Here is an 85,424-nt window from a genome sequence, read left to right as displayed (position 1 = left end):
TGGTTAGCCTGCTTTCGCCGCGTGGTCGTTGATTACGAATTCACTCCCGCTAGCCATGTTGCTTGGCTATTACTAGCTAACATCACTATGTCGCTCAATCGGGTCTGAATTCCCAAACACGCTCTTAAGCGCTTACAGGACAGCTTCGTCGAAAACATGGAAGCAAATGGGCAAAATAAAGTGAAGATGCTTTCCTTCCAAGACTCCGTTTTTGCGGATGGTGGACTTGTTCTCGTTGATTACGATAACACGATTGTAGCACAAAACCTTAACCAAATATGCACCTATGGGGGCTTCTACAGGAAAGGGGTATTTGTCTCAATTATAAGTATGGCGCGAAGAGGTTCGGCTCAGGAGAATTTAGAGAAGCGTAGGTTGTTTCGAAAAGTAATCCATTCAGTAAAATGGATTACTGATTAATCTCCTGCGGCAGAAGAGCAGTAGTATTCAAACGCACATGTGTGAGTACTGCAGGTAAGCTGTGAAAACTGTTGCTACCGCAACACCTCTAGAAATGTCTTGCCTTTGGCGAAGTCCCGGAACTCCAGGTCCTCCACGGCGCGGTTGGCGAAGGTGCGGTCCAGTTGCACGGCGCGGCGCAGGTGCATAGCCATGGCGGGCTCGTTCTGCTGGCGGGCAGCCACCACGGCCAGGCAGTAGTACAGCAGCGGGTCCTGGGGGCGGAGGCCAATGGCCAGCGCGTAAATATCGGCCGCGCCCTGGTAGTTACCCTTCAATACGTAAATGAGGGCCCGGTTCATAATGTTCTGGTAGGTTTTAGAGCTGAAGCTCAGGCTGCGCAGGGCATCATCCAACTGGCCCACCTCAATTTCCAGGGCCGCCTTATCGGCGAAAATCTTGCTGAGCACGGCGCGGGGGCCACCCAGCTTGATGGCATAGTCGTAATTCTGCAGGGCCTCCAGCTTGTCGCCGGCGCGGTGGTAGGCGCTGCCTACGCGGTAGAACAGCTCGGCGGTAGGGTTGCGGTGGGCGGCCAGGGTAAAGTTGACGGCGGCCCGGCGCAGGTAAGCTCGCTGCACTTTGGGGTTTACTTCCTTCTCGGAGCGCTGCAGCAGCACCACGGCCAGGTTGTGGTAGGCCTGCCAGAGGCCGGTAGTGGCCACGGCCGTTTCGTAGATGCGCTGCTTTTCGGCCAGCAGGGGCGTGAGGTTGGCCGAGTAGCGCAGCTCCTCGGGCGTGAGGGCATCGGCCTCGGTCTGCTTCTCCACGATTTTTTTGGAAAGCAGATAAATTTCCGAGTCGTAGCGCTTGGGGGCAGTGTAGCGCACGGCCACCGTGCCGAAGCGCATCACCGGGTAAATGTACTGGTCGAGGTAATCGTAGAAGCTAAGGCGGTGCAGGCTCTGCTCCTTCTGGGCATAGGTACCGGGCGTATCGTTCACGAGCAACAAAACTGAGTCAATCTGGGCCGGTTTCAGAGCCGACTGCTGCACCTTGTTCAGGAACAGGTCCCAGCGGCGGTGGTAGGCCTCGGTTTCGAAGTCAATCTGGCTGACTTTGTTCAGGTAGGAGTCCGTATCGACGCGCTTCTTATAGTAGGTCAGCAGGGCGCGCACCCGCTTGTCGGCCAGGCGGGGGTCGTGGCGGTCCAGGGAGTCGGGGGAGTGGCCGGCCACAATCATCACCTTCTGGGTGTGCTGGTTAGCCTCGATGAAATCTTCCAGCGCCGCCACGTTGGTACCCAGGTAATTGCGCACTTCGGCCTTGCCCGCATCGAAGAAGAAAGGCAGCACCCGGGTACCGCTCATGTTGTTGTCGGCGGTTTCGGGCAGCAGCGTAATGGCCGTGTCCTGGCGTACTACCAGGCGGCTGGTGGTTACTATGCCGCGGGCCAGCCGGATTTCTTTGCCCTTCACCCGCTTGCCGTTGGGTTTGGTTTCGTGGGCGTCGGGCAGGGCTACCAATTCGCCGGGGCTTTTCTGGGGCGAGTAAGGAAAGGAGAACTGCTTATGAATAACGAGCTGATCCTTATGCTGCTCATCGTACACGTATTCACCCGATAGAAACGTGAGCCGCCCTACGGTGTCCTCGCGCAGGCCGTTCTGGTAGCGGTAGCTCAGGCCCAGGTTGTAGGCCGCGCCTTTGCGCAGGTGGCTGGCCGGCACTTTGGCCGTTACTTCAAACAGCACATTCTCGCCGTTGCTTTCCAGTACAGTAGGCTGCACCGTCAGCTCCTGCCCGGTCTGGGCCTGTTTCAGAACGCTGGCTAGGGGGGAGCAGGCCGAGAGGCCGGCTACGGCTCCCAGCAGAAGATAACCGGGACAAAAGCGGAACAAAGGATTTGGCATGGGCAACAGCAAGGCGGAGCGCGAAATTCAGACAACAAACGGAAAAACCTGCAGAACCGACGTATCTTGTGGCGAAGGGTTTACGTAAGTGCTTGACAGTAGCCACGAATTATCGTATTTTGAACCAGGTTAGCCTCCCGGCTGCTGCACAATTCAGATAGTATGAAACGACTAACCGACTTCATCGAACGGCAAAGCTTCGGAGTATGTGAGGCCATTGGTAAGCGGGTAGGCTTCTCCTCGGGCAGTGTGCGTCTATCCTTCGTTTACGCTTCTTTTTTCACTTTCGGCTCGCCCATTGTACTGTATTTTGCCCTGGCCTTCTGGATGAATGCCCGCCGGGCTTTGCGCCAGCAGCGCCGCACCGTCTGGGATTTGTAGCGGCACATTAACACTTGTTTGTAGTGCTAGCGAAATCAGGCCATTAACAGCAAAGCCTGTTAAAGAAACCGCTCTTGTGTTTCTTTAACAGGCTTTGCTACTTACAATAAAGCTTACTGCACGCGGGTGAGGGTCATGCGGGTGGGCACGGTGAAGCCTTGAGGTGGTAGAGGAGGCATGCCGGGCACCGCAATCCGAACTGCTTCCATACCCTTCAGCGAGAACTCCATCTGATTGGGAGTAGCCGGATCAATCGTTAGAAATGCCTTGCCTGATTTCTTTTTCGTTAGGTCAGCAAGCATCATGTTGATTTCCCAGTCTGCGTAGGGAATACCGAACATACTATGGCCATGCTTCTGCACTGAGGCATCCGTATCCGGATTTTCGAGCAGCACCCCGTTACGGGAAAAAGAATGTACGCTTAGCAGTACATGCCGTTGTTCCCCGTTGGGTAAGCGGTGAAACCGGTCCCGGCGCAGGGTCATGCGGAAGACATCCGTGCCCGAGCGCCACTCCCATGTGCCTAAGAACGCTTCGGCCTGATACGCAGGTGCAGGCGGTTGCGGATTCTCTTCGCCAGGCAAAGGCCGATGAGCTGTTGAAAGCTGCGGCTTAGAACCAGACGGCTTGCTGGGGCTCTTCTTTTGCTGGGCATGGCTTACTTGACCACAGAGCAGAAGAACAAACAAGATATATAGCGTGCGTGACATCATCAGTAATAGTTAAGAACAGGGAGAAGAAGTAACTATATTATCAACTGGATTGAGCGCAAGCTGCTGCCAAGAGTTATTGCTGGAGTCTTGCTTGAATAGGGCTAAACCCATACCCTCACGCTTACGCATGTTAAAAAAAGCCTTTTCATTGCCAGTGATGCCATTCGTTGAACTGCCAATTCCTCCTGTTTTTTCATTATAGTATTCTGCAACAAGTTTGTCGGCAAAAAACTGATCTTCAAACCAAAATTTACCGAAAGCTATAAAGGCAGCAGGGTCTGTTATGGTTAGCATATAACTCTGTCCGTTATGGATGATAACAGTGGTTGTATATGCACTCGGGTCGATGACAGGCGGAGAAGTTATGAGCAACTTACAGATGCTATATAAATCACTAGGCGAAAACAAGGGTAACGTGCCATCACCGGGCGGATGGTCATGCATAAAACCTGCTACCAGCCCTCCTGGTGCTACTCCTACTTCTATATTATCCTCCGTCCCATTGGCTATCCTGTACGTGTTGAGGTCGGCCGGGTCCAGATAAGTGATACCCGTTTCCAAGGGTTTACCATTGGCATCACGCGGCGGGTTATTAGACAGATACTTTAACCTTGCTACATTATCCTGATAAGCTTTAGCCTGCGTAGCCGTTTGCATAGTTTGGCAGGGCGTTTTAGGGGGCTGTGGCGAAGTGGGGTCCGGCGGGCTGCCCGGTTCGCCTGGTGTGCCAGGGTCGGTAGGCGGGTCCTCGGATTGGCAGTAAAACATACTATTGGAGCGTATTAAAGACCATACAATCCGCGAGCAGCCCACGCCATCATCTGAAGGGGTTTGGCAGTAGTTGACCCCAAAAGTCGAGGAGCCGTACACCATGGGGTTAGGTCCAACTTCGCTGCACACACCCGTCCAGTCACAATAGACCATAGCATAGCAGGAAGAGGGCTTGGCTCCGTTTCCGGGTGGCAGGGTTCCGGCGGCCGGTAGTGGCCCAGGCTGGCGTTGTCCCAAGCGGTAGAAGAATGGAAGTTCCTGCCCCGTTGTCAGGTTGTGCAGGCGCAACAGTCCGGTAAACGCCGCAAAGAAAGCTCGGTCAGTGGTGGCCTGGTTTTCCGCTTCGGCGAAGAGGTAGGTGGCCTCGTGAAACTCCGTGCCGGCGGCCGTGAGGCGAATGAACAGGTACTTCTTCACTCCAGTCCACTGCACAGACGGCATAGTCAGAGGCACGAAGAGGGAGGTGGGCTCCCGGGTAGTGGAGCGGCGTTTTCCCATTACGGCTCCCAGTGCCGAAAGGTGCTGTCGCTCAGTCATAGGCGAAGCTGCCCGGCATATGAGCCATCCAGGAAGGCCTGCCGGAGTTGGATCACTGCTGGCGGAAGTATGCCTGGGGCGGGAGAATGCGCCGTAACGTCTTCTTTAGAGCACGCACTGAGTAGGCAACTCGCCAATAAGCTACCGGCCAGCAGTTAACGAATAAAAACGCGCATATGGTAGGTAATCGGGGAATAATAGTGCCGCCAACCTAAGAAAGTTCTATTGGCTATACAAGATTAGCGGGAAATCAGGTCGGGCGGTAATTCCGAGAATTTTCGTTGGCTGCGGCCGAAGTATGCCCACACCAGACTGCCAAGGTACACGCCGGTTCGCTCCTGGCTCCGCAGTTTCTCGGGTTGCCGCTGCCGCTGCTGCCGCCAGTAGGGCAGCTGCCGCCCAAAGTGCCAGTGAGCCCGCAGAATGGCCCGAAAGTCGGCGGTATTGCCTTGCAGCAGCAGGCGCAGGGCCGCTACCCAATCGAGAACTAAACGGCTGGGAAGCACCCACAGCAGCTCAGTGGCGTGCGTGTTTTTATACACCAGGGCCAGACCATTGCGGAAGTTGAGGTAGGTTTTGCGCGGGTTAGACTTGGGCAGGGTGCCGCCGCCCACGTGAAACACCGTACACCCGCCGTGGTACCACACCTGCCAGCCGGCATTCTGGAGGCGCCAGCACAGGTCGATTTCTTCCATGTGGGCAAAAAACGTGCTTTCCAGCCCGCCCAGCGCGTGCCAGGCCTCGGCCCGTACCAGCAGGCAAGCCCCGGTGGCCCAGGCCACCGGGCGCGGGTCGTCGTACTGGCCCTGGTCGGTTTCGAGGGTATCGAAGAGGCGGCCCCGGCAGAAAGGGTAGCCCAGCAGGTCGAGGTAGCCGCCGCCGGCCCCGGCATATTCAAACTGCTGCCGCTGGACTGCGTCGGGGCTGTACTGGCGGATTTTGGGCTGACAGGCGGCCACGCGCGGGTTGGCTTCCAGCAGCTCCCGCTGGGGGGCAAGCCAGCCGGGCGTTACTTCCACATCGGAGTTTAACAGCACGTAGTAGCGGAAGCCAAACGTATCGGTCCAGTCCTGGCCCCGTTCAGATTGGGTTCTGCTCCGTGCCGGGTGCGCGAGTCCGGGGCCCTCCCAGCGCACGTCATCGAAGGCCGCGTTGTAGCCCCGGCAGAAGCCCAGGTTATGGGCCCGCTCCAGTACTCGCACCGTCGGAAACTCCCGCTGCACCAAGGCCACTGAATCATCGGTGGAGGCGTTGTCGGCCACGAAGATGGTAGCACCCTCGGAGTAGGCCAGCACACTGGGCAGGAAGCGGCGCAGGAAGTCCCGGCCGTTCCAGTTCAGAATTACCACCGCTACATCGGTGCAGGAGCCGGCAACGGGGGCACTAGAGGCCAAAGCCGCCAAGGTCGAGGCCGGGAATGTTGGGCAGCAGGCCCTGGGTTTTCGCTTTTATTTCTTCCTTGGCTTTGTCGCCGGCTTCTTCCATGACCTTGTTCACGGCCGCCACTACCAGGTCGGCCAGCATGTCCCGGTCCTGGGGTTGAAGCAGGCTCTCGTCGATTTCGAGCTTGAGCAGGCGGCGCTGCCCGTTGGCCGTAGCCCGCACCAGCCCCCCGCCCGATTCGGCGGTGGCGGTAATGTACTGGAGTTGGTCCTGGGCCTGCTTCATCTTTTCCTGAAGCTCTTTCATCTTGCCCATCATGCCCATGATATCAAACATCGGGGTGGTTGTGGTTAGTCCGGCCGCGCCGGAATGGGTGGTTAAAAACAGCAGTAGCCGACAACGTATGCACGAGGTAGTTGCCCCGGCAAGTTACGGCAAAGCCCGGCACGGCCTGTCATGCTTCGCCTCTGCAGGACAATCCTCTTGCAGTAAGAACCGCTACATCATCGGGTTGCCTTTTTTGCCGCTTAGCGCCGGCACGGGAACAACCAATTCGCGCAGCCACTCGGGGCGGGGTGGGGGGCGGCGGGGGAGTTGGGCGCGCCACTCTTCATCGGTGAGGCGCTCGGGGCTGATGAACTCGTAGTAGCTGAAGGCCGCACCCCGGGCCAGCATGGGGGCTCCATTAATTTCCACCACCACGTACAGGGCATCCACCGTGCCCACGGCTTCCTCCAGAATGCCCCGCTGAGTACCGTCGCCGTTAAAGGAATACACGTCGGCTACCAGGCCCAGGTGCTTTTCCCGGTCTGGGAGCTGCTGGGTTTTGAGGATGCGGATGGTCAGGCTTTCCACCTCGCCGCCAATCCAGGAAATCAGGTTCATTTCCTCGTGGGTGAGGCGCTGGTGGTTGATTTCCTTGCGGGTGATGTCGCGCAGCTGCGTGATTAATTTACGCAGCTCCTGGTTGAGGCTTGCCAAATGCTCGGTGTTGGCTCGGAGGCGGGTAAGGCTCCGGTCCTGGTGAATCAAAAGGGCAAGGGCAGCCTCCCAGAAGGGCAGATTTGGCTCCACGTAGCCTACATGCTGGGGTGGGGGCGGACCCTCGCCACCCCCGCCGGCCTCGGCCCCGGCGGGCTGCTCGGTGTAGAGCAGCAGGTCGTGCTTCAGCTCGGCCCAGCCACCCAGGGCCGTGCTCAGGTTGCGCTTCTGCCAGGCCGGCGTGCGGGTAAAGTAGGGCGGGTTCGGGCCCTGGTAGGGCTTGTTGAGGGCCAGCAGGGCCTGCATGGTTTTGGTGTAGAGGTTCTGGTCCCAGCCCGTGAAGCGGGCAAACTGCTGCTGCACCGCCCGTAGCGTGTCGGGGTAGGCGGGCCAGCGGGCGGCCTCGTGGTGCTGGTTCAGCAGAATATCCTGGGCGGTGCGGTTGCCGAAGGTGGCAAACACGTCGAGGCCCTTGGGAAAAGGGCGGGGCGGCTCCTGCCCGGGGCCGGGCCGCAGCACGTTCACCAGGCGCGACAGAATCTCGGCGTCGAAGGTGTAGCGGCCGGCCGTGAACAGCAGCTTGGGCCGCGCCAGCGCCGCCAGGGCCTGCGGGGTGGCCCCCCGGGTCCGAATCCGGTCGAAGCCGGACCCTATTAAGGATAGACGCAGGCGGGTCAAGCCTCTGGACGTGGCCAGCTCGTCGAGGGTTTTGTTGGGGTACTCCGTTTGCAGCAGGCGCAGCAGGTGGGTGAGGGAGCGGTTATCCTCGTCGCCCACCAGCACATCAAGTACTTGGGTCAGGTTGGTGAAGCTGCGTTGCGCCTCGGGGTTGGCGGCCAGGGTTTTGGCCAGGGCCACCGCCCGCAGCAGGCCCGCATCCGAATCCAGAAACACCGGGGCCGTGTTCAACCACTTTACCGCCCGGAAGTAGCGGCGGGTGGTATCGTTGAGGGTGTACATGCCCCGCGGCTTGCACATGGAGTAGTCGAATAAGGAATCCTGGAGTAGCCCCGAGCCTTTGCCCTCGGCCTCGGTGCAGGCAGCAATTTCGCGCGGCACCTGGGCGGCGTAGGCACCGGCTACCGGGGCGGTGCTGCCCGTCAGCAGGCCGTAGCCCACGCCGTAGTAGGCGGCGGCCCACTCGGCGGCGGCGCGGGCCTGGGGGTTCTGGCTCTGGCGGCCCAGCTTTTCGGCTTCCCGCAGGCCCCCGCGCAGCATGGTGCCCACCACCGGAACCAGGCGCTTTTCTTCCACGTCGCTAAGAATACCGTTGAGGTACTTGTGCAGCACTTGCAGCACCAAGTCCGTCGTCACGAAGCTGGGGGTGTAGTCGTACTGATTTTGGTCGTAGAGGTAAAACAGCTGCTCCTCCCGGGTGGGCACCAGTACGAAATTGTTGCGGTCCAGCACCGTGCGCATGGCTGGCGTCACGGTCAGCTCCCGGTGATTGGTTACGAAGTCGAGGCCAATCATAGGGAAGCCAGCCGGTGACGTTACGCGCCGGGCCAGCAGCCGGATTTCCTGGTCGTGCACCCGTTGCACAAAGGCCAGCTCCCGGCGGTTGAGCGGCACCCGAATCACCTCGTCGGTGTAGGCCCAGAGCGGGCGGTACCAGGGCTGCTTGTCGAAGTAGGCCCGCACGGTAGCGTTCATGAAGCAGTAGCCGTTGCGGGCGTACACAGCGTTGCGCAGCAGCAGCAGCTCCAGGTACGATTTGCCCGCCAGGCTCTGGTTATAGTCGAGGGCGGGCTGCGGGGCTTTGTGAGCCGAAACCCCGTACGCTTCCTCGCCTTCGTAGCCGTAGTATTCCTTTACGTCCGGGCGCTGGTAGAGCTTCGTGAGCTGGGTTTTGTCCTCGGTCAGCGTTACGGGTACCTGCTCGCCAAACCCGTTGTTGTGGGCAGTGGCGGTGAGGGCCGAGTCGGGGGCGGGCCGGACGGAAGCCACTGCCGCCACGGCCGGAGTAGCAGCCCCCGGAGCCGCTGGCTTGGGCCGCAGCCAGAAATACAGACCCGCGCCCAGCAGCAGCACGGCGGCCAGCATACTCCACAACGTAGTTCTATTCATAGGTGCAGATTACTGAATAAAATGCGTGTACGCCGCATCCCGCGACACATTCCGGGCGGCAAACCGGTCGAGCATCAGCCCGAAGCCCTGCCAGGAATAGTGCCCGATGCAGTAGCGGCCGTTGGGCGCCTGCTCCACGGTGCGCACGTAGGTGCGGCCCGCAGCCCCGCGCATCACCCGGAAATACAGCAGCCGGTACACCACCTTCGAGCCCAGCCAGCGCGGGCGCAGCCGGCCACCCGCATCAAGCCGGTACACGAACAGCCGCCGTTGCCGGGTGCTGTCGAAGTGGGTGGTTTTGATGGGGCCCACCAACAAATCGGGGTGGCCGTCGTTGTCCACGTCGCCCTGGGCAAATTGGTACACCGGAAACCCCAGCGGCAGCACCGTTTCGGCCGAATCGGTGCGCACCAGGGCCTGGTAGTAGCCGACGCGGGGCAGGTAGCGCAGGCGCACCAGGGCGCGGGCCCCCGTGGGCGTGGGCAGGGTAAGCTGGCGCGAAAAATAGCCAGGGCCAGCGGACCCGGGGTGGGCGGCTCCAGGCTTCGGCATCAGCTCCCAGCCCCCGGTATCCGCGTTTGGTAGCAGCTGCACGTCCGGCGAAATCCGCTGGATACGGGCTGCCAGGGCAGCTTTAGCTGCCTCATCGGCCGGGTAGGGCAGAGCGCGCCGCAGCTGCACCGGGCGCAGGTGGGTAGTGGCCACGTGACCCTGTGCCACTTCAAAATCGGCCTGTACCGCCAAGTCGGTGGCGCGGCCCTGCTGGTCGAACAGGAAATTGCCCAGACTGTACAGAATCGGGCTGCCCCGGTAAAACTCCATCGTTTGCACCACGTGCGGGTGGGCACCTACCACGGCCGCCGCTCCGCAGTCGATGAGGGTGCGGGCCTGGGTGCGCTGGGCGGGACCAGGCTGCTCGGCGTACTCGGTGCCCCAGTGCAAGTACACCAGCACAGCCCGCCCCGGAAACAGGGTTTTGTAGGCCGCCACCCGCTCGCACAGGGCCACAAAGTCGCGCCCGCACAGGCAGCTTTCCCCCGCCAGCCGCTGGTGCAGGTCGGAGTAGGCAAACACGGCCACACTGCTATCCGGCCCTAGTAGCGTGGGCTGACAGCCCGCCTGCGCATTGGCTGTGTAGCCCAGGGCGCCCAGCTTGGCGGCCGCCAGAGTAGCGGCCGTTTCGCGCAGGCCGGGCAGGTGCTGGTCGAGGGTGTGGTTGTTGGCCAGGGAAAGATGGGTGAACCCCAGCTGCCGCAGCCAGGGCGCGTACCGGGGCGCGGCCCGAAACACAAACGCCTTGGCGGCCGGCTGCCGCGCCGTTGTCAGCGGGCATTCCAGGTTGCCGAGTACGTAGCGGCTCCCGGCCCACAGCCGACGAGTGGTGCGGCGCAGGGCAGCACTGTCGCGGGCCAGGGCCGGTGGCACGCCCCGGTCCAGCAGCACGTCGCCCACCACGCTGATGCGCAGCGGCTTGGGCGGCGCTTGGCAGGCTGTCAGCAGCCCCAACGCCAGCAGCCCACCGTGCCCGGCAAAAGCAAGCAACCCCGAAAAACAGGAATACAACGCCACAGTAAGGAGCTACCCGCGTTACCGGATAATCGTGACGGAGCCGTGCTGCACCACCCGCTTGCCCTCCTGGTCGGTGGCCTCGAAACGCCAGACGTAAGCGCCGGTGACTGGTTTCTCGTTACCAATGCGCCCGTCCCAGGTTTGGGTGCGGGTGGTGGCCTGGAATACCTGCTGCCCGTTCCGGTCAATAACAGTGAAGCGGAAGTTATCCAGGAAACGGCCTTTCAGCTCCAGCACGTCATTCAGGCCGTCGCCGTTGGGGGTGAAGGCCGTGGGTACGAACAGTTTTACCTGCCGCGCCACCGAGGCCACATTGGAATAACTGGCCGAAATCAGTCCACCGCCGGTGGCTTCAATGCGGTAGCGCACCACCTGTTGGTCCTGGGGCGGCTGCAAATCCAGATAAGTCAACCCGCTGGCAACCGGCACGCTGCGCAGCACGGCGTTGGCGGGCGAAAGAGTCAGCACCCGGTAGCTAACCGTCGCAGTAGCATCGGGGCCGCGCAGGGCCGTCCAGGTCAGCCGGATGGTGGTGCCCTCGTCGTTGGCGGCGCGGGCTTCCAGCAGCACCGGGCACACCGGGGCGCTGTCGGGGGAGCGGTTACCGCAGGCATCCAGAAAGCGCACGGCGTAGCACAGCGGGTCGGCGAGGCTGGGCGACACCAGCGAATCGCGCAGGGTGCGGGCCGGCGTTACGCGCAACTCCTGGCCGTTGCGCAGGTAGGTGAGCTGGCCGCCGTTGGGGCTGCGGGCCAGGGTGGTCGTCAACTCTACCTGGTTGCGCAGGTTGAAGGTTGCCGCCAGGCGCGGGGCTGCCGGGGCCGCCCCGGAGCTGGTGGTCACGGCCACTTCATCGGAGGTAGAGGTAGTAGCGCCCATGATCAGGCTCACGCGGTAGCGGTACACCGTGCCGCAGGTTACGGCCGTATCGAGGTACTGGGTGGCGCCGGCGGGTACGGGCAGCTGCACGGTGCCGCTGGCATCGGTGCGGCTCAGGGTGTAGCTGCCGCCGCTGCTGCTGGTAGTCCAGCTGAGCAGGTTGCGGCCGTTCTGGGAGGTGCCCGCCAGCGCCACCGAGCACACTACAAACGACGACGAGCTGGCCACCGACGGCTGACAGGCATCCTGGAGCAGCAGACGGTAGCAGCCGGGCAGGGGCGCATTGCTGAGGGAGAAACTGGTCAGGTTGCTGGCAATAGGAGCTACTGTACGGTAGCCGCCGGCCGCCCCGGCATCGGCTACCTGCAGGCTGTACTGATACTCAGGCTGCAAACCACCGAACTCAAACTGAGCCGTGCTACCCTGCACCACAAGACTACGCAGGGTGGGCCGCTGGGGCGCTGGCGGTGGCGTAAAGCTGCGGGTGGCAGTGCCCGTGCAGATACCCGTCTGGTTGTAGCGGCCGGTAACGCTTACCGTAGCGGGGCCACTGGTGGGGTAGGTGACGGTGGTATTGCGCAGGGCCGGCACGGGGGCACTACTGCCTACCTGCACGAAATACTGGTCGTAGTTGGTATCCGTTACGGTTACCTGCACGAAGCCGGGTGTGCAGGTGGTGAGGGTGAAAGTGGGCAGCGGTGTGCTTTTTACTTCAAAATTGCGGGAGAAAATAATGCCCTGACTACCACCCTGCGGGCCCTGGGTATTCTGGGTGACAACCAGCACCCCCGGCGCCGTTGGGGTAAAGGTGGTAACCGTATCAACAAACCCGGAGCATACGATGGTGCTGGCCTGGCGGTAATAAATCTGGGCGGGGTCGAGGGCTTTGCCGCTACAGTCGCGTAGCCGAACGGGGCGGCCGACGCACAGATAAAATGGCAGTTCCTGCCCGGTAACCCCATCATAGGCCCGGAAGCACGCGCCCGAGTTTGGGGTAGGCGTGCACTGGGCCCAACCCGGCAGGCGCAGGCCGGCAACAAGTAAAAAGAGCAGTAAAAGTCGGTTCACTATTCCCATAACGAAGCAGCCGCGCGGTTGCGTGCCCGCGCTGGGCTAAAGTAGTTGTTGCTAGTTGATTGTTGGTTGCAGATTGTTGATTGTTCGGTTGTCCTGAGGCGCAGCCGAAGGAGCTTACGGCGTTAGAACAAGCCGGTACAACGGTAGTCGTTCTAACGCCATAAGCTCCTTCGGCGCCGCTTCATGCGCGGAAAGCTCAGAATGACCGGGCAATCAACAATCAACTAGCAAATTCATACTCCCGCACAAAGGCGGCAGCGGCGTGCAGGTCGGGGTAGAGCACCCGGTCCTGGCTTACAAAGGCCACTTTCTCCCGGAAGGCTGCCAGCAGTTTTTCCAGAGGTCCGGAGGTGCGGGCGGGGCGGCGGAAGGCCAGGGCCTGGGCCGCGTTGAACAGCTCGATGCCCAGCAGCTGCTCCACGTTCTGCACCACGCGCAGGGCCTTGGTGGCGGCGTTGGCCCCCATGCTCACGTGGTCTTCCTGGCCGTTGCTGCTCACCACGCTGTCAACCGAGGCGGGAGTACACAGCTGCTTGTTCTGGCTTACAATACCAGCCGCCGTGTACTGCGGAATCATTAATCCGGAGTTCAGCCCCGGCTCAGCTACCAAGAAGGGTGGCAGGCCCCGTTGCCCGCTGATGAGCTGGGTAGTGCGCTGCTGGGAGATGCTGCCCAGCTCGGCCGTGGCAATGGCCAGCATATCCAGGGCCAGGGCCAGGGGCTGCCCATGAAAGTTGCCCCCACTCAGAATAGCATCCGAATCGGGAAAGATGTTGGGATTATCGGTAACGGCGTTGCACTCGGTTTCTACCACCTGCTGCACGTAAGCCAGGGCATCGTGGGAGGCACCGTGTACCTGGGGCATACACCGGAAGGAGTAGGGGTCCTGCACGGCTACTTTTACCTGCTGCTGCAGCTCCGAGCCGGCCAACAGCTCCCGCAGGTGCTGGGCCACCCGCAGCTGCCCGGCGTGGGGCCGAATACGGTGCAGGCGCTCATCAAACGGCTCACTGCGCCCATCAAATGCTTCCAGCGACAAGGCCCCAATCATGGTAGCAGCCTGCAGCAGGTGTTGGGCCCGCAACAGGCCGTGTACGGCATACGCCAGCATAAACTGGGTACCATTGAGTAAGGCCAGGCCCTCCTTGGCTTCCAGGGTAAGCGGCTGCCAGCTGAACAAACTCATGGCGTCGGCGGCGGCCAGGCGGTAGCCCTCGTAATGTACCTCTCCCAAACCCAACAGGGGCAAACACAAGTGAGCCAGTGGGGCCAGGTCGCCACTGGCCCCCAGGGAGCCCTGCTGGTACACCACCGGCAGCATACCCCGGTTGTAGAAATCGAGCAGGCGCTGCACGGTGGCCAGCTGCACGCCGCTGTGGCCGTAGCTCAGGCTCTGGGCTTTCAGCAGCAGCATCAGCCGCACCAGCTCGGCCGGCACCTCCTCGCCCGTGCCACAGGCGTGCGACATCATCAGGTTCTGCTGGAGCTGCTGGCGCTGGCCGGCCGGAATGGCTTTGTCGCAGAGGGCCCCAAACCCAGTGTTAATACCGTAAATGACGGCCTCCGGCGTACGCTCCAGCCGGGTGTGCAGGTAGTGGTAGCAGGCCTCTACCTGCTGGCGGGCCTCGGGGCTAAGTACCACGCGAGCTTTGGAACGCAGCAGCTGATTGAGGGTGGGCAGGGTAAGCCGGGCAGATGGGGTAAGCAGGAAATCCTGGGACATGCGGGGGTGGGCGAGTTGGGAGCCGCCAAAATTGGCACTTTTTCCCGGTTACCCCAGCACAAGTACTCATGAGCTGCTCCCGGAGTAATTTTCCCAAATCAGCAGCCAGTGGCTCAGGGCTAGAGTAGTGCCCAGCATGGTAACACTGGTATCCGTGCTGGTGGCAGAGTTGTTGTCGGTCAACAGATAGGTGATACTGCTGGAATCGGGGCCGTAGCCAGTATCCGCGTCACTGGTTCTGACCGCAGGAGCCGAGAGTAAGCAGGGCGAGCAGCAAGCCAGTCGGGGCTCAGAATGTGATACACGAAGTTTTCCTAGAAAAAATGGATATGGTGAGTAAACAACGAATGGCTATACCGTAAGAGCATAAGTGATTCATTATATGCTAAGTAGTGCGATGGAGAGGCGGGAATAGCTACTGAAAATAACCGCTAGCTCCAGGGAGATAGGCCTGTAGCTCCGCAGCACCCTGTGGTATTTGCCTGCCCTTGAAGATGAGGATACATTGCCTACGAAGGCCGCTACGCCTGACTCAGCTATGAGGAGCCCGCTAAACTGTTATGCATATAGCCGGGGCTGAATGGGCAGTGTGTACCGCTCACCGCCCGCCAGCAAGTCAAGTCGCAAATCACGCAGAGAGAAAGGGGTGTTGGGGGCTATTTCATGAATGTTGGTAGAGCCGCAGCTACGCGCATCCAGCACCAGTACCAGGCCGCTACCCAATACTTCGATTTCCTTTCCTGCCGTTACCAGTACTGCCGTGTCTTCCTCTAGCCCCAGGCCGATACAAGCCGGATTTGTAGCCAGTATCTGGGCCATGCGCACAATGCGGCCCCGGGCCACAAAATGTGTATCAACGGCCACATCGTGCAAAAATTCCAGGCCGGTCGTAATATGAATCTCGCCCTTCAGCATGCCCGCGTCGTTGCGGCCCTGAAAAATCATAGGAGTACTCATAGCCGTGGCGCCGGCGCTGGTTCCCGCCAGGATCAGCTTATCGTGAGAATACCGCTCGTAGAGACGGTGCTGCACGGCTGTTCCGCCCAATAGAGCCGTTAGCCGCAGCTGGTCGCCGCCGGTAAACAGCACGCCGCCGGCCTTATCCAGCAGCTTAAGGCTGGCTTCGCTCTGTGCATCAGGGCGTTGCCGAATATCCAAGGGCACCACTTCAGGGCCCCCAATTTTGCGGAAGGCTTTCACGTAATCCTTTACAGATTCTTCTGGCTCACCCGATGCTGTTGGAATAACTACCAATGGCCCCCGGGAACCAATTTCCTCACTCAGGCGGCGTAAAATGGCTTCAGGGGCAAAATTTATATTGTAAGCGGCTTGCTCATCTTCTTCCGGAGCGTCGCCTTTGCTTTCGTGCCCACCAATAAGCAGAAGCTTGCCATTCGGCACAGGACAGGCTGTAGGGGTCTTTCTGGAGCTCATAGTATTGGATTGGGGTATTGGAGGAAAACCGTGGGCGGTAGGTGCGGAATGTAGCGCGGGCAGCTACTTCCAGAACATACCGCGCCTGCCGCCTCACAAAACGGCCAGAGCACCGGAGGCAGCAGCGGAAAATGCCAGGCTTGTATCCCACCGGAATGAGCGTTGCAGCACCATTTTCCTACGCAGGCAGGGTAACCGGAGTTAACGTTGAGGTTGCCTGTCTAGCTGGTTGGTTGGCCAGTGCCGGTACCGTAACGGAGAAAATAACAGGCTCTGTCAGAAGCACTAATAACCCTAAATGAGAGGGCATAGAAATAACCAGTGCGTGAATCACGGAGAAGAAAATCCGTAATTCACGCACCGATATCCGCTTCTCTTGGGGTACCTACGCCAGCAGACGAATAACCTCCGTCAGCGTCAGGAGCTGCTCCTGCCCGGTAGCCAGGGTTTTGAGCTTGAACTGCCCGGCCGCCCGCTCCTCGGAGCCCTGCAGCAGCACGTAAGGAATACCTTTGCCATCGGCGTACTTAAACTGCCGGCCCAGCTTGCCGGGTTCCGGATACAGCTCCGAGGCCACGCCGGCTTCGCGCAGCTGCCGTAGCACCGGCAGCACGGCTGCTTCGCTGTCGGCATCGAAGTTGGCAATGAGGCAGCGGGTAGTGGTGGCCACGGCTTCCGGAAACAGCTGCAGCTCCTCCAGGCAGTCGTAGAGCCGGTCCACGCCGAAGGAGAAACCCACGCCCGACACGCCTGGTAGCCCAAAGGCCCCGGTGAGGTTGTCATAGCGGCCCCCGCCCGACACGCTGCCCATGTTCACGTTGTTGATCTTGATTTCGAAGATGCAGCCCGTGTAGTAGCTCAGCCCCCGGGCCAGCGTGACGTCAAATTCCAGGTTCTGCCACTGCTCAAAGCCAAAGCCGCGCAAGTAAGCCAGCACTTGCTGCAAATCCTGCAGCCCTTTGTAGCCGTCGGGGTTGTCGGGCTCCACCCCGGCCGTAGCAAAGGCCGCCAGCAGCCGCTCCAGCTTCTCCTCAAAGTCGCCGCCCACGCCCAGCAGGTCGAATAGCCGCTCCGTGGCCTCCGGTGAGAAGCCGCGCCCAGCCAGTTCCTTTTCTACGCCTTCCTGCCCAATCTTGTCGAGCTTATCAATAGCCGTAAACAGGTCCACCTCGGTGCCTTCGCCTCCCAGTGCCTTGTAAAAGGCACCCAGCACCCCGCGGTGATTGATTTTGATGGTGTGCTCAGTAAGGCCCAGGGTAGTGAGGACCTCCGACATCATCAGTACGATTTCGGCTTCACACAGCAGGGAGTTGGTGCCCACCACATCGGCGTCGCACTGGTAAAACTCCCGGTAGCGGCCCCGCTGGGGCCGGTCGGCCCGCCACACCGGCTGAATCTGGTAGCGTTTAAACGGGAAGGTGAGGGTGTGGCGGTTCATCACCACGTAGCGGGCGAAAGGCACCGTCAGGTCGTAGCGCAGGCCCTTTTCGGCAATTTTGGGCAGTACGGCCCGGGGCCCGGCCACCAGGTCGTCGGCAGTAACCTGCTCCTTAACAACCTCACCCTTTTGTTTTTTTAGAAAATTACCCGAATTCAGCACCTTAAACAGCAGCTGGTCACCTTCCTCCCCGTATTTGCCGGTCAGCACCGAGAGGTTTTCCAGCGTAGGCGTTTCCAGCGGCGCGTAGCCGAACTTCTCAAACACGCGGCGAATTACGCCGAAAATATAGGTACGGCGGGCCACCACGGCCGGGCCAAAGTCGCGGGTGCCTTGCGGAATGCTGGGTTGCTGTGCGCTCATCGGAAAGAAACGGATGCGGAAATACGGCCGCAAAAGTCGGGGATTCTGCCGGATTTTCGGCTTCTTATGCTAACCCGAGCGTGAGGAAAATGCCCGGTTTGTACCGGTCTGAAAATCTATTTCCTGCATGGCATCCAACAGAGAAGGCACCAGCAGCGGCTGCGAGGCCACATCCAGGTACAGAAAATGGTGTTGGTCGGACTGCGGAACGTGGCAGAGAATCAGGCGGCGGCTCTGGGCATGCAGCATAAAGGCGTAGGCCAGCAGCAGATCAATGGCCTCGGCCGTGAGCGAATCAATGAGGCTCAGATCTACCAGAATCGTGTGCTTGTCGCTGCGGCTGGCGCGGTGCAGGGCCCGGGTCAGTTTCACTTCATCGGCTGAGGCCGCGTCCGGAGATAAAATCAATAAGAAGCCATTGGGCAATATTTCACGATGAACATCCAGCATGTTTTCACGATTTAGGCGGATAGGAGCGGAATGGATACTACACTGAATAGCCAGCGTAGGGTTACACCTAAATAGGAATTTAGCGGGGTGTTACAGGTTTTTGTTGAAGTATTACAAGTTTGTGTTAGGATAATATAAACAATGAAAATACTATGTATTTATTTCCGCCGTACCCCCGAAACGCCCTGCCTTCAGCGTGAGGCTGCCCGCCGGGCCTGGAACAGAACAGCGGAGGCCAGCGGCGCCTTCAGAGCGGCCCGCAGGCCCGACCGATGCAGGCCCCGGTTGGTCCAGTCGTTGCAGGTGCGCAGGGCGTGGTAGCGGCCGGCCCCCAGAAAGAAAAAATCCTGCGGGGTGTAGCCGGCCGGCTGCCGCAGCTGCATCCGGCCCAGACTATCGGGACGGAAGCCTTGCTGTACGTAAGCGGTGAGGCGGCGGTATTGAGCGGGTGAAATCCGAAGAGGTACAACGTGCGTGCCCGAGTCGGGTGGGGCCCGGTAAAAACCGACGTGCATGAGTGTTTTGGAAGGAAATACGGCTCCGGCAATGGCTGCGGGCCCCGGGAACTTTCCTCCTGCAGAACCCAGATAAAACCCCTCGTTGCCCCAGCCAAATGCCACGTAGCTGTAATGAGCAAAGCGGGCAGTAAGGGCAGGCTGGTTGAGGGTGCGGAGCCAGTCGTGGCTGGTTTGAGCATCCCGCAGAGGCAGCACCACATCGGTATGAAAGCCATTGGATACCACGAAGATGGGTACACCATTGGGCGTTTGCCGAAACTGCCGGTTTTGGGGCACCAGGGTGCCGCACAGCAGAAATAGAATGAATGCAATAAACGCGGACATAAGCAGCAAACCAACCGCCACGAAGGTAACAGCTCATCGGGCACATGCCGTACGCAGCCGCGCGGCCTACTTGGACTTCCGTAACGCAACCTGGCCCGTAGGCTGCGCTTACGCAGACCCACGGGCCAGATCAGGTACCGGGTGCACCGGCCACTACGAGCGTACGCGCAGGGCAGGGCGGCGGGGCTCCACGGCGGCAACCGGCGTAGCCCGCTTGGCCCAGGCCTGCTTGTCGGCGCGGGCCACCAGCGGCATAGTTAGGGGCACCAGTACCACGGTGCCCAGCGCGTGCTGCTGCCTAGTGCTATTGAGGGCCACGGCCGGCCGGATGGCGTGGTAGCCCAGCACCGTAGTGCGCACCACGTAGCGCCCCAGCGGCAGTCCGGTAGCCCGGAAATGGCCGTTGGCATCCGTTTCCACCGATTGAACGAAGCGCCCATCGGAGGCCCGCAGCACCACTACGTAGGAGTGCGGAATGGGCTCCTGGGTCTGCCCATCGTAAAGGCGGCCCGATACGGTACCCCGGCCGGGTTGTGAGGCAGCATGTGCAGGCAATTGGGCACCGGCAGCGAGGAGGGAAACGCCCAGCAGGGCGGCGGAAGCAAAGGAAGTTTTCATGGCAGGTAGAGAGAAAGAAACAGGAAGCAACGACTCTCAGGTGTGCCGGTACGGCCGCGGTTCCGTGCCGGGTAAGGCTGCAAGTCGAAAAAAAATAGGTTAGCGTCGAGCCCAGAGCAGCCGGCACCAAATAGCGGCTGGGGTGGGGCAGTTACCCGCAAAACAAGCGGGCGGCTTCGGTATCCTGGTGGGCGGCTTACCTGAGGAAAGAGGCTCAGCAGTCGGAGTGGAAGAACACAATAAAGGTAACTAAAGGTACTATGTAAAACAAGGTACTGTGTAAATATTTTTTAGCTTATCAGTTAGAAATTGAGTGCCAGCAGAAAAGAGGTAAGTGGGCACCGTGAAACCCGGAAAAGCCGGATGAAGGCTTCTGCTCTACTAGACGCTCTGCCCTGCCGGAGGGATGCCTGAGTGGAAAAATAATTGTGTTAATGAATTCAGTACGTGGCAAGTAGCTGAGTTTCTGGCTTGCCGGTATGGCTGTGGGTAACGCGCTGCTCCGTCGGCACGGGCCCGGCTTTTGCCCTTAGCTCTGTAGTGCAGCTGCTTTATCGGGGCTACACATAAGTCAAAGCGGACACCACCTGACCCAGTAGGGGGCATCTGGCCTAACCGCTGGCCTCACTTCCTAAAAAAAGGACCCCACACCCTGGCCCAGGCCAGCAGTGTGAGGTCCGGAATGGTGGCCAGGTGCAGCACATTCTAACCACCAAATCCGCCGCCCCCGCCCTGGGGCTGGTTCTCAATTTTCTTGGGGGGCTTGTTGGAGCCCATATACCAGCTAAAACCCAGGTAGCCCACCCGCGACTCCCACTTGTTGTAATACTCGGCCCGGAAATTATCCGTAGCCGATACGGAACGGTTGCGCTGGGTATTCAACACATCCGAAATGCGCAAGGTAAGGGCAGCCCGGTCGTTGAACAGGCGCTGGCGCAGGGCCACATCCACGGAGCCTACCGGCAGCACCCGCCCCTGCGCCGTTACGGCGGCCGCGCGGTAATTGCCGGTTAGCTGAACATCCAGCTTAGGCGTGGGGGTGAAGGAGTTCATCAGGCGGGCCGTACCCGATACAATCCGGCGGTTTGCCTCGTTGCCCGTAGCGGCCGTTACCGTATTCTGGAACAGGGAGCCGCTGGCCGTCAGCCGCCACCATTTGGCCAGGGGCTGGTTCAGCGAAACCTCAGCCCCATAGCTGGTGGCCTGCCCGAAATTGGCCGCATACTGGGCCGTAATAACCGCTCCGGCCCCATACAGGCGCGTAGCCGTAGTATCCACGCGCACTAGGCGCTGAATGGTATTGTCGGTGTGGCGGTAGAACAGCGAGGATGTCAGCGAGGCCTGACCCATGGTAATCTGGTGACCCAGCTCAACGGCATTGATGTACTCGGGGCGCAGGCTTGGATTGCCAATGCGGTAGCTGCGCTGGTCCTGGTACAGCGGGAAGGCCAGGAGCTGCATAAAGCCGGGGCGGTTGAGGCGCCGCGAGTAGCTAAGCTTCACGCGCTGGTCGGCAGTAGGCAGGGTGCGTTCCACCGTAACCGAGGGAAACAGGTTCAGGTACTCCAGTCTGAACGGGCCCTGTCCATTCAGCACCTCCCCACTGGTATGGGTGTACTCGGCCCGCAGGCCAGCCTGAGCACTCCATTTGCCCACTTGCTGCTGATAGGTAGTGTAACCGGCCTGCGTGTACTCGCGGAAAGTATACTGGTAGGAGCGGTCCGCCAGGCGGTCAAATCCCGGACCGTCGGTCTGCTGGCGCAGAAAGTCGTCGGTACCTTCATTTGTCTGGTACTGGCCCTTCAGGCCAGCATCAACGCGGGCCTTCTCGCCCAGCGGATGCACGTAATCCACCTGGCCACCCACGGCGTGCAGGTTCACCTGCAGGTCCTGCTGCCACTCGCGCAGGTCGGCGGTTCCCTGGGTGTTGCGCTGGGCTACCAGCACGTCGGCATTCAGGTAGTTGTAGTACAGGTTGCCCGTCAGCTCCCGGCCTTTATGCTGGTCCCAGGTACGCCGGTAATCCAGGGAGCCTTCCAGGTTGTCCACGTTTTCCGTTACCCCAAAGGTGCTGCCGATGCGGGCGTTGGTTGCCCCGCTCAGGGTAGCCAGCTGCGTACCGGTGTTCAGGCCCCGGTTGAAGTTAGGCTCCACTGTGAGCGTAAGCGTCTGGTTGGCAGGTAGCGTATAGTCGAAGCCCAGACGGCCGCTGTAGTTGCGGCTGTGGCGCTGGTTATTGCCCTGCTGATAAGTGCGGAGCTCCTGGTTTTCCAGGGTAGTATACTGGTCGCTCCAGAGGCGGCTGCGGTACCGGTCGTCGCGCATATCCACGGACCCGAACACGTTGAGCTTACCAGTACGTCGGTTCAGGCTCAGGCTGCCGTTGTACTTGTCGCGGGTGCCCACATTCAAAATAGCCTGCCCGTTCCAGCCGTCTTTTTTCTGCTTTTTGAGGATGATGTTGAGCACCCCGCCCGCGCCGGCCGCATCGTAGCGGGCCGAGGGGTTGGTTACCACTTCCACCCGCTCAATGGCGCTGGCCGGAATCTGCTCCAGCCGGTTGCCGCCGGCCCCGCTGTTGGCCGAGGCGCTCGGCTTGCCATCAATAAGAATGGTGATATTGGATGAGCCCCGCATGCTCACGGTGCCATCGGGGGCTACCGTTACGGAAGGTACGTTCTGGAGCACGTTTACGGCCGTTCCACCCACGCTGCTCAGGTCTTTTTCTACGTTAATGACCTTCTTATCCAGGCTTTCCTGCACGGCAGCCCGCTCCCCGGTTACGGTTACGCCCTTGAGCTGCTGAGCAGTGGGCAGCAGCCGGAGTGTACCCAACTGCAGGGAGGGAGTAGCACTGGTAAGCTGCACCGGCCGGCGCAAACCCTGGTAGCCCACGGCTGAAACTTTCAGCAGGTAACTACCCAGCCCCAGTTTTTCCAGCGCAAACGAGCCGTTTTCGAGGGTTTCGGCTCCGGCCACAAAGCTGGAATCCTGTGCCCGCAGCAGCACTACGTTGGAGAAGGGCAGGGGCTGGTTGTTGGCCTGGTCGAGCAGGGTGCCGCTCACGGCGCCGGTAGGTTGCGGCTGGGCAGCGGCGGCCAGGGGCAGGAGCACAGCAAGGAACCCCAGACCCCGCAGGGCCCGGCCGGAAGTAGATAAGGAAGTCATGGCAAGGAAGTGGTTGAGGAAAAATCGGGCAAGGAGGGGCTGAGTCCGGTGGCCGCGGTTCCGCCGGAGGTAGCATGTTGCCAGAAATTCAAACGTGACAAGCAAGGGCACAATCCGCCGGAAAAGCGGGTGCCAGGCAACCGAAAACACCGGGCGGCAGCAGGGAAGCTGGTGCTTCCGGCCGGAGCCCAACACCTGGCCCGGTTGGCGCAAGGTGGTTTTCGGGGTGGGCCGCGCTAGGCTTCGGTAAAGGAGCAGTGGCGCGGCCGGTACTTTATCTAATCAACGTTTCAAAGGTAGGTAAAGGTACTATGTAACGCAAGGTACTAGCGAAATTAATTTTATGTTTCCTTGAAAACCTTGTGTTTTGCGGTACAAAGCTGTTCGTAACCCACTGTCACCAGCCGCATACAGTTGGAGCGTGGGGTCGGGCCTACGCACGGGAGGGTAGATGGTAGCAGCCCGCTAGGCGTTGCCCGGCGGTATCAGTTTTTTGCCAACTTCTTTCTGGAACCTCTGGCCATCAACAAAAACGCCTCTGGTGAACACCAGAGGCGTTTTTGTTGATGGCCAGAGGTTATTCGAGATGTGCTGTTTTGCGGGTTGTATCTGAAAATCCATTGGATAAGCCCGAAGAACGTCAGGCAGAAGCGCAGCCGAAGTATATTGTGCGCTGGCGTTCTTCGCCAGCCCAGGGTTCAAATCCTGGGCTACGAAGCGGTTGCCGTTCAACTGTTTGGCAGCCTCAGCACGCGGGATTTTTCGGACCCTGACTTGATGCCCCACATGCTCGGAATGACGTCCTGGTAGGTTCTTCCCTCGCCTTACTGATTCTGCGCGCCCTGCTCAATCCAGCAGCGCAGCAGGTCCCGTTCCGCCTGGGTCATGTGGGTTTTGTTGTTCTGGGGCATCGTTTTGGTGATGACCACACGCTGCATAATCTTATCCTGGAGGCGGATGATGTCCTCGGGCGTGTCGTACACCACGCCGTTGGGGGCGGTCCGGAACACCTCGTCGGTGGGGGTGGCCGAGTGGCAGCGGATGCACCGCTGCTGCACTACGGCCTGCACCTGGGCCATGCGCACGTTGGGCGTGCAGGCGGCTGTGGCTCCGGCATCGGTTTTCGGGGCCGTTACAAAAGCCACGGCCAGCAGCAGGCCGGCCGCAATAGGCAGCACGAGGCCAGTGGCCTGGTGCTTTTCGCGCAGGTTCAGCCAGTGCTTCACGCCGGCCGTGCCCAGGGCAATGGCCGCCAGCACCGCCCAGGGGTAGCCGTGGCTGAAGGTGCTGGGGAAATGGTTGCTGACCATCACAAACAGCACCGGCAGCGTGAAGTAGTTATTGTGCAAGGACCGAAGCCCGGCGTGCTTGCCCAGCTCGGGGTCGAGGGGTAGGCCTTCGGTGGCAGCCTTTACCATGGCCTTCTGGGCCGGAATGATGATGAAATACACGTTGCCCACCATCAGGGTGCCCAGCATGGCCCCGAAGTGAATATAGGCTGCCCGCGCGCTGAACACCTGGCAGTAAAACCAGGCAAACCCGGTGCAGATAACCACCGCCAGCAAGGCCATAGCCAGGTTATTTTTCACCAGTGTCGTGCGGCAAAGCCCGTGGTAAAGTATCCAGGCCAGCGCAAACGAACCCACCCCAATAGCCACACCCGTCAGCGGATTAAGAGCTAACACCTGCGGATCGATGAGCATGCTGCCGGCGTTGAAGTAGTACACCACAAACAGCAGGCTGAAGCCGGTGAGCCAAGTGAAATACGCCTCATACTTAAACCAGTGCAGCGCCTTGGGTATTTCCCGGGGAGCCAGCTTATACTTTTCGAGGTAGTAGAAACCGCCGCCGTGCACGGCCCAGAGGTTGCCGGCCAGCTCTTCGCGCACATTATCAGTGCGGTTGAGGGCGTTTTCCAGGAACACGAAGTAGAACGAGGCCCCAATCCAGGCAATGCCGAAGGTAACGTGCATCAGGCGCACCACAATGTTGAGCCACTCCATCAGGTGGCCTTCCCAGGCGCTGCCCTGCACGAATAGGTAGGCCACGGCCAGCACAAACAGCACCGCCAGCACCATGAGGGCGTAGGCAAATCCCTGAATGGTAAAGCCCTGGGTGCCCAGCTCCCCGCCCCGGTGGGTGTGCGCCATGCGGTGCAGAAAAGCACTTCCCCCCACCAGCAGCAGCACCACGGCCGCCACTACGCCCAACAGTAAAAAATGCGTCATCGAAAGCCAGCAAAAAACGAGCGTCCGGCTAGGCCGGACCAAATGGAGTGCAAACCAACGCCTGCCCTATCTCCCAGAAGCAGAGTAGCGTGAACCGGCCGCGAGTAGCCTGCCGGCCCTTGGCCGCTGCTTTTCGGGTGAGGGCAATTGGTTTCGGAAGTTTACTGTAAAAATGGGTATTGTTTGAAATATTATCATTTTGTGAGTCGATTCAGTGAAAAGTATGAATGGTTTTGCGCTCAGAAGTGAGGAAATTATAACGCCATCGGGTGCCCGGCCGGGGCTGGTGCTGGTGCGCAACGGCCGCATCCTAGACGTGGTGCCACCCGATACCGCCGTGAGCTGCCCAGTGCACGATGTGGGCATCCGGACCGTGCTGCCGGGCCTCATCGACCCGCACGTACACATCAACGAGCCCGGCCGCACCGACTGGGAGGGCTTCGATACGGCCACCCGCGCCGCCCTGGCCGGCGGCCTTACCACGCTGGTCGATATGCCCCTGAACTCGGCTCCGGTTACCACTTCGGTGGCTAGTCTGGCGCTGAAGCGGGCCGCCGCGGCCGGGCAGTTGCACACCAACTGCGGCTTCTGGGGCGGCATTGTGCCCGGTAATGCGGCCGAGGTAGAGGGCCTGATTGCCGAAGGTGTGCTCGGGTTCAAGGCCTTCCTGACCCACTCCGGCATTGATGATTTTCCCAACGCCACTGAGGCCGACCTACGCCGGGTGATGCCGCTGCTGGCCCGCCACGGCCTGCCGCTGCTGGTGCACTGCGAGCTAAGCCAGGACGATGACGCCTGGAAGCAGAACGACAAACGCTCTTACGCTAACTACCTGGCCTCACGCCCCAAAGCCTGGGAGGATGAGGCCGTGGCCCTGATGCTCCGCCTGTGCGAGGAAACCGGCTGCCCGGTACACATCGTGCATTTGTCGTCGGCCAACTCACTGCCGGCCATTGCCGCCGCCCGGGCCCGGGGCCTGCCGCTCACGGTAGAAACCGGCCAACATTACCTGTTCTTCGCGGCCGAGGATATTCCCGACGGCGGCACAGCTTACAAATGCGCCCCGCCCATCCGGGAGCGGGCCAACAACGAGCAGCTGTGGCAGGCGCTGCAAACGGGCCTTATCGACTTCGTGGCCACCGACCACTCGCCCGCACCGCCCGCCCTCAAGCAGCTGGCTACCGGCGACTTCACCACGGCCTGGGGCGGCATTGCCTCCTTGCAGCTGGCCCTGCCCGTGCTCTGGACGGCTGCCCGGGGCCGCGCCGTGGGTTTGCCCGAGGTGGCCCGCTGGCTCAGCACTAACCCGGCCCGGCTCATCGGGCAAAGTCACCGCAAAGGCCGCATTGCCCCCGGCTACGACGCCGATTTGCTGGTTTTGGACGCCGAAGCCTCATTTACGGTAACCGAAGAACTGCTGCATCACCGCCACAAAGCTTCACCCTACCTGGGTCGGGAGCTGTGTGGGGTAGTGGAGCAGACCTACCTGGCGGGGCAGCTGGTGTACCAGCGGCCGGAGTTCCGGCAGCTCAATCAAGGCCAACTCCTAATCCGCTGAACCACTTGGAAACGCCCGAACCCACGTACCTGGCCCGCGCCGGGCGCATTATGCAGCGCATTGAGGCCCTGGCCGCCATCAGTGAAAACGCCGAGGGCGTTACCCGCCGCTTCGGCACGCCCGCCTTCGTGCGGGGGCAGCAGTTGGTACAAAGCTGGGCTGAGGCCGCCGGCCTGCACACCCGCCTCGATGCCATCGGCAACGTGCGCGCCCGGCTGGTGAGCCGCCGGCCGGGCGCGCGCACCTTCGTGGTGGCTTCGCACATTGATACGGTGGTGAATGCCGGCAAATTCGACGGGCCGCTGGGCGTACTGCTGGGGCTGGACTTGCTGGAAAACCTGGCGTCCCGAGGCGCGGACCTGCCGTTTCACCTGGAGCTGATTGCCTTCAGCGACGAGGAAGGCGTGCGGTTTCACACCACCTACCTGGGCAGCAAGGTGGTTACCGGCGCCTTCGAAAGCAGCCTGCTGGCACGAAAAGATGCGGACGGCATCACGCTAGCCCAGGCCATTGCCGACATGGGCAGCAACCCGGCCCGCATTCCGCACGACACGCTGCCGGCTGCCGGCTGGCTAGGCTACTTTGAGGTGCATATTGAGCAGGGGCCGGTACTCTGGGAGCGGAATATCCCGGTGGCGCTGGTAACGGCCATTGCCGGCCAGCAACGGGTGGAGCTAACCTGGCGCGGCATGGCCGGCCACGCCGGCACCGTACCCATGCACATGCGCCAGGATGCCCTGGCCGGGGCCGCCGAATTTGTGCTGGCCGTCGAGCAATTCGGCCGCCAGCACGCCCATGAGCTGGTAGCTACCGTAGGCAAGCTGGACGTGCGCCACGCGGCCAGCAACGTCATTCCCGGCGAAGTGAGCTGCAGCCTCGACCTGCGCAGCCCCGATGCCGCCCGCCTGACCACCGCCGCCCAGCAAGTGCAGGCCCTGGCCCAGGCCATTGCCGGGCGCCGGGAGCTGCACCTCACCTGGACCCCCGTGCAAACCACCGCCCCCGCCACCTGCGACGCCGGCCTGAACCAGCTGCTGGCCCGGGCCATTGCCGAAGCCGGCCACGAGGTGGTGCCGCTGGTGAGTGGGGCCGGGCACGATGCGGTACCGGTTTCGCAGGTGGCGCCGGCCACCATGCTGTTCGTGCGCTGCTTTAAAGGCATCAGTCATAACCCCCTGGAAAACGTGGAGCTGCCCGATCTGGCCGCCGCCGTGGAAGTTTCGGCACGTTTTCTTTCTTTGCTGATTACCCATTTTGTTGAGTCGGAAAACCCCCGAACCGCTTGAGCCAACGGGCTGTGGTATACCCGGCAGAATCAGCGAAAAATCTCTTAAATCTGTGCTTCATGAATCTTAGCTCCGCCACCCGTTCCGTCGTTCGGCGCAACCACGCCATTATTGCTCCTGATGGCTACATCAACAGCAACGTGCCCGGCTGGACCGGCGGCACCGTCAACGTCATCATCAACGAGCAAATGGGCGCACGCCTGTGCCAGACGCTGGTTACGCTGCGCGCCGAGGGCCGGCTGGAAGGCCGCACCGAGGCTTCGCAGATCTTCTTCTACGTGGTGGAAGGCGCGGTACAGGCTACGGCCGGCGGCGAAACCCGCCCGCTCAGTCAGGGCCAGTTCGTGTACGTGCCGGTGGGGCAGGACTACCTTTTTGAAAACCCCGCCGAAGGCACCCAGCTGCTCACGTTTCATAAGGTGTACGAGCCGCTGGCCGGCCACGCTGCGCCCGGCATTGTGTGGGGCGAGAAGGACGACAGCAAGGCCCCCGTGTATATGAACGATGAGGCCCTGCGCATTCAGGAGCTGCTGCCCAATGAGCTGGGCTTCGATATGGCCGTAAACATTTTTACCTACGACCGGGGTGGCCACCTGCCCATGGTGGAAACCCACATTATGGAGCACGGCCTGCTTTACCTTGCCGGCCAGGCCATCTACATACTCGACCAGGAGTGGTACCACGTCCGCCAGGGCGACTCCATCTGGATGGCGCCCTATTGCCAGCAATGGGCCACCTCCGTGGGCAGAGAGCCTTCAGTGTACATCTACTACAAAAACGTCAACCGCTTCCCAACGGTGGTATGATGCATGTGTGGCCCTGAAGTAAAACGTCATTCCGAGCATGTGGCGAATCAAGCCAGGGACGCAGCGGAGCCGAGGAATCTCGCGTGCTGAGGTTGCAATAGTAATCCAACGTCAGCTATACCAGGGGCCGCACCCCTAGCATTTCGGGCAGGCTGAGGTTGCAATAGTAATCCAACGTCAGCACGCGAGATTCCTCGGCTCCGCTGCGTCCCTGGCTTGATTCGCCACATGCTCGGAATGACGTTCTTATTACCTGATGTTCTTATCAATTTCCTTCCTCTATGACCTTACCAGAACTCAACAACCTGCCGCCTGCCACCCGCGCCGAGGAGCTGCACCGCTGCTGCGGCTCCGCGGCCTGGGTGGCGGCGCTGAATCAGCAGTTTCCTTTTGCTGATGCCGCCACGCTTTACCAGGCCGCCACGCACACCTGGAACGGCCTGAGCGAAGCCGACTGGCGGGAGGCGTTTGCGCATCACCCCAAAATCGGGGACGTGGGGGCGTTGCGGGAGAAGTTCGCCAGCACCAGCACCTGGGCCGAGGGCGAACAAGGCGCGGTACGGCAGGCCTCGGAGGAAACCCTGCGGGCGCTGGCGGCCGGGAACGAGGCTTATGAGCGGCGGTTCGGCTACATCTTCATTGTGTGCGCCACCGGCAAATCGGCCGCTGAGATGCTGACGCTGCTGCAGGCCCGGCTGCCCAACCCGCCCGAGCTGGAAATCCGGGTAGCCGCGGCCGAGCAGGACAACATCACCCGGATTCGCCTCGAAAAACTACTTGCCGCATGAGCCAGATTACTACCCACATCCTGGATACCACCCGGGGCCGGCCCGCCGAGGGCGTTACCATTATCCTCTCACATCAGCAACCAGCTGGCTGGCTGGAGCTGGCCCGGGGCCGTACCAATGCCGATGGCCGCCTGCCCGACCTGCTGCCCCCCGGCCAAACCTTGCCCGCCGGCGTGTACCAGCTGCATTTTCTGGTGCAGGAGTATTTTGACAAGCTGGAAACGCCCTCGTTTTACCCCTTCGTGGAAATCGTGTTTTCGGTGACTTCGGCCGAGCATTATCACGTACCGCTGCTGCTGAATCCGTTCGGCTATTCTACGTATCGGGGCTCCTGAAATCGACTTGTGCAGGGCTACAACCCCAGAACGTCATTCCTCGCGGGGCTCGAAATGACGTTCCTGATATGTTCTGCCTGACTTTTCTACCCTTTCCGACTGCTACTTTCTCCTCTCATTCCCACTCTCTACTCCATGAAACTCAGCCTCCCGGCTTCCGAAAAAGCACAGCTCCTGGACCAGCTTGGCGCCGCCAACCGCCGTTTCCAGCACACCTACCCCGGCGACAAACCCGACCGCCAGCCGGTGCATACCGTGTACGGCGGGGCTAACCTGTTCAAGGCCGATACCTGCCAGCGCATGGGCGACATTGCCCTCCATAACCTGCGCACCTACGCGCCCAACTTTGCGGAGCTGGCCCGGGTGCTGCGGCTGCAGGGCCACGAGCACCTGCCCATGCTCCAGGCCGATATCGAGGCCCTGACGCAGCGCCTGGAAAAGCTCAGCCCCGAGGAGCGCAAGCGGGAACCTGCCTGGCTGCCGTACTCCATCTACCAGAAAGTGGTGCGCAAACTCCAGACCGAAGCCGTAGAAGACTTCCGCATCGATTTCGAGGACGGGTTTGGCAACCGCCCCGACGCGGAAGAGGACGCCACGGCCGTGCAGGCCGCCCGGGAGCTGGCCCAGGGAATGCGCCAGGGCACTATTTCGCCCTTCATCGGCATCCGCATCAAGCCCTTCACCGAGGATATGAAGGACCGGGGCGTACGCACCCTGGACATCTTCCTGACGACCCTGCTGGCCGAAACCGGGGGCAAGCTGCCGGCCAACTTTGTGGTAATGCTGCCCAAGGTGACCATTCTGGAGCAGATGACCACCATGGTGCGCCTGTTTGAGCTGTTGGAGCAGGCCAACGGCCTGGAGCCCGGCACCCTCAAGATGGAAACGATGGTGGAGGCCACCCAAATCATCATGGATGAGGAGGGCCGCAACCCACTCCTGCGCATCATCCGGGCCAGTGAGGGGCGGTGCGTGGCGGCCCACTTCGGCACCTACGACTACACGGCTTCCTGCGGCATTACGGCCCGCTACCAAACCATGGCCCACCCCGTATGCGACTTTGCCCACCACATGACCAAAGTGGCGCTGGGCGGCACCGGCATCTTCCTTTCCGATGGCGCCACCAACGTCATGCCCATCGGGCTGCACCGGGGTGAGAACCTGACGTTTGAGCAGCTGCGCGAAAACCGCGAATCGGTGCATAACGCCTGGCGGCAGGGGTTTCACCACACCACCCATTCCCTCATCAACGGGCTGTACCAGGGCTGGGACCTGAACCCTGCCCAACTGCCCATGCGCTACGCGGCCACTTACCACTTCTTCCTCAGCAGCTACGATGATGCCGTGCACCGCCTGCGCACCTTCGTGGAGCGAGCCGCCATTTCTACCCTCACCGGCGACATTTTCGATGATGCGGCCACCGGCCAGGGCCTGCTCAATTTCTTCCTGAAAGCCCTGAACTGCGGGGCCATTTCGGAGGAGGAAATTCAGGCCACCGGCCTCACGCTGGAGGAAGTACAAACCCGCTCGTTCTACCGTATCCTCCAGGGCCGTCGCGCCAGGAAGTAACGCCGGTACGGAATAGTAAAAACCCCAGCCGAACGCCTGCTTTCCAGCAAAGGAAGAGGTATTCGGCTGGGGTTGTTGCTGGCAACCCAGGCCCGCAGAGCTATTCGGTAACATTGCGAGGCTGAAATTATTGAATTATTACCAGCGTGTGAAGGAATTGTAGTATTCCGGGTCGAGTCATCTTATCCTACCAGTCGGCCTCTACATTTGGCGCAAATCCTGCGCCGTGCCGACTGACAACGTACTTGGACTTCTGGACCGAATCCGAGCTGATGACTACCAGGCTTTCGAGCAGCTGTTCGAAACGCACTGGCAGGCCCTGTACCGGTACGCGCACAAAGTACTGCGCCGCGTGCCCGAAGCCGAGGACATCACCCAGGAGTTGTTCTGCGACTTGTGGGCCAACCGCGCCCAGCTCCGCGTGCATACCAACGCGCAGGCTTACCTGCTGGGTGCTCTGCGCAAGAAAATCCTGACCAGCTTCCGCGACGAAGACATCCGGGCGCGCCACCTGCGTGTGCTGGGCACGGACCAGGAAACCACCACTGAAACTACGCTGCGCAGTTTGATAAGCCGCGAAACGCGGGCGGCCATTCAGGTGCGGGCGCGCCTGCTGCCGCCCCGGGAGCAGGAGGTATTTGTGCTGGCCATGCTGGAGGATTTCTCGGTGAAGGAAATGGCGGAGCGGTTTGCCACCTCCGAGCAAACTGTTCGTAATCAGCTCAGCAGTGCCTTGCACAAACTGTCGCCGTTTCTGGTGCGGCTGTTTGGCTAAGTGGTAAAACACCAGTTGATTACTGGTTGCAAGTCTGTCTGCCAATGTTACGGCTTGGTTAAATTGGGGTAGGGGAGTAGTTGGAACGGGGCGGGCGTGCAACTCATATAGCAGCGGGTTACCCTGCCACCCACTTAGGCAGCGTTTCCACCGGGTAGCGGCCTTTCGTCAGCCGTATCCTCTTTTTCTCGTTTGAGTGCCCTTCCCCTTTAAGGGCGCGGCGGCTCTTTGCTTCTTCTATGTCCCGTTCCTTTTTGCTGGCCGCGCTGCTGTTGTGCGGCACCCCCGAGCTGCTGGCTCAGAAACGCCCGGTCCCTAAGCTGCTGGTGGGCATCATGGTCGACCAGATGCGGCCCGACTACCTCACCCGGTTCTATGACCAGTTTGGGGGGCAGGGCTTCAAACGGTTGCTGCGCGGCGGATTTCAGTGCCGCAATACGCACTACAACTACGTGCCCACCGTCACTGGCCCTGGCCACTCCTCGGTGTACACCGGTACCACGCCCCGCTACCACGGTATCGTGGGCAACTCCTGGTACGACCGGCGGCTGCGGCGCGACGTGTACTGCACCGACGACTCCACGGTGCAGCTGGTGGGCACTCCCAAAGGCATGGGCGTTTCGGCCCGCAACCAGGTGAGCACCACGCTCGGCGACGAAATGAAAATGGTATCGAACGGGCGTAGCGTGGTGGTGGCCTTGTCGCTCAAGGACCGGGCCTCGGCGCTGCCGGCCGGCCACATGGCCGACGGGGCGTTTTGGTTTGACATGAACACCGGCGACTTTATCTCCAGCACCTACTACGTGCCGGTGCTACCCAAGTGGGTAGCCGATTTCAACGCCCAGAAAAAGGCCGATTTCTACCGCCAGCAGACCTGGACGCCTTTGCGGGGGCCGGAAGCCTACCTGAACAGCGTGGCCGATTCCAACGCCTTCGAGCGCATATTCAAGGGAAAAACGGCGGCCACTTTTCCGTATGAGCTCAGCAAGCTGGCCCCGCTGAACCCGCCGGCCTACGAGGCCGTCAACATCTCGCCCTTCGGCAACAACCTGCTCACCGACCTGGCCCTGGCCGCCCTGGCCGGCACCGAGCTGGGCCGCGACGACGTGCCCGATCTGCTGGCCCTGAGCTACTCCAGCCCCGACCCGGTGGGCCACACCTTCGGCCCGCTGTCGAAGGAGGAAAACGACCTGTACCTGCGCCTCGACCTGGAAATTGCCCGTCTGCTGCAGGCCCTCGACAAAACCGTGGGCAAGGACAATTACACCATCTTCCTAACCGCCGACCACGGGGCCAGCGAGGTGCCCAAGTACTTGGCCCAGCACCAGGCCCCGGGCGGCGCCCAAACCCACGCCACGCTCAACCAGGGCGCGGCCGACTTCCTGATCCAACAGCTGGGGCCGGGCCAGTGGCTGGAAACCGAGCGCAACAACATGTACTACCTCAACCGCCCGCTCATTGCCAGCCGCAAGCTGGAGCTGGCCCGGGTGCAGAACCTGCTGGCCGACTACCTGCGCGAGCAGCCCGGCATTGCCCAGGTGAATACCACGGCTCAGCTGCTCACCAGCGGCACCGGGGCCTTCCTGGAAACCAAGCTGCAGAACGGCCTCTACTACCAGCGCTTCGGGGACGTGCGCTTTGAGCTGCAGCCGGGCTGGACCTGGGAGCTGGGCGTGGGGGCCACCCACGGCTCGGGCTACCTCTATGACAGCCACGTGCCGCTGCTCTGGTTCGGGGCCGGCATCACGCCCGGCGTCAGCTACGAGTATCACAGCATCACTGATATAGCGCCTACGGCGGCTATGCTGGTGGATAGCAAGCTGCCCAGCGCCTGCACCGGGCAGCCCATCGGGGAAGTGCTCAGCCCGGCCACCCGCTTGAAACGCCGCAAGTAGCTCCAGCCAGTCAATATTACGCTTTTGTTATATCAGGCTGCCCGGATGGTTACTCTGCTCAGCTTGTGCAACTTGTTTATGAAGCCTCGTCCGCCCCGCCCTCTGCCCGCCCGCCTGCTGTATTCCCTGCGAAGCCGTGCCCGCCGGCGCCAGCAGCGGGAGCAATGGCTGGATGCGCTGGTGGCGGCCACTCCGGACGATGCAGAGCTCCTGAACGAGGAGCAGGCTGCTGACCGCCAGCAGCGGCTGTTGCGCACCATCCGGGCCCGTACCCAACCCCTCGGGCAGGTACGGCGGCTGTGGCCGGTGCTGCGGGTGGCGGCGGTGCTGGTGCCGTTGCTGGTGGCGGCGGTAGTGTGGTGGGGGCAACGCGAAGCCCCGGCGCTGCACTACACCACCGGCATTGGGGAGCAGCGCGAGCTGGTGCTGCCCGACCACAGCCGCGTGTGGCTGCGGCCCCGCTCGTCGCTGACGTGGCGGGCTGCACCAGGCCAGGGCCGGGAGGTGCGCCTGCGGGGCGAGGCCTTCTTTGCCGTCACCAAAGATCCGGCGCATCCTTTTGTGGTGCGAACAGCAGCGGTGGCGGTGCGGGTACTGGGAACATCCTTCCTGGTGAAAGCCTACCCACAGCTGCCCACTACCACCGTGCTGGTGCGCACCGGCCGGGTGCAGGTGGCCGGGCCGCAGCGGGAGCTGGCCGTGCTGCACCCCCAGGACAAGCTGGTGTTCAACCCGGCCTGCCAGCAGCTCACGCTCACCCACCACAAGTACACCGCCAACCTGACCACCAACCAGATGCTGACGTTCGAGCAGGCTTCCTTGGCTGAAATCCTGCTGACCCTCGAAAACTACTACCCCGTACGCTTCGAGCTACGCCCCGATGCGCCGGCCGTGGCCCTGAGCGGCTCCCTCGACCCGGCCCTTTCCGCCGACCAGATTACCGACGTGCTTAATACCCTGCTTCACCGCCACCACCTGCGCATTTTCCGGCGCACCGCTACCACCTACCGGGTAGAATAAGGCGCGCCGCGCCTGCCCAAACCTCTGTTTCTGCTCCTCTCACATCGGCCGGTTTCCGGTCGGCCGGGCCACGCCTTGCCCATTTTTCACCCTTCCCTATGCTACACCTCAACTCCTTCCTCATTGCTCGTACGCCGCGGCTGACCGGCGCCCTGCTGCTGCTGAGCCTGGGCAGTGCCTTCGGGGCGCAGGCCCAGAGCAGTACCCGCGAAGTAGCCTATTTCGCTGTGCCGGCCGGCCCGCTTACCAGTGCGCTGCAGCAGCTGCAGCGGCAGGCCGGCGTAAGCATCGTGTATGAGGCCCGCGACCTGCAAAGCAACCAGGTAGCCGCCACCGAGCTGCGTGGGGCGCGGGTTGGGGATATTCTGCGGCAGCTGCTGCGCAACCAGCCGCTGCGCTTCGAGGAAAAGCAGGGCGTTATTATTCTGCAACCGACCAGCCCGACGGCCCCAGCGGCTCCCGGCAAGCGGGCCACGGAAGGCCGGCGGGTGAAAGGCCGGGTAACGGAGGCCAGCGGGGCGGCCCTGCCCGGGGTGACGGTGCTGGTGAAAGGCACCACGGTGGGCACGGTAACCAACGGGGCCGGCGAATACACGCTGGACTTGCCCGAAGGTGCCGAAACGCTGGTGTTTTCCTTTGTCGGCTACCTGGCCCGGGAGGTGGCGGTGGGCGAGCAGGCAACCATTGACGTAGCCCTGGTGCAGGATGCCAAGCTGCTCAACGATGTGGTGGTGATTGGCTACGGCTCGGTGAAGAAAGGTGAAGTAACCAGCGCTATTACCTCCGTGGACCCGCGCGAGTTCAACCGGGGCGTGGTGGCCACGCCCGACCAGATTTTGCAGGGTAAAGTAGCCGGCCTGAATATCACTCGCAGCGGCGACCCAAACGCTACGGCCTCGGTGGTGCTGCGCGGGGCTTCTTCCCTGCGCACGGGCCAGGCCCAGGAGCCGTTTTACGTGATTGACGGGGTGCCGGCGGCCTCCATCAACCTGGTGGCCCCCGACGAGATTGTGAGCATCGAGGTGCTGAAAGACGCCTCGGCCACGGCTATTTACGGGGCCCGGGCCGCCAACGGGGTTATCCTCATCACCACCCGCCGCCAGAAGCCCAGCGCGGCCGTATCGTACAGCGGCTACGTGGGTCTGGAGCAGGTATCGAACACCCTTGACATGCTTAGCGGCGACGAGCTGCGGGGCTACCTGGAAGCCAATAACAAAAGCCTGAGCCCCGCCGATAACGACGCGGGCACCAACACCGACTGGCAGAAGGAGGTGATGCGCACCGGTTTGAGCCACAACCACACCGTCAGCTACGGCGGGGGCTCCGAGAAGTCGGCCTTCAATGCCAGCGTCAACTACTTCAGGCGGGAGGGCGTGATGAACACCTCCGACAGTGAGCGGCTCATCGGCAAAATCAACCTCGACCAGAAAACGCTCAAGGACAAGCTGCAGCTGCGCTTCACGCTCACCAACTCCCTGCTCAAGCAGCACCTGATTCCGGAGCTGGTGTATAAGAACATGTTCACCCACCTGCCCACCACCAACATCCGAAACCCTGACGGCACCTATAAGGAAAACCTGACCCGCACCCAGTACTACAACCCGGTGGCGCTGCTGGCCCAAAACCGGGAGGAGCGGAAAATCAACACCCTGCTCGGTAACGCCAGCGCCCAGCTCACCCTACTCAAAAACCTGACGAATACGCTCAGCCTGTCCATGCAGAATGAGGCGGTGAAGGGCGGGGCCTACCAGGGGCGGGAGTCGCCGGTGCCGAATGCTGCCAACGTGACCGGCCTGGCCGCCAAAGGCCTGGCCCGGCGCTACAGCGTGGAGAACACCCGCAAGATCCTGGAAAACTACCTTACTTATAACCCGCTCAATACGGCCGCCCACAACCTGAAAGTGCTGGTGGGCTACTCCTGGCAGGAAGACAAAAACGGCGACGGTTTCCAGACCGATACCCGGGGCTTCGTATCGGACCAGTTGGGCTACAACAACCTGGCCCTGGGCAACCCCGGCGGCGTGGCCCCCAACTACGACGCGGCCATTGCCGGCTACAGCCTGGGCATTTCCACTCTGCGCCTGATTTCCCTGTACTCGCGGGTGAACTACGGGCTAAACGACCGGTACTTTCTGCAGGTGTCGGTGCGGCGCGACGGGTCGTCGGCTTTTGGCCGGAACAACCGCTGGGGCACGTTTCCGGCCGCTTCCCTGGCCTGGAACTTGGCGGGCGAGAACTTTCTCTCAGGCTTCAGGAAGCTTAACGAGTTGAAGCTGCGCGTGGGCTACGGCATTACGGGCAACTCCCTGGGTTTCGACCCGCTCATTGCTACCCAGCGCTACAGCAGCGTGGGCACGTTTTACTACAACGGGGCCTTCATCAAGGCCATCGGCCCCACCCAAAACCCCAACCCCGACCTGAAGTGGGAAACTACGGCCATGCTGAACGTGGGCCTGGATTTCGGCCTGTGGCAAAACCGCCTCGGCGGCACGGTGGAGTACTATGATAAGCGCACCTCGGACCTGATCTGGAACTACCCGGTTTCCACTACCCAGTACTTCGTGAACACGCTCTACGCCAACGTGGGCGAAATCAGCAACAAGGGCCTGGAGCTGACGCTGAACGCCGTGCCGGTGCAAACCAGCAGCTTCCAGTGGAGCCTGACCGGTACGCTGGCCCACAACGTGAACAAGGTGGAGAAGCTGGCCAACGAGCAGTTTCGCCTCGACCAGGTGTACACGGCCTACCCCGGCGGCTCGGGCCAGAGTGGCATTTCTACCCAGGTGGTGAAGACGGGCTACCCCGTTGGGCAGTTTTTCCTACCCGAGTACGCCGGCCGCGACGAAAACGGCCTTTCCCTTTTCTACAAGGCCGACGGCTCTACTACCGGCTCGCCTACTCTCAACGACTACAAGTACCAGGGCAACGCCCAGCCCAAGCTGCTGTACGGCCTGAGCAACACGGTAAGCTGGAAAAACCTGGATCTGAACTTCTTCCTGCGCGGAGTGCAGGGCAATAAGATTCTGAACGCTACGCTGGCCAACCTGAACATCCCGGCCCAATCGACGGCCAACAACCTGCCGGCCTTTTCCCTGGATGAGCCCTACGCCGACAACCGCGCCAACTACTACTCCAACCGCTACCTCGAAAACGGCTCCTACCTGCGCCTGGATAACGTGACGCTGGGCTACAACCTACCCCTGAAGAGCGAGTACGTGAAGCGGGCCCGCGTGTACCTGACCAGCCAGAACCTGCTGACGATTACCAACTACCGCGGCATCGACCCGGAAATGAGCCTGGGCGGCCTCACGCCCGGCCTCGATAACAACAACTTCTACCCTAAAACCCGCTCCTACGTGCTGGGCGTGAACCTGGACTTTTAGTCCAGAGCAGGAAACTCATACGAAAGCCCGTCCTGCTGAGCTTGTCGAAGCATCTCTACCGCTTCGTTGCAACGGCAATTGATTAGCACTGCACGCGAGATGCTTCGGCAAGCTCAGCATGACGGCCAACCCCAATTCAACTAATCATGCGAATCATACGTCCTTCCCGCTTCCTGGCCCTGCCCGCCGCGCTGGCCCTGCTGCTCACCGCCGCCGGCTGCACCGACCTGGACGCGCCCATCGAGTCGGAATACACGCCCAGCAACTTCCTGACCACGCCCGAGCAGTTCATTGCTGCCTCCGGGCCGGTGTACAGCCAGATGCGCGGCGAAGTGGCCAAAGCCTACTGGAACCTGCAGGAGCTGAGCACCGACGAGGCCGTCATCGTGGCTCGCAACGGCAACTACTACGACGGAGCCCGCTACCAGCAGCTGAGCTTGCACACCTGGAACCCGCAGAACGAGTTTGTGCGCGTGGCCTGGGAGTGGGGCTTCAGCGGCATCAGCACCTGCAACCGCACCCTGGCCCTGTTTCAGAATACCGCCGATGGGGCCTTCAAAACCCAGTTTACGGCCGAGCTGCGCACCATGCGGGCCCTGTACTACTACCTGATGATGGACGCCTACGGTAACATTCCGCTGGTGCCCGAGTTTGGGAGCACCGCTCAGCCCGCCAACGCCACCCGTCAGCAGGTGTTCGAGTACATTGAGCAGGAGCTGAAAGCGGCCCTGCCCAACCTGTCGGCCGAGGTATCGGCCCAGACCTATGGCCGGCCCACCCAAAGCACCGCTCAGGCCCTGCTGGCCAAGCTCTACCTGAACGCCGAGGTGTACATCGGGCAGCCCCGCTACACCGAAGCCATTGCCGCCTGCAACGTGCTCATCAAGAGCCGCAAGCACAGCCTGGCCGCGAATTACCTGGACGTGTTTGCCGTGGAAAACGGCCCCCAGGTCAGTGAAATCATCTTCGCCGTGCCCTTCGACGCCAACCTGGCCCAAGGCAACATGATGTCCCGCTTTGCCTTGCACCAGCAGATGAAGGACAAGTTTGGCCTGCTCTTCACGCCCAGCAACGCCAGCCTGACCTGGCCCGAGTTCTTCGCCCTCTACCAGGAGCCCACCGACACCCGCAACCAGCAGTGGCTTTCGGGCAAGCAGTACCTGAGCGACGGCCGCACGCCGGTATTGATTTCGACCACCAAAAAGGGTCTTGACTCGCGCTACACCGGTGCCGACGGCAACGCGGCCGTCAGCTACCATTTGGAGCTGTCGGACCGGCTCACCTTCCGCGACGCGGCCAAGTTCGACGTGGGCAACGACGAGCTGGGCAAGGCCCAGGGCACCCGCAACATCAAGTATTACCCCGACAAATCCTCCACCTCCCGCGACCAGGGCAACGACCTGGTGCTGCTGCGCTACGCCGATGTGCTGCTGATGAAGGCTGAAGCCCTGCTGCGCGGCGGCCAGGACCCCGACGGTGCCACGGCCCTGAGTCTGGTGAATCAGGTGCGCAGCCGGGCGCAGGTGCCCGCTTTCACGTCCCTGAATCTGAATACGCTTTTTGAGGAGCGCAGCCGTGAAATGGCCTGGGAAGGCTGGCGCCGCACCGACCTCATCCGCTTCGGTAAGTGGGAAGCGGTGTGGGGTCAGGGCATGAAAACCAACGCCGAGACGCACCGCCGCCTGTTCCCCATTCCCGCTACCGAGCTGACGCTCAATACTAGTCTGAAGCAGAACCCCGGCTACTAATCTTCCTTCGTTTTCTTTCCTTCATAACCACTACACCCGCATGAAAAACCTTCCTTCCAAAGTGGCGCTGCTGGCCACCGGCCTGGCCCTGTCGGGTCTGAACAGCTGCAACGTGGCCCCGAACCAGGCCGAAACGGTAGCACCCCGCGCCACCTACTCAGCCGACGCCACGGCCGCTTTCAAAGCCAGCCTGGCATTGCGCTGGGCCCCCGTACACTACCAGGATACCGACGTAACCGGCGACCATGGCCTGAGCGGCAAGGGCGACTACCTGACGGCCATCAACTACGACGGCGACTGGAGCGGCACCAACAACTGGAACAACCTGACCCGCTTTGCCGCCACCGGCCACGGCTACTACTCGGTGGTAGAAACCGGTACCCACTGGTTTGTCACCTACGCCTTCTTTCACCCCCGCGACTGGACCGACAACCCGTTTCTCTATAACATTGATGAGCACGAAAACGACCTGGAAGGCCTGCTGGCCGTGGTGAAGAAAGACGGCAGCACCTACGGCAACCTGCAGGCTATTGTCACGGTGGCCCATTCGGATTTCTACTCCTTCGTGCCGGCCGGCTCCCCATTGCAGGCCAACCAGGAAGACATTGACGGCACCCTGAGCCTGGAAAGCTACAACGGAGAGCTGCACCCCGTAACGGCCCAGGAGGCCAAGGGCCACGGCCTGAAAGCCTACCCGTACTACAAGCTTAATGGCGACGGGATTAAGTACTTCCCCACGGCTGCTACCGCCGAGGCCCCTGCCAATGCCGACGACCGGGACGTGAAATATAAGCTCGTGGATATTTTCGCGGCGGGTGGTCTGTGGGAGCAGCGTACCAACACGGCCCTGTTCACTTCGGCCGGCGGAGGATTTGTGAAAAGCTACGGCAACGGCGGCGCCAACGCCCCCTGGGCCTGGGACGACGGCAACGATGTACCCGGCCGTGGTGAGCTGGCCACCGACCCTGCCAAACTGGTTAACAGCTACTTCAAAAATCTGGGCACATTCGACCTGAATTACCTCGATAACAAATACAAAGGAATCGGTCAGTAAAGTCCCGCAAAACAAGCTGGTCTGAGGGGGCGAAAGCACAAGTGTTGGCAATGCTCCGGTTGGAGCCTCATGGAGGAGTGGCAGGGCCGGAAGGGCCTTAACCACCTCAGCCGGAGGTTTCGGCCGGAGCATTTGCCTTCTGCGGTGGGGTAGCAGCAGGGTAGCTCCGCACCCAACCAGTTTCGAACAGCTTGTCCGGAAATGGACAGGTTTTAACTCCCAGGTAAGATGTTTATAGTTTGTATTGTATTGATTTATAGAATTTTATATAAATGGCACGACCGTTGGCTGACAGCTAGGGAAACCCTTTCCTCCCTGTACGAAAATGGACAGAGCCATTTCCCAAACCACCCAAGTCTGGCGGCGCCGCCGCCGCTGGTTGCTAGCGGCGGGCCTGCTGCTGGTGCTGGCAGCGGCCCTGCTGGCCTTTCGCACCTTGCTGCGGCCCAGCCTGAGCCGGAGCGCTATTCTTACGGCCCGCGCCGAAACCGGCGACGTGGAAGCCTCCCTCACGGCGGCGGGCGTTATTATTCCGGCCCACGAGGCCGTATTGACCAGCCCTATCCAAAGCACCATCCGGCGGGTGGCAGTGGCTGTGGGCAGCCGGGTGCAGCCGGGCCAGACGATTCTGGAGCTGGACCGGGAACTTACTACCACGGCTCTGGCCAAGCTCCAGGATGAGCAGCAGCAACACCGCAACAAAACCGGCCAGCTCCAACTCAGCCTCGAAAAAGCTCTCAACGACCTCCGCGCCCAGCAACTGACCCAGCAGGTGAAAGTGCGTAGCCTGCAGTCGGCGCTGCGCGACGAGCAGTACCTGCTGAAGATTGGGGGGGGCACCGCCGAGAGTGTGCGCCAGGCCGAGCTGAACCTGCGCCTGGCCCAGCTGGAGCAGCAGCGCCTCACGGAGCAAATTCGCAACCAGCGGGCTGCCAACGCCGCCGACGTGCGCGAGCTGGGCTTTACCATGCAGATTCAGGACCGCAGCATCCGAGAGCTGGCCGGCAAACTGCAGCAGGCCAACATCAGCAGCCAGCAGCCGGGTGTGCTTACCTGGGTGAACGAAGATCTGGGCACCACCGTACAGGCCGGCGACCCGCTGGCCCGGGTGGCCGACCTGAGCCGCTTCCGGGTGCGCGCCACCATTTCCGACGCCTACGCCGATGCCCTGCACCTGCAGGACCCGGTGGTTATCCGCATCAACGGCACCGATTTGCGCGGTACCATCAGCACCATTAGTCCGGCCGTGGAAAAGGGTGTGGTAACCTTTTACGCCGCCCTGCAGCAGGACCACCACCCGGCCCTGCGCGCCAACCTGCGGGCCGATGTGTTTGTGGTAACCCAAGCTCACCATGGGGTGGTGCGGGTGAAAAACGGCCCCTTTTACCAAGGCGGCAAAGAGCAGCCGGTGTTCGTGGTGAAGGAGGGCAAAGCCCGGCGCCGCACCGTGCAGTTCGGGGCCAGTAACTTCGACTACGTGCAGATAACCGGCGGCCTGGGGGCGGGGGAAGAAGTAGTGGTGTCGGATATGAAAGACTACGCCGATACGCCCGAACTCATCCTTCACGACTAGCGGCCATGCAGCATCTCCTCTTCACCTCGGCCTCCTGGATTGTAAAGACGCGACTCTTCAGGTCTCTTGCCAGAACGACTCGGCCAAAACTACCTCAGCACGTACTGAGACGCCACATGGTGCCTCTCGGCACCGGACTGTTGCTCCTGCTCACGACGCCTGCGCTGGCCCAGAGCCAGCCGGTGCCGCTCACCCTAAACCAGGTAATTGACCAAGCCCTGCATGAGTCGGCGGCGGCCCGGCAAGCTCTTACCACCCGCGACAAAAGCTACTGGCAGTGGCGCACCTACCAGGCCAACTACCGGCCGCAGCTGGGGCTGCAGGGTACGGTGCCCGGGTTTAGCCGCGTAATTACGCCCGTGGTGCAGCCCGATGGTACCACCGACTTCCGGGCCGTGCGCATCAACAACTCCAACCTGGCCCTCACGGTGAGCCAGAACATTGGCCTCACGGGCGGGCAGCTGTTCGTGGCCTCGGAGGTGCAGCGCTTCGATGATTTCAATGGCCGCCTGAAACGCTACAACAACCAGCCCGTAGCCATTGGCCTTACGCAGCCCCTTGGTAAGTTCAACGCCCTGAAATGGGACCGGCAAATTGAACCCCTGCGCTACGAGGAAAGCCGGCGCCAGTACGTGGAGGAGCGTGAAACCATTACCCAGCGCATTACGGAGCTGTATTTTGATGTGCTGGAGCAGCAGGTAAACGCCGAAGTGGCCGGCCAGAACGTGCAGGCCAATGAGGAGCTGCTGCGCATTGGCAAGGAGCGGTACCAGCTCGGCCGCCTTTCCCAAAGCGACTTGCTGCGGCTGGAGCTGAACCTGCTGAACGCCCGCCAGGCCCGGGCTCAGGGCCAACTGGATGCCCAGAATGCCGCCGTGAGTCTGCAGAGTTATACCGGCCTGCGCGCCGATGCCCTGCGTCTGGCTGTGCCCGAGGTGGCTCCCCGGCTGATGGTATCCGTGGAGCAGGCGCTGGTGCAGGCCCGCCAGAACCGCAGCCTGGTACTGGCCTTCCGGCGGCGGCTGTTGCAGGCCGAGCGGGAAGTTGCCCTGGCCCGCGGTACTACCGGTCTCCAGGCGGTGCTTTCGGCAAACCTGGGCTACGTAAATCAGGCCGGCAACCTCTGGGACACCTACCTGGCCCTGCAGAACCAGCAGCAGGTGCAGCTAACGTTTGCCCTCCCGCTCCTGGATTGGGGCCGGCAAAAATCCATTGTGAAAACCGCCGCGCTAACCCGCCGCCAGGTGCAAACGGACGTGGCCCAGGAAGAAGCCGGCTTTGAGCTGAGCGTGCAGGTACAGGCCACCCAGCTGGCCACGCTCAGCCAACAGCTGGACCTGGCCGCCCGCGCCGACACCCTGGCCCAGCAGCGCTACACCATTGCCCAGGCCACCTATAAAGTGGGCCGCATCAGCCTCACCGACCTCACCATTGCCCTGGCCGAAAAGGACCAGGCCCGCCGCGCCTATATCCGGGCCCTGCGGGCCGCCTGGGTGGCGCATTACCGCCTGCGGGCCCTCACGCTCTACGATTTTGAGCGGCAACTGCCGTTGGCAGCCCAGTAGGCCTGCCCAACTATAGCAACTGGTTAGCCGGCCGATTTTCAGCCATACACAAACCGCCGTGCCCGGCGTATTCGGGCACGGCGGTTTGTGTATGGCTGAAACGGCTGCCTTGGTCGCTACCAGCCAGCTGCTTACAGCATCATGCCGCCCGTGGCTTCGAGGCGCTGACCGTTCAGCCACCGGGCGGCATCGGTGCAGAGGAAGGCCACCAGGCCGCCGATGTCGTTGGGCTCGGCCACGCGGCCCAGGGCGGTAAGCTGGGTCACGTAGGCCCGGAGCTCAGGCGTATCCGGCATGGCGCCGCCCCCAAATACGGCCCCCGGCGCCACCACATTGGCGGCAATGCCCCGGCTGCCCAGCTCCAGGGCCAGGTAGCGCGTGAATACTTCCACCGCCCCTTTCATGCTGGCATAGGCCGAGCTTCCGGCAAACGCCACCCGGGTGGTAGCGGAGGAAATCGTAATGATTCGGCCCCCGTCGCGCAGCAGGGGCAAGGCCTTTTGCGTGAGGAAGTACACGCCCTTAAAGTGAACGTTGAGCATCTCGTCGAACTGCGCCTCGGTGTTCTCAGCAATAGGGGCGCTCAGGCTGGTGCCGGCGTTGTGGATGAGAAAATCGAATCGGTTGGTGCCGAAAGTATCGGCTAGCACCGTGGTAACCTGCGCGAAAAATGCCTCAAAGGAACTCACGTCGGCCACGTTCAGGGGCAGGGCCACAGCGCGGCGTCCCAGGGCGGCAATTTCGGCCACCACGGCGGCGGCTTCGTCCTGCTGGCTACGGTAGGTCAGCATTACGTCGGTGCCCTGCTGGGCGAGTTTCAGGGCCATGTCTTTGCCCAGACCCCGGCTGCCGCCGGTAACAAGGGCTATGCTGGAAGTATGCATAAGGATGTGCGTTTGTGGTGTTACTTGAACACGACAAAGGTCACGGCCCCCGCTGGCTGGGGTGTTGTATACGCCAATCAGCTTGTTGTAGAAATCAAACCGGCCCGGCTTCCTGCTGCCGAAATGTGCCGGGGGGTACGGCAGCGTAGCGGCGGAAAAAGTGCGAGAAATGCGCCACGTCCACAAAGCCCAGGCTGTCGGCAATTTCCCAGAGGGTCCAGTCCGTCTGGCGTAGCAGCACCTGGGCTTCCTGCGCCAGGCGCCCACCGATGAGGTCGGTAGTGGTGCGGCCAGTGCTGTCCTTGAGCACTTTATTAAGGTGATTAACGTGCACGGCCAGGTGGTTGGCAAACTCCTTGGCCGTGCGCAGCGGCACGCGCTGCTGGGGTGTGGTAACGGGAAACTGCCGCTCCAGCAGCTCCACAAACCGCGACGACAGCCGGGCCGCCGCCGAGTGCGCGGGGTGAAGCACGGTAGCGGGCTGCCGCTTCTGGCCCAGGTGCAGCAGCTCCAGCACGTAGGCCCGCAGCAGGTCGTACTTATAGGCGTAGTCGGAGGCCAGCTCGGCGCGCATCTGCGCGAAAATGGCCGCCGTCCGGGTAGCCTCAGCCGGCGTCAGCTGAAACACGGGGTAGCCGTCGGCCCGGAACAGGGGCAATTCATCGGGCGTGGTCCCGCCGAGCACGGGTAGTAGAAATTCAGCCGTGAAAAGGCAAAACTGTCCCAGCTGCGGTTCGGTCGGCTGCCAGTGAAATGGCACCTTCGGCGTCGTGAATACCAGGGCGTCGGGCGCAATGTCCATGGTTTGGTCGGCATACCCGGCGCGGCTGTGGCTCCGCAGAATGCTGATTTTGTAGAAGGACCGGCAAGTGTAGGGCGTGGCGGGCGGGGCCAGCGTAGGCTCCCAGAGGTCGGCTATATCAAACACATTGAAGTGGCCGGCTTCGCGCTGAATACCGCCGGGCAGCAGCGCGTGCAGGTCGAGGCCCGTGCAAGGAGCCAGTTCCTGGTACAGGTCGTGCAGGGCAGTCGTCGTCATGGTCGCCGGATACTTGTAGAATTCAACGCCTACCCAACTCCAGGGGAGCTGAAAAGTTTGCCTGGGCTTTAAGGAAAAGCGCCCGTGGTTTCTGCCCCGCTGCCAGCCTCTCCGGAGTGCAAGCTGAAAACCATACGACCGGGCCTTTATTTTCGAACACACTGTCCGTTTTCGGACATGATTTGCAGTAGTGTGAAGGCTTGTATTTGATATAAAATTAAGAAAATCAACAGTTTATGAATTTGGCACAGCGCTTGGCCTTACCACCGGGAAGGCAGCATCGAACCACCCAAAACCGGACACTTCGATGACATCCTGCCCATCCAGACCTTTTAGCTTCCCAGCTCTCATGGAAAACATTCTCACGCAGACTACCGCCCGGCCCCAGGCCACTGCCCCGGCCCCTGTTACCTCCGCCCAGCCCGTTATCCAGCTGCGCGAGATTGAAAAGATCTACCAGACCAAAACCATCGAAACGGTAGCCCTCAACCGCGTCAACCTGACCATCAACAAGGGCGAATTTGTGTCGATTATGGGGCCTTCGGGCTGTGGGAAGTCGACGCTGCTCAGCATTATGGGGCTGCTGGACGAACCCAGCGGAGGAGTAATTGAGCTGGATGGCCGCCCGGTGCAGGCCTATTCCGATAGAGAGCTGGCCGCGTTGCGCAACCAGAAAATCGGGTTTGTATTTCAGAGCTACCACCTCATCAACGACCTCTCGGTGCTGGATAATGTGGAGCTGCCGCTGCTGTACCGACCCGGGGTAGGCGGCAAGCAGCGGCGGGAGCGGGCCTACGCCGCCCTCGATAAAGTGGGCCTGAGCGCCCGCACCGGCCATTTTCCCAGTCAGCTCTCCGGGGGCCAGCGCCAGCGCGTGGCCATTGCCCGGGCCCTGGCCGGCCGGCCCGAAATTATCCTGGCCGATGAGCCCACCGGTAACCTCGACTCGGTGATGGGGGAGGAGATTATGGAGCTGCTGCTGAACCTGAACCGGCAGGAGGGTACCACCATCGTGATGGTTACCCACGACGAGCAGCAGGCCCGCCGTACCCAACGGCTCATCCGCTTCTTCGACGGCAGCCAGGTCAGCTAAGATTCAGCGAAAATCCATAGCCTGTCCCTGGCCTGCTGCACCACGTGCAGACGCCAGATAAAGCATGACGGGCAGTAGTAAACCATAACGTCCGCTATGAAAACGCTTGCTTTTCCTCTTTCCGATGCTGCTTTGGTAGCGGCCTGCCGCCAGGGCAATGCCGCTGCGCAGGAGCAGCTGTACCAACGGTTTGCGCCCAACATGCTGGCTCTTTGCCTGCGCTACCTGCGACATGAGTTCGATGCCGAAGATGTGCTGGCCCGGGGGTTTGTGAAAGTGTTCCGGGGGCTGCATCAGTTTGCGGGCACCGGTAGCCTGGCTGGGTGGGTGCGCCGCATACTGGTGCACGAATGCCTGAGCTACCTGCGTCGCCGCGAGATGCTGACGCTTAGCCTGGAGGACTGCTACACTGGCCATTTGGCCACCGAGCAGCCCTCCGCCGAGGTAGAACTGCAGGCAGCCGACCTGCTGCGGCTGGTGCAGGGGCTGCCTGCTGGCTACCGCACCGTTTTCAACCTCTGTGCGCTGGAAGGCTATACCCACCCCGAGGTGGCCACACTACTGGGCATTTCGGAGGGTACCAGCAAGTCGCAGCTCAGCAAGGCCCGGGCTCTGCTGCAGCGGCAGGTAACCACCATGTATTCTTCTCTCCCAATTTCCTACTCCTACGCTCATGTTGCTTAGCTACCTCAAAATTGCCTGGAAGGTGCTGCTGCGGCGCAAGTTTTTCACTTTCATCAGCCTGTTTGGCATCAGCTTCACACTCATGGTGCTGCTGGTGGTGTACTCACTGTTCGACCACTTTCTGGGGCCACACTACCCCGAAACCCGCAACAACCGCATGCTCTACGCCAACTTCCTGAACATGCGCTTCAAGAGCGGCGGCAACCAGAACTCGCCCCCCAGCTACTACCTGCTCAACCGGTTTGTACGCACCCTCAAAGAGCCCGAGCTTATTTCCATCAGCTCTCAGTTTGCACCCGCTTCGGCTTATATCAGCGGCAAAAAGCTCAAGCTGGATCTGAAGTACACGGATGCGCCGTTCTGGCAGCTGCTGGAATTCAACTTTCTGGAAGGTAAGCCCTACACGGAGCCAGATGTTCGCTCGGCGGCCCACGTAGCCGTTATCAATGAAGCCACGGCCCGCCAGTATTTTGGCCTGAGCCGTGGGGTAGTGGGTAAAACCATTGAGCTGGACCAGACCCGCTACCGCGTAACGGGGGTAGTGGCCGATGTACCCGGCATGCGCATCAATACCTACGCCGATGTGTGGGTGCCCATCAGCCTGAGCACGGAAGACCTGCAGCGCACCGAGTTTACCGGCAACCACGTGGCCCTGCTGCTGGCCAAAAGCCCTGCCGATGTGGAGCAGATGGAGGCCGAGTTTGACCGCATGGTGCGCGCCATTCCCAACCCCGACCCCAAAAACATTGAGCAGATCAATTTTCACGCCGACCGGATGCTGGCCTCCATTGTACGCCCCCTCACCGGTACCTACAACACGAGCAAGGGCCTGACCATGTTCTACTCGGCCATATCCCTGCTGACGCTGCTGTTCATGCTGCTACCAGCCCTGAACCTGGTAAATGTAAACGTCAGCCGGATTATGGAGCGTAGCTCGGAAATTGGGGTACGCAAAGCCTTTGGCGCTACCAGTGGGGCCTTAGTGCGGCAGTTTCTGGTCGAGAACATTTTTCTTACGCTGGTAGGGGCTGTGGTAGGGCTGGCACTGGCCTGGGGGAGCCTGCAACTGCTCAGTAACAGCTCATTGGTGCCCTACGCCCAGTTCGGGCTCAACTGGCGGATCTTTGGGTGGGGCCTGTTCATCAGCCTGGGGTTTGGCCTGCTTTCGGGCGTGTACCCCGCCTACAAGATGTCGCGGCTACAGGCCGTGCAGGCCCTGCGTAGTGCCAACAGCAGCAAGTAACCTCCTTCATCCTTTCCTAGACTCCCTGCACCATGTTACGCCATTTGCTTACCCTGATCTGGAATCGGAAGCGAGCCAACTTCCTGCTACTCACCGAAATCTTTTTTGCCTTTATTGTACTGTTCGTTATTGGCAGCCTGCTCATCTATAACCAGGTAAACTACCGCCTGCCCCGGGGCTTTGAGTACGAAAATTCCTGGGAAATGACGCTGAACCCCGCCGGCCAGGCCCGGGAGCAGCAGCACACGGCGCTGCTGCAGGTAGTGCAGCGCCTGCGCACGTTGCCAGGCGTGGTTGATGTGGCCCGCCACAGCAGCAATACACCTTTCTCGTTCAGCAACATGAACACCATCTTTCCGCACAACGGCAAAGACACGCCCCTGACCGAAATATATGAGGTAGACGACCACGCGGCGAATGTGCTGGGCCTGCAGCTGGTGGAGGGCCGTTGGTTTGACCGCCGCGACGATGCCGTGGGCTCGGCTAAACCCGTTGTGGTGACCAAAGACTTCCGCGACGCCGTATTTCCCGGCGGCAAAGCTGTGGGTGAGCTAATGGTGCGCGACAAGGACAAGCTCCGCATCATTGGGGTAACTACCACCTACCGCCCGGCCAACGACTACGCCGATGGCTCCCCGGGTATGTTCATGCGCACCACCGACCTGGATTCCGTAAACTACGGGTTGCCGGTGCTACTGGTGCGGGTGCAGCCGGGCTCCGATGCCACCCTGCAGGAACGAGTGAGCCGGGAAATTGCCACCATCACAGGCGGCTGGAAAACCGACATCCAGCCGTTGCCCGAAAAGCGCATTCGTAAGCTCAAAACGGTGTTGGTGCCCGTCATTGGGCTGTCGTTGGTAGGGTTGTTTCTGATTCTGAACGTGGCCCTGGGCCTGTTTGGAGTGCTATGGGTAAACATCAGCCAGCGCCGCGCCGAAATAGGTCTGCGCCGGGCCATGGGCGCCACCGGCTCAGCCATTAGCTGGCAGTTTCTTACCGAAATGCTGCTGCTGACAACGCTGGGGGTAGTGCTAGGCGGATTGGTGGCGGTGCAGTTTCCGCTGTTGGGAGTGCTGGGCGTACCCTCCGTTACCTACTTGCTGGGCATGGGTGCCGCGGCCGTACTCATCTACCTGATTACGGCTCTGTGCGCCTTCCAGCCCAGCCGGCAGGCGGCTGGTATTCATCCGGCCGTGGCCCTGCGGGAGGAATAACGGCCGGTGGAAGGCAGGCGGCATCCTGCGCCGCCTAACTGATATTTGCCGGTAAATCCCGTCCTTCGCCCACTCTGCGCTATGATTCTGATTATTGACGACGATGTAGCAGTACGCACCTCGCTGGGGCTGCTGCTGAAGCAGGCTGGTTACGCGGCCAAAGCCGTAGCCACGCCCACCGAGGCCCTGCGCCTGGTGGAGGAGGTCCCCCCCCGCCTGGTGCTGATGGATATGAACTTCTCCCTGGATACCAGTGGCCACGACGGCCTGCAACTGCTAGCCCAGGTGAAGCGCTTGGCCCCTGCGCTGCCAGTTATTCTGATTACCGGCTGGGGCAGTATTGCCCTGGCCGTGGAAGGCATGAAGGCTGGTGCCGCCGAGTTCATCACCAAACCCTGGCAAAACGACTCTCTGCTGCAAACCATCCGCACCGTGCTGGCCCTGCACGAGCCCGATACCGAAACTGACCCGGCCGCCCTTTCGCGCCGGCAGCTGGACCGGCAGTACGAGCTGCGCGCTATTGTGGGCCAGGATGCGCGCCTGCTGCAGGTGCTGCGCAACGTGGGTCAGGTAGCCGCTACCGATGCCTCTGTGCTCATCGAGGGCGAGTCGGGAACGGGTAAGGAGCTGATTGCCGAGGCCGTGCACCAGAACAGCCAGCGCCGCCGCCTCCCCTTTGTGAAGGTGAACCTGGGCGGTATTTCTGCTTCCTTGTTCGAGAGTGAAATGTTCGGGCACCGGCGCGGTGCGTTTACCGATGCCAAAACCGACCGAGTGGGCCGCTTCGAGCTGGCCAACGGCGGCACTATCTTCCTGGATGAAATCGGGGAGCTGGACTTGAGCAGCCAGGTGAAGCTGCTGCGGGTGCTCCAGGACCGTACCTACGAGGTGCTGGGCGACAGCAAGCCCCGCCGCCTGGATATCCGGGTGATTTGCGCCACCAACCGCAACCTGGTGGAAATGGTGCAGCAGGGCCGTTTTCGGGAAGATTTATTCTACCGCATCAACCTCATTACCGTGCGCCTGCCCGCCCTGCGGGAGCGGCCCCAGGATATCCCGCTGCTGGTGCAGCACTTCGTGGATGGGCTGCGGGCCACCTACAACCGCCCGGCCCTGAAAGTGAACACCCGCGCCCTGCACTGGCTGCAGGAACAGCCCCTGCCCGGCAACATCCGGGAGCTGAAAAACCTGGTGGAGCGGGCCGTGCTGGTGAGTGGCAAGGATGAGCTGGGCCCCGACGACTTCCAGGCTCAGTTCCAGCGCCTGCCCCCGCGCCCCGCCGACGCCGGGGAGCTACCCGAGCCCGGCACCATTACCCTGGAGGAACTGGAGGCCCAAATGATTCGCCGGACCCTGGAACACTACCACGGTAACATCAGCCGCGTAGCTAAAGCCCTGGGCCTTAGCCGGGGCGCTTTGTACCGCCGCCTGGAGAAATATGCCATTCCGTTTGATGCGGAGTGACAAACCGCTTCCAAACCGTCATCCTGCGCGCCGCGAAGTACCTTATAGCAGTTCAACAAATTCTGCTACCATGACAAGGCCCTTCGCTCCGCTCAGGATGACAAGCCGGTTCCTTCTAGCTTCTCAGCTCCTCCTAGCTACTCCATTCCCCACCTATGACCCTGCGCGTCAAGTTTCTGCTGTTCGTTGTCATCATTCATGCCGTGCTGGTTGTGCTGGCGGCCCAGGTGATGCGCACGAATGCGCCGCTGTTTGTGGGGCTGGAGGTGCTGCTGCTGGTTAGCGTCGGACTAACGGTGCAGCTGTATCGAGGCTTCGTGCGGCCGTTTCAGCTGATTGCGGCGGGCACAGAAGCCATCCGGGCCCGCGACTTCTCCATGAAATTTGTGCCCGTGGGGCAACACGAAATGGATCAGCTCATTGGGGTGTACAACCACATGATAGAAGAGCTGCGCAAGGAGCGCGTAACCCAGCACGAAAAAAGCTACCTGCTGGAAAGCCTGATTCAGGCCTCCCCGGCCGGGGTGCTGCTGCTGTCGTTTGAGGGGCGTATTGAAGGCGTAAACCCGGCCGCCGAGCGCATTCTGGCGCAACCCTCGGGGGAACTGCTGGGTCAGTTGCCGGCCCACCTATCCGGCCATTGGGGACCGGCGCTGGCGGCTCTTGCCGGCCAGGAGCCGCGGGTGGTGCAGCTGTCGGGGCTGCAGACCTACCGGGCCAGCTGCTCCCACTTCATCGACCGGGGCTTTCAGCGGCAGTTTATTGTGCTGGAAGAGTTGACCCAGGAGTTGATTCAGCAGGAAAAGAAGGCCTACGAGAAGCTGATCCGAATGATGTCGCACGAGGTGAATAACTCCATTGGAGCCATTAACTCCCTGCTGCAAAGCTTCCACCATTATGCCCCCCAGCTCCGGCCCGCCGACCAGCCCGATTTTCGGGAGGCCCTGGATGTAGCCATCAACCGCAACACCCATTTAGCCAACTTTACGGCGGGCTTCGCCAACCTGGTGCGCCTACCGCCTCCGCAGCCCCAGCCCACCAACGTGCACGAGCTGCTGCACTCCATTGAGCGGCTGCTGCACGTGCAGGCCGGGCGGCGCCGCATCCGCTGGCATTGGTATCTGGCGCCAGAGCCCCTGCTCGCTACCCTCGACCCGCTGCAACTGGAGCAGGCCGTGCTCAACATCTGCAAGAACGCGCTGGAGGCTATTGGCGAGAACGGTAACATCTGGCTTCGTACCACGCTCAGTCCACCCACAATCTGCATTGAAAATGACGGCCCCCGGATTGACCCCGAGGTGCAGCGCCGCCTGTTTACACCCTTCTTTAGCACCAAGCGCGACGGTCAGGGTATTGGCCTTACGCTAATTCGGGATATTTTACTGCAGCACAATTTTCGGTTTCAGCTGGAAACCCAGGCCAACGGCCGCACGGCATTTACCATCTGGCTGTAGGCAGAAAACCGGCTGGCTATTGAACGCGCCGCCACAGTACGCAGGCCAGCCACCAAGGGCTAGCTGATGGTATTGGATTACAACAGCTGCAGCCGCCGCGTGTAGGCACCACAGCGCACCAGGTACACGCCCGCCGGCAACGTCGGCAGCTGAAGTCCCTGGGCCTCGTAGGCGGGCCGGGCGTTGGCCACCACTAGGCGGCCCAGGGCATCGAATACCTGCACGGGAGCAGCATCAGGCAGGCCGGTAGCCCACACCGTGCCCTGACTGGGGTTGGGCCAGATGGTGAAGGTGCCCGCAGAGTGCTGGGCTACATCGTGGAGGCTGGCCACAAGGAGGCGGGAGGCAAAGTACTCGTAGTATCGGCCACCAGCGGGCAAAGCCGTGGCGCCCAGCCTGAAATCAGGGCCTTCGTAGGAGCCAACCAGGCGTACGTCGCCGGCCGGAGCCAGAGCCAGGCCCCTGGCCGACTCATCCCCCGCACCCCCGCCGCCCAGGGCCCAGCGCCAGGTGCCAGCCGTATCCAGCTGGGCAACAAACAAATCGGTTTTGCCCTGGGTGCTTACCGGAGGTAAAGAGCCGAACTGCAGTTGGGGGCTGGCAAAATTGCCGGCCACGGTAAGGGTGCCATTGGGAGTCAGGGTCAGAGCCAAGCCACTATCAGCTCCGTTGCCGCTCACGCGCCGGGCCCATTGCCACTGCGCCCGAGCCGAGAGCTTGGCTACTACGATGTCGGAGCTGTTGGTGGCGGCGGGTAGCGTGAGGGGCCCCAGCGTGGCCTGCTGGCTACTGATACTGCCGGTGAGGTAGCAGCTGCCGGCCGCGTCTACTGCCAGGCCCTGGCAGCGCGATACGCCGGCTCCGCTCCGTACGGCCCATTGCCAACGGCCATACTGTGCGTCCAGGCGAGCCACAAACAACCGTTCACCCGCACTTCCCGGCAGGGCTATCTGGTCGAAATGTGGGCCTTCACCGTTGAAAGTACCTGCCACGTACACATTGCCGGCCGCATCCAGGCCCACGGCAGTTCCGAAGTCATAAGCCCGATTGTCGCCCACCACCCGGGCCCACTGCCACTCTCCGGCGGCATCCAGCTTGGCCACAAAGGCATTGTAGCCGCCCCAGCACGCCACCGAATGCAGGCCAAACGCTACGCCGTACCCCAGCAGCCCGCCCGTTACGTAGGCGTTGCCGGCCGCGTCCACGGCCAACGCCTGTGGGTACACGTAGTCGGTGGCGCCGCCCGCCGAAGCTACCCGCTCGAATCGGCCGTCGGGGCTTAGGCGAGCCACGAACAGGCTGGGGCCGTTGCTGATGTTCTGGAGCAGCAGGGAGCCAAACGTGGCCGTATAGCTTTCGAACTGACCCAGCACGTGTAACCGGCCACTGGCATCCAGGGCAACAGCAGTACCGAAATCAGAGCCGCGGCCCCCGGCCTGCACGGCCCAGGCATAGGTGCCATCGGGCAGTAGTTTGGCCACGAAGGCGTCGTAGTCGCCGGCGGTAAGCGTAGTGCTGCCCAGCGTAAGCGTGCCCCGGAAGCTGCCGGTTACAAATGTGTTGCCGGCTGCATCGGTAACGGCCTGGTTTCCATAGCTCTGCGCCTCAAAGGTGGCGGGTTGCCGGCCGGGGGCCGCCCAGGCAAACGTGGGTACCTGGGCCCGGACAGCAGGGCCCGCTCCCAGTAGTAAAACTAACAATACACACGTGAGGAGTACAGATTTGAGCATAGAAATAACGCTATAGGTGAAGTACTGCCAGGTCCCGGCACAACGGAGCCGGCATCTGGAAACAGGTGCCGGCTCGGGGCTGCTAAAATCGTGCTACTTCCGCTTCACGGAAGGCTTTGCGGCTGGGCGAGCGGGTGCGGGGCGGCCCGTTGGCGCAGGTGCTCCATTGACAATCTGGCCGTTGCGGTAGGTTTTCTTTTCCTGCACCGTTTTGCCATCAGGCCCAAAATAGCTCCACACCCCGGACTCCTTGCCATTGCGGAAAAAGCCGCTTACCGCTAGGGTACCATCTTCGCGCAGCTCCCGGTACGCCCCGGTTTTTACCCCTTTCAGGTAAGTGGCTTCCTTGTTGAGCTTACCCGAAGGATAGAATTCCTGGCCCAGGCCGCTGGGTTTGCCGGCCTCGTAAAGCAGCTTGCTTTGCACAGTGCCGGTGGGGTAGTAGCTGATTTTTTCGCCGGCCAGCTTGCCGTTGGCATAAGTTTCCTGCGCAGCCAGCTGCTTCCCCCCCGGGTGAAAAGTACGCCACTGACCCGCGGGTACGCCGTTCTTGTACTGCTGCTCGGCTTTGGCCGGGCCATCCTCATAGTACTGCGTAATCTTCCGGTCCCGCCCCATGTTGCTGTACTCGATTTTCTGCTCCGGCCGGCCCGATTCGTAGAAATCCTGCTGGGTGCCCGTCAGCACGCCCTGGCGGTAGGTCTGGATGCTCTTTACGGCTCCGCTTTCGTAGTAGGATTTGGCCGGACCATCGAGGTTGCTGGTGCCGCCGGCCAGGTTGCGGGCCTGCTTGGTAAGGTCGTCGGCCAGCGGATTTTTTACAGCCCGTCCCACCAGGGTGGCAGGGGCGTAGGTGCCCTCGGTGCGCAGCTTGCCCGAGCGGTAATAGCTCCGGTAGCTGCCTTTGCCGCTCTTGTCGGCCTGCACATCGGTTTCTACCTGCCCGTTGTCGTAGTAGGTTTTGTAGGGCCCGGCCAGCAGGCCCTTGCTAAAAGTGCCCTCACTCTGCAGCTGCCCGTTTTCGTAATAGGTTTTTACCGGCCCGGTAGCCTGGCCGTTCTGATAGGTAATTTCGGCCCGGGGCTTGCCAGAAGGGTACAGTTCCCGGATGGTGCCGGCCGGCTGTCCGTTGCTGAGCGTGGTTTCGAGCTTAATTTCGCCGTTGGGGTGGTAATAGCGGAGCAGGCCGGCGGGCTGGTCGTCGGCATAGGTACCTTCCTGGGCCAGCTTGCCGTTGTCGTAATAGGTTTTGAACGGGCCTTGCCGCACGCCATCCTGGTAGGTTACCTCCAGGCGGTGCCCCCCGTTCGGATGAAACTCCACGTAGCTGGAGTCGCGCTTACCATCCTGAAAGCTGGTTTGAGCCTCCAGTTTGCCGGAGCGGTAAAACCGCCTGTACGTACCCTGCATAACGGTATCGGCTCCCACCAGCGCCGAATATGCTTCGCGCCGCTGGGTGCTGGTGGAGTCGTAGTACGTAGTGAAGCGGCGTAGCTTCTGGGCCGGGGCAGCAGTGGCGGCAAAAAGCAGGAGGAAGGCAAGCGTAATTCGTTTCATAGCGGCAAGAACGAAAGTCTGATTGAGATAGTACGGGGCCGGGCTGCCCGCCGTGGCTGGCAGAAGAAAGCACCGGGGCACGCTGGGTTATGGAAATCCGGCCTACTCCAAACAAAAGCCCTGCCGCACCGGGTGCAGCAGGGCTTTAGAATTGGTTGCTGATTGTATTCGTTCCAGCAATCAACAATTATTACAGCTTCTCCACTACCAGGGAGCTGGCGCCGCCGCCGCCGTTACAGATACCGGTAACGCCGATTTTGCCGCCCTCATTCTGCAGCACGTTTACCAGCGTGGTTACGATGCGGGCACCAGAAGCGCCCAGCGGGTGACCCAGGCTTACGGCCCCGCCATACACGTTCACTTTGCTGCCTTCCAGGTTCAGGAGCTTGTTGTTGGCCAAAGAAACCACCGAAAACGCCTCGTTAATCTCGTAGAAATCAACCTCGGAAGCTTCCACGCCGGCATGTTTCAGGGCCTTCGGAATAGCCAGGGCGGGGGTGGTCGTGAACCACTCGGGTGCCTGCTCAGCATCGGCAAAACCCCGAATGAGGGCCAGCGGCTTCACACCCAGTTCCTCAGCTTTTTCACGACTCATCAGCAGCACGGCGGCCGCGCCATCGTTGAGGGTGGAGGCGTTGGCCGCCGTTACGGTGCCTTCTTTGCCGAAAGCCGGCTTAAGGCTGCCAAACTTGGCGAAATCAGCCTTGGTGTATTCTTCGTCGTCGCTGATTACGGTTTCCTTGCCCCGCACCGAAATGGTAACCGGCACAATTTCATCCTTCTTCTTGCCGGCCTGAGCCGCGGCGGCACTCCGCTCGTAGCTCTGCTGGGCAAACTGGTCCTGCTCCTCGCGGGTGATGCCGTAGTGGGTGGCAGTGCGGTCGGCGGCCACGCCCATGGCGAAGTCGTGGTAGGGGTCCCAGAGGCCGTCCTTCATCAGCCCGTCAATCATCTGGCCGTGCCCGTATTTTGCCCCGAAGCGGGCTTTGTCCAGGTAATACGGTACGTTGCTCATGCTTTCCATGCCGCCGGCTAATACCACCTCGGCCTGGCCCAGCATAATAGCCTGGGCCCCAAACATGATGGCCTTGGTACCCGAAGCACATACTTTGTTGACGGTGGTACACTCCACAGTATCGGGCAAGCCGGCTTTTTTGGCCGCCTGCCGGGCCGGAGCCTGGCCCAGGTTAGCCGAAATGACGTTGCCCATAATCACCTGCTGCACCTCTTTCGCCTCAACGCCGGCTTTTTCCAGCGCGCCCTTCAGGGCAATAGCGCCCAGCTCAACGGCCGATAACGACGACAAGCTGCCGCCAAATGACCCGATAGGAGTCCGTACAGCGGCTACAATAACAACTTCTTTGATTTGCATGATGCGGTTGGGTGGGAATGATGGAACTCGGGCCCTAAAGGTAGGAAGGTTTAGGGTACCGGATTACAGAGAGTAGGAGAGGGGTAAGTGGTAATTGATATACTGTTGCAGGTTCTGCACAGCGAGTCGCGTGGTATCCCACCCGTTGAGGCAGGGTAGCCGCCCGGGCTTTTTCCCGGGCGCTGATGCAAGGTAGGGCCTGCACGGAAGCACCTCACCGTAACGTCCCTCATCACCAGCCCGGCCGGCCCTTGGGGGCCGGTTTGGTAGCTTTGCGCGGCAGCTGCTGCAGATATTGTTGTTCGGTAGCGTGCAGCGCCTCCAGCAACTGCCGGGCCTGGCCGGGGCTCAGGTTCATCTGCAGCAGCCGGGCCCGCTGGGTTTGCAGATTAGCTTCCGCGTTGGAGGCTACCTCTGTGCCCCCGCGCTGCCTGCCGCCGGAAGCTTCCGGTCCGCCCTCCTCAATGCCCATCCCTCTCACGGAACCCGGCTGACTGCCCTGGGCTACTTGTTGCTTCGGACCAGTACCGGGCTGAAAGCCGGAAGGAGCCGAGAGGCCAGGCTGGCCTGAGGGCTCGTTGGGGTTGCGCTGCCCTCCGGCATCCGGGCGGGCCTGAGGGGCACTGCGCGGGTCCTGGACCTGGTTGTTGAGCTGGCCCGGAGTGGTAGTGCCCGCCCGGGTCTGGGGTGTTTGCGAGGGAGTATTTTCGTTGCCGGGGCCTCCGGCCGGCCCTGGAGGGGGCAGCTGCGGCCTGGCTGACTGCTGGTTAAGCAGTTCGCGCAACAATTCGTAGTTATACCGGGCATCGGCATTATCAGGGTTAGCCAGCAATGCCTGCCTTGCCAGGCTAAGAGCCTGCACATAGTCTGCTTTCTGGGCAGCTATGTAACTAAGCTGTTGAAATGCCACGCTGCGCATAGTGGTTAACTTGCTGGTGCTGAGTTGGCTGTAGTAGCCCCGGGCTTCGGCCGGCCGGCCGGCCCGCAGGGTAGCGTGCGCCAGGTTCAGCCATATTGCCTCGTCGGGGGCGCTGAGGCTACGAGTTGCTTGTTTAAAAGCGGCAGCAGCCTCGGGGTACTGCTGCCCCGCATAGGCACGGGTGCCCCGCTCTACGGTGGCATTTCGCTCGTGGATGCGCGTAAACCCACCCCAGGTGCTTAGTAGCAGCACTCCGCCTAGCAGGATACTTCTCACGGGCGAATCACTTTTACGGTTACAAGAATATCCAGCGCAATCAGGCCCAGAGCCAGCAGCAGGGGGTACCGGTAGCGGTTATCCGCCACCGATACGGTGCGGACCTGCTGCGCCTGGCCCTCCACATGGTTCAGCGCATTAAGCAAAAACGGAAACTCGTTGCGCTGATCCGTCAGCTCAAAATACAGGCCCCCGGTTTGCTCGGAAAGTTTGCGCAGCGGAGCCGCAACCAGTCGGGTTATGGCTTCCCGGCCCTTAGCGTCGCGCACGTAGCCCCGCCCGCCCGTTTGCGGAATCCGGCTGCCCTCAACTGTGCCTACGCCCACGGTAAATACCTTGGCTCCCGAGCGGGCCAGTACCCGCACAGTAGGTTCCAGGTTATCCCCAAAATCCTCCCCGTCCGTCACGAGCACAATGGCTGTAGCCCGCGGCGGAGTTGTACTGTTGGTGAGGTCTGGGGTAGGGGTATTGCTCAAGCGGGTAAGTACCAGCTCCAGCGGCTGGGCCAGGTCGGTGCTGCCGGGTGGTACCAGAGAGGTATGCAGGGTACTTACAAAAAGCTGCAGCGCCGCTTGGTCGTAGGTAAGCGGACACTGCACGTAGGCCTCACCGGCAAACACGACCAGCCCCAGGCGGTCGGCCGGAAAGCGGGAAATGAGCGTGGCCAGCTCGGCCTGCACTTTCTGCAGCCGGGAGGGAGCTACATCCGGCGCGTTCATGGAGCGGGAAAGGTCCACCAGCAGCCACACATCCTTGCCAGCCGTGCGCACCGGATTTTGGGTGAGGCCATAAGCCGGGCCCAGCAAGGCAGCTCCCAGCAAGGCAAAATACGTTAGTCGCAGTAGTAGCTTCCAGCCCAGCCGCCAGCCACGCTGCCCCAGAGGGGCCGCCAAGCGCCGGGTCCGGAATCCGTAGCCGAGATACAATAGAAAAAAAAATACCACCGCCAGCCCTTCGGGCCAGCCCATCTGGTACGCCCAGTTTAGCATGGCGGTAACCCCTTAGCGTTCAAAATACAACCAACCTGAGTACAGACAAACGGCAGCGCAAGTGAGGTCCGGTACCCGGCCTTTTTGCGCTGTTTGCCGTGGCAAGATGGAAGATATTTTTTTTGAAAAAGGTTTGTTTCTCCATTCGCCTCGTATATTTGCACACCTTTCAGCCGGAAAGTAACCACCTGGAGAGGTGGGTGAGTGGCTTAAACCAGTAGTTTGCTAAACTGCCGAAGACCTAAAGTTTTCCGGGGGTTCGAATCCCCCCCTCTCCGCATTTCTTAATTAAGAATTAAAAATTAAGGAATTAAAAATGGGAGATACTGCCCTTTTTAATTCCTTAATTTTTAATTCTTAATTCATTTTCGGGGTGTAGCGTAGCCCGGTATCGCGCCTGCTTTGGGAGCAGGAGGCCGCAGGTTCGAATCCTGCCACCCCGACACCAACAGCATAGCCGTCAGCCCACCTCTGGGGCGGGCGGCTATTTGTTTTTGACCCCGTAGCTCAGCTGGATAGAGCAGCTGCCTTCTAAGCAGCCGGTCATTGGTTCGAATCCAATCGGGGCCACGCTGATAATGAGCCACTTAGCATCTGCGCTGAGTGGTTTTTTTGTGCAAGTTGCCTATTCCGGCGTCTGAAAAGGCCATGCTGCGTGGAGCGGGTGAGCTGCATTTGGCGGGCAAGGGCACCTCTGGCCACGGGCATTACCTGATGCGCCGGCCAGGCGCGCCCAAGCGGTAAAAATTACCCGCCCACCCGTACAGAGCGGTGGTATCGTGCGGAATACTGTTCAGGCTCTATTACCCACCATTAGAACAGTGCCACGGCTATTTAGAGCTATTGCCCCGAGAAATAATCGTGCAGCACCTGCTGTACTTTAGCAGCATTCAATGGTTTATTAAGAAAACCGGCCACGGGTAATTGTTGCAGGCGCTGCAGGTCACGGGGGTGAACAGAAGTTGTAAGCATTACAATAACCAACGACTGTTGTGTAGCCAAAGGCAGTTGCTGATAGGCTGCCAGAAAGCCGAAGCCATCGAGCAGGGGCATATTGATATCCAGTAAAACCAGAGCCGGGCAGGCCGGAGTGGCCTTGGCGCACTCAGTAGCCAGTACTTGCAAGGCCTCCTGGCCGTTGAGGGCCACCAGGACGTGGTCGGCAACTTCTAGGCGTTCAAGCAGTTTGCGGTTTAGGTAATTGGTGGTGGTGTCATCGTCAACCAGCAAGATGCAGCTGAGCTTGGGCATTGTGCAGATAACTTATGGTGGTAGATGCAGATCAGCGGGGGAAATACACCCGGAATGTGGCCCCTTGGCCTACATCACTTTGTACTTCTATTCTTCCGCCCGCGTTTTCTATCATGCGCTTCACCATGTACAAGCCCAGGCCAGAGCCACCCACGTGGGTATGGTAGCGGCGGAACATGGTAAATAGCTGTTGCTCACGCTTGAGGTCTATTCCCAGGCCTTGGTCCTGTACCTCCAGCACGTGAAAGTCGCTTTCTTGCCAGCTACGGATGCATACCTGCGGTGCCTGCTGGGGCTGGTGATACTTGAGTGCATTGCTGAGCAGATTATATACTACCGAGCGAAGATTCTTCTTTGTGAACAGTACCGTGGGAGTAGCCTGCACCTCCACTTGCAGTTGGCCACCGGTTTGGCGTAACAGTGGTGCCAGATCCAGGCGTACATCCTCAATTATGTCGGCCAGCGCCACCCGAACCTGAGGTTGGTCGTGCTCCTTTTGCAGCTTGCTCACATCGGTGAGGTGCTCAATGGTCCGGGTAAAACGGTCTACCGAGTCCTGCATCAGGCTCAGGATGTAGGCAACCTCCGCGTTCTGGTGTTCAGCAGGTAGCTCGCTCTGCAGCGTATGGAGCAGGCCTTCAATATTAGAAATGGGTGCCTTAAGGTCGTGTGAGGCGGTATAGATGAAATTGTCCAGATCGGAATTGGTGCGGGTGAGCTGCTCGTTGGCCTGTTTGAGCTCGGTGATGTCAATTGCCGAGCCCACGTATCCGTACAGCTCGCCGTTGGCATAGAAGCTGGGAGCACCCTGGGCCAGCAGCCAGCGGTACTGTCCATCGTGGCGGCGCATACGGTGCTCCAGCACGTACAAGCTACGTGTGCGAATAGCCGTTTCGAGGGTGGTTTGGGCCAGTTCCATTTCTTCGGCTGGTAAATAGTTAGCCCAGCCTCGGGTTATGTACTGCTCCAGGCTCACGCCCACAAAATCCAGGAACGCCTGATTGGCGTACCGAATGGTTGTATCCGGGTTGACGGCCCATACCTGGTTGGGGGCGGCATCGGCCATGATGCGGAACCGGGCTTCGCTTTCCTGCAGAGCGGCCGTACGCTCCTGTACCCGGGTTTCCAACTCTTGGTTGAGCTGTTCAATCTGTTGGCGTGCCCGCACCGAGCTGGTTACATCGTAGGAAAAATTGAGCACCCCGGTTATTTGGTCCTGAGCGTCGCGCAGGGCCAGGAAAAAGAAATCGTAATAAGCCTGTTCCAGCTGCCCCGTTCGCTTGAAATCCACTTGCACCGGCAGCCCAGCCGCCACAAAAGGCTCCCCGGTTTGGTACACCCGGTCCAACTCATCCAGAATACCCTGACCGGCCAACTCCGGCCACACCGTTCGGATGGGCTGCCCCAGCAACTCCCGCCCGTTGGCAACGCGCTGGTAATGGGGGTTCACAAGGGTAAATACCAGTTCGGGCCCCTCGTGTACGGCCACGTGAGCGGGTAGCTGCATAAGCACCTCATAAAACCGCTGGCGCTGAATTTCGGCTTCCGCACGGGCCGATTTTTCCCGGGTCTGGCTTTCCCGCAGCGCTACTTCCACTGGGGAGCGAGACTGGTCGGCCGTATCAGTGAAGCTCACCCATAGTCCGTCGCCGGAGCGCCGGGCGGCTAGGCGGTAGTAGTTGTCGTAGCCATCAGCCTGGTAGTTGATGTTATACTCCCGGGGCTCTCCGCTCACATACGCATCCACATGAAAGGCAAACGTACCGTGTGCCTTGCTGTGGGGCCACTGCTCGTTGTGGGTAACGACGGGACGTTCCGGCATACTCATCATGCGCTGCGCCGTAGGATTGAGATATTCGAAGATAAAGTCCACTATCTCGCCTGAGCCAGCCGGGTCGTAGAGGGGCGTGTAGTAGATGATGCCAGTCAGGGAAACGGCCAGCAAATCGGCTAGCAGGTCGGGGGCGGGCAGTGCCTGGAAAGGCAGAGGAACTGACGTAGCAGACATGGGGTGGAAACAACGGCGGAGCGCCGGAAGATAAAAAAGCGGGGGTGCATAACCGGCGGCGCAGTGGTTCGGCCAGCGGCTAGCCTGGGCTCCTGTACACCAAGCACCCCCAACACTCAGGGCCTGGTACCCGGTCCTTTCACACAGCGTATCAGCCCCTGGTCGTTACTGCCAGCTGGAGTAGCAGATAGGCAGGTGCTACGGCCTGGAGGGCCGAAGGGGCAGAGCAAGCAGCATACGGCGCGTAAGGTAGTTCTTTTTAGTCAGCTCCAGGCTTATACAGGAGCCAGGCGCTTACCGGGTTGTGCCCATGAGTCGGCGCTGTTCGCCCGGTGCAGGCAGGAGCAGCAACAGGAACAATCCTGAGATGCCAGAAGCTGCTGATGCCGCTGGTAGAGCGGCGGCGCTGCCGGAGGGCCGCCGGCAGCTCATGCCTGAGAAACCAGTGCGTGCGCAGGTAGGGCAGAGGGCCATACCGGCTGGGGCGAGCCATTGCACCGGCAGCCGTAACGTGGTACCTTGCTACTGCCAAGAGCCCCTGCCGCTTTGCCCCGCCGGAATTCGGCACGCTACCACACCAGTTTGCCCCTGCCCGCTTACCCCATTGGTATTTTCGCTGCCTGAGTTGATTTGAGCCGGCAGCAGATTCCTGGTTACGGCTCCGCCCTGTCCTTCCGTTATGCTGTTTGCCCATCCTGCTGAATTATCTCCCGCATCTTCTCAGGAAGTATTGCAGACCATCCTGGAGGCTTCGGCCGTGGGAATTGCCCTGCTACGGCCAGTGCTGGCGCGGCCAGAAGATGCCGGGAGCACCTTCGCGTGGCAATACCTGAACCCGGTGGCCCAACGCCTGCTGCAGCTCCCGGTACAGCCCCCGGAAGCCGCCGGCGGCCTGCTGGCTGAGGCCGCTTTTCAGGCAGTGTGTCGGGAGGTGTATGCCACGGGGCAGGCGGGTACTTACCCAGGAGCTACGGGGCAGGCCATTATCCGGCGTAGCGGGGGGCTACTGCTGGTTAGCTTCGAATCCGGCCCGGCCGAGCTGCCGCTGGCCGGAGCCGGGGCACTCCGGCCCCTGTATCAGGTTCTGGAGCAAATTCCGGCCTTGATCTGCATTTTCGAAGGCCCGGAACATGTATTCCGGTTCGTGAACCCACCTTTCCAGGCCCTGGCCGGCAACCAGAGTCTGGAGGGCCGGCCCGTAGCGGAGGCGCTGCCCGAGCTGGCGGGCCACCCGCTCGTTCCGCTACTCAACCATGTGTACCGCACCGGAGAGTCGTACCAACTGCGGGAAATACGGATACCCCTGGCTGAGGCTTCCGACAGCCGCCAGGGGCCGGCCCAACGGTGCTACCATTTCATTTACCAAGCCCGTCGCAACCAGCATGGGGCAATAGTAGGCGTATTGGGATTTGCCTACGATGTAACTGACCTGGTAGTGGCCCACCAGCGGGTGGTGGAGCAGGAGGTGCGTACAAAGCAGCTGAACGAGGAGCTGGCCGCCGCAAACCAGGAGCTGCACAGCGCCAACCACCTGGCCCACTCTCATACCCAGGAACTGCAACAAGCCCACCTGACGCTGCAACAGCTCAACCAGGAGCTGGAGGCGCGGGTGCTGGTGCGTACCCGCCTGCTGGCCGATTCGCTGGAGGAAACTGAAAACCAGCGCCAGCAGGTGCAGCGCCAGCAGCAGCAGCTCCTCCAGATTTTGGGACAGGTGCCAGCTTCGGTAGCCACGCTGGAGGGGCCTGAGCACCGGTATTCCTTCTTCAACACCAGCTACCAGCACCTCACCGGCAACCGGGCCCGCCTGGGCCTCACGGTGGCGGAGGCCCTGCCTGAAGTAGCCGAGCAGGGCTTTACCCGGCTGCTGGATCAGGTATACGCCACCGGCAAATCGTTTACTGGTACTGAAACGCCCCTGGAGCTCATCAACCCGGCTACCGGCCAGAAGGAAGCGCGCTACATCGACTTCATTTACCAACCCCTGCGCGATGCACAGGGTGACACGCACGGTATTCTGGCCTTTATCCTCGATACCACCGAGAAGGTGCTTACGCATCGGCGGGCCGAGGCGGCCCAGCAGGAAGTGCTGGCCGCAGCCCGGCAGCTGGCTACCCAGCGCGACACCTTTTATCAGCTTTTTGAGCTGACGCCGGCAGCTGTATGCATCCTGCGGGGGCCGGAGCACCGGCTGGATTATTTCAACCCGGCTTACCAGGCCTTGTTTCCAGAACGCCTGCAGCGGGGCCGTACCATTGCCGAGCTGCAGCCCGAGGCGGTGGAGCATGGGTTTCTGGCACTCCTTGACCGGGTGTACCGCACGGGCACAACGTATTTCGGTTATGAGCAGCTGCTCATGATTGAGCAGGCCAGTGGGAAGCCCGCCCAGGAAACCTATTTCGACTTCACCTATCAGCAGTTTCAGGAAGCCGGCCAGCCCGCGGGTATTTCCGTGTTTGCTTCTAACGTAACCGAGCGGGTGCTGGCGCGGCGGCAGCACGAGGCCCAACAGCAGCAGCTGCAGCGGGTGTTTGAGCAGGCTCCCGTAGCCATTGGCGTGTTTTCGGGGCCCCGGTACCTGGTGGAGGTGTGCAACCCCGGTTTGCAAGCCATTTGGGGGCGCACCGAGGCACAAATGCTGGGAAAACCGCTGTTTGAGGTAGTGCCGGAATTCCGGAGCCAGGGCGTGGAGGAGCGAATGAGTGAAGTAATGCGTACCGGGCAACCCTTCACCGCCCTGGAACTGCCCCTGCAAGTGCAGCACCAGGGGCAGCTGCTTACCCTGTACGTCAACTTTGTGTACCACCCACTGCGGGATGCCCAGGGGCAGGTGACGGCTCTGGCCGTAGTAGCCACCGACATCAGTGAACAGGTACGGGCCCGGCAAACCAGTGAGGCTGCCGCCCATCGGCTCCAGCTTATCACCGATTCTTTACCGGTACTGATCAGCTACCTGGATAAAGAGGAGCGGTACCGCTTTGTCAATTACGGCTACGAAACCTGGTTTAACCGCAAACCCGAAGACACGCTGGGGCTGTCGGTGCGGGAAGTTATTGGGGCGCAGGCCTACCAAAGTGTTGCGGGCTACCTCCGGCGGGCTCTGCAGGGGGAGCGGCTCGACTTTGAGGCCCGTATGCCTTACCGGGAAGGCTTTACCAAGTATGTGCATATCAGCTACGTGCCAGATATACAGAGCGGTGAGGTACACGGTATCTACACCCTGATAAGTGATATTACAGCGCAGGTGGAGGCCCAGCAGGAAGCCGACTGGCAGCGCCGGTTGCTGGAAACACTGTTTATGGAGGCTCCGGCACCCATTGCCATCCTCGACGGGCCCGACTGGACCTTCCAGCTTGTTAACCCCGCCTACCAGCGCATCTTTCCCGGCCGGGAGCTACTGGCCAAACCGGTGCTGGAGGCCATGCCCGAGCTGGCCGGTACCACCATTATTGATAGTTTGCGGCAGGTGTATCATACGGGCGAGACAGTCGTGTTTCAGGAGTTGCCCCTGCGCTTGGCCCGCCACGCCCACGGCCCCCTGGAGGATCTGTACTTTACCTTCACCTACCAGGCCCGCCGCACTGCCGACGGGGCTGTGGATGGGGTATTGGTGTTTGCCTATGAAGTAACCGACCAGGTGCGGGCCCGGCGGGTGGTGGAGAAAAGTGAGCAGTACCTGCGCATGATGGCCGATAACGTACCGGCTATGATCTGGCTGACCAACGCCGACGGCAACTGCGTGTACATCAATCAGCAGTGGTATGAGTACACCGGCCAGACGGAGGCCGAGGGTCTGGGACTGGGCTGGCTCACCGTCATTCATCCGGATGATGTCAGTGCCGCCCGCACTACGTTTCAGGATGCCTCCGTCAGCTTTGCGCCGTTTAGCGTGCTGTACCGCTTACGGCGCCGGGATGGGCGCTACCGCTGGGGGCTGGCCACGGGTTTTCCCCGCTTTGGGCGGCAGGGCCAGTTCGAGGGCTACGTGGGCACCGTATTCGATATTCACGAGCAGAAGCAAGCCGAACAGGCGCTGCAACGGCTCACCCACAAGCTGCGCACCGCCCGCGACCAGGCCGAAACCCTGAACACGGAACTGCAAGCCAGCAACGAGCAGCTGCGCCGCACCAACGTAGACCTGGATAGTTTCATCTATACCGCCTCGCACGATTTGAAGGCGCCGATTACGAACATCGAAGGGCTGGTGAATCTGCTGCAGCTCCAGGTGCCCGCCGAAACCCCGCTGGCCGCTGAGGTGCAGCCCCTGCTGAACATGATGCGGGAGTCGGTAGCCCGGTTTCAGCGGACTCTGGAACACCTCAGCGACGTAACCAAGCTGCAGAAAGAGTATGGTCAGCCCGTAACCCAGGTGGATATAGCGGCCATTGTGCACGACGTACAGCTGGATTTGCGGCCCCTGATCCAGGAAGCCCGGGCCCAGGTGGTAGTAGAAGTAGGAGACTGCCCCAGCATTGCGTTTTCGTCCAAAAACCTTCGCTCCGTGGTGTACAACCTGCTCAGCAATGCCCTGAAATACCGCTCGCCCGAGCGGCCGGTGCAGGTGCGCATCTGCTGCCGCCCCGAAACCGACTACCTGGTCTTATCAGTGCAGGACAACGGCCTGGGCATGGATGCCCGGCAGCTAACGGAGCTATTTACCATGTTCCGGCGCTTTCATCCCGGCATTGAGGGGTCGGGTATCGGGTTGTATATGGTGAAAAAGATTGTGGAAAACATGGGCGGGAAGCTCACGGTGGAAAGCGCCCCCGATGCAGGATCTACGTTTTCTGCCTACTTCCGGCGCTAAGCTGCGTATAGACGGGAAGCCTGTCCTAACCGGATAGGCCTCAGCTTGCCTTCCTGTTGCTTCCATGCCTTCTCTTTCCTGCGTTCTGCTAGTAGATGACGATCAGACAACTAATTTTCTGAATCAGCGGCTGCTCCAGAAGCTGGCCGTCACGGACCACATTCTAACTGCTCAGGATGGTCAGCAGGCCCTGGATCTGCTGGCCCGGAACTGCCAGCCCCTTACTCCCACCTGCCCCGGCCTTATTCTGCTGGACGTGAATATGCCGGGGATGAACGGAATTCAGTTTCTGGAAGAATACCAGCAACTTCCCCTTGCCGCGCAGAAGGCAATTGTCATTGTAATGCTCACAACATCCCTGCATCCTCGTGACGTGCAGCGGGTGGAAAAGCTACAAGCCGTATCGGGGTTCATCTCCAAGCCGCTAACGGCCGAGAAGATGCAGAACATCCTGGAAAAATTCTTCTAGGGGTGAGCTTGCAAGCCCGGGCGCGGGGCGGGCAGGCAGTTGGGTTGCTGGGGGTAAGGGGTAAAGCCTAAAGTCGAAGAAGTTGATATTTTGAGTGAAAACCGACCTTTTTTGCTCGAAATACCCTATATTGATCAGAAAGAATGCAAACCTTTCAAGATTTGTGTTCTTTTGCTTTCATTGTCATTCTTCCTAATCCCTTCCCCACTTTCCTCACCGCATGAAAAAAGCTTTACTTTCTTTAGGGTTATTCGGACTGGCTGCTGCCAATGCGCACGGACAATGGGTACTGCAGAATACTACCAATCCGCAGACTCCGCCCAGCTACTTCTCCCGCCAAATCCAGACTGTAAGCGCTACGGTTGTGTGGCAGCTGCTGCAGGAAGCCACCTCGGGCTCTTCCATCAATACCTTCTCCAGAACCACCGATGGCGGGGCCACCTGGGTATTTAACTCGGTAAATGGCACGGCCAACTACTCGGCCGCCGGTATTCATGCCCTCGATGCCAACACGGCATTTGTGGCGCAGTACGGTGCGCAGGGCGGCGGCGAAATTGTAAAAACCACCAACGGTGGCACTACCTGGACCAAAGTAACTACGGCCACCCAGTTCCCCCGCACGGCAGGCTTTGCCAACTGGGTATACTTCTTCGATGCCAACAACGGTGTATCGTTGGGCGACCCGGTGGGCGGCTATTTTGAGGTGTATACCACCAGCAACGGCGGTACTACCTGGACGCGCGTTCCGCAGTCTAACCTGCCCACCCCGCTCGATGCCAACGAGTATGGTCTGGTAGGCTCCTACTTTGCCCTGGGCAACACCATCTGGGCGGGTACTACCCACCTGCAGGACCCGAACGACCCCAACTCGGGCCTGCCTTCCCGCATCCTCAAATCCACGGACCGGGGCCTTACCTGGACGGCTTCGCCCGTTACGCCCCTGAGCGGGGGCATCAGCCGCCTGGCCTTTGTGGACCAGAACAATGGCCTGGCTTTTCAGGGAGGCGACCTGATTTACACCACCAACGGGGGCGCTACCTGGCAGACCCGTTCGTACACCGGCAACTTCAACCACTTTGATATTGATGCGGTGCCCGGTACCTCCACCTACGTGAGCGTGGGGTCCTCGGTGCCCACCGTTACCACTGCTGCCGACTACGGCTCCTCGTATAGCACCAATGGTGGACAAACCTGGATTGATATAGACCGGGGCCGCTATTCCTCCTCCGTGGATTTTATCAGCCGCAGCGTTGGGTATGCCGGCGCGCAAACCGATAACCTCGGCGCTGGTGGCGTGTACAAATACACCGGCACCATTACGGCCAATAAAGGCGCTCAAACGCTGAAAGGCCTGTCCGTATACCCCAACCCCAGCGCTACCGGGGTATTTGAGGTAGAGCTGACAACTGGCTTGAAGGCCGGTGCCCAGGTGCGGGTATTCGATGCGGTAGGCCGGCAGGTATACAGCCAGTCTCTCAACCCCACGGCCATTGCCACGCAGCGCACCGTTCTGGACCTGAGCCAGGAAAAAGCGGGCCTCTACACCCTGGAGCTGCGTACCGAAGCCGGGGTAGGCCAGCAGCAGCTTGTAATTCAATAGCGCGCTCAGGCAACTCGCATGATTGTACTCCAGAGGCCCGGTTGTTGTGGCAGCCGGGCCTCTTGTGTAAGGTAATGCCGGGCCTTAGTTGTTCGTCTTATTTTGCTCATTTCGTGTTGTTTCACTCCTTCCAATTATGAAAAAAAACCTACTACTTATTACGGCAGGTCTGCTGGTAGCCACCACCAGCCAGGCCCAGTGGGCTCAGCAACCCTTTACCTTCGCCAAGCCCTCGAACGTATCATTCTACATTGATGCCATCGACGCCAACACGGCCTGGGTTTCCTCCACTGGCGCTTTCAGCGGTGAGGGTGCCAACCAGGTGGCTCGCACGTTTAATGGTGGTCAGAACTGGACAGTACTCACCGTGCCCGGCGTGAATCCGGCCACCCAGAATATTCAGGCTATTTCGGCCATAAGCGCCACCACGGCGTGGGTTGTCACGCTGGATGCCGTAGGCGGGCGGATTCTCAAAACCACGGATGGTGGTGCCACCTGGGCACAGCAGAGCACTGCCGGCATGTTCAGCCAGCCCGACAGCTGGCCCAATACGATTTATTTCTTCAACGCCAATGATGGCGTGGTAATGGGCGACCCGGATGTGGCCGGCGGGTCCATGGAAATTTACTATACCTCCAACGGCGGTACCACCTGGACCCGCGCCGCCAACGTGCCGGTAGGCACCTCCGGCGAGTATGGTAGTGTACTACCGCCGGCGGTAGTGGGCAACTCCATCTGGTTTGCCAATGATGAGGGCGACATTTTCCGCTCGGCCAACAAAGGCGTAACCTGGTCGGTTACCCGGGGCGTGGCCGCTGATGCTATCGAAAATATTGCCTTCCGCGACGAGCAGAACGGGCTGGCTCTGATCAGCAGCTCGAGCAGCACCAACCACCTGCTCTACCGGACTACCAACGGAGGCGCTACCTGGAGTCCGCTCCCCTACACCGGCCCTCTACACGGCATATCCCTTGATAACGTGCCCGGTACCAGCAACTACGTATCGGTGGGGGCCGATTTTGGCAACGGGGATGCTGGCTCCTCTTTCAGCCGCGACAATGGTCAGACCTGGATTCAGATTGAAAACAGCATCAACCACCTGCTGATGGATGCGGCCAGTCCGACGGCCGTGTGGAGCGGGGCATTGGGCGTGAATGCCGCCGGCGACGTTGTGGGCCTGGGTGTAAACAAGCTCACCAGCACCGTACTGCCCACCCGGGCCGCCACCCTGGTGCTGGGGGCCAGCCTCTCGCCCAACCCCAGCACCACCGGGCAGTTCCGGGTACAATGGGCGGGGGCGGCGCACACTGGTAGCGCTACCCTCACCGTAACCGATGCCCTGGGCCGGGAAGTGCAGCGCCGCTCCCTGGATGCTACCCGCAGCAGCGAAACCGGCCTGGACCTGAGCCAGGAAAAAGCGGGCCTGTACCACGTGAAGCTGGAGTCGGTGGCTGGCGTGAGCCACCTGCGTGCCCAGGTACTGTAACCAGCCAACCGGGCAAGTATCGAAAGCCTCTGTTTCCGGCGGAAACAGAGGCTTTTTTGTGGGGAATGAACCTGAGCGAAATGGCCTTCGGGCTGGCAAAAACCGGATTTTTTCGGTATCTTTGCCTACTTACGCACTAAGCGCTGAACCCAACCGCAACATGAGCGAAACCAAAGAAAAGAAAGCCCCCGCCGAGTACTCCGCGAATAGCATCCAGGTACTCGAAGGGCTCGAAGCCGTGCGCAAACGCCCCTCGATGTACATCGGCGACACTGGCATCAAAGGCCTGCACCACCTGGTGTGGGAGGTGGTCGATAACTCCATCGATGAAGCCCTGGCCGGCCACTGCGACACCATCCACGTAACCATCAACGAAAATAACTCCATCACCGTCCGTGACAATGGGCGCGGCATTCCCGTCGATTTTCACCAGAAAGAAGGCCGCTCGGCCCTGGAGGTGGTAATGACAGTACTGCACGCTGGCGGCAAATTCGATAAAGACAGCTACAAGGTATCCGGCGGCCTGCACGGTGTGGGCGTGAGCTGCGTGAATGCCCTCAGCAAAGACCTGAAAGTGACCGTACGCCGCAATGGCAAGGTGTACGAGCAGGAGTATAAAATCGGGGCGCCCCAGTACCCGGTCAAGGAAATAGGGGAAACCGAGGAGCACGGCACTCAGGTAGAGTTTCTGCCCGATGATACCATCTTCTCGGAATCCGTCTACAAGTATGCCACCATTGCCTCGCGTTTGCGGGAGCTGGCCTACCTGAACCGGGGCATCCGCATTACCCTGACTGACCGTCGGGAGCCCGGCGAAAACGGGGCCGAGTTTCTGGGGGAAGAATTTTTCTCCACCGGCGGCCTGGCCGAATTTGTGCAGTACCTCGACGGCTCGGAGCGCCATGCCCTGATGCCGGCTCCCATTCACGTAATCAGCGAGAAAGGCAGCACTCCGGTTGAGGTAGCCCTGCAGTACAACGACTCCTACCAGGAGAACATCTTCTCCTACGTCAACAACATCAACACCCACGAGGGCGGTACCCACGTGGCCGGCTTCCGCTCGGCCCTGACCCGCACCCTGAAAGCCTACGCCGACAAATCGGGTAAGCTGGAGAAGGCCAAGGTGGAAATTTCGGGTGAGGACTTCCGCGAAGGACTCACGGCCGTTATTTCGGTGAAAGTGGCCGAGCCCCAGTTTGAAGGGCAGACCAAAACCAAGCTGGGCAATAACGAGGTAAGCGGCGCGGTGAACACCGTAGTCGGCGAAATTCTCAGCCAGTACCTGGAGGAAAACCCCAAGGAGGCCGGCATCATTGTGGAGAAGGTGATTCTGGCGGCCAAAGCCCGGATTGCCGCCCGCAAGGCCCGCGAAATGGTGCAGCGCAAAACGGTGCTAGGCTCTACCTCCCTGCCCGGCAAGCTGGCCGACTGCTCCGAATCGGACCCGGAAATCTGCGAGATTTACCTGGTAGAAGGTGATTCGGCCGGTGGTACTGCCAAGCAGGGCCGCAACCGGGCTTTCCAGGCCATTCTGCCGCTGCGGGGTAAGATCCTGAACGTGGAGAAGGCCCAGGAGCACCGCATTCTGGAAAACGAGGAAATCCGGAACATGATTACCGCCCTGGGCGTGAGCTTTGGGGTGAATGCCGACCCGGAAAAGGGAATCGAGGCCGATGCCAAAGCCCTGAATACGGCCAAGCTGCGCTACCACAAAGTCATCATCATGACCGATGCTGACATTGACGGTTCTCACATCCGTACGCTTATCCTCACGTTCTTCTTCCGCTACATGCGCGAGCTGGTAGACCGGGGCTACATCTACATTGCCCTGCCACCGCTCTACCTGGTGAAGCGCGGTAAGGAGGAGCGGTACTGCTGGACCGAAGACGAGCGGGCCCAGGCCCAGGAGGAACTCGGCCGCGGCAAGCCCGAAACCGTAAACGTGCAGCGTTACAAAGGTTTGGGTGAGATGAACGCCGAGCAGCTCTGGGAAACCACCATGCAGCCCGCCACCCGCTCCCTCAAGCAGGTTACCGTGGAGTCGGCCGCCGAGGCCGACCACTTGTTCTCCATGCTCATGGGCGACGAGGTAGCTCCCCGCCGGGACTTCATCGAGAAGAATGCCAAGTACGCCAAGCTCGACGTTTAGGGCCACTGATTGCACGGCTTTTTAAACGGATTCCACGGATTCCGTGGACGATTCGCTTGATATGTGAACGGCCCGCTGCCTGGCAGCGGGCCGTTTTTTTGTTGATATTCCCTGTATATTTCTTACACGATGTTACCATGCGCCAAAACATTTCGTCCGGGGCTCCGTGGGAGCCGATTGTGGGATACTCGCGGGCGGTGCGGGTAGGCAATGTGGTGGAGGTGGCCGGCACCACTGCCCAGGACGGCGACGCCGTGACCGGGGCCGATGCCTACGCGCAGGCGGTGCGGGTGCTGCAAAAGATAACAGCTGCCCTGGCCGAAGCGGATGCTACGCCGGAACACGTAGTACGCACCCGCATCTACCTGACCGATATGCGCGACTGGGAAGCAGTAGGCCGGGCGCACGGGGAGGTGTTCGGGAGCATCCGGCCGGCCAGCACAATGGTGCAGGTAGCCGCCCTGATTGACCCGCGCCTGCTGGTGGAAATTGAGGCCACCGCCTTTGTGGTGGGCTAAGGAGAGGCTAACTAGCTGCAGATCAGAAGCTGCGTACACAGCACCGAGACGCAACAGGCTGCATCGGGGCGGTGCTGACGTTGTTTGCTGCCCCGACATTGTTCTATCAACAGACTCCAACCATTGTGTCCCCAGGCCGTTGTGGCGGCGGTAGTCGTGGCGCATCTTTTCCGCCTCAGGGAGTTCAAACCCCGCCCGAAGCCCGTAACTTGCCCGGCAACCTGTTTACCCCTCGGAAATCGTCCACAAAATCCGCGAAATCCGTAGTAAAATCCGTGAAATCAGTGGTCCTATGAAGCTGTTCAAATCCGCCGACCTCATCCGCAAAAGCAAGTACATCAGCCGAGACCTGTCGTGGCTGCGCTTTAATTACCGGGTGCTCGATCAGGCCCGCGACGCCAGCCGCTCGTTGTTTGACCGGCTGCGCTTTATGGCCATTACCAGCAGCAACCTCGACGAGTTTTTCATGATTCGGGTGGGCTCGCTCTATAACTACATCGACTACGGCAAGGAGCGGGTCGACTATTCGGGACTGCGGGAGCTGCCGTTCCGGCGGAAGCTGCTGGACTTCGCCCACCGCTTCATCAACGACCAGTCGCTGACCTATCTGAATGACTTGAAGCCGCTGTTCGAGAGGAACGGTTTCAACGTGCTCAAAATGGAGGAGCTGACGGAGTTGGAGCTGAAAAAGGCGGATGGATACTTCAAAAACACCATTTTCCCGCTGCTGACGCCTATGGTGTACGACAGCTACCACGGCTTCCCGCTGATGATGAACCAAATGCTCATCTACGGAGTCGTGACGCGGGCCGGGGGCGGGCTGGATGCCGAGGCCGAGCGGGGCCAGGAGCGCCTCACCTTCGTGCAGATTCCGCAAAACCTCTCGCGCTTTTTTGAGCTCACGCGCAAGGATAAGGTCATTTTTGTGCCCATTGAGGAGATTGTGCGGGCCAACATGCCCAAGCTGTTCCGCAACGTCGAAATAGTATCGGCCGATTTATTCCGGATTACCCGCAACGGCGACTTCACGCTGGAGGAGTCGGATGACATTGATGTAGATTTCATCAAGGAGATTCAGCTGGGGCTGAAAACCCGCAAGAAGGGCCGGGTAGTGCGGCTGGAAGTGGAGCCCAACGCCTCGGTGCTGCTGATGAACGTGCTGAAGGAGCGGTGGAAGATTGACAACGGCAACGTGTTCGTTATCAACTCCCTCATTGATCTGAAAGGGCTGCTGCAAATTCTTAAGCACCCCAACTTCCGGGGCAAGGGCAGTAAACAGCCGGCCGCCGTCACGCCCTTGAGTCTTCCGGAGGGTGCCGAAGACAACCTGTTCGAGTACCTGAAGCATCATGATGTGCTGCTGCACCACCCCTATAATAACATCGACCCGGTGGTGCGGCTGCTGGAACAGGCCGCCGAAGACCCCCACGTACTGGGTATCAAGCAAACCATTTACCGCCTCGCCGACGACTCCCGCGTAACGGCTGCGCTGCTGAAAGCTGCCGAAAACGGCAAGCACGTATCGGTACTGTTCGAGGTAAAAGCACGGTTTGATGAGGAGCGTAACATCCGGGAAGGAGCTAAGCTGGAAAAGGCGGGCTGCTTCGTCATCTATGGGGTGAGCAAATACAAGACGCACACCAAGATGATGATGATTATCCGGAAGGAAGGCGAGAAGGTGACGCGCTACGTGCACATTGGGTCAGGCAACTACAACGAGCAGACCTCCCGCATTTACACCGATGTGAGCTTGCTCACCACCAACGACGTGTACGGCCACGACGTGTCGGAATTCTTCAACGTGATAACCGGCCACTCCCAGCCCGACGACTACGAGTACCTGATTACGGCGCCCAAGGACATGCGTCAACAGCTGATTTCTCTGATTCGGGAGGAGGTGCGCAACGCCAAGAAAGGATTGCCCAGTGGTATTGTTATGAAAATGAACTCCTTGGAGGACAAGGAGATGATAGACGAATTTTATAAGGCTAGTAAGGCCGGGGTTCCCATTCGGTTTATCGTGCGGGGCATTTGCTGCCTGCGGCCGGGCCGGGCCGGGCTAAGCGAAAACATTGAGGTTCGCAGTATTGTGGGCGACTACCTGGAGCATTCCCGCCTATTCTACTTTCATCAGGCGGGCCACCCCAAGGTGTACGCTGGCTCCGCCGACCTGATGGTGCGCAGTTTCGACCGGCGCATTGAGGCGCTGTTTCTGATTGTGAACCCTCAGCTGAAGCGCGAAGCAGTTAACATCCTCTATTTCAACCTTAAGGATAACCAGAATACCTACGTGATGCGGGAAGATGGCGCCTACATTCACCGGCAGCCGGCCCCCGAGGAGCCAGCGTTTAACGTGCACAAGGAGTTCTACCACAAGAACTTCACCATGGTCAGCGAAACGGCCCTGTACGATGAGTGGCTGTCCTGCGCATCCATCCGCCACGATGCTTCGGCCGACGTTGCCGAAGCCGCGCCCTCCGTACCCATCGACGACCAGCCCAACGCCCCGGAAGCCAGTGAGGAAGAGGGGGTAGCCGTAGAAGTAGTAGAAGGTAACCCTGAAACGGAGGCCGATTTGGCGTAAAAACCGTGTACCCCGGAGCTGTGCTCCGGCTCGCGTGAGAGGATAATTACTCCCAGGCACGAGCCGAAGCGCAGCTTCGGGGTACACATTTTGTTACTCCACCTCCGTGGGGCGGGGCTGTACGGTGGGAGTGGGGTGGCCGGGCTGATGGTCGGTGGAGGCTCGAATTTCCTCGAAGTGGTCTTCAAAGAGGGCCTGCAGCATCCCGTCTTTCAGGCCAATATCCGGCACCAGCATCTGGTGCACCTCTGCCCACTCCATGGCGGAGAGGTAGATGTGGCCGGCCGGCACGATGACGTCGGCGCGGTCGGGGTTGAGTAAGGCCACGTTCACCCGCTCGTCCATGGTCATGCTGGTGAGGTGGTCCAGTACGGTGGCAATGCGCTTGCGGGTAACGGGCTTGTCCAGCTGGGGCTGGGCCATGCTGTAGAGCTTATTGATGTTGCCCCCGGTGCCAATAGCCCGCGACACGTGGTAGCGGCGGGCATTTTCGGTTACCCACTCCTCCATGCGCTGCCAGGTGGCGTGCATGGCCTCGGTGCTAAGGCCGGCCTCTTCCTGCTGCATGCGCCGGATACTGCCCACCTCAAACGACTGCGAGGCCACTTTGCGGCGGTTGTGGTAGATATTGAACTCGGTGCTTCCCCCGCCCACATCAATGTGCAGGTAGTGTTTTTTGTCTTCCAGCAGGTTCTCGATAACGCGGTTGATGTAGGCCGCTTCGGCCTGCCCATCAATTACCTGCACCGTCATGCCCAGCTCCTGCTGAATGCGGTGTGCCACTTCCCGGCCGTTTTCGGCGGTGCGCATGGCTGAGGTGGCGCAGATCAGGTAATGGTTGGGTGCCACGTCGTGCACCTCCATCAGCAGGCGCAGGGCGTGCAAGAACTTGATGAACTTAGCCTGCTTCTTCTCTGAAATCCGGCCGGTGGCAAATACATCCTCGCCCAGCCGCAGGGGGTAGCGCACGTACTCCACTCGCTTCAGCCGGTACCGGTCGCCGTAATGCAGAACTGCCGAAATCTGGCACCGTACAGCGTTGGATCCAATGTCAATAGCGGCCAGTTTCAGAAGCGGGTATTCCATGCGGAAAAAGGAGGGGTGACCAATAAATCAGCGGCAAATATAGGAGTTCGGGCCGGGCTACGGGTATTCGGCATGCCGAGTGAAAAAGCCGCGCCCTGTTTCCGGAGAAGCAGGGCGCGGGAGGGGGCTAGTTATCAATCCGGAAACCCAGTCCAAACTGGATCAGTCCATTCTCTACCGATTTCTGATACGATACAGACAAGGCCAGCTGGTCGGAAACGGGGGCTATGTAGAAGCCGGCCCCGTAGCCCTGGTGCCAGCCACCCGGCGAAGAGCCCTTAAAATAGACCCGCCCCCGGTCGTAGAAACCGAAAATGCCGTACGAGAAGGGTAGGAAGGAGGTTTGCACCCGGCCCAGAGCCAGCCGCAGCTCGGTGTTCAGGTACAGGCTGGCGTCGCCGGTGAAGCGGGTACGATAGTAGCCCCGCAGTCCTTCGCGCAAACCCAGGCTGGTAAATTTGTAGAACGGAATGTCGTCGTCGTTGCCGTAGTTTTTGGCGCCGCCCCCCTTCACCACCAGCGTTACCGGAATGCCCAGGCGGGCCGTGCCGTAGTACTCGGCAAAGCCCTGGGTAAGGCCAAAGTTGCCTTTGTTGCCGTTGAGCTGGTGGTAGGTATCGTGCTGGGCGCGCAGGCGTACCCCGCGCCGGGCAAAGCTTTGCCGGTCGCGCAGGTCCACATCCAGCAGGGCATTGAGGCCGATAAGTCGCTGAAAATCGGTGTTCGGCACCTGGCCTTCCGGCACCGGAATACCGCCGCTTTCCAGCTGGCCCAGGTAGCTGGAGCGGGCGTAGCTGGAGGTGTACTGCTCGTAAGTGGGCCCGATGCGAAACAGGCTGCGCTGCCAGAATACCCGCTCGGTGAAGGCATTCAGGGTAAAGCCCTTATAGCGGGCTTTGTAGAACTTATTGTCGTACAGGTCCTGGTCTTTGGTGGTGTTGTTGCCCAGGCCGAAGAAATTGTAGAACGGGAAGAAGTTGCCGTACTCGGTGCGGGCGCCCACATCCCACTTGCCAAATGCATAGCGGTGGCGCGTAGCCAAGGAAACCTGGAAGTTGCCGCCGCTGGAGCCGCGCACATCGAAGGAATACAGGTTCTTGAAGCCCGGCTTGCGGAAGCCCTGCCGCACAATATCTACCCCGGCACCCAGCCCAATGCCGTCGTTGGCATTTACAATGATGGTAGCCCGGGGCTTGTAGCCGTTAAACTCAAATTCCTCCCGGTTGTACTGGTTTACGTTGGGACGGGTGGAAGTACGGTTATCGGATTCGGAGCCTAGTTTGAGGTCGGTATCGGGCACGTCGTACACTTTGGTGAGAGTGCGCAGGCCGCTCACTTGGGAATCATCTGAAATCCGGTCTTTCCCATCTCCCCCGATGATGCGCACCAACACGCTTTTGCGGGCCGCGCCGGTTACGGTGAAAATGTCCTTGCCATCAAGCCCATAGAGGCTCACCTCTTCAGTTTCTTTGGGGGAGAACGTGCGGTCGAAGAGGGCGGGGCCATTGGGCTCGTCGCCGTCCTTGGCCTTATCGAACATCTGCACCCGCACGTTGCCATCAGCCTGCCGGTTTACCCGGAATACTTCGGCTTTGTTGGAGCCCACCACGTCCACGCGCTTAGCCAGCAACAAGTAGTATTCATCCAGGGCCTTGGGCAGCTCCCGGAGGCGGGCTTTGAGTTTGCGGTTCAGCTCATCCGTAGAGAGGGTTTTCAGCTCGGGCGGCAGGGTGCCGGTGGCTTCGTCGATGGCGGCGGGCGTGAGGCGCTCCTGCATGTAGCGCGCCACCTGCTGCCACTGCTCCCGGCTCAGGCTTTGCAGCAGAAACCTATCCAAGTGACGGGCGGGCCAGTTCAGGCTTTTCAGGTCGCCGAACTCCGCCTGAAACCCTTCGATGCTGGGCACGGCCCACTCCCGGTTGGCCAGGTAGGTCAGGACCCCGTTCCAGAGCGTAAACGACTGGTCCCGGTCGCGGGGAATGGGCCGGTACACGGTTTTCTTGCCTTCCTTGAAGCCGGCCCATTTCCAGTTGTCTTCGTGCTTGCCGAAGTCGGCCACCAGCATATCGAAGGCCCGGGCATGGGCCAGGGCCACGGCGTCGATGCGGTTGTCGTTGTCCTTGTAGAGCTGGCGGAAAAAGCTGAAGGAACGGCGCACCTCGTCGGCCCCGCCGAAGCCGGGCAGGTTGGGCTTGGGGTCGCCGGGGCGGTCCTCCAGGGTACCCAGCAGGCCAGCGTATTCCGGGCGGTAGGGGCCCAGCTGGTTGTTGTCGGGCAGCACGAACAGCCGGGGACGGGCGTGCAGGATATCCGTTTTGTCCAGCAACGAGCCCGTTACCAGTGCCGAGTAGGGGTGGGCCGTGGGCGTGATGTCGCGCAGCACGTTGGCGGCCACGGAGCGGCGCAGCTCGGGCGGCAGAATGCGGGTCACGTCCTTATCCACGGACCGGAACACGTACTCGGAGGAGTCGGCGGCAATCAGCTTAAGGGAAGTGGTTTGCCGCCCGCCGCCCCGACCAAATGCCCGCAGGCCGCCTTTCTCGGTAGCCAGGTTCAGGGTTGGTACCTGCACCGGTTGGGTCCAGGAAGTGCGGTAGAGCTTGCCCAGCCAGAACCGGGAGCCGCCCGTGCCGCCGTACTGCTTACCGGCGGCCAGCGTCTGAGTGGCTACAAACGGGGCATCGGGCTTGACTTCGGCTACGCCTCGGGGGGCCGAGGGGCACTCTGGTATAAACGAGTTTACAGGAATGCCTTGCTGCTCCGGCCCGCAAGCTGAGCGGAACAGCAAGGCTGCATAGGCCTCACGGGCGCCGGTACCGGCCCCGTCAAACGTGTAGAAAGCGGTTTTAACGGTACCGTCGGCGTAGTAATCGAGGCGGGAAAACCCTTCCTCCGCCCGGTTGAACTGCGACTCACGGTTGGCACCCACAGGCTGCTTTTGGGCAAATGAGCCCGACACCAGATGGTAGCTGCCCTGCGCCTCCGTAAGCTGTAGGCTGAAGTCATGAGCGGCGGCGTACACCGCCCCGGGATGGTCACGCAGGGTATTCAGCATTTCCTTCTGGAACTGCTGGTAGGCGGGGTTGGCCAGGTCGCGGGGGGAGCCCACGTTCTGGCGGTACGCGGCATACACGGTGCCGGCCACGGGCGGCAGCAGGTGGCGGCTCAGGGGCATGTGGCCCCCGTACACGCCGTTACTCAGCACCGGCTGATGGCCCACCAGCAGCACGTTGCGGCCCTTGGTTTCGTCCAGCACATCCTGCAGCTGCTCCCGAAACTCCTCCACCGTCATGGTTTTGCAGTCGGTATCCGGGGCCTCCGGCTTGTCGAAGGGGTGCGTCCACCAGGGCGAGTTAATAGCCACCAGCCGCACCAGGGGCGCAACGTCTACCACTTCGGGCCCCGGGCAGCCCCCGGTCGGAAGAAACGCATTCTGACCAGGTAGTTTTTCCTCAATGTACTTCTCCAGCCGCCGCACCCGCTTCAGGCCGTCGGGGCCGGAATTTGCCCAGTCTTTGTCGCCGGGCAGGAAGTAGATTTTGCCGTTGGGCAGGCCCTGCACCAAGGCAATTAGGGCATCGGCGCGGGCAGTCTGCCCGGTCTGGGCCGAGTCCTTTTTGCCACCCAGGCCCTCATTTCCGACAATATCACCGAGGTGAACCACCGTAAACGGGCCGGTTTGCTGCTCCAGGGTGCGGCGCAACGCCTGCAAGTGACTGGTCGGCAGCTCGGTGGTAGCCGTGTTTCCCAGCAAAAAAACCGAGTGGGCCGGCGCTGGCGACTGGGCAAAGGCCGGAAATGTAGCCGCCAGGCCCAGACCGGCCAGCAGCACGTAGGTGTAACGAAAGGGCATAGAAGGGGAGTATGGAAGCCTCTTCTACGGGAAAACCAGGTTTCCGATTTGACTAGGCTTTACTTTCTGATTAGCGGGAACCCGGGGCTGTACGGAGCCGCCGCAGGCTATACTGCGCCACTAGCAGCAGAGCGCAGGGCAGCAGTATCCATTGCACCTCGCTACGCAGTACGCGGGCGGCCCATTCGCCCACAAATTTCTTCACTCCAATCGGCGACACGGCAATGGGCCGCAGCCCCAAAAAATACCGTGTGGTGTCGAGCGGGCTGAAAAATGCCACCCCTTCCCCGCCCGTGGTCATGGCATCGAGCAGGCCGTGCGAGGCCGTAGCCAGAAACAGCAGCAGCCACAGCCGCCCCAGCGGCGGCATAAGGGCCGGGCGCCGCCAGTGTAGGCCACCAGTCAGGGCAGTAGCTGCCACTGCTGCCGCCAGCAACGAATGACTCAATCCCCGGTGGCCCCAGAGGCTGGCGTAGGCCACGTGAAATTTGAAACCGATGACATCGGCATCCGGCAGAAAGGCACAGGCGGCTGCCAGCACCCAATACGGCCAGTAGCGGCGCTCTGGCAGCAGCAGTTTGCCCAACGTCGCGCCCAATGCGCAATGCCCAACAATAGAAGCCATTACAAAGAAGGAAAAGCAGGCCGTAGCGCGAACTTGGTAGTTCGTGCCTCAATATGAATAGTGTTATTATGGTAAGGCGTGAGCGGCCAGGTTCGTACTACCTGGCCTGCCGCAGCTCGGCCGCTACCCGAGGCACACCGGTGGTGCCAGGCTCGGTGATAAAGTGCAGGTTGGGCCGGGAGGTTACCGGCGGGCGGCTGGGGTCAATGATGTACACCGGCGTACCGCGGCGCACGTAGTCTACCAGGCCGGCGGCCGGGTATACCTGTAGCGAAGTACCTACCACCAGAAATACGTCGGCGGTGGCGGCTTCTTCGGCGGCGCGCTCCATCAGCGGTACGGCCTCCCCGAACCACACAATGTTGGGCCGGAGCTGATGACCCTTTTCGCACAGCTCGCCCAACTCAATCCGGTCAGTTTCCAGAGGATACACCAAGTGCTCGAAGTAGGAGCTGCGGCTCTGGAACAGCTGGCCGTGCAGGTGAATGACGCGGGAGGAGCCGGCCCGCTCGTGCAGGTCGTCCACGTTCTGGGTAACCACCACTACCTCAAAATCTTTTTCCAGCTCGGCCAGGGCCAGATGGCCGGCGTTGGGCTGAGCGGCCCGGGCGGCGGCGCGGCGCTGGTTGTAAAATTCCAGCACCAGCTCCGGGTTTTTCGCCCAGCCCTCCGGCGTGGCCACGTCCTCAATACGGTGGTTTTCCCAGAGTCCATCGGTGGCCCGAAACGTGGCCAGGCCGCTTTCCGCCGATATACCAGCCCCGGTCAGGGCCACCAGTTTCTTTTTCATATTGTGAGTAGCACAAGCGGCAGCCTATGCTGGTTTAGGTTTTTAGATAAATAAGGTGCGGCGCAGCCATTCACTGTATTCCAGCCATGCAACGCGGCATCCGGTGCAAGCTACAGCGCGGGCAACAGTTTCAAAACCGCTTCAATTCCTCACGCCGGAATGTCCATTCCGGGGTGCTTACCTGCGCGGCACCGGGGTCCAGCAGAAACCAAGCCCCGAGGCCGCTAGTATTCCAGCCGTTTTTCAGCACGTGAATTTGCTGGGCCGGCATGTAGCTCTGGGCCAGCAGCGCCACGCGGCGGCCGGTGGCGGGCTGCACGGCCACATCCAGCACCAGCACCGCGTGGCCCGGCGAGCCACCCCGAATCAGCACGTCGCCGGGCTGCGCCTGGGCCAGGGGCCTGGGCTCCAGTTCTTTGCTCAGGGAAAGGGTGCCAGCATAGGTAAAAATCTGGTCGAGGTAGCGGCGGAACGTAGCGTGCGTAGGTGCCTCCACGGGGCGCGGAGCTGCTTCCACTGCATTGCCCACTACCCGGAAGCCTCTTCCTGAGTACCAGTTCTGAAACCGCACGTCGTCGCCGCTGGTCAGGTGGAAATGCACTTGATTGGGGTCCTGGTTAAACTGGTACTCGGCCCGCAGCCGGATAACGGCGTCGGCGCACTGCTGCAAGTCTCGCGGGCCCACGTCAATATCCAGCACGGCGGCGTGCACGTCCTGCCGGTCTTTTAGCTGCCCGTTATACAGTTTCACGGGCGTGCCGGGTGGCAGCAGAGGCAGATTGCGCAGCCAGTTTCCAAAGCTCCGCGGTTGTACTGCCACCCGCTGGTAGCCGGCTGGTGGTGCAAACCGGGCACCTACGGTTTGGCGCGGGTTATAACGGTTGGTTAGCCGCCAAGCATACTCGGTTGCCTGGGGTGGTGCTTCCGGGGAATAGGAGGAAGCAACAATAGCCGTTTCGGCCGGGGCAGCGGTGCAGCCCAGTAGTATGACCAGCGGCAGAATAAAGTGTTGCATAGCTCAGATACAGTGGTAAAAAAACAGCTGTAATAACGAGGATATGGCAGTGGTATTTGATAGGCTGGCGCATAAAAAAGCCCCAACGCGGGGTTGAGGCTTTTTCAAATATAAAGGCAGCAACTTAGAGAAGTTACTTGACCTTGCCAGTGGTCTTTTTGGCCGCGGTACCGGCCGTCTTCTTCGTGGCTGCTTTCTTCGCCGCCGGCTTTTTAGCCGCCGCGGGCTTTTTGGCGGGTGTATCAGCCTTATCGGTTTTATCGGCGGCAGGTGCGGCTTTTTTGGCGAAGCGGCCGCCTTTGGCCGGCTTGTCGGGCGTAGCTTCGGCCAGCTCCAGGCACCGCTCCAGCGTGAGGTCAGCGGGTTCCTCTCCCTTCGGAATCTTCACATTCTTCTTCCCGGCCACGATGTACGGCCCAAACCGACCGTTGAGCACCTGCACCTCGGGGTTTTCAGGGAAGGATTTGATCAGGCGCTCCGAGTCGGCTTTGCGCTTGGCTTCAATCAGCGCAATGGCCTCCTGGGCCGTGATGGTGTGCGGGTCCTGCTCCTTGGTGAGCGAATAAAACTTGCTGTCGTGACGGATGTAGGGCCCGAACCGACCCAGGGCCGCCGTCATGTCCTTATCCTCGAACGAGCCCACAATGCGGGGTAGCTTGAACAGGTCCAGGGCTTCCTCCAGCGTGATGCTCTCGATAAACTGCCCTTTCCGCAGACTGGCGTACACGGCTTTTTCGCCTTCCGGAGCGCCTTCCAGCGGCTCAATCTGCACGTAAGGCCCGAAGCGGCCAAGGCGGGCCGTCAGCTTCTGGCCGGTTTCGGGGTGGGTACCGATTTCCCGGTTGCTGCCCAAGGTGTTGCGCTCAATGTTCTGGCCCCGCTCCACGGTTTCGTGGAAGGTGCCGTAGAAGCCCGCCAGCATATCGGTCCACTGCTCCTGTCCGTCGGCAATGCGGTCAAACTCGTCCTCCACCTTGGC

At 60.8% G+C, this 85,424-nt stretch carries 60 protein-coding genes and 3 tRNA genes (1 of these 63 cut by a window edge); 31 read left to right on the top strand and 32 right to left on the bottom strand.

What is annotated here, in order from left to right:
• Positions 1–494 precede the first annotated feature (494 nt).
• Positions 495–2,309 (bottom strand): tetratricopeptide repeat protein, encoded by a 1,815-nt coding sequence (locus tag EI290_RS08720; RefSeq protein WP_125428748.1) that lies wholly within the window; start codon positions 2,307–2,309, stop codon positions 495–497.
• 162 nt (positions 2,310–2,471) lie between these two features.
• Between EI290_RS08720 and EI290_RS08715 the strand changes: the two genes are divergently transcribed.
• The gene (locus EI290_RS08715; RefSeq protein ID WP_125428746.1) at positions 2,472–2,690 is read left to right on the top strand and encodes a PspC domain-containing protein; all 219 of its coding nucleotides are present in this window, start codon (positions 2,472–2,474) and stop codon (positions 2,688–2,690) included.
• 113 nt (positions 2,691–2,803) lie between these two features.
• Here EI290_RS08715 and EI290_RS08710 read toward each other — a convergent pair whose 3' ends face one another.
• The 16 genes from EI290_RS08710 to EI290_RS08635 all read right to left on the bottom strand — a co-directional run bounded on the left by EI290_RS08710 (position 2,804) and on the right by EI290_RS08635 (position 24,931).
• The gene (locus EI290_RS08710) at positions 2,804–3,403 is read right to left on the bottom strand and encodes a DUF6705 family protein (protein WP_125428744.1); all 600 of its coding nucleotides are present in this window, start codon (positions 3,401–3,403) and stop codon (positions 2,804–2,806) included.
• Positions 3,404–3,412: 9 nt separating this feature from the next.
• Positions 3,413–4,591: a hypothetical protein gene (locus tag EI290_RS08705; RefSeq protein ID WP_148103627.1), complete on the bottom strand. Its 1,179-nt coding sequence runs from the start codon at positions 4,589–4,591 to the stop codon at positions 3,413–3,415.
• A gap of 359 nt (positions 4,592–4,950) precedes the next feature.
• The gene (locus tag EI290_RS08700) at positions 4,951–6,105 is read right to left on the bottom strand and encodes a glycosyltransferase family 2 protein (protein ID WP_246008896.1); all 1,155 of its coding nucleotides are present in this window, start codon (positions 6,103–6,105) and stop codon (positions 4,951–4,953) included.
• Positions 6,095–6,430 carry a YbaB/EbfC family nucleoid-associated protein gene (locus EI290_RS08695; RefSeq protein ID WP_125428740.1) on the bottom strand — a complete coding sequence of 112 codons (336 nt, stop codon included), beginning with the start codon at positions 6,428–6,430 and terminating at the stop codon, positions 6,095–6,097. Before EI290_RS08695 ends, EI290_RS08700 begins: the two co-directional genes overlap by 11 nt.
• A 162-nt stretch (positions 6,431–6,592) precedes the next feature.
• On the bottom strand, positions 6,593–9,142 hold the full coding sequence (locus EI290_RS08690) for a DUF3160 domain-containing protein (RefSeq protein ID WP_125428738.1): 2,550 nt from the start codon (positions 9,140–9,142) through the stop codon (positions 6,593–6,595).
• Positions 9,143–9,151: 9 nt separating this feature from the next.
• Entirely contained in the window at positions 9,152–10,684 is a 1,533-nt protein-coding gene (locus EI290_RS08685; RefSeq protein ID WP_185816910.1) for a CapA family protein, read from the bottom strand.
• Between the two features lie 45 nt (positions 10,685–10,729).
• Complete coding sequence (locus tag EI290_RS08680; RefSeq protein ID WP_185816909.1) at positions 10,730–12,658, bottom strand: T9SS type B sorting domain-containing protein; 1,929 nt, start codon at positions 12,656–12,658, stop codon at positions 10,730–10,732.
• Positions 12,659–12,887: 229 nt separating this feature from the next.
• Positions 12,888–14,390, bottom strand: coding sequence for a histidine ammonia-lyase (gene hutH, locus EI290_RS08675; RefSeq protein WP_125428732.1), 1,503 nt, complete (start codon positions 14,388–14,390; stop codon positions 12,888–12,890).
• Between the two features lie 558 nt (positions 14,391–14,948).
• Complete coding sequence (locus tag EI290_RS08670) at positions 14,949–15,824, bottom strand: cyanophycinase (RefSeq protein WP_125428730.1); 876 nt, start codon at positions 15,822–15,824, stop codon at positions 14,949–14,951.
• Positions 15,825–16,209: 385 nt separating this feature from the next.
• Entirely contained in the window at positions 16,210–17,625 is a 1,416-nt protein-coding gene (gene hisS / locus EI290_RS08665) for a histidine--tRNA ligase (RefSeq protein WP_125428728.1), read from the bottom strand.
• A 69-nt stretch (positions 17,626–17,694) separates the two neighbouring features.
• Complete coding sequence (locus EI290_RS08660; RefSeq protein WP_148103626.1) at positions 17,695–18,033, bottom strand: hypothetical protein; 339 nt, start codon at positions 18,031–18,033, stop codon at positions 17,695–17,697.
• Positions 18,034–18,266: 233 nt separating this feature from the next.
• A complete protein-coding gene (locus EI290_RS08655) occupies positions 18,267–18,917 on the bottom strand; it encodes a TIGR02117 family protein (RefSeq protein WP_125428724.1) in 651 nt (216 codons plus the stop codon).
• A gap of 153 nt (positions 18,918–19,070) precedes the next feature.
• On the bottom strand, positions 19,071–19,535 hold the full coding sequence (locus EI290_RS08650) for a carboxypeptidase-like regulatory domain-containing protein (RefSeq protein WP_125428722.1): 465 nt from the start codon (positions 19,533–19,535) through the stop codon (positions 19,071–19,073).
• A 705-nt stretch (positions 19,536–20,240) separates the two neighbouring features.
• Positions 20,241–22,703 carry an outer membrane beta-barrel family protein gene (locus tag EI290_RS08645; protein ID WP_125428720.1) on the bottom strand — a complete coding sequence of 821 codons (2,463 nt, stop codon included), beginning with the start codon at positions 22,701–22,703 and terminating at the stop codon, positions 20,241–20,243.
• A gap of 465 nt (positions 22,704–23,168) precedes the next feature.
• A complete protein-coding gene (locus EI290_RS08640; protein WP_125428718.1) occupies positions 23,169–23,489 on the bottom strand; it encodes a hypothetical protein in 321 nt (106 codons plus the stop codon).
• A 38-nt stretch (positions 23,490–23,527) separates the two neighbouring features.
• Positions 23,528–24,931: a urate hydroxylase PuuD gene (locus EI290_RS08635; RefSeq protein WP_221766243.1), complete on the bottom strand. Its 1,404-nt coding sequence runs from the start codon at positions 24,929–24,931 to the stop codon at positions 23,528–23,530.
• A 223-nt stretch (positions 24,932–25,154) separates the two neighbouring features.
• Here EI290_RS08635 and allB point away from each other — a divergent pair, with 223 nt between their 5' ends.
• The 14 genes from allB to EI290_RS08565 all read left to right on the top strand — a co-directional run bounded on the left by allB (position 25,155) and on the right by EI290_RS08565 (position 44,286).
• Positions 25,155–26,489, top strand: coding sequence for an allantoinase AllB (gene allB, locus EI290_RS08630; protein WP_125428716.1), 1,335 nt, complete (start codon positions 25,155–25,157; stop codon positions 26,487–26,489).
• A gap of 5 nt (positions 26,490–26,494) precedes the next feature.
• On the top strand, positions 26,495–27,775 hold the full coding sequence (locus EI290_RS08625; protein WP_246008895.1) for an allantoate amidohydrolase: 1,281 nt from the start codon (positions 26,495–26,497) through the stop codon (positions 27,773–27,775).
• Between the two features lie 59 nt (positions 27,776–27,834).
• A complete protein-coding gene (gene allE, locus EI290_RS08620; protein ID WP_125428714.1) occupies positions 27,835–28,581 on the top strand; it encodes a (S)-ureidoglycine aminohydrolase in 747 nt (248 codons plus the stop codon).
• 281 nt (positions 28,582–28,862) lie between these two features.
• Positions 28,863–29,369 carry a 2-oxo-4-hydroxy-4-carboxy-5-ureidoimidazoline decarboxylase gene (gene uraD / locus EI290_RS08615; protein WP_125428711.1) on the top strand — a complete coding sequence of 169 codons (507 nt, stop codon included), beginning with the start codon at positions 28,863–28,865 and terminating at the stop codon, positions 29,367–29,369.
• Positions 29,366–29,704 (top strand): hydroxyisourate hydrolase, encoded by a 339-nt coding sequence (gene uraH, locus EI290_RS08610; RefSeq protein ID WP_125428709.1) that lies wholly within the window; start codon positions 29,366–29,368, stop codon positions 29,702–29,704. The genes uraD and uraH overlap by 4 nt, the downstream gene beginning before the upstream one ends.
• A 135-nt stretch (positions 29,705–29,839) precedes the next feature.
• Positions 29,840–31,273, top strand: coding sequence for a DUF6986 family protein (locus tag EI290_RS08605; RefSeq protein WP_125428707.1), 1,434 nt, complete (start codon positions 29,840–29,842; stop codon positions 31,271–31,273).
• 226 nt (positions 31,274–31,499) lie between these two features.
• Positions 31,500–32,048, top strand: a complete 549-nt coding sequence (locus tag EI290_RS08600; RefSeq protein ID WP_185816908.1) for an RNA polymerase sigma factor — start codon at positions 31,500–31,502, stop codon at positions 32,046–32,048.
• A 239-nt stretch (positions 32,049–32,287) separates the two neighbouring features.
• On the top strand, positions 32,288–33,943 hold the full coding sequence (locus tag EI290_RS08595; protein ID WP_125428703.1) for an alkaline phosphatase family protein: 1,656 nt from the start codon (positions 32,288–32,290) through the stop codon (positions 33,941–33,943).
• A 78-nt stretch (positions 33,944–34,021) separates the two neighbouring features.
• Positions 34,022–34,963 (top strand): FecR family protein, encoded by a 942-nt coding sequence (locus tag EI290_RS08590; RefSeq protein ID WP_185816907.1) that lies wholly within the window; start codon positions 34,022–34,024, stop codon positions 34,961–34,963.
• 98 nt (positions 34,964–35,061) lie between these two features.
• Positions 35,062–38,346, top strand: a complete 3,285-nt coding sequence (locus tag EI290_RS08585; RefSeq protein ID WP_125428699.1) for a TonB-dependent receptor — start codon at positions 35,062–35,064, stop codon at positions 38,344–38,346.
• 146 nt (positions 38,347–38,492) lie between these two features.
• On the top strand, positions 38,493–40,094 hold the full coding sequence (locus EI290_RS08580; RefSeq protein ID WP_125428697.1) for a RagB/SusD family nutrient uptake outer membrane protein: 1,602 nt from the start codon (positions 38,493–38,495) through the stop codon (positions 40,092–40,094).
• Between the two features lie 40 nt (positions 40,095–40,134).
• On the top strand, positions 40,135–41,148 hold the full coding sequence (locus EI290_RS08575) for a hypothetical protein (protein WP_125428695.1): 1,014 nt from the start codon (positions 40,135–40,137) through the stop codon (positions 41,146–41,148).
• Positions 41,149–41,473: 325 nt separating this feature from the next.
• Complete coding sequence (locus tag EI290_RS08570; RefSeq protein WP_125428693.1) at positions 41,474–42,721, top strand: efflux RND transporter periplasmic adaptor subunit; 1,248 nt, start codon at positions 41,474–41,476, stop codon at positions 42,719–42,721.
• 116 nt (positions 42,722–42,837) lie between these two features.
• Positions 42,838–44,286, top strand: a complete 1,449-nt coding sequence (locus EI290_RS08565; RefSeq protein ID WP_125428691.1) for a TolC family protein — start codon at positions 42,838–42,840, stop codon at positions 44,284–44,286.
• 131 nt (positions 44,287–44,417) lie between these two features.
• Here the strand turns inward: EI290_RS08565 and EI290_RS08560 are convergent, their stop codons facing one another.
• Positions 44,418–45,170, bottom strand: a complete 753-nt coding sequence (locus EI290_RS08560; RefSeq protein ID WP_125428689.1) for an SDR family NAD(P)-dependent oxidoreductase — start codon at positions 45,168–45,170, stop codon at positions 44,418–44,420.
• Positions 45,171–45,264: 94 nt separating this feature from the next.
• Entirely contained in the window at positions 45,265–46,209 is a 945-nt protein-coding gene (locus tag EI290_RS08555) for a helix-turn-helix domain-containing protein (protein WP_125428687.1), read from the bottom strand.
• A gap of 349 nt (positions 46,210–46,558) precedes the next feature.
• Between EI290_RS08555 and EI290_RS08550 the strand changes: the two genes are divergently transcribed.
• The 6 genes from EI290_RS08550 (at position 46,559) to EI290_RS08525 (ending at position 53,361) form a co-directional block, all read left to right on the top strand.
• A complete protein-coding gene (locus EI290_RS08550; RefSeq protein ID WP_125428686.1) occupies positions 46,559–47,302 on the top strand; it encodes an ABC transporter ATP-binding protein in 744 nt (247 codons plus the stop codon).
• Between the two features lie 96 nt (positions 47,303–47,398).
• Entirely contained in the window at positions 47,399–47,986 is a 588-nt protein-coding gene (locus EI290_RS08545) for an RNA polymerase sigma factor (protein ID WP_125428685.1), read from the top strand.
• Positions 47,976–49,229, top strand: coding sequence for an ABC transporter permease (locus EI290_RS08540; protein ID WP_125428683.1), 1,254 nt, complete (start codon positions 47,976–47,978; stop codon positions 49,227–49,229). Before EI290_RS08545 ends, EI290_RS08540 begins: the two co-directional genes overlap by 11 nt.
• Before the next feature lie 32 nt (positions 49,230–49,261).
• Positions 49,262–50,443: an ABC transporter permease gene (locus EI290_RS08535; RefSeq protein WP_125428681.1), complete on the top strand. Its 1,182-nt coding sequence runs from the start codon at positions 49,262–49,264 to the stop codon at positions 50,441–50,443.
• An 81-nt stretch (positions 50,444–50,524) separates the two neighbouring features.
• Positions 50,525–51,907: a sigma-54-dependent transcriptional regulator gene (locus EI290_RS08530; protein ID WP_125428679.1), complete on the top strand. Its 1,383-nt coding sequence runs from the start codon at positions 50,525–50,527 to the stop codon at positions 51,905–51,907.
• A 155-nt stretch (positions 51,908–52,062) separates the two neighbouring features.
• Complete coding sequence (locus EI290_RS08525; protein WP_125428677.1) at positions 52,063–53,361, top strand: sensor histidine kinase; 1,299 nt, start codon at positions 52,063–52,065, stop codon at positions 53,359–53,361.
• A 77-nt stretch (positions 53,362–53,438) separates the two neighbouring features.
• On the opposite strand, the gene EI290_RS08520 is transcribed toward EI290_RS08525, so the two are convergent.
• From EI290_RS08520 to EI290_RS08500, 5 genes are all read right to left on the bottom strand, one after another.
• Positions 53,439–55,061, bottom strand: a complete 1,623-nt coding sequence (locus EI290_RS08520) for a T9SS type A sorting domain-containing protein (RefSeq protein WP_185816906.1) — start codon at positions 55,059–55,061, stop codon at positions 53,439–53,441.
• A gap of 123 nt (positions 55,062–55,184) precedes the next feature.
• Positions 55,185–56,648: a toxin-antitoxin system YwqK family antitoxin gene (locus EI290_RS08515; RefSeq protein WP_125428673.1), complete on the bottom strand. Its 1,464-nt coding sequence runs from the start codon at positions 56,646–56,648 to the stop codon at positions 55,185–55,187.
• Between the two features lie 190 nt (positions 56,649–56,838).
• A complete protein-coding gene (locus EI290_RS08510; RefSeq protein ID WP_185816905.1) occupies positions 56,839–58,020 on the bottom strand; it encodes an acetyl-CoA C-acyltransferase in 1,182 nt (393 codons plus the stop codon).
• A 232-nt stretch (positions 58,021–58,252) separates the two neighbouring features.
• On the bottom strand, positions 58,253–59,191 hold the full coding sequence (locus EI290_RS08505; protein WP_148103625.1) for a tetratricopeptide repeat protein: 939 nt from the start codon (positions 59,189–59,191) through the stop codon (positions 58,253–58,255).
• A gap of 20 nt (positions 59,192–59,211) precedes the next feature.
• Positions 59,212–60,204 carry a VWA domain-containing protein gene (locus tag EI290_RS08500; protein ID WP_125428669.1) on the bottom strand — a complete coding sequence of 331 codons (993 nt, stop codon included), beginning with the start codon at positions 60,202–60,204 and terminating at the stop codon, positions 59,212–59,214.
• A gap of 190 nt (positions 60,205–60,394) precedes the next feature.
• Here EI290_RS08500 and EI290_RS08495 point away from each other — a divergent pair.
• The 3 genes from EI290_RS08495 to EI290_RS08485 all read left to right on the top strand — a co-directional run bounded on the left by EI290_RS08495 (position 60,395) and on the right by EI290_RS08485 (position 60,774).
• A tRNA-Ser gene (locus tag EI290_RS08495) sits at positions 60,395–60,482 on the top strand.
• Positions 60,483–60,573: 91 nt separating this feature from the next.
• Positions 60,574–60,647: transfer RNA gene (locus tag EI290_RS08490), tRNA-Pro, on the top strand.
• A gap of 53 nt (positions 60,648–60,700) precedes the next feature.
• Positions 60,701–60,774: transfer RNA gene (locus EI290_RS08485), tRNA-Arg, on the top strand.
• Positions 60,775–61,044: 270 nt separating this feature from the next.
• On the opposite strand, the gene EI290_RS08480 is transcribed toward EI290_RS08485, so the two are convergent.
• Positions 61,045–61,455, bottom strand: a complete 411-nt coding sequence (locus EI290_RS08480) for a response regulator (protein ID WP_125428667.1) — start codon at positions 61,453–61,455, stop codon at positions 61,045–61,047.
• A 31-nt stretch (positions 61,456–61,486) separates the two neighbouring features.
• Positions 61,487–63,463 (bottom strand): sensor histidine kinase, encoded by a 1,977-nt coding sequence (locus EI290_RS08475; protein ID WP_125428665.1) that lies wholly within the window; start codon positions 63,461–63,463, stop codon positions 61,487–61,489.
• A gap of 730 nt (positions 63,464–64,193) precedes the next feature.
• Here EI290_RS08475 and EI290_RS08470 point away from each other — a divergent pair.
• The 7 genes from EI290_RS08470 (at position 64,194) to ppk1 (ending at position 77,076) form a co-directional block, all read left to right on the top strand.
• The gene (locus EI290_RS08470) at positions 64,194–68,270 is read left to right on the top strand and encodes a PAS domain-containing protein (protein WP_185816904.1); all 4,077 of its coding nucleotides are present in this window, start codon (positions 64,194–64,196) and stop codon (positions 68,268–68,270) included.
• 64 nt (positions 68,271–68,334) lie between these two features.
• Positions 68,335–68,739 carry a response regulator gene (locus EI290_RS08465; RefSeq protein ID WP_125428661.1) on the top strand — a complete coding sequence of 135 codons (405 nt, stop codon included), beginning with the start codon at positions 68,335–68,337 and terminating at the stop codon, positions 68,737–68,739.
• Positions 68,740–68,959: 220 nt separating this feature from the next.
• Entirely contained in the window at positions 68,960–70,339 is a 1,380-nt protein-coding gene (locus tag EI290_RS08460) for a T9SS type A sorting domain-containing protein (RefSeq protein WP_125428659.1), read from the top strand.
• Between the two features lie 136 nt (positions 70,340–70,475).
• Entirely contained in the window at positions 70,476–71,825 is a 1,350-nt protein-coding gene (locus EI290_RS08455) for a YCF48-related protein (RefSeq protein WP_125428657.1), read from the top strand.
• Between the two features lie 160 nt (positions 71,826–71,985).
• Entirely contained in the window at positions 71,986–73,974 is a 1,989-nt protein-coding gene (gene gyrB, locus EI290_RS08450) for a DNA topoisomerase (ATP-hydrolyzing) subunit B (protein WP_125428655.1), read from the top strand.
• Between the two features lie 137 nt (positions 73,975–74,111).
• The gene (locus EI290_RS08445; protein WP_125428653.1) at positions 74,112–74,492 is read left to right on the top strand and encodes a RidA family protein; all 381 of its coding nucleotides are present in this window, start codon (positions 74,112–74,114) and stop codon (positions 74,490–74,492) included.
• 292 nt (positions 74,493–74,784) lie between these two features.
• Positions 74,785–77,076, top strand: a complete 2,292-nt coding sequence (gene ppk1, locus EI290_RS08440; RefSeq protein ID WP_125428651.1) for a polyphosphate kinase 1 — start codon at positions 74,785–74,787, stop codon at positions 77,074–77,076.
• A gap of 93 nt (positions 77,077–77,169) precedes the next feature.
• Here the strand turns inward: ppk1 and EI290_RS08435 are convergent, their stop codons facing one another.
• From EI290_RS08435 to topA, 6 genes are all read right to left on the bottom strand, one after another.
• The gene (locus tag EI290_RS08435) at positions 77,170–78,162 is read right to left on the bottom strand and encodes a Ppx/GppA phosphatase family protein (protein ID WP_185816903.1); all 993 of its coding nucleotides are present in this window, start codon (positions 78,160–78,162) and stop codon (positions 77,170–77,172) included.
• Positions 78,163–78,289: 127 nt separating this feature from the next.
• Positions 78,290–82,015, bottom strand: a complete 3,726-nt coding sequence (locus EI290_RS08430; protein ID WP_125428649.1) for a BamA/TamA family outer membrane protein — start codon at positions 82,013–82,015, stop codon at positions 78,290–78,292.
• A 70-nt stretch (positions 82,016–82,085) separates the two neighbouring features.
• Positions 82,086–82,640, bottom strand: a complete 555-nt coding sequence (locus tag EI290_RS08425; protein ID WP_125428648.1) for a metal-dependent hydrolase — start codon at positions 82,638–82,640, stop codon at positions 82,086–82,088.
• A gap of 97 nt (positions 82,641–82,737) precedes the next feature.
• Positions 82,738–83,430, bottom strand: coding sequence for an SIR2 family NAD-dependent protein deacylase (locus EI290_RS08420; protein WP_125428646.1), 693 nt, complete (start codon positions 83,428–83,430; stop codon positions 82,738–82,740).
• A gap of 130 nt (positions 83,431–83,560) precedes the next feature.
• Positions 83,561–84,445: a DUF4846 domain-containing protein gene (locus EI290_RS08415; protein WP_125428644.1), complete on the bottom strand. Its 885-nt coding sequence runs from the start codon at positions 84,443–84,445 to the stop codon at positions 83,561–83,563.
• A gap of 133 nt (positions 84,446–84,578) precedes the next feature.
• Positions 84,579–85,424, bottom strand: the 3' end of a protein-coding gene (topA, locus tag EI290_RS08410; protein WP_125428642.1) for a type I DNA topoisomerase. Its footprint extends 1,644 nt past the window's final position; 846 of the gene's 2,490 nt are visible here — the last part of the coding sequence; the start codon falls outside the window, past its right edge — the gene reads right to left on this strand; its stop codon occupies positions 84,579–84,581.

Origin of the sequence: Hymenobacter metallilatus (assembly GCF_003944705.1) — a bacterium.
Taxonomy (GTDB): Bacteria; Bacteroidota; Bacteroidia; order Cytophagales; family Hymenobacteraceae; genus Hymenobacter; species Hymenobacter metallilatus.
Note: the sequence above shows the minus strand (reverse complement) of the source record. Positions and strands in the feature narration are given on the sequence as shown.

What these genes read in the sequence shown, in the direction of transcription:
- EI290_RS08720 (WP_125428748.1), bottom strand. Translation starts at nt 2,309, where the DNA reads ATGCCAAATCCTTTGTTCCGCTTTTGTCCCGGTTATCTTCTGCTGGGA.
- EI290_RS08715 (WP_125428746.1), top strand. Translation starts at nt 2,472, where the DNA reads ATGAAACGACTAACCGACTTCATCGAACGGCAAAGCTTCGGAGTATGT.
- EI290_RS08710 (WP_125428744.1), bottom strand. Translation starts at nt 3,403, where the DNA reads ATGATGTCACGCACGCTATATATCTTGTTTGTTCTTCTGCTCTGTGGT.
- EI290_RS08695 (WP_125428740.1), bottom strand. Translation starts at nt 6,430, where the DNA reads ATGTTTGATATCATGGGCATGATGGGCAAGATGAAAGAGCTTCAGGAA.
- EI290_RS08690 (WP_125428738.1), bottom strand. Translation starts at nt 9,142, where the DNA reads ATGAATAGAACTACGTTGTGGAGTATGCTGGCCGCCGTGCTGCTGCTG.
- hutH (WP_125428732.1), bottom strand. Translation starts at nt 14,390, where the DNA reads ATGTCCCAGGATTTCCTGCTTACCCCATCTGCCCGGCTTACCCTGCCC.
- EI290_RS08670 (WP_125428730.1), bottom strand. Translation starts at nt 15,824, where the DNA reads ATGAGCTCCAGAAAGACCCCTACAGCCTGTCCTGTGCCGAATGGCAAG.
- hisS (WP_125428728.1), bottom strand. Translation starts at nt 17,625, where the DNA reads ATGAGCGCACAGCAACCCAGCATTCCGCAAGGCACCCGCGACTTTGGC.
- EI290_RS08655 (WP_125428724.1), bottom strand. Translation starts at nt 18,917, where the DNA reads ATGTCCGCGTTTATTGCATTCATTCTATTTCTGCTGTGCGGCACCCTG.
- EI290_RS08650 (WP_125428722.1), bottom strand. Translation starts at nt 19,535, where the DNA reads ATGAAAACTTCCTTTGCTTCCGCCGCCCTGCTGGGCGTTTCCCTCCTC.
- EI290_RS08645 (WP_125428720.1), bottom strand. Translation starts at nt 22,703, where the DNA reads ATGACTTCCTTATCTACTTCCGGCCGGGCCCTGCGGGGTCTGGGGTTC.
- EI290_RS08635 (WP_221766243.1), bottom strand. Translation starts at nt 24,931, where the DNA reads ATGACGCATTTTTTACTGTTGGGCGTAGTGGCGGCCGTGGTGCTGCTG.
- allB (WP_125428716.1), top strand. Translation starts at nt 25,155, where the DNA reads ATGAATGGTTTTGCGCTCAGAAGTGAGGAAATTATAACGCCATCGGGT.
- allE (WP_125428714.1), top strand. Translation starts at nt 27,835, where the DNA reads ATGAATCTTAGCTCCGCCACCCGTTCCGTCGTTCGGCGCAACCACGCC.
- uraD (WP_125428711.1), top strand. Translation starts at nt 28,863, where the DNA reads ATGACCTTACCAGAACTCAACAACCTGCCGCCTGCCACCCGCGCCGAG.
- uraH (WP_125428709.1), top strand. Translation starts at nt 29,366, where the DNA reads ATGAGCCAGATTACTACCCACATCCTGGATACCACCCGGGGCCGGCCC.
- EI290_RS08605 (WP_125428707.1), top strand. Translation starts at nt 29,840, where the DNA reads ATGAAACTCAGCCTCCCGGCTTCCGAAAAAGCACAGCTCCTGGACCAG.
- EI290_RS08595 (WP_125428703.1), top strand. Translation starts at nt 32,288, where the DNA reads ATGTCCCGTTCCTTTTTGCTGGCCGCGCTGCTGTTGTGCGGCACCCCC.
- EI290_RS08590 (WP_185816907.1), top strand. Translation starts at nt 34,022, where the DNA reads ATGAAGCCTCGTCCGCCCCGCCCTCTGCCCGCCCGCCTGCTGTATTCC.
- EI290_RS08585 (WP_125428699.1), top strand. Translation starts at nt 35,062, where the DNA reads ATGCTACACCTCAACTCCTTCCTCATTGCTCGTACGCCGCGGCTGACC.
- EI290_RS08580 (WP_125428697.1), top strand. Translation starts at nt 38,493, where the DNA reads ATGCGAATCATACGTCCTTCCCGCTTCCTGGCCCTGCCCGCCGCGCTG.
- EI290_RS08575 (WP_125428695.1), top strand. Translation starts at nt 40,135, where the DNA reads ATGAAAAACCTTCCTTCCAAAGTGGCGCTGCTGGCCACCGGCCTGGCC.
- EI290_RS08570 (WP_125428693.1), top strand. Translation starts at nt 41,474, where the DNA reads ATGGACAGAGCCATTTCCCAAACCACCCAAGTCTGGCGGCGCCGCCGC.
- EI290_RS08565 (WP_125428691.1), top strand. Translation starts at nt 42,838, where the DNA reads ATGGTGCCTCTCGGCACCGGACTGTTGCTCCTGCTCACGACGCCTGCG.
- EI290_RS08560 (WP_125428689.1), bottom strand. Translation starts at nt 45,170, where the DNA reads ATGCATACTTCCAGCATAGCCCTTGTTACCGGCGGCAGCCGGGGTCTG.
- EI290_RS08555 (WP_125428687.1), bottom strand. Translation starts at nt 46,209, where the DNA reads ATGACGACGACTGCCCTGCACGACCTGTACCAGGAACTGGCTCCTTGC.
- EI290_RS08550 (WP_125428686.1), top strand. Translation starts at nt 46,559, where the DNA reads ATGGAAAACATTCTCACGCAGACTACCGCCCGGCCCCAGGCCACTGCC.
- EI290_RS08545 (WP_125428685.1), top strand. Translation starts at nt 47,399, where the DNA reads ATGAAAACGCTTGCTTTTCCTCTTTCCGATGCTGCTTTGGTAGCGGCC.
- EI290_RS08540 (WP_125428683.1), top strand. Translation starts at nt 47,976, where the DNA reads ATGTTGCTTAGCTACCTCAAAATTGCCTGGAAGGTGCTGCTGCGGCGC.
- EI290_RS08535 (WP_125428681.1), top strand. Translation starts at nt 49,262, where the DNA reads ATGTTACGCCATTTGCTTACCCTGATCTGGAATCGGAAGCGAGCCAAC.
- EI290_RS08530 (WP_125428679.1), top strand. Translation starts at nt 50,525, where the DNA reads ATGATTCTGATTATTGACGACGATGTAGCAGTACGCACCTCGCTGGGG.
- EI290_RS08525 (WP_125428677.1), top strand. Translation starts at nt 52,063, where the DNA reads ATGACCCTGCGCGTCAAGTTTCTGCTGTTCGTTGTCATCATTCATGCC.
- EI290_RS08515 (WP_125428673.1), bottom strand. Translation starts at nt 56,648, where the DNA reads ATGAAACGAATTACGCTTGCCTTCCTCCTGCTTTTTGCCGCCACTGCT.
- EI290_RS08510 (WP_185816905.1), bottom strand. Translation starts at nt 58,020, where the DNA reads ATGCAAATCAAAGAAGTTGTTATTGTAGCCGCTGTACGGACTCCTATC.
- EI290_RS08500 (WP_125428669.1), bottom strand. Translation starts at nt 60,204, where the DNA reads ATGCTAAACTGGGCGTACCAGATGGGCTGGCCCGAAGGGCTGGCGGTG.
- EI290_RS08480 (WP_125428667.1), bottom strand. Translation starts at nt 61,455, where the DNA reads ATGCCCAAGCTCAGCTGCATCTTGCTGGTTGACGATGACACCACCACC.
- EI290_RS08475 (WP_125428665.1), bottom strand. Translation starts at nt 63,463, where the DNA reads ATGTCTGCTACGTCAGTTCCTCTGCCTTTCCAGGCACTGCCCGCCCCC.
- EI290_RS08465 (WP_125428661.1), top strand. Translation starts at nt 68,335, where the DNA reads ATGCCTTCTCTTTCCTGCGTTCTGCTAGTAGATGACGATCAGACAACT.
- EI290_RS08460 (WP_125428659.1), top strand. Translation starts at nt 68,960, where the DNA reads ATGAAAAAAGCTTTACTTTCTTTAGGGTTATTCGGACTGGCTGCTGCC.
- EI290_RS08455 (WP_125428657.1), top strand. Translation starts at nt 70,476, where the DNA reads ATGAAAAAAAACCTACTACTTATTACGGCAGGTCTGCTGGTAGCCACC.
- gyrB (WP_125428655.1), top strand. Translation starts at nt 71,986, where the DNA reads ATGAGCGAAACCAAAGAAAAGAAAGCCCCCGCCGAGTACTCCGCGAAT.
- EI290_RS08445 (WP_125428653.1), top strand. Translation starts at nt 74,112, where the DNA reads ATGCGCCAAAACATTTCGTCCGGGGCTCCGTGGGAGCCGATTGTGGGA.
- ppk1 (WP_125428651.1), top strand. Translation starts at nt 74,785, where the DNA reads ATGAAGCTGTTCAAATCCGCCGACCTCATCCGCAAAAGCAAGTACATC.
- EI290_RS08435 (WP_185816903.1), bottom strand. Translation starts at nt 78,162, where the DNA reads ATGGAATACCCGCTTCTGAAACTGGCCGCTATTGACATTGGATCCAAC.
- EI290_RS08430 (WP_125428649.1), bottom strand. Translation starts at nt 82,015, where the DNA reads ATGCCCTTTCGTTACACCTACGTGCTGCTGGCCGGTCTGGGCCTGGCG.
- EI290_RS08425 (WP_125428648.1), bottom strand. Translation starts at nt 82,640, where the DNA reads ATGGCTTCTATTGTTGGGCATTGCGCATTGGGCGCGACGTTGGGCAAA.
- EI290_RS08420 (WP_125428646.1), bottom strand. Translation starts at nt 83,430, where the DNA reads ATGAAAAAGAAACTGGTGGCCCTGACCGGGGCTGGTATATCGGCGGAA.
- EI290_RS08415 (WP_125428644.1), bottom strand. Translation starts at nt 84,445, where the DNA reads ATGCAACACTTTATTCTGCCGCTGGTCATACTACTGGGCTGCACCGCT.